Raw genomic sequence first — 115,343 nt, forward strand, 5'->3', positions numbered from 1 at the left:
CCCGCCCCCGCGGAAACGGCGACTCCGCCTGCACCGGAACCGGCGCCCACGGACGCGGCGCCCGCCCCGGCGGCGGAGTCCGCACCCGCGGAATCAGCCCCAGCGTCGCCGTAAATCTATCCTGCAAGTACACACGGGCATCGCGCAGGGCAGCGCGATGCCCGTGTTCATTTCCGCGGCGCGGCCCTACGCGCGCCACGCCGGATAGATGAGAAACGTGTACGCGCCCGCGATGCACAATCCCGCCGCGGCAAGCACGATCCACAGCGGTGACGGGCCGGAGGTGTCCGGATGCAGCGTGCTGCGCGCGGCATCGGCCGGATCGTAAAACACGATCACCTCGCGATTCGGTTCTTTCAGCTTATCGATCTCCGCCGGTGCGAGCGCGTTCGGGCTGGCGACTTCGGGCCATAACCCGTCGAATCTGCCCGTGTACTTCGCCATGCCGACGGAATACCGGTAAGTCACCTTGGCGATCGTGCGGTAATCTTGCGCGTTGTAGTGTGAGCGCGTTAATTCGCTGGACGTAATCTGGCCGCCGGTCCTTTTCCATTCGGGCTTGTACTGTTGCTGCCACCATACGGTCGCGGGAAATATCGCGAGCGCGACCACGCCAATCAGCCAGACCTCGGGCCAACCTATCTTCCGGTGTCGTCGTGAGACACGGTGCGGCATGAAATTGATTCCTCACACGACAGTATTATACAGGCGGTCCAGCATAGCTTCGCGAACGTACCGGCGTCAGCGCGTGCTCGGGCGCTCTACCTTCCGGTCGGTAACCTGTTGCCACTATACAACATCCGGCTAGCCCCCGATAGCAAATACCGGACGGTTCCCTATTGTCCCGCACCGCCTTCTTCACCACAATACAGCCAATCAATTCGTCTCTTGCTGTGGGATGCTGTTGCGTTGCCGTCCCCCTCGGCCTAGGTACTCCACCAACCGTTGCAACGCGACAGCATCCCATTTCTGGTTTCCAGCCGGGCCCTCCCCGCGAAATCCACTTGCCAAATGACGCCCTGTGCAGAATAATGGACGCAAGGGCTGTCCAGCGGAACTCCATGTAGTGCGAACCTGATCGCTGGCATTGTGCATGTTCTGTGTGTCGTCGTTTTTGGGTGGAGTCTCAATCAACACGTGGGAGAAGGTCGGTATGGCGGGAAATCGCGGAGTAGCGTACATCAAGCCGGGTGTGGTCGAAGTCCAAAAAATCGACTATCCGAAATTGGAACTCGGCAAACGCAAATGCGACCACGGGGTAATCCTCAAGGTCGTGACAACCAACATTTGCGGCAGCGATCAGCATATGGTCCGCGGCCGCACGACGGCGCCGATGGGCCTCATCCTGGGTCACGAAATCACGGGCCAGGTCGTGGAAGCCGGGCGCGACGTCGAATTCATCAAAAAGGGCGACATCTGCTCGGTGCCGTTCAACATCGCGTGCGGACGTTGCCGCAACTGCAAGGAAGGCAAGACGGGAATCTGCCTGAACGTAAACCCGGCGCGGCCCGGCGCGGCCTATGGTTACGTGGACATGGGCGGATGGGTCGGCGGTCAGGCCGAATACGTGATGGTGCCGTACGCAGATTTCAACCTGCTGAAGTTCCCGGACAAAGAACAGGCGATGGCGAAGATTAAGGACCTCACCCTGCTCTCCGATATCTTCCCCACCGGCTATCACGGCGCAGTCACCGCCGGCGTAGGGCCCGGCTCAATCGTGTACGTTGCGGGCGGAGGGCCCGTCGGCCTTGCGTGCGCGGCGTCGTGTCACTTGCTCGGCGCGGCCTGCGTAATTGTCGGCGATATGATCCCCGAACGCCTGAAGCAGGCAAAGAGCTTCGGCTGCGAAGTCATCGACTTGAAAAAGAAGGCGACGCTCGCAGAACAAATCGAACAGATCGTCGGCGTGCCCGAAGTGGACGCGGCGGTGGACTGCGTCGGCTTTGAAGCGCGGGGGCACGGGGCCGAATCGGTCGTCGAACGGCCCGCGACGGTCTTGAACAGCGTCATGGAAGTGACGCGCGCCGGTGGTGCGATCGGGATACCTGGGTTGTACGTCACCGGCGATCCGGGCGGCGTAGACGACAACGCCAAGATCGGTATGCTCGGAATTCGCATCGGCCTCGGCTGGGCGAAGTCGCACTGCTTCACCACGGGCCAGTGTCCGGTCATGAAGTACCACCGAAACCTGATGCAATGCATCCTCCGCGACAAAATCAAAATCGCGAAGGCAACCAACGTAACCATCATCTCGCTGAACGACGCCCCGAAAGGCTACAAAGACTTCGACAAGGGCGCGGCGAAAAAGTTCGTCATCGATCCGCACGGAATGGTGGCGTAAAGTAAAGCAGGGCTGTACTCCGTGCCGACCGTACTCGTTGTGAAAGGGTGGAGGCTGTTCTTCTATGCGAACGAAGGAAACGAGCCCATCCACATTCACGCGCGCAACGGCGGCACGGAGTGCAAGTTCTGGTTGAAGGTTGATGTCTTCGATATTGAGGAAGCGTGGTCACACGCAATGACCCCAAGATAGCGTCCTAATATTCGGCAAGTCATTTTCAATCTCGTCGTCGATGAGTGGGGTAATTTCCGTCGAGCATTAACGATGCAAGCCACTGCACCGATAACCGCCGTCCGAATCTCGACCGACGAGAACACGCTTACGATCGTATTGGCTGATCGGACCATTCAGATACCGTGGAGTGAATGCTCGGATAAGCTAGCCCGCGCGGGCGCGGAACAGCGGCGCGACGCCGAACTTTCTCCCGGTGGGTATGGTATCCACTGGCCGCAATTGGACGAGGATTTGTCCGTGAATGGGTTAGTCCTAGCCTACGATTCCCGAACGACTCCATAATGGCTCCCCCCTGCTTCGCAACAACCACAGAAGTCACATTTAGTCGCAGGTCCCTCACTTCTGCCGTGAGTATCGCTTCGCCGTCTGCTGCGCTGCGCGCAACTCGCCGCTCGCATTGCGCCGACGCGCTTTGCATCGGGTCGATTGCGTACCTCGCTTCTCATGTTGCGGCTATACAATCGAACTCTCTCTCAGACGTTGTCATAAGAGATAACCTCGTTTGGCGTGTAGAGACCGATTGGCCCGTATTCATGCTTCCTCCGGTGAGGCCTTCGAAGATTCTACCCTGATTTTATCGGAACCCGGTATAATGCATATTCGTATCGGCGGTACTCCGGGACTTTCGGTCAGTCCGGGTACTCATTCGCCCCAATGCTGCGACTCCGGAGTGAACTATGTCCGACAGTTGTTCCGCGCGAAAAATGCCGAAGTCCGCGGGAGGGTGGGCTTCCCTAGTCTACGCGATGCGCAAGGCTCGGCAGGTGGGCGGCGTAGCGCGCCTGTATCGCGCGCTCCGCGCGAAGAACGCCTGCAAGACCTGCGCGCTCGGAATGGGTGGCCAGCTAGGCGGCATGGTGAACGAGGCAGGGCATTTCCCCGAGGTCTGTAAAAAATCCATCCAGGCGATGGCCGCCGACATGCAGGGCCGCATACCGGATGAGTTCTTTACTACCTTCGATCTCCGGACCATGCAGGGGTTTACCCCGCGCGAATTAGAGGCTGCGGGCCGCATCGTCGACCCGCTGATTGCGGCGCATGGGGAAACGCATTACAGGAAGATTTCCTGGGACGACGCACTCGACAAGATCGCCGCAAAACTGAAATCGGCCCCGCCGGACGAAACCTTCTTTTACTTCAGCGGGCGTTCGTCTAACGAAGCCGGTTTCCTCCTGAATCTCTTCGCGCGCGTCTACGGCACGAACAACGTCAACAACTGTTCGTACTATTGCCACCAAGCCTCCGGTGTCGGCCTGAGCAGCATCTACGGCTCCGGCACCGCGAGTATCGTGCTTGACGACATCGAACACTGCGACACACTGTTCCTCGTCGGCGCAAACCCCGCGTCGAACCACCCAAGGCTGATGAGCACGATCTTGCGCCTGAAAAGGCGCGGTGGAAAAGTTATCGTCGTCAACCCCATTCGCGAACTCGGACTTGTGAATTTCAGTGTTCCATCGAGTGTGCGCAGTATGATGTTTGGCACGCGCATCGCCGATATCTACGTGCAACCGCATATCGGCGGCGACATCGCCTTCTTCATCGGCGTTGCCAAAGCGCTGCTCGAGCGCGGCGTGGTCGATCGGGACTTCATCGCGAACGCAACCGACGGTTGGGAACCGTTCGAGCGCCATCTGAATTCTGTCACGTGGGACGAAATCATCCAACAGTCCGGCGTTAATCGCACGGCCATCGATCGCGTGACCGATGCGTATGCGGCATCGAAGGGCGCGGTGTTTGCCTGGGCAATGGGCGTCACCCACCACGCGCACGGCGTGCAGAACGTTCAGGCCATTGGCAACGTCGCGCTCATGCGCGGCATGCTCGGGCGCAGGTACGCGGGCCTCCTCCCCATTCGTGGACACAGCAATGTGCAAGGCATCGGCTCGATGGGCGTTACGCCGAAACTGAAGGCGGAAGTGCTCAAGAAACTTGAAGAGCGGTTCGGCGTGTCGCTGCCGACACGGCCCGGACAGGACACCATGGGCAGCATGATCGACGCGTCGCAGGGCAAGGTGCGCGTGGCGTTCTGTATCGGCGGAAACCTCTACGGATCGAACCCGGATGCGAACTTCGCTGCGGACGCGTTGAGCAGGATCGACCTCGTCGTGTACATGAACACGACGTTGAATACCGGCCACGCGATGGGCCTCGGCAAGGAGACCATCATCCTCCCCGTCCTCGCGCGCGACGAGGAGCGCCAGTCGACCACGCAGGAGTCGATGTTCAACTACGTGCGCCTCAGCGATGGCGGCCCCGTGCGCCACGTGGGGCCGCGGAGCGAAGTTGAGGTCGTGGCCGGGATCGCGAAACGCGTCTTTGGCGAGTCGTCGCCCGTCGATTGGCGCAAGATGGAGGAGCACAACGCTATTCGCGAGGCCATCGCCGCGATCATCCCGGGATATCGGGAAATCGAAGCGGTCGACAAAACGAAACAGGAATTCCAGCTTGCCGGGCGAACGTTCCACGCACCGAAGTTCGCCACGCCAAGCGGCAAGGCCAACTTTCACACAGTTCCCATACCGAAGTTAAAGGGGAACGGGAACGGTTCGTTGCGACTCATGACGTTGCGCAGCGAGGGCCAGTTCAACACCGTGGTCTACGAAGACGAAGACTACTACCGCGGACAGGAACGCCGAGATGTCATCCTACTCAACAAGGGCGACATCGAATCCCTCGGCGTGAAAGAGAACGACACGGTTACGGTGCGTTCGTCGTGCGGCGCGTTGCAGAACGTCGTTGTCCGCGCGTTCGACATCCGCGCCGGAAACGCGGCGATGTACTACCCGGAAGCGAACGTACTCGTCCCGCGCGATATCGATCCCGCATCGAAAACGCCCGCCTTCAAAAGCATTGAGATTCGCATCGAACGTTGACGCCCGGCCTACTCTTCCGGCTCTTCCTGCTGCGGCGCGCGCCCGATCAACAGCTTGTCCACCCTGTGGCGATCCATGTCAATTACCTCGAACTGGAAATCCTGGTAGCGAAACTGTTCGCCCTCGTTCGGAATTCGGCCAAGACGTTTCATGACCAGACCCGCAAGCGTCTGCACGTCCTCCGCGTCTTCGTCCGACACCACGAGGCCGGGAAGGATTTCCTGCAAACGGTCGATCGACACGAGCCCGTCTACCAACCACGTGCCGTCCGCTCGCTGTTTGCAGTCCGGTCGAAGGCGCTCCTCGCGCGACGGAAAATCGCCGAGTATCGCCTCCATCACGTCGTTCAAAGCGACAAGGCCGTCGATGCCGCCGAACTCGTCAACGACTAGCGCGATGTGTTTTCCTGTTCGGCGAAACGTATCGAGGAGTTGCATGACAGGCTGCGTCGCCGGCACGACCAACGGATCGGTCATCAGGTCCGGAATGCGCGCGGGCAGGCCCGCCGCAAGGTTTGCGTAGAGCGCCTTGATCGACACAATCCCCACAATATTGTCGCGCGTGCCTTCGTACACAGGGAAAAAGGTGTGGCCGCTGACGGCGATTTTGTGCCAGACCGCTTCGTGGGGCTCGTTCTTGTCCAGCCACGTGATCTTGATGCGCGGCGTCATGATGTCTTCGACCGTCAACTGATCGAGCTCGAGGGCGCTGTGTACTATCTCGCTTTCGACTTCGTTGAAGGCGCCGGAGCGAAGTCCCTCCTGCATGAGCAGTCGAATTTCCTCTTCCGTAACCGCCGTCTCCGCGCTCGGCTTGAAGGGGAGCACGTACAACAGCGCGTCCGTCGACGCGCTAAGTAATCTTACTCCGGGCGAAGCGATCTTCGAGAGCAGTTTCATTGGCACCGCAACGCGCGATGCAATGCCCTCGGGGTTGCCGAGTGCGATGCGCTTGGGCACAAGCTCACCGATCACGAGCGAGAAGTAGGTGATGCAAATCACCACAATGCCCAATCCGATCGACTCTCCATACGGCGCAAGCACGGGTATCGACTGCAACCAGTCGTCAATGATTTCGGCAATCGTAGCACCGCCGAACGCGCCCGCAAAAATGCCGACAAGTGTGATGCCCACCTGAACGGTCGCGAGAAACTGGCTCGGCGATTCGGACAACTCCAGCGCCACCTTCGAGCCGGAACTCCCCTGGTCGGCCATCTGCCTCAGCCGCGCTTTCCGCGCCGACACCACGGCGATCTCCGTCATCGCGAAAACCCCGTTAATCAGCAAAAGCAGAAATACAATTACAATCTCGAACCAGATTTCACCCATGCGCGCATATTAGCAGCATTCGTACCGCGCTGCACGCGGGCCGACCTGACGCGGCGCGACGGCGAGGATGCCGAGCGATATCGCGCCAACGGAGTGCGAGCGCAAGAGCCGATCGACCGGGAAAAGAAATCCGGTCGCGCTGGTCAGCGCGGTTGTCGCGAGAAACCGTGCCGTCCACGTTCCATCCGGCCAGGGTATGCGCCGGGCAACATCGGTTGCTCTGCAATTAATTCCGTCGGCCCGCTGGGCTCGTTCGCACGTTAAAGGAGTAACCAACCTACACGCACATTTCGAGCGCACGGTAAGTAACATAGCGTGCTCGAAGGGCAACTGACGGTACGCACATCGGCAAAATGTCGTAGCGCGACCTGCTTATTCGCCCAGCGAAACCGCTCTCCCGGTACGCCGCTTGTTGCCTCGCTTTACGCCATTCTTTCCAGGATCGTGCACCGTGTCGATAAGTTGGCAGTTCGTGCCGCCGCTGATCTGGCAGAACTCTTTGGCCCGTTTCTTCGCCTTCTTCTTCTTGTTGTAGCCCAGCGAGGCGCCAATTTTCAGTCCGCCCGCGCCGTTATCCGATATGTACACCGCGCCGTAACCGGGTGTGAAGGTAGAACTGAGATCGTTAACGAGACTTGGGTTCGCGCCGTTGTTCTCGCAATCTGTCCGCGCTTTCTGTTTCGCTTTGTTGACCGTCGATGCCACGCCTTTGCCGACAATTCCCGTTCCGCTTTCATACGCCCACGCACTCGCTGCCCATACCTGCGCATCGGCGAAACAACATGCAATGACAATGGCGGCAAAGCGCCGCCAATAGCCGCACGCGCGTCGTATCGATAACAGCCGGAACCCCTTGTGCGTCATGACACCTCCAAATTCTGTTTCGAGTTATTCCGCCGCCCAAACCGAATACGTGAGAGGGCGGCCCTTACGTTTCTGGCCCCGTTTCGCCGAACCGCGCAACACATCGACCACCTGGCAATCGATCTCGCCAACGTCTTCTTCGCAGAATTGAATTGCTTTCCGTTTGGCCCTCCCCTCGGCCTTGTAACCCAAGACGCCGCCGAGTTGCACCTCATCTCCCCGCGCGGCAGCGCCGTGACCGGGAACGGTGCCGGAAAACTAACACGGGGTGTACGCTGGGTTCCCGCCGTTCTGCGCACAGTCCTTCCGCGCCGTCTGTTTGGCTTTTCCTTCCGTGTCTTTCACACCATGGCCCACGATCCGCGAAACACTATCAATTGCGAACGCGGCGTCGGCCCAAGCCTGCGTCGCGCCCACCGCGATAGCGGCGGCTACGGCACATGCACACGTCATGTATCGCACAGGTTCGCTACGGGATTGCGGCAGGAACAAAATGTACGCGCCACAGTTGTCACACAAAACAGCCCAAGGATTGACCACGCACCCAGCGCGCGCGATTGTAAGCTCGCCCGAACCATCGGTCAACACAACCTCTTCAGACCATCTGCTGTGAGTTGGGCAGTTCTTTGGGCCGACATTTCTCCTCACGACCAGGCACCGCCTCGCCCATCGTTGCCAAGCTCCACTTTTCACAAGCGTCTTCACGGCCATTCCATACGTGAATCGGACTAATAGTTTGTCTACTTTACATATATTATCTTATTATTAGTTTTATAATTTAACTTGCTATATTGTCACTTAAATATGGGTCGTTTCGCATGCGGATTCAACTACCAAGTGCACGGCATGCTTCCCTGTAGACTTCTCGGGGAGTTCGATTGTTGTGTTTCTTTCTTGGACGGTCGTTAAGGCGTTACAGGATTTCGTCGAGCTGCAAAATGCCGCCATGCCGTCCGAACTGTCCGCGCGAACTGCACGACTCACATTCGATCACGTGAATCCGTGCCCGTATCTCGAACCGCCGCGCCGAGAAAACCGTGCGAAACCAAGTATCCGATAGACCCGGCAGACCCGATAGACCCAACTCCCGTTCCCTCCGGAACCCGGTACCCGAATCCCGCCGTAATCTGGTGGTGGCTACGCCGCACCGAGTGGTTGGTGGCCGAGCGTTCCGCGGCCCGCGGCGCGGCAGTCCGCCTCCTTCACCCATTCGCACCTTCACACATCACACCTTTATTCGCGCTCCGTCCCATTCTGTCAACCAAACCACCCTCGTCTCGCAAACCCGGCACAGCTCATGTCGACCCACGCGCCCGCGCTCGAGTGCAACACCCTGGGCATAGTAGTAGGTATGGCTTCCTCGCAACGTCTTTGCCCAGTGCCGTTCCGATTTGAAATCGTGCCGTGCATCAGGGATTCTGCCCGCAATGTCCCTACCCTCGCGGAAACGAATGAAAGGGCTGCAATGACGGTGCAGGCAAGGTTCCAGGTTTTCACGTGCTTGATTTGCGCGGCGACGGCTGTTGCCGACCAGACCGCGCCCATTCCCGCGCGCGACGCGCTTGGCATGTTTCGCGTGCCGGACGACGTGCGCGTCGAACTGGTCGCGGCGGAGCCGGACGTGATCGATCCCGTGGCGCTTTGCTTTGACGAGCGCGGACGCATGTTTGTAGTCGAAAATCGGGGTTATCCCACCGACGATTCGGGCAAGGGCGTCATCGCGATGCTCGAGGACCCCGACGGCGACGGCTATTACGAGAAGCGGACGGTTTTTGCCGACGGTTTCGATTTTCCCAACGGCGTGATGCCGTGGAAAGGCGGCATCATCGTTACGTGCGCGCCCGACCTGCTCTATCTCAAGGACGTGGATGGCGACGGGCGGGCGGACACACGGGAGGTGTTGCTCACGGGTTTCGCGCCTGGCGGTTCGACGCAACTGCGCGTGAGCCATCCGATGCTCGGCATCGATAACTGGATTTATCTCACCAACGGCCTGAGCGGCGGCGAGATTGCCAATCCGTCCAAACCCGAATTGCCTCCAGTCAAAATGGGTTCTCTGGACGGCCGCTACAACCCGCTAACCGGCGTCTTCGAAACGACTGCCGGGCAAGCACAATTCGGCCAAGCCTTCGACGATCTTGGGAACAAGTACGTGTGCAGTAACCGCAAACACATCGAGCACATCGTGCTGCAACCCGGCGATCTGGCGCGCAATCCCCACGCGAACCTGTCGCAAACGGTCGCGCAGATTCCCGATCACGGCGAAGCGGGCCGCATCTTCGCGTTGAACGAGGCGCGCACAACGGCCTACGCGCATGCCGGCACGTTCACCGCGGCCTGCGGCATCGTCATATACCGCGGCGACGCGATGCCCGCCTATCTCGGCAACGCGTTCGTGTGCGACCCGACCGCCGCCCTGATTCACCGCGACATCCTGGAACCGCACGGCGCGACATTCATCGCGAAGCGCGGCGAGGAGAACAAGGACTTTCTCGCCACGCCCGACAATTGGTGCCGACCTGTGTTTCTCGCGAACGGTCCCGATGGCGCGCTGTACATGTGCGACATGTACCGCGCGACGATCGAACATCCCGTTTATCTGCCGGAGGAAATTCGCGGTTTTGCGGATTTCGAAGGTGGAAAAGACTGCGGCCGCATCTATCGCATCATTGGCAAGGATGTGAAGCGAGATAGTCAAACGGTGGACGAAACCAGGTTCGTCCATCAACTCGACTCCGGCAACGGGTGGGTTTCGGATACTGCGCAACGCTTACTCCTGGAAAAAGGAGACCTTTCGCCGCTGGCGTTCACGGACGCGCGCCCCGGGCCAGCGCGATTGATCAAGACGTTGTACCTTGAACAGAGTTTGGGGAAACCCGGCGAAAGTCTGTTTGCGAATGTACGGAGCCCCTTCCCTTGGGTTCGCGAACATGCACTCCGCGTCGCACGAACGAGCGTGAATGACCGCGCAAAATTGGCCGACCTCGCCCTGCCGCTCATTCACGACCCGGATGCGCGCGTGCGCTTCGTTGCAGCGCTGGCGCTGGGCGACGCGCAAGACCCGCGGGGGACAGTGGCGCTCGCGGAATTCGCCGCGCGCGCCATCGATGATGAATGGAACACCGCCGCGGCCTTCAGTAGCGCCGCGTATGACTTTGGCACATTCGCGACGGAATGTATGAAACACGTCGACAAGAACTCCGCTTCGTTGCCCGCATTTGCTGAGTCCCTCGCGCAAACGCTCGCTGCGGCGCAATCGCTCGACGCAACACGCGCATTCCTAGAAACTGTGTACTCCAACGATGAGCAAGCTAAGCCATGGCAGGTCGCGGCATTGCGCGGCGCATTACAGGGCTCGCTGAAAAACAATGCGTTTGACGCAAGTCTTTCCGCTCTGGAACGCATCAACACGTGCGCGGGCGGCAACGCCGCGTTGACGCATCGAATCGCCGGCGCAATCGAGAACGCCAAGAAACTCGCCGGTGACGCAACGGTGAAGGAAGAGGTGCGTGTGCATGCCGTGGCGCTGCTCGGCTACACCAACTTTGAAGCGTCGGGCGCCCTGCTCGGAGAACTCGTCGGCCCCATTGCGCCACCGGAAGTCCAACTTGCGGCGGTACAGGCGCTCGCGCGCATGCACGACGATCGCGTCGCGCAATTCCTCGCGTCGGACGCGTGGGGCGGCTTCACCGCGCCAGTCCGCAGCGCGGCGGCAAGTGCGCTGCTTGCGACGCCTCAACGGACGCTCGCGTTGCTCGATGGAATCGAACGCGGCGCAATTCCCGCGTGGATCATCGACCCGGGAACACGCGGAAATCTACAAGAACACCGCGACGAGGCGATTAGGACAAAAGCGCGTGCGTTGTTCGCTGAAGTGAAGTCTGTCGACCGCAAGAAGGTGTACGAAGAATACAAAGACAGTCTGGAACTCGCGCCGAAATCCTCGTCCGGCGCGCAGGTGTACAAGGACCTCTGCGCGCAGTGTCACGTATTCAACGGCACGGGTTTTGCCGTCGGGCCGGACTTGACGAGTATACGCAGCCAGCCAAACGAAGCGATCCTGATGCACATCCTGATGCCGAACTGGATATTGGAGCAGGGATTCGAGAATTACACGATCGAAACCGCGGATCTGGAAACCTATTCCGGCATCATCAAAGCGCAGGACGAATCGAGCATCACGCTGAAGTGTCCGCAGGGAATCGAAAAGACCATCGCGCGCGCGGACATCTCGAGCATCAAGACGGCGAGCAAGTCCCTCATGCCCGAGGAACTGGAAAAGGGTATGACGAAACAGCAGCTTCGCGACCTAATCGGCTACCTGAAGGGCGAATGACCGGGACCAAGGCAAGTGATGTGATATGCGTTTCCACGCGCTAAATATGATGCTTGTGCTGCTGGTTTCGGCGTGCGCGACCAATTCGGATGGAAGCCGGGCTTCGAGCACGAAGGACTTCGTGCCCGGTGAGGTCCGTACACAGGATGGTGCGAGGATAGCCTATTACGTGCGGGAAGGAAGGGGCCCGTGCATCGTGTTGATCCCCGGCAGTTGGGGCGATTGGCGCGTTTACGACCGCGTAGTCGAACGGCTGCCGGAGGAATTCCAAATCGTCATTGTCGAATTGCGTGGGCACGGACGCAGTCAGCCGCCTACGCTCGATGGATCTATCGAGTCGTTCGCCGACGACGTACGGCGCGTGACCGATGCGCTGAGGCTTCCCCATTACTTCGTCGGCGGGCACAGCATCGGCGGAATGGTTGCCATCGAAATCGCTGGACGCAATCCCAACGAACTCGACGGCGTGATCAGCATAGAAGGCTGGACGCACCACACCGTCGTGAAGAACGCGTTCGGCACGAGTCCTATCGAGCCGTCAAGCGCGGCGAAGAAAGCACTAATCGCGGCGGACCGCGAGCGTGTGCAACGTAACTTGACCGAGGAACAAATCAAGGCCTTCGGAGCGATCTGGCGCCGCTGGAATGGGCGCGCGATCCTGGACACGACGCCCCTGCCAGTTCTGGAAATCTGGGGAGATCGTAGCGCGCCGCGGCCGACGCTGGACGCTCTCCAAATTCCCGATCGCTCGAACATTGAACTCGTTTGGGTCGCCAATGCGTCGCACTATCTCCTGGTTGAAGACCCGGAAGCAGTCGCCAACGCCATTACCACGTTTATCCACCGGCGCCGTTAGCCGCAACCAACCTCCCCGCTCGAAGCATCCGGTTGATCGGCGTTGTGATTGACCCACATGTACAAAGTTGTACGGGAACGTAGTAATCTATTGACAAATTCGTCCATTAGTACAATTTTGTTCTCAGCTCAAGCATAGGCTAAGTTCGCTGTAACACATTGCAAATAAATATGTTATATGCGATTCAATATTCTTGGCACACCCATTGCTCTACAGGAAATTACCGCGCCGGTTGATGCGGTGAAGGGAAACGGCGCGGCAGTGACTCTCGGGGAAGAGAGTAGGAAGGAGCCAAGACCAATGCTCGGTGAGTTGAAGACGAAGTCAGTGATTGCCAAGTGGTACTTGACCAAGTTTCGTGGACTTAAAGTGGCCTATCGTGTCGTTGTGCCGCAGTTCGTAATCCTCGGCATGGTCATCTACACGACGGCCTGGGTCATCGTCCCGGCATAAAGGAAGCCTACCAATGCGGCGCAAGCCGCAGTTGATACAACCCGCACCACCCGCACCTTAACCCACCCACGCCACCGTCGACCCACCCCGACGGTGGCCACCTCTTTTCATGGTGGAAACCCGACGTCTCCGACCCCGTTCGCTTCCGTCAAGCTGCTCACTCGTTTGTCAGGCCCGCCGACACCCCCTCCTTCCTGATATAATTCAGTGTGAATAGCGTTGCCGGTTTGGAAGCCGGCAGTCCGATGGCGTGGAGGACGAAGCTATGAGTACTCAAGTCATTGGGTTGCGCGTGGCGGCGGTGATATTCGGTCTGGTCTGCCTTGCGCAATTCATACGGTTTATTTCGGGGACAAGCGTGATTGTCGCGAGTCACGCTTTGCCCCTGTGGCCGAGTGCAGTTGCAGCCGTGGTCGCCGGCGGGCTGTGCATCTGGCTTTGGTCGCTTACCGTCGGCGGAGGCCGGCACCAGCATTAAGCGCTGGCGAGTGCACAGTCATTACGGGGCTGTGAACACCGCCATGTTTCCCAGCACGACCCGCACCAAAATGGCCGCGTATTCGCAGTAACCCGCGGGGCCGATGGTGGCTACCTTCCAGTCGGGCACGGGGAAGTAGCGCTCGTACCACCACCAGTCGTCCTGTTTGCCCCGTTCGCAGACTTTTCGGACGCCTTCCACGATGCGTTTCGTTTCGCCCATCGCTTTGCACGCCATGGCTTCGAGATACCATACGCGGCCCATCGCGGCCACGTCCTTAAAGTCCCCCGCGCCGTTGTGAAAGGTCAGCGGTTCGGGCAGTTCCCAATCGCGGTACGAATACGGTTTCGTTACGAGTTGCGTTGGCATGTCGCCGTGCCAGAATTCCTTCTCCGCCATGAGCAATGGCCACACGGCCTTTTTCTGTTCGCCGGTAGCAACGTCGCACGCGATGGCCGCCCAGTTCACGTCGGTCAGGCCGTGCAAATCGACAAGGCCGTGATCGGGATGGACGTATTCCGCGAAGTGATCGTCCTTCCAGAATACGGAGCGAAACGTTTCCGCATGCCGGTCCGCGAGGTCGCGCCATTCGCGTTCCTTGTCGGCATTGCCCAGGGCGGCGTGAAGTTTTGAAAGAATGCGGAACGATTTCACCGCGTAGCATTGTGTTACGCCATCCCACTGGTTGCGCGGCGGCAGTTCGAGGTAGAAACCCGCGCCACCGAACAGGCCGTTCTCTCCGCGGCGTGCGAGGACGTAGCGGCCTGCGTTGTCGATCGAATCGATGCGATCGGCGAGCCATTCATTTGACGGTTCGTCCGCGTAGATTTCGTCCGCGGTAAGGATGTAGCTCAGCGTGCCGAGCAGGCCGAGCGGATTCACTTTCGGTTGCCAGTGGCTGAACAGGCCGATCCATTTGCGCGCGGACCGATTGCTGTGCGCGGGTTGCCCATCGCGTTCCGGCGGCGTGTAGGCGTATACGTCTTCCGGGTAGCGCATGCCCTGAAGGTGCGTCGTAAGCCCCGGCGGAGGCGTTTCGGCGGGGAAAATCGCGAAGGGAACGTTGCCGTCCCTACGCTGCGACGCGCGCACAAAATCGAAGTAGTCCAGCACCATGCGCCGCTTGCCGAGGAGCAAGTACGCGCCGGCCAACTCCCAGCTATCGAGGCCCGGCCACGTGTTCTCCGCGCCGTACACGCGTCCGTCGGCGGTGACGCTGAAATGGCCGGGATACGCGCGTTCCGCCGCCGCGGGAACGAGCGTCTTGTCGATGGCCATCTTCACGCCGGTGCGAATCGTGTCATCGGCGATCGAATCGAGCGAGATGGCCAACTTGTCTTGCGCTGTTTCAGCCTTCGCCCGGACACCCTGCAACGCCGCCGCCACCGCGGCTGTCTGAAGAAACGCTCGCCGGTCCACGCGCTATCTCCTTAACTAGGGACAGTCACCTGTTATTTGAAGGACCTAAACGACGAAAGGGACGCAAACGACCGCGCGAAACTCGCCGATCGTCGTCCGAGTACTGCAGAGGTCCACATCGTTGGGTCATGCGACTAACGAACACGCTATTCATCAGCGAACACGAACGAATAGAGTTTCGTCCGAATCATTTTGAAGAAGATTCTAACAGGTTTTCCGGCGAGCGCTGACACATCCGGATTGCCTTTCCAGTATACCGTCTGATCGATGAAGTTTCCGCCGATTTCTTCGCAGTCGGCCAGTGAGTATCCGGGTATCGCGTTTCCCTCCGCGTCACGCAGTTCAACAAACGCGGCGCCCATCGCTCCCGAGTCGATATTGAGCCGCAGGCGGTTTCCCGAAAACGTGAGCAACGGCGTTTCGAGCCAGCCGCCCTTGTGGTCGGCGTCGGCGGAGACGAAGCCGTCGACGCGCTGCTTCAGCAGTCCGATGCCGCCGAGGTCGGTGACGTAATCGTATTCCGGGCGCAGCACGACGGAATCGTGGGTGCGGCCGCTGGACATGTAGTACTGGTAGAGGTAGTTGCCGCGCTTCACGTAACCCGGACACATCACGTTCAGCCAGCGGTCCCACTCGTCGGCGAGTCCCATCGGAAAATACGGCTCGCGGCTGGGACGCGTCCACGTGATGCCGTCGCGGCTGACCGCAAGTTGGATTTCGAGCAGCCCGAAGTCTTCCCAGGTATTCGGTTGGCGCGGACGAATGAACGGCTGGCTCGCGGGATAAAAGTGGCGGAATTGCGCCGTGAACATGAGGTAGACATCCATGGCTTCCGAGTACAGCGTCGCCGCGTTGTAATAAATGTCCGAGAAGGGATTGTCCTCGGCGTCGGCCTGCAGTACGACGTTCGTGTTTGCCGGGCGAAAAAACATGTTGTCTTCCGCCGTCTTCGTGTACGGCCACGGCTTCAACACGTCGTCCGTCTCTATGCGCGCGATACGGCGCTAGTTTTCCGAGTCCCGCTCGAACGCGCGCAGGTAGATAACGTACTTATTGATGCGCGGGTCCCACCAGACTACCTGTGGGTTGTCTGAAAAGAACGGCAACACGCGCCCGGCTTTCGTGAAATTCAACCCGTCGGCGGAATAGCTTGCGTATACGCCCTCCGTATCCGGATCGAATTGGGCCGGTGACTTGGTTTGAACCCCGAACAATTTGTACCGCCGCGCGGGGTCGGGGTCGTGATCGTCCTTGAACACGGTGCCGAGAATGCCGGAGGGAATCGTTCCCGCGCGCTTGAATCGCATGCCGTCCGTGCTTTCGAGGACCGTCAGCGCGCTCTCCGCGCCGATGTACAGCTTGATCGCGCCGTTGTCGTCGATCACCCGGCTCACGTGGTCGCGAAAAACGTTGCCGTTCTCGTCCTGAATGCGCCCCATCTTCTGCGCGGGGTTCATGCGCAGTTCAATGTTCTCGCTCTTCGCGACGAAACGGGTGTCGATGAAGAGTTGCTTGTTCGCGGCGATGTCGATGATCGGCTGGGCAATTGACGGGACGTTTACAAGAGTTAACGCAAAGATTAGGCTCCTGCAAGATGACATAGCTACACCTCAATTGTCTGTAATGCGCTGAATTGGATATGTGTGCGTGCGCAAGCGTCACGTCTAAACGCCGGGAATCGTCGGATGGCCGTTGGGAAGGTGCGTTGTTTCCGGAGGCCAGACCGCCCCGACCTTGTATCTCGGCCAGATGACATGCAAGAGCGCCCCCGGTAGGCCGTCGGTATCTGAATCTGCCCGCACGATAAATCGCGCGCCATCATCGAGTACGACAAGTATGTCGTACGCGAGTACCATGTCCACCAAGACTCTTGTGGATTCTGGTTTGCCATACTGACCTTTCTGGTCTTGGGCAACCCACCGCCTGCATATTTCTGGAGCGTCCCGGGACCATACGACTGGACGGTCTTCTGCGATTGCCAGAAGCGCCTGCGTTACGAACACTTCTGCACGATATTCGGTATGTCGAACGCAAGCCCACGGAAAAGACGCAAGTGCCGCTAGAACGACTGCAAATACCAACAACGCAGCAATCCGCAAGTATCGCGCGCGCCGGAAGCGAAGCGAAAGAATTATCGCCGCGCCGAGGGAGAGAATTAGGATGATAACCAAGATAGGAGGTACTGCTCGCACGTCCACGTAGCTGACTCCCCGCCTGAAATACTAACGCTAAGAATCCTCGTCTCGGCTGGACAGTTCCGGTATTACAATCTCTTCGGGTGGAATATGCACAATCTTTCCATCTTCCCATACAACGACGGGAACTCCAGCACGCTTGTGCTCGATAAGCATCGTGCGATGGGCGCGTCTCAAAGCGTCCGCAATCTGTTCGTCGGTAGGAAGCGCGGGGGGCAGACGTCGTTCCGATGGCGATTCAGCATCGCCCATCGCCCTGTCAGCATCTTTGGTTTCAATCCACAGTCTTTTCGCAGCGAGAACTTCTCTCAGTGCTTCCTCGGGCGATTCACCGAATGCTGAACAACCAGGAAGGTCGGGAATCTCAGCAATCCAGCCCTCATCTTCTACGCTCGGAAAGATCGTGATTGGATAGTCACACATTTGGCTGGCCGTCTCTACATTGGCGATTCTAGCACTTTTCCGAAGAAACCGCGACGCGCCCGCTACTCCCACTCGATCGTGCCGGGCGGTTTGCTGGTGACGTCGTAGAGGACGCGGTTGATGTGTTTGACTTCGTTGCAGATGCGGTTGGCGACGCGCTGGAGCACGTCGGGCGGGAAGCGGAACCAGTCCGCGGTCATAGCGTCCTCGGAGGTGACGGCGCGCAGTGAGCAGACTTCTTCGTAGGTGCGCTCGTCGCCCTGCACGCCAACACTGCGCACGGGAAGGAGACACACCAGCGCCTGCCAAATGTCGCCATAGAGACCGGCCCTGCGGATTTCGTCAATGAAGATAGCGTCGGCTTCGCGCAACGTATCGAGCCGTTCCTTCGTCACCGCGCCGATGCAGCGCACGCCGAGACCCGGACCCGGGAACGGGTGCCGCCACACGATTTCATCCGGCAATCCCAATTCTTTGCCGAGTTGCCGGACTTCGTCTTTGAACAATTCGCGCAACGGCTCGACCAACTGGAGATTCATCAGTTCGGGCAGACCGCCGACATTGTGATGGCTCTTGATGGTGACGGACGGACCGCCCGTGGCCGATACGCTCTCGATGACGTCGGGATACAACGTACCTTGCGCGAGGAAGTCGACCTTGCCTAGGCGCTTCGCTTCTTCCTCGAACACTTCGATGAACAACCGGCCGATAATCTTGCGCTTTTCTTCCGGATCGCACACGCCCGCGAGCGCATCGAGGAAACGCTTCTCGGCATCGACGTAGTGCAAGTCAATGTGAAAGTTGTCCCGAAAGACTTGCTGCACGAGGTCGGCTTCACCCTTGCGCAGCAGGCCGTTGTTCACGAACACGCACGCGAGCCGGTCGCCGATCGCGCGATGGATGAGCACCGCGGCCACGCTCGAGTCGACGCCGCCGCTCAATCCGCACACCACGCGCCCGTTGCCGACCTGTTTTTGTACGGCGGCAATCGCGGAGTCGACGTACGACTCCATCGTCCAACTCGAGTCTTCGCCACAGATGCGATGCACAAAGTTCGCGAGCACGCATGTGCCCTGCGGCGTATGGACGACTTCTGGATGGAACTGCACGCCATAGAATTTTCGCGACGCGTCTACTACCGCGGCAAAAGGACAATTCTCCGTGGTGCCGATGGTCGTGAAGCCTTGCGGCAGCTTCGTGATCGAATCGCCGTGGCTCATCCACACCTGGGTCTTCGCGTCCACGCCATCGAGGAAGCCCGTGTTGTCGTTGTGATCGAGGTGCGCGATGCCGTATTCACGCTTGGCCGCGCGCTCGACTTTCCCTCCGAGCATGTCGGCAAAGAGTTGTACGCCGTAACATATTCCAAGAATCGGAACGCCAAGCTCGAAAATGCGCGGGTCCGGCTTGGGCGATCCTTCGGCATGCACGCTCGAAGGCCCGCCGCTGAAGATAATCCCCGCGGGATTGTGCGCCTTCAGCTTCTCGATCGATATGTTGAATGGCGCGATAAGGCTAAATACATTCGCCTCGCGCACGCGCCGCGCGATCAGCTTGCTGTACTGCGCGCCGAAGTCGAGAACGATGATGGGGCGTTCGTGTGACTGCATACCGTGCGCGCCGCGCTATTTCTCCGAGGTCATGACGTCGCTTTCCTTCAGCATGACGTCGTGCGCGCCGCCTTCGCGGATGCTGGTGGCGGATACGAGGGTAAGGCGCGCGGTCTCGTGCAGTTGCTTGATGCCGGTGCAGCCGCAGTTGCACATGGTCGATTTAATCTTCGCAAGCGTTACTGCGAGATTGTCCTTCAAGCGTCCGGCATACGGCACGTACGCGTCGACGCCCTCCTCAAAAGTGAGTCCCGTGGCGCCGCCTTCCGAATAGCGCTGCCAGTTGCGCGCGCGCTCGGAGCCTTCGCCCCAGTACTCTTTCATATAGTTGCCGCGTATCAACAGCTTGCGGCCGGGACTCTCGTCGAACCGCGCGAAGTAACGGCCCTGCATTACAAAGTCCGCGCCCATCGCCAGCGCGAGCACGATGTGGTAATCCATCACCAGCCCGCCATCGGAGCAGAGCGGCACGTAGACACCCGTTTCCTCAAGATACTGGTCGCGCGCCTTGGCTACTTCGATCAACGACGTCGCCTGGCCGCGGCCAATTCCTTTCTGTTCGCGGGTGATGCATATGGACGCCGGGCCGACGCCCACTTTTACAAAGTCCGCGCCCGCATCGACGAGGTAGCGGAATCCGTCCTCTTCGACGACGTTGCCGCCGCCAACCTTAACGTCTTCGCCAAACGTCGATTTTATCCAGCGGATGCATTCGCCTTGCCACTCGGAGTAACCGTCGGAGGAATCGACGCAGAGCACATCCGCGCCCGCATCGACCAGCGCCGGCACGCGGTCCCTGTAATCGCGCGTGTTGATCCCCGCGCCGACGACGAGGCGCTTGGCCGCGTCCACGAGTTCGTTCGGATTTTCCTTGTGTTCGTCGTAGTCCTTGCGAAATACGAGATAGCGGAGTTGCTGATCGTCGTTGATAATCGGCAAGCAGTTGAGTTTCTTTTCCCAGATCAACTCATTCGCTTCGCTGAGCGAAATACCCTCCATTGCGTATACGAGTTTCGAGAATGGCGTCATAAAGCGGCTGATTGGCGCGTCAAGCCCCGCCTTGTGGACACGATAATCGCGGCTCGTCAGAATGCCGAGCAACTTGCCGTTTGCCGTGCCGTCGTCCGTAATCGGGATCGTCGAGTGGCCGACGCGCCGCGTCGCCTCGACGACGTCCCCCAACGTTTGGTCCGGCCGCAGGTTGGTGTCGCTGGTTACAAACCCGGCCTTAAACTTTTTGACCTTGCGCACCATCTCCGCCTGCGACTCGATGGCCTGCGAACAGAAGATAAAGGACATGCCGCCGCTGCGCGCGAGCGCAATCGCCATGGTCGCGTCGGACACCGCCTGCATGATCGACGACGTGAACGGAATATTCAGCCGTATGACCTGATCGCCCCCACGCCCCTTGACCAGCGGCGCGCTCAGATCGACATTCTGCGGCACGCAATCTTTCGTCGTCAGGCTTGGAATCAGCAGGTATTCGCTGAACGTGCGCGAGGGTTCGTTATAGAATTGCGCCATGGCGTACTTTCCGCGGCTGCACGAAGAAATGGGTGGCGAGGAGCTGCGACGAACGCCGCCCACGGTCCACCCGGCGAGAATTGATAGTGCGGACCGTTCGTTTTCCGTCGCGTTTGTTCATGGCCGTTCGAAGGTCGATGGTGCGGTCCGCAAAACGGCGCACAGACCGCGTGGCACCGATCCGCAAATTATAAAAATGGGACGGCACCCAGTCAAATTGAGGGCGTGCCAATCGACCCCCCTTACTCGCTCGTGCGAACCGCAGTACGTACGGGATGAACCGAACGCGCCTTCGAGCCGGCGCACGGATTCACCGGGCGCGTGGCCTTCGACGGCGGCGCCGAGTTTCGTATAGAATTGCGCGCAGCACAAATGAATATGGATGCCAGCCTCCGGTCAATCGCTTTCTTCGCGCAGGTACTCATCGCAGCGCTGGTGTGCGGATGCACCGCAGAAAACGCCACTGGCGATCCGCGCGACACGTTACTCGCCGCAAACGACCGCATTAACAAACTCGTCGAGTCGGAGCGTGCGGTGCAACAGCCGCCGCCGCCGCGGCCTCCCCTTCCATTGCACAGCGACTCGCCGCTTCGATTCTGGTATTACGCACACCCGCTGATTGCAGAACACTTCGACGGCGCGCCCCTCGCCATTGCGGGCACTACCGTGCAGCCGCAATTTATGGGTGAATGGCCCGTCGCCGTTCAGAAATGGATGGCATCGTTCGCAGCGGACGATCTCCCGGACGTGGGTATGGTCAAGCGCGACTTGGTTGCGCGGCTATACAACGCGGGCCGCATACGTCCGCTCGACAGCGTACTGCCGCGTTCGCTGGTTGACGATCTCCGCCCGGAAGTTCTCGCCGATTACACCTACGATGGGCATCTCATTGCTCTGCCCGCGGACGGATTCTGTTCGCTCTTGTATTTCAACAGGCGATCGGTGGGCGCGGAGCCGCCAAAGAATTGGGCGTTTCTGGCCGCATACCTGAACGCGCACCGGGCAACGCCCAGTCCGCCGCCGCCGCGCGGCATGGGCGCGTTTCCTTTCCTGGAAGCGCTGTGGTCTGCGGATGGCGACGTGCTGAAAAACGGGGTCGGCGCGCTGCATTGTCCCGAGGCGCAGCGCGCACTGGAATTTTCGATTGAGGTAACCAGAGGTTCGCTAGTGTCCGAAGCACGGGCCTTTCGTGAATGGACCGCGGGCGAGCTGGCGATGACCATCGCGTCGAGTAGAAACCTTCCCGCCGCCGCCGCGTCGGATGTCGATTTCGGAATCGCTCCGGTTCCCGGCGAAACCGGCCCCATTTCGCGCCGGTCAAACGACGCAGTAGTGGTGTTTTCGCGCGGGTCAGGAGCGAGCGAGGAGTCGATTGCCGCTTTCTTGGATTGGCTGACCGGTTCCCAAGTCATGGGCGAAGCAGCATTGACCGCCGGTTCTGTTCCCCTTCGCAAGTCATTACTCGAATTTGAATCGCGGGTCCCCGAGATCGCCGCAGCATATGCCGCCGGGCGCAACAGCCCCCTGCACCCGAACTGGGGGGCCATTGAAGCCGAATTGCAGATAGAAGTGGCGAGGGCGTACCGGAAGCCTGACCAGTCCTCTTGACTGGCCACAACGGGTAGCGTAGACTCATCCGTAAGGCCAACAGTTATGGGGGCCTTGCACAAGATATTGTATTTGACGCGCTTGTTTGCGCTTCGAATAGCGGTTGGTTGACCCGCATCGGCGTACGCCGCTGACCACGGCACTGTCGGAAATGCGCGGGATGCTGGGAGGAGATGTATGCACGACATGCGCCGAATCATTGGCGCGCTGTTCTTGCCGGCCGCTTTTGTCTGCGCGGCAATTCCCGTGCTCGGCGAGCCTGGCAAGATATCTATCGGCGATTGGGCGAAGACGGGCGAGGCGAAGGCGGATACCACCGTCGAGGCATCGCCCGAGCCGGGTCCAAACGAACCCAAGGAACCCGTTGCGAAGGCAGCCGCCGCGGACTCGACTATTCCGCCGGAGGCGCTACTGCCCGCTGTTGAACCACCCGAGTCCGCGTTGAGCCCCGAACCCGACCCAGCCCCCGATGCCGCACTGGTGAAGACCGGTGTTCCGGCAACGGCAATCGACCCCGAACGGCAAGACGCTGAGGGATCGCCCGAATCGGCAAGGCCCACTCCAGGCGACGTCAAGAGCGTAAACGATTGGGTGGCACAGGCAGCGGCCGCACCCGTCGCCGCGACCGACGAGTCTGACACGCCCGAGCCAAACACCATCAACGGCGTTATCGTCCCTCCTGCGACACAAGTGCGCGCGGGCCAAGTACGCACCGGCGCCGGCACCATCGACCTGAATTCCATCAATCTGGACAAGCTGCACGAGGAACTAAAAAAGGCGGTGCCGCCGCGCGAGGAATTGCGGATGTCGATGCAGGAGGCCGTGCAACTCGCACTCTCCAACAATCGCGACATCATTGTTACGTCGTACGAGCCGCTGAAAGTGGACGGCGACATCATGCAGGCCAAGGGCGAATTCGATCCGGTACTTTCGGGAAAATACGCGAAGAGTAGCGTCGAGTCGAAGGCATCGTCGCAGATCAGTTCGTTCACGGGCGGTCTCGGCAGCAGCAGCAGCCTGTTGGGTGGCGGGAACAGCAACGTACTGGGAAACGTGCTGCGATCCATCAATCGGATAAATCTGCGCGGTGACGACGAAAGCAATAACAGCTTGGGCCTCGGCCGGCTGCTGCTCACCGGCGCGCTAACCCTCGTATCCAGCGCGGGAAACACAGTCCGCAACTTCCTGAATCCTGGCGACCAGGAATTCATCATCGAGCAGGATTCGAATACTTACGAGACGACGCTGCAAGGCAAAATTCCGTGGGGCACGCAGTACCAGGTGAAGATGTCGGTGGTTGAGGAAAAGTCGACGTACAGCAACAACGAGTCGGAATTCAGCGGCGGACTCACGCTATCCATAACCCAGCCGTTACTGCGCGGGCGGGGACCAAAGGCAAACCTCGCGCGCATTCGCATCGCTAAGAACAGCCGCGAGATCGCCGAAAACCAGTTGATGTCGCAGGTGATGACGACCGTGTCGGACGTGGTCAAGGCATATTGGGACCTCGTCGGCGCGGAACAGCAATTAATCGTCCGCGAGACTTCGCTCGAGAATGCGCAGCGGCTTATGGACGTGAACCAGCGCCGGCTCGATATCGGTATTGGCGCGGCGCTCGAGGTGGTGCAGGCAAAGGCAAGCGTGGCGCAACGCACGAGCGACGTTATCGCGGCGCGCAACCAAGTCGGCATCGCGGAAGACCGGTTAAAACTGTTGCTGGACCTGAAGGAGAACGAGGAGTTTTCGAACAAGCGGATCGTGGCGGCCGATGCTCCCGAAGCGAAAGAACTGGATCTCGACGAGCAAGCCAGCGTCAGCCGCGCATTCGAGAACCGGCCGGAACTGAAATCGGCCGAACTCGAGATCGACAGCGCGGAACTTGACCGCTACCGCGCCGCGAACAACATGCAGATGAAGCTCGATGTCTCCGGCAGCGTGTTTCAGGGCGCGCGCGGCGACGATGCCGGCACGGTGTTCGACGGCGTCTCCAGCCGCGACGACAACTCCTACTCGCTCCAGATCGACGGCGAGATTCCGATTACCAACCGTGCCGCGCGCGGGCAGTACATGAAGGCGCTGCAATCGAAACGTCAGGCGAAAGACCGCCTGTACAAGACGAAAAGCGAAATCGCCATCAACGTGCGCAATGCCATACGGCAAGCGGCATCGAGCCGCATCATTGTCGAAAGCAGCGGACAGGCCCGCTCGTTGCAGGAAACCAACGTGTCTGCGGAAGAGAAGCGACTAAAGCTGGGCATATCGACAAGCTTCGAAGTTCTGCGCACGCAGGAAGACCTCGCGAACGCGCACGCGCAGGAAGTGCAGGCGAAAATCGACTACGAGAAGGCGCTCACCGATCTGAAGCTCGCCGAGGGCACAATCCTCGCCGCGCTAAACGTCGAGTACGGCGCGCCGGAGCCCGAGAAGCCGGTCGGCTTTGTACGCAGCCTCGTGCCCCCCGTGCCCGCGGACGAATAGCCTGGCAGCCGGGCCGAGCGGGTAAAGGCAGAAGTAACGCCCCGAAAAGCGTGGACGAGCACGGTATTCGTTGCGACGCCGAACAGGATGGTGCGTGGCTCCTCATCGGCCAAGCCGGACAAATCTGGGCCGTGTCCCCATTGCATATGGTTTGACTTGTATAATCCCCCGCGCGACGGATTGCAGCGTGATCCGTCGCGCGGTCCAATTTCGGAAGGACGAATCGTATGAGCGCCAATGAACTCCGTGTTATCAATCCATACACCGAGCAGATAGAGCTGGCCCTGCCGCTGCTCTCGCTCAACGAAGTCGACCGCGTCGTCGCGCGTGCGCGGCACGCCTACTACGGATGGCGCGCAGTACCCATCGACGCACGCGTTGCGCTGTGCAGGCGCTTTGTCGAGGCGTTCACGGGAATGAGAGACGAGGTCGCATCGAATACTTCGCGGCAGATGGGCAAGCCCGTAAAGCAGGCGCGCGGCGAAGTGAACCGGCTCGTCGAGCGCGCGGAATACATGATCGGCATCGCGCAGGAGACGCTCGCAGACGAGTTCGTGCCGGGAATTGCCGGTTTCAAACGGTACATTCGCCACGAACCGCTTGGTGTCGTGTTTGATATCGCTGCGTGGAATTATCCGTTGCTTATCGCGGTAAACGTCGTGGTGCCGTCCGTGCTCGCGGGCAATGCGGTGATTCTCAAACACTCGAGCAAGACGCCGCTTTGCGGACAGGCATTCGAAGACGCATTCAAGAAGGCTGGCGCACCGGATAATCTTGTGCAGCACGTGGTTTGTGAACACGGCGTCGCCGAAGCGTTTGTCAAACATCCCGGCGTGGACTTCGTGTCGTTCACGGGATCGACTCATGGCGGTCACGATATGGTCCGGGCCGCGTCCGGACGCTTCATTAACCTCGGACTCGAACTTGGCGGCAAGGACCCCGCTTACGTCTGTGCTGACGCGGACTTCGCGAGCGCGGTCGAGAATTGTGTTGACGGCGCGTTCTACAATGCGGGCCAGTCATGCTGTGCAATCGAGCGCGTGTACGTCGACCAATCGATCTACAAGGATTTCGTTGAGGCGTATATTGCAGAGACGAAGAAATACATTGCGCCCGGCAATCCCCAGGCGGACACGACGACTCTCGGTCCTATGGCGTCAAAGACCGCGGCAGCGTTCCTGGCAGGACAAGTCGACGACGCCGTGGAGTCAGGCGGGAAACTCGTCGTATCCGGCAAGGACTTCACGTTTCCCGATCGAGGCTGGTTCGCACAACCCGCCGTCGTCGCCGATGCGCCGCAGAACTGCAGCCTCATGCAGGAAGAAAGCTTTGGCCCCGTCATCGGCATTGCGCCCGTGGCGGACGACGCCGAAGCGATCCGCCTAATGAACGACAGTGCCTACGGTCTCACTGCGTCGATTTGGACAACGGACGTCGAGCGCGCGATCCGCGTCGGCGAACAGATCGAAACCGGCACGTTCTTCCTCAACCGGTGCGATTATTGCGACCCCGGCCTTCCTTGGACCGGCGTCAAAGATACAGGCCGCGGCGCAAGCCTGTCGCACTACGGATTTCTCCAGTTGACTCGACTGAAGAGTATGCACTTGCGATTACCGCAGTAGTACGAAGCAATCTGACGCCGGCGAAACTATAGGTCAGTTTTCAGTTTGTTTGCCGCCGCGCAAACCGCGGACTTGAAGGCCAAGCCGCATCAAGTCGTCTTCGGCGACTTTTCGCTTTGTGATATCAATGTTCGATACGAGCACGCAGCCGAGCGTATCTTCATGGCCCGGGAGCACGCGGACATTCACCGCAACCCAGAATACTTTTCCGGTAAGAGATTTGCGTTCCGATTCGGCTGAAAAGACGGTCTTCCCCTCGGACAGCGCGACAACTTCGTCTCGGAAGACAAGTAACGTTTGCTCCGTGAAGAGGGCCGGAAGACTGTCCAGCAGTTCCTTCTTGTCCGAAGCGCCGTGCTGTACAAGGGCCGCGCGATTTACGTCGAGCACCTTTACCAGTCGCGCGCATTCCACCACTGCTTCCGGGCGCCCGACAAAGTGTCGCTCGATGTCGGTCACACCTGATGCGCGTAAGCGTTCCACGAATTGCCGCACCTCCGAGAAATCCTCCTGCCAGAGCGCGATCGGCGATTCTTCGAAGAGGTCCTTATAGCGCGCTTCCCTTTCACGCAAGGACGCCGCGGCGGCGATTTCAGAGGTAATGTTCCAACAAGTGATGATACGGCACAATGGCATTCCGTAATTCGTCTTGACCGACGTCACGTGGGCCGCGTACATGGCTGGGACATCCCCAACCGCCTGTCGAAACCGGGCGGTAATGCCATCGGAACACACGGTGAGACGTTTTAACGCGGGGACTTGCGCAAACACCGCGTTAGCGGGGTACCCCACGACCGAGCGCGCATCCGCGCCGAGGATCGCGAGCCCCGCATGGTTTACGTCGATAACCTTCCCATCCATATCGAGAACAAACATGCAATCGTCTATGTGTTCGAGAACAAACTCCCGGGCAACAGGCACAACCTCGGACAACCGATACCGGACGACGCTCAGGACGAGAAACAGCGCCGATACCACAAACGCGAATGGCGTAAGGTCCAAGCCGGAGATCGGGCCCGCGTCAAGTACGTATGCCGCGTTCGCCACCCACGGCACAAGAATCGTAAGCACCATGAAGACGCGCTGACCCCTGTAAAGCGACTGCCCAGCAAAAGCGTTGCGCAGCAGCAGTATCGTGCCACACAGCAACAACGCCCACGCGTACTGGTTGTTGAGCCAAAAGACCCACCCGTAATGAAACCGCAGAAACGGCAATCCATCCGTCGATATCCAAATATCCCGCCAGAGCATGCCATGATACGAATTGGTGAACGCGGCAATCAGGGTAAGCACTGGGATTGCAGAAAGCGCTGCCAGGCGTTTGCCGCTCAAGTAACGTCCGAGCCCCGACGCGTACACAGCGGCGAAGCACCACGACGGCGCCACAAAGACAATGCCAACATACTGAAATTGCGCCGCGAACACTTTGGCTTGAAGTTGAGGGACGATCAGTTCAAGACCGTAGAAGAAACTCCAGACTCCGCACGCCGCAATCAGGCAAAGCACCCACCTTCCAATGGGATTGCGCCGTTTAGGCCACAGGTAGCCGCAAAGAACTGCGGCTACCACCGCCGAAGCGAACGGAATTGCGGCTATGAAACGGACATCTGACCACATGACCCGCGTGTCTCTGTCGCAGATTGGCGCTTCGCCACTCTAGGCTATACTTGAAGCCGGTGTCCAGCATGGTATAGGGGCGCGATATACGTGTACACTTACCGGGAGAAACGATTTTTGTGTCCTGGATACGGAATTACACGTTCCCCCGGGATTGTTACGCTCTCTGCAGGGCCTGAATGGATAATGGCAAAGGCTACTTGGGAATAGGGATTATGGCCGCCGGCACGACGACGCTCCAAGGTAAGATCACCCGGTTGTACAAGGGTTTGACGAACTTGTACACCGAGTTGCCGTACCGTTTTTCGCGGGAGGCGTATTCTTTCCCGACATGGCACTACTATTTCGAGATCACACGCCGCTGCAACCTGCGCTGCAAGATGTGTCAGTACATCGACTGGCTGGAGACCGTGCCCACGCGGATTCAGGCGGAGGGCGAGCTCACCACCGAGGAGTGGTTGAACGTCGTCGACCAGACCGGGCGGTTCAGCTTCATCACGTTTACCGGCGGCGAGGTGTTTGTTCGGAAGGACTTCATGCGGATCTTCGAGTACGCCTGCTCGAAGCGGCGCGTTCATTTTATCTCGAACGCGACGATGCTGACGGACGAGCGCGCGAAGCGTTGTGTCGAGCTCGCGCCGAAGCGGCTCGGCGGGATTGGGTTCAACTTTGCGGGCGTGTCGCTCGATGGCACGCAAGAGACGCACGACGTCATCCGCGCGCAGCGCGGCGCCTACGATAAGAGCATTAGGGGCATCGAGGCGATTGCGAAGTATCGCGAGGAACTCGGCAAGCCGGCGCCATTGATTCACATCAATACGGTGATTCAGGAAGCGAACCTCCACTGCCTGCCGGAGATGCCGCACGTCGCAAAGGACGCGGGCGCAAACGTGTTGAACTTGCTTACCGAAACGCGCGTTCACGACATCCCCGAGTTGGGCCGCGTCGATCCCGGCACGCTCACGCGCGACGACTTCAAGCAACCGCGCATCGAGCGCAAACGCCTGGAGGAGTCCCTGCACAAGACGCTGGATGAGGCGGCGCGCATCGGTATCGAAGTGCGCATGCCGCGCATGCCGTTCGAGGAAGTCGTCAACCACTACGACCAAGGCTACGATCTGCGCAAGTTCGACTGCCGCTCAATCTGGTCCACGCTCATCGTCGGCGCCAAGGGCGGCGTGTACCCCTGCTGGATTCAGAAGGTCGGCAACGTCCGCGAAAATACCCTGAAGGAACTGCGCAACAACGAAATCACCCGGCAATTCCGCCAGCGCCGCCGCGAGAGCGGGTTTGCAGTTTGCCGTGGGTGCTGCGAAATTCTCTACCGCGGCGAGGCGCACGCCAAAACCGGCGACCCCATCCCTGTCTCCGACACGCCTCCGCAAAGCGAAGAAGCGGCCGAGACCTTCGCGGTGAAGTAAGCGCTACCTGTCCTTGGCAGAGAGAGGTTTCTCTCAAGGCCGTCCCATTCCACTTGTTCGGGCTTTCGCTGCAATCCTATCCGCAGGGCGATAGAGTCATGTCGATAGGAGGCCGAGATGTCGTTGAAGGAACGAGTTCAGGACGAGATGAAGTCGGCGATGAAGGACAAGAATGTACCGCGGCTCGAGTGTCTGCGGATCGTGAAGGACGCGTTGCTGTTAAAGGAGAAGGAGTCGGACGACGCGCTGACGGACGGGGCGTCGGTTGCCATGTTGCGCGCGGAAGTCAAGAAGCGGCAACAGTCGCTGGAGATTCCGATTCGTATGAGAACATCGACTACTTTGCTTTCTTCCCCAGCTTTAAGACCGCGCAGCTACTTTGCCATCCCGTTGCAATGCGAAGCGGAGCTTCTGGAGCGGGTGCGTTTCCAGGCAGGGAGCTTGGGAACGAGACGAACATCCAACGGCCCGTGGCAAGACTCCTGTAGCGTCCGGTTTCCATGCCGGGCGAAAGGGCCCAAAGACAGTTTTGCCGGGAAATTCACGTCCGCCATGGAAGGACGGACGCTACATTTTCCGCCAACAGAACTTTTGCCACAGGGCTGCTAAGCCGTAACGAGTGAAGACGGGCACTCCGGATGGAGCAATTCGTCCGGAGATTTCTTATTGACGCATTGAAAATGGGCGAAGCAGCCGATAGAGTTTCTGCATGGTTAGGAGGCCGTGATGTCGCTCAAAGATCGTGTTCAGGACGAGATGAAGTCTGCGATGAAGGACAAGAACACGCCGCGGCTCGAGTGTCTGCGGATGGTGAAGGGCGCGTTGCTGTTGAAGGAGAAGGAGTCGGGCGACGCGCTGACGGACGAGGCGTCGGTTGCCGTGTTGCGCGCGGAAGTCAAGAAGCGGCAACAGTCGCTCGACATTTTCCGTGACTTAGGCAAGGCAGCGGAAACCGCGGCGACGGAAGCCGAGATTGCGATCATAAACGAATTCCTGCCACAGCAACTCTCCGAAGCGGACTTGGAGGCAAAGGTGCGCTCATACCTTGCGGCACACCCGGAACTGAACCACGCGGGAAAACTAACCGGCGCGATGAAAAAGGAATTGGGCGACCTCGCGGACGGTCGTGTGCTGAACGAAGTCTGCAAGCGGGTCGTGGGAGGATAGCGTTCATGCGTGCGGTAATGCGTGCGGGCTTGGTGCTTGTCGTTGGGTTGGCCGCCGGATGTTCGCCCGCCAACGCTCCTGCGCCAGCGCAGTCCGCCGACGCGCCTGCTGCGGAGGCGCCGAAAGCCGATGCACTGCCCGCGGACGTGCCGATTCCGGTCGGCCTCGAAGGGCGCAAGGACTCGACTCAACCGGGCAGCGGATACTTCGTCGTGCAAGGCCAAATTCCTTCGTCGGTCCCAGAGGCGGTTGCAGAGTTTCGCAAGCAGGCCGAGAGCGCCGGATGGAAGGCGCTGGGCGAGGCGCCTTCCGACGATTCGGTCGCGACGCTCGCATTCGAGAAGGAAACACGTTCCCTGAAGATCACGCTGGTCAAGGCAGAGAACACCGTCACAAATATGAACTTGATGACGGGGCCGAAGTAACAGCCCTTCGCGATTGGGCCATCACTCATGTGTGTCCGCTCGCAATCCCTTGACAAATCGCTTTAATAGCATAGATAATTCTGTCTCTGGCCTTCCTGCCAGGCGGAGGGGTTAACTTCGTGACAGCGTGAGTTGGTTTACTTTTGGGGCCCTCGGCGAATTGCCAGACGATGAGGACAGAGTTCGGGCACGCTCGCAGCCAGAGTACCGGCCCGCATACGCGCTGCTTTTGGTTCTGAGCGGCTCAATCTTCGTCTTGCAGTACGCGTTCGTCGCGGCGTTTCCATACCTGGCGACGCTGCTACCCGCCGGAACGGTCGATGTCGTCCATGCAGCACTCCTGACACTGTTTCTATTCCCACTGCTGCTCGTCTTCGTCCTGCGACCGATGATGCGTCAAATTGCGGCGCGCGAGAAAACCCAGGCGGCGCTTCGTACGCTTGCTGACGGACTGGAGTCGCGGGTCCGGGAGCAAACCGCCGCGTTGCGCACGGAAATCGAGGAGCGCAAACAGGCGGCCGAATCGCTGAAGCTATTCCGATCGCTGATGGATAAGAGTCTTGATGCAATCGCGATCATCGATCCCGATACGGCGCGCGTTCTCGACGCCAACGAGGAAGCGTGCAATGCACTGGGTTACACGCGGGAGGAACTGCTGACGAAACGGGTCTTCGATTTCGATCCGCTCGTCGATCAATCCGAGTACACACGGCGCGCGGAGGAACTGCGCAAGTCCGGTTCGTGGAGCCTCGAAAGCCTCCACCGTCGAAAAGACGGGACGACTTACCCGATCGAGGTCACGCTGCGATATGTATCGCTTGGACGAGATTATATCGTGAGCGTCGCGCGCGACATTACGGAACGCTTGCGCACGGAGGAGGAGCGAAAACGGCTGGCGATGGCGGTCGAGCACGCGGCCGAGACGATCGTGATTACGGACACGACGGGTGCGATTGTGTACGTTAACCCGGCGTTCGAAAAGATTACCGGTTACACGCGTGACGAGGCGGTTGGGCAGAACCCGAGGATACTTAAGAGCGGCAAACAGGGCGGCGCGTTCTACGCGCACCTTTGGGAGACCATTTCCCGCGGCGAGGTGTGGCGCGGAAACATGACCAACAAGCGGAAGGATGGGAGCTTATACGAGGAAGACGCTACCATCTCGCCGGTACGCGACAGCCGTGGAAATGTAATCGCGTTCGTTGCGATCAAACGCGATATTACAGAGCAACTGAACCTGGAAGCCCAGTTGCGCCAGTCGCAAAAGATGGAAGCAATCGGGGGACTGGCGGCTGGAATAGCGCATGACTTCAACAACATCCTCGCCGCAATCCTGGGGTACACCCAAATCGCAATGCTGGATATGGCCGCGGACGACCCGCTCCATAAGCACCTGGAGCAGGTCGAAAAGGCATCGCTTCGCGCGCGGGACCTCGTCCAGCACATACTGACGTTCAGCCGCCAGACGGAAGCGATTCTGCGGCCAGTCCGTCTAGACGTGATCATCGAGGAAGTATTGAAACTGTTGCGCGCCAGCCTTCCGCGCATCATCGAGTTTCGCGCCGACGTACAGCCTCTCGACCATTTGGTGCGGGCAGACTCGACGCAGATTCACCAGGTGATTATGAACCTGTGTACAAATGCCGCTCACGCGATGCGGGTCCATGGCGGCGTACTGGAGGTGTCGCTCCGTTCGATCGAAGTGGACCGCCATACCCCCAAGGCTTCGCTCGAACTGAATGAAGGGTTGTGGGCCCAGATTTCGGTTTCCGATACGGGGCATGGGATGGATTCGGCGACCGTTAATCGAATATTCGAACCGTTCTTCACGACGAAACATGACGAAGGGGGCACGGGACTGGGCCTGTCGACGGTCCACGGAATTGTGAAGCAGCACGGAGGGACTATTACCGTATACAGCGAACCGGGCCAGGGTACGGTCTTTCACATTTACTTACCGCTAATCCTCGGGGCGGAGGAGGACGCGTCGCATCGGCATACGGAAGCGCCACGCGGGAATGGCGAGCGGGTTCTCGTCGTGGACGATGAGGAGCCGGTGGCGTTGATGACAGCCGGAATGCTGGAGAAACTTGGCTACACGGTGACGGTGCGGACAAGCGCCGTCGAAGCGATCGCTACATTCCGCGCGGACCCGGGCCAGTTCGATCTTGTGATCACCGACCAAACGATGCCACAGATGACAGGCAGGTCCCTGATAGCGGAGCTGAGACGAATCCGGCCCGATATCGTGGTGCTTATGGCCACGGGTTACGGCGCCAACGTCGACGAAAGGTCGTTGCAGGTTGCGGCCATACTCTTGAAACCGGTTCTATTTGACCAGTTGGCGGTCGCAGTGCGGGCGGCCCTGCAACCGAGTACGCGGTAAAGCGCCGCCTTGCGATCGGTTCCGTATATCATAAGCGGAAAGAGGCAGTCGTAGTTAACATGAAGAACGAAACGAGTCCGTACCGCGCCCTGGTAGTGGATGACGACGCGAACGTCAGGGAATTACTCCGGCTTTCCTTCGAGCGTGAAGGTGTGCGGTGTGAAGTGGCCGAAGACGGAATTGTTGCGGAAAACCAGTTGCGCCAAAGAAACTTCGACGTCCTTGTCACGGACCTGCGCATGCCGAGAAAACACGGTCACCAACTCATTACGGAAGTACTGGCGAAACACAATCGCCCCATGGTGATCGTCATCACCGGGGTTGCGGATCCGCGGATTGTGGGAGATCTGTTCGCCCGTGGCGTCGCGGACGTGGTATCCAAGCCGTTCGATTTTCCCATTTTTGCGGTCAAAGTGCGTGCCATGTTGGACCGTCAGACGAAAGGCATCGACATGGCGCAGCCCCATGCTGGTGTGGCGGGGCAAATCGACCAGGCCAGTCTTGCGTTGCAGGCACAGTTGGCCCAAATCACCGAGAGCTTCAATGCGACGATCTCAAACCTCACTAGCCAGAAAGAGGCGCTCGAAGCGGGCTTCCTCAATTCGGTGCGAGTATTTACCAGCTTGATAGCTGAGAGCGGACACTCCGACGAGAGCCACGCCGTTCGCGTCGAGCAGATGGCGATGGACTTGGCGGACGCCGCGGAATTGACGAGTTCGGAGAAGAATGTTCTGGGAATCGCCGCCCTGCTGCATGATATAGGACAATTCGGGATGCCGGACTCGATCCGAAGCAAGCCGCCCTGGTTGCTGGACCCCGATGAGCGGGCCGTATATTGCCGGTATCCGCTGATCGGCGCGTCGCTCATGGGCGAGATGCCGGGAGCAATGAAGATAGCCGGGCTTATCGAGCAGCATTCCGAGAACTTCGACGGGACGGGTTTTCCCTGGAATTTGGAGGGGCCTCACGTGTCGATCTCCGCGCGCATCATTCGCATCGCGGACGGAGTGGACACGTTTCTGTCACATGCGCGCGGCGAAAACGCGATCGATCAAGTGTGCGAACATATTCGCGCACAGCGCGGCAAAGCCTACGATCCGGAACTTGTTCCGCGCGCCTTGGTCTACGTCACCGATTACTGGAAGGCGAGCCAGGATACGAAGACTGTCCGAGTGCCGGCTGACTCGCTACGGCCGGGATTGACCTTGGCTGAGAACGTTTACGACCCGGACGGCCACTTCTTGGCGCGAAGGGGCGCAACGTTGACCCTTTCGATGATTAGCCATCTGAGGAGCCTCATCGGCAAGCAGGATGTTTTGGTCGTCGAGCCGGAATCGGAATGACAGGCCAACGAGCGACTCGCGAACGCGCCGTGTGCCGCAGCATGGACGATACGCCATCGAGTTGACGTCCCTCCGGCCCACCGGCGCCGGACCAATCCATGCCGGACGAGCGATGCGTGGCGGTGTGCGCAGGTGGTTGGCCGCAGCAGCACTCGAGACCGCGCCGCTCCTGGGAATTGCCGGCCACGACTGCCATTCGTGCGCCCGTCCGTGCTCCTAACCGTATTCGCACAAAATTGATCGCCTGCGGCCTAAAGCGAATACTAGAAGCGAGCGTGCAATTCGCCAATTCTTCCTAACTGCGCTTGCCGCCACTGGAGAGATCGGATGCATACGCCACCCCGCCTGAGCCCATTGTGCCGGACCTGCGGGATGCCGCTGGACTATGATCGGTACATGGCATCTGCGCAAATCGGCACGCAGGAATCCGGGCAATGTTCGTACTGTGCGAACGCCCACGAGGATGACATTACGCCACCGACCAGCGGAGATGTTGAGAAACTGCTCGAAATTCTGATTCGAGTCTATCGCGCGGATCGCAGTCCGTGGCGAATGCTGGCGAAGTGCGTACTCGCTATGAAACCGATTATGCCGTCTGCCGTGCTCGCCCCGATGAAAGTGATAGATTCTGTGCCGCGCAAGTCGCCGGCTTCCAAGTACGATGCCGTGGTGTTGTACAGCGGCGGCAAAGATTCCTCGTACATGCTGCTCAACCTCGCGAAACGCGATTTGCGACTGTGCGCGTGGATGCTTCAGCAGGGGTACCAATCGCCGCATGCGATTGCCAACGCGCGCCGCCTTTGCGACAAGATAGGCGTGCCACTTCACATCGAAACGCCGGGCAAGCACCTGATGGATCAGGTGTTTCGCGCGGGGCTCGACGTAGATTCCCGCGAGAGCGAAAGCGACGTGCTCCGGGCGGCGATGACGTATGGTTCGGCGTGTGGCGCGTGTTTTACCTCGATTGCGTCGTACGCCGCCAAGTTCTGCATCGAGAACGACCCGGCATTCTGCTTCATCGGTACGCAGGAGGGACAGAACCGAATGGACCTGAGCGGAAAGCCGGTACTTGCGACCGAATCGCTGCCTACGGTCGATATCATGTTGAGCCGGGCTTTCTTCGCGCTACGCCGCCGAATCGAGGAGCAGGTCCCCGGAGCGTTGCCGGACATCAAGCCGGGCGCGTGCCGCACGGTTTTGGTGCCGTTTTACGAGTTCGTGCGAAAGCCACCGCTGCCCGAGCAGATCGCCGAATTGCAGAAGGTGGGCTGGGAGATGCCGAACAATACCGGCACATGCAGCACGAATTGCATGGTCAACGAACTCGGTCGTCACGTGATGCGGCACCGGTTCGGTTTTGACCTCTACCAAATCATGGACGCCAACGAGCGGCGTCTTAAGATGTGCCGGGGCGAGCGCGTAGTCGAAGCGCACGACGATGAGCACGTCGACGCCGAGCAAGTCGCGCGCGCGGCCAAAATCATGGGCCTCACGGCAGACGAAAAACGCCGGTATGGCATCGAGGTCTAGCGCGGAGTTCCGTCGCGCGTTCCTCCCTCCCATCGCGATTACCCGTACAGCGGGCCATCGGTCCCTGCAAAAGGGGCCGCCGATACGAAGCGGTCCCCGCGGGAAGCGCCGGCTATTGAACCGCCGCGGGCTCGCACGCCGCGGGTTTCGGCGCGGAAAATTCTCCGCATCGCGCGTTGAACTGTTGAACGTAAAGCCGCTCGATGATTTGGACGGACAAAACGAACATCAACACAACGTCCAGTGTTCGAGTAAGCCGGCTTTCAAATGGTATTGCGGCGCGCACCCTAAACATGGCGCGGATTGCCTTTCTATTGAAAATGCCGGCGCGATCGAGGGCTCCCGGCGAAAGATAGCGATCGAGCAATTGGTCGAGCTGGACCGAATGGCCGCGCTTTATGCGTAATGGTGGAGCAAAGTACGGCCACTTCTTCCGCCGGTAGATGGCTTCCGTAATACGGCCGGCGAAGGCCTCGCGAAGTACGTATTTTTCCACACCATCCCGGATCTTCAAGCCATCCGGAATGCGCCTCGCCAAGTCGAACAGGTGGTGGTCGAGAAACGGCGGGCGTCCTTCGATTGCGTGCGCCAGTTCCGGACGATCGCCCAGAGCGGCCAGAAGGTAGGGCGCCAGCATGGACTTTATGCTGAAGTATTGTACTTGCCGCATGTGCGGCAGCAGGTCCGTCTGGGACCGGTCGATTCGCCCGCGAAGGCGCGCCATAGGGCGTGACGACAAGAGGCGCGCGCGATGCTTCGCGTCGAAGAGTCCTGCAATGACTTTCTGCATACGGTCTGAAAGGGAGCGGGCGTGCTCGTGGAGCGGCAGAAAGCCCAATTGCGCAACCACGTCGTCGAGGCGTTTGCCACGCGGAGGCCGTTTTGGCTTTAACCGATTCACCATTTGATCGGACATCGATCCTTTGCCCGGCTGGAAATAGACGTATCCGAGAAAGACCTCGTCCGATCCCTCTCCCGTAAGCACAACCTTGACATGTTCCCGAGCCAGCCGCGAGAGCAGGAACTTACCGACCCCATGAAGATTCAGGAATGGAATCTCCGAAATCCATAGGAAGTCTTCCGCGCTGGCGAGCAGCGTTTCGAGGTCGCACGTGACGGAATGAAACTCGGCCCCAACGTGCCGGGCCATGTCCTGCGATAACTGAAACTCGTTGAACGCGTGGTCGTCTGGAAATGCAATCGTGAAGGCCTTCACTGCGCCGGTGTGGTACTTCGCAACCGTCGCGGCAATGATCGCGGAATCGATCCCCCCGCTGAGATACACGCCGACAGGTACATCGGCGCGCAGTCGCAGGCGGACAGACTCCTCGACGGCATCTCGAAGTTGAGCAATTACGGCGTCTGGCGTTGCCGTTGAGTCGCCCTCGGGGGGCAGGTCCAGGTCCCAATACCGGTGAAAGCTGTGCGTACCGGTCTTCACGTCCACTACGATCATGTAGCCCGGAGGGACGGCGTCGACACCTTCGAAGACGGAGTCTGGCATTGCTCCGCTCAAGTAGTCCCGAAGCGACGGTACACTGATTCGCGGCGCGAGTTTTCCGGTGGCGAACAGCGCCTTCGCTTCGGAGGCAAAGAGAAATTTGTTCTGTTCTACATTAAAGAAAAGTGGCTTAATGCCAAAGCGGTCCCGTACGGCAAGCAGTTCTTGTCTGTTTTCGTCATACAGGAGAAACGCGAATTCGCCGCGCAGATGCGCGACAAAATCGCGGCCGAATTCTTCGTACAAGTGTATGATCAGTTCGGAGTCGCTGCGCGATCGGAACATGTGACCGCGGGCTTCGAGGTCGCGACGCAGGCGGTCGTAGTCGTAGATTTCGCCGTTACAGACCAGGACGACGTCGTTGTGTTCCGAGAAAAGCGGTTGCGCGCCGGTCTGCAAATCCATGATCGCCAACCGCGCGTGCCCGAGGCCTACATTGACTCCCTGGGCAAGGTAAATCCCATTTCCGTCCGGACCCCGGTGGTGAAGAGCGGCTACCGCTCGGTGAAGTTCCCCCTCCTGGAGCGCATGGCCGACAAAACCAACTATTCCACACATCCGGCGCGTTCCTCGACTTCAATCGCGAAACGCTAGCCTAGTCGCTTTGCATCCGCAACACAATTTCACGCGACGTCGCTGTAGTGGTACATGACCGATTACGTTACCCGCCCCGCCGTCGAGGTTGGACCCGGCCCGAGGCCGCGGATTTCGCGTCGCCGGCGTACGCATACCGATGCCGCGCGTGGGGCGCTTCGAGGTACGTGTTCAACGTTGCTCGCGGCCCCTTTTGATTATCTTTTCTCGCTTTCAACATACTCGTTCCTCTCGTTTCTGCGGCTTGCGCTAACATGGACATCCATCGGTCCTGTTGGCCCGCTCCGTTTCGCACGGTACGTCGAGAGGCAAAACACACGAAGGAACAGTGTGCCGATATCGAAGGGAACAATAGGCGACTCGGCCGCATCGAGTTCACCGCTTTTACCGCTGTTTCGTCTGGTCACCGCGTATCCCAAAGTCGCCTTGCTCCTGTGGGGTTTGTCGCTCATCGGCTTCGCGCTGCAAATCCCGGGAATCGAGCGGGAGTCCGGGGCTGACGCATACATTCCCTCGGACCATCCCGCCGTTACGTTTTGGCACGAAACCAATGAGCGGTTCGACCTGTACGAACCGCTGGTCGTATTGATTGATACGAAGCAGCCTTTCGGAATTTTCAACCCGCAGACCTTATCGCTGATCGATTGGTACACGGAAGAACTTGCGGCCATCGACGGCATTCGACCAGGCGAAATCTCAAGCATCTTTACGGAGAAATCGATTCGCGGCACGGAAGACGGAATCGTCACGGAAGCGCTGGCGCCATCGATTCCGCAGACTGAGCAGGAGGTCGCAGGTTTTCGAGAACGGGTAATGGGTTTTCCCCTTCACCTGGGCTCCCTTGTTGCGCGAGACGGGAGCGCGGCCGTTGTTGCGGCCCGCCTCGTCGACGGAACGGATGGCGGCGACGTCTATCGGGCGGTGTTGGCACTGGAGGCGCGCGCGCCGATTCACGGGGAAACGATCCATGTGGCCGGGCAGCCGACTGCGTCAGACTATCTCGACGCGTATCTGAGCAAAGACTCGACCCGAATGGCGATAGCAGTTGTCGTATTCATTGGGCCCGTGCTGCTCCTTTCGTATCGAACGATTCGTGGGCTGGTTCTGCCTGGGACATCCGCGCTTTTTGGCGCTGCTGTCGCTTTGGGAAGTATGTCCATACTGGGTGTGCCGTTCGTTGTTCTGACGAATGTACTACCGGCGAACATTATGGCCTTGGGGGTCGCATACGGAATTCACATCCTGCGCGAATACTACGAGCAAACCGCAATTGATCCCGTGGAGCGCAAACGCGAAACCGTCATCAACGTGATGATGACCATGCGGCGGCCGATTATCTACGCGACGTTAACCGACATCGTTGGCTTCCTGGCGGTAAGCGTCACGTCGTACATGCCACCCATGCAGATGATGGGGCGTTTTGCGGCGCTGGGAATTGTGGCGACGCTGGTTTCGACGTTGATTGCGATTCCCGCGGCGCTGGTATTGCTTCCGGTGCGGCCTAGTCCCGCGCTTTGTCCGAATGCGGACGGTTCGCAGCGGCAGGACTTTTTCTCTCGAATCCTGGCGTCTGTCGGAAATAAAGTTGTCGCACACCCTCGGGCAATCGTTCTCATGTGCGCGGGCCTGACGGCTTGCGGCCTTTACGCGGCGAGCAAGGTCGAGGTCAACGACTCCCGCATCGGTCACTTCCGGTCAAGCGAACCCATTTACCAGGCGGCGGCGGCATTTGACCGCGTCATGGACGGCACCCTGTATCTGGATGTCGTCATTGAGGCAGACGGGCCGGAAGCGCTGTACCGCCCGGAAAACCTGGCGCGAATCGAGAATCTGCAGCGCTTTCTGGAGTCATTGCCGCACATCAAAGGCACCCTATCGATTGTGGACTATATGAAGCTGATGAATCGGGCGATGTCAGACGACGCACCCGGCGCCTTCATACTCCCCCCCACGGAGAATCTGGTCGCGCAGTATGCGCTGCTGTATTCGATGGGCGACACGACCGGGCTGGCGCACGTGGTTGATAGCGGCTATAAAACGACCGTCGTTCGCGCGTTGTGCAATAGTGGCCTTTTCAGCGACGCCCGCACGATCCGGCAGGAAACCGATCGGTACTTGATGGACGAGTTCGCCACGCCGGGAATATCGGCGCGGCTCTCGGGGCGCTTGAATGTCGACTTCGAGTGGATGCGCCACCTTGAAGCGAGCCATTTCATCGGCGCGCTGCTTGCCTTGCTGACGGTGTGGATAATGACTTCTGTTGGATTTCGAACGTGGGTGGCGGGCGTCTACTGCATCGTGCCGGTGATTACGACACTGGTGGCGGTTTATGCCGTCATGGGCATTTCGGGCATTTGGCTCGGATTGGGTACGTCTGCGTACGCATCTATCGCGATCGGGATAACGGTGAATTTCTCGATCCATGAACTGGATCGCCTCGTGCATTTGGTTAAAGGACAGGGCATCGCACTCGATGCCGCGCTGCGGACAATGTTCGCTACCACGGGCAGGGCAGTATTCTTCAACTTCTTGAGCCTGATTCTGGGCATGGTGACACTAACCCTCAGCCAACTGCCGCCGCTCCAGTGGTTCGGTATCCTACTGTCGACGGCGCTGCTTGTTGGATTCGTGACGAGCCTCGTGTTGTTGCCCGCGCTCATCGCGATGTTTCGTCCGCGCTTTCTCGATCCGTCTCGGCGAGACAAAGGTGTAGTATCATTGCCATCACAAGACCGGCAATAACGGAGTCAATATGTTCAGGCGACTTTCCAGTGCGTTGGCCGCGGCCGTGGCTTTGCACGTTGCGAGCATGGGCATTGTTTGCGGGGCGAGCGGCGAGGAATTCCCGAGCGCCGAAGACATCATCACGCGTGCGAATGCGCGCGATACCAGTACGGATGTGCTGCAAACGATCCAGATGAAACTGATCGAAAAGGACGGATCAGTTCGCGAACGGTTAACGCGCGGCGTCGGTAAGTCTTTTGACGATGGCCGCCGGTTCGCCCTGTTCTTCTTGGAGCCGTCCAACGTGCGCGGAACCGCGCTGCTGACCTTCGATTATGACGATGCTGCAAAGAGCGACGATCAATGGCTGTATCTGCCCGCCATGCGGAAGACGCGCCGTATTTCCGGAGGCGAGCGGGGCAGTTCGTTTCTCGGAACGGACTTTACGTTCGAGGACATCAAGAACCAGTCGCGTGGATCGTTGCTGGACCGCACGTGGAAGACCGTCGGAGAAGAAGATGTGGACGGTCATTCGTGTTACGCCATCGAGGGGATTCCCACGACTCCGGCGATTGCAAAGGAACTGGGGTATTCGAAGCTGAAGACATTTATCGACAAGGAACTGTCGATTATGCGTCGAACCGATTTTTGGGACCCGTCCGGCGCGATGTTCAAGACGATCTCGATTCGGGACTACGAACAAATCGACGGAGTTTGGACCGCGCGTACGATGGAGGCAAAAAACCTCAAGACCGGACACGCGACCGTGTTCACGATAACCGAAGTGCGCTACAACCTGGGGCTTCCCGACGACGTATTCTCGGCCCAGACGCTGGAACGGGGGCTGCCCAATTCCATCCTGAAGCCATAACCAATCGTTGGGAGGCGAGTCGACGTGCGGTCCGAGGTTGGACAGCCCAGTGGCCCGAGCGCGGTATTCTCGTCGTGCGCCGTGGCAGTCTTCTTCATTGCCGGCGCCTTCGCACAATCGAGCGATGTGCAGGCAGGCGGGCCGGAATCGCAGTGGCGCGGCCTTCCCGAAACCAGCGGCACGATCTCGTTGGAGAGCGCCTACGGCACGGCTGAAAACACGCTGCAAAAGCTCTGTCTTGAGCTGGTTCTTCGGCTGACCGGCGCAATCTCCCATACTACGGACTACACGGTGATAGGAAGACTGCGCGCCGATCCTGTGTTCGATAACGGCCATTTGGATGGAACCGATTTCCCAGACGTGTCCGAGGCAACGCGCCCGCTCCGGATCGGTGAGACCGCGGAACTCGAACTGCGGGAAGCGTACATTCGCACAACCTGGAACGACTGGCATCTCACGCTCGGCAAGCAGCAGATCGTCTGGGGCTTGGCGGATGGTTTGAAAGTGATCGATGTCGTGAATCCGCAGGACCTGCGCGAGTTCATCTTGACGGACTTCGAAAATTCGCGGCTGCCGCTATGGGCGGTCAATGCCGAACGCCCGATTGGGGACTGGAACTTACAGGTCGTCTGGGTCCCCGACCCCTCGTACTACATACTTCCCCGGCAAGAATCGGAGTTCGAATTCAGCGCGGGCGTGCCCAGTGTTCCGCCCGGGTTCGCGCTTGAATACAAACCGGCGTCGCGCCCATCGGGCCTCGACGAAATTTCAGACGCGGGCTTTCGATTGTCAACTTTCAAAGCGGGCTGGGACCTCACGTTCAACTACTTGTACCACTACGACGATGTGCCCGTATTTCCGCGCTCGCTTTGCCTTACCGACGACGGACCGACTGTAGTCGTTACGCCGGAGTACAGGCGGTCCCACCTGATAGGAGGAACCGCCAGCAAAGCCTTCGGCGATTTTACGCTGCGCGCGGAGTACGGGCTGTTTACGGACAAGTACTATCCGACAGGCAGTTTACTCGATGCTGACGGCGTCGTGAAGGGGAACGACCTGTCCTACATGATTGGCGTCGATTGGTTCGGCATTAGCAATACCGTTGTCAGCTTTCAGCTATTCCAGGACTGGTTTACGAACGACTCGAGAGGCGTGGAACGCGACGAGATTCAGACCTATACAACCCTCGCGGTCCACCGGCGCCTGCTCAACGACACGTTGACGCTGCAATCGATTTGGTTCCAGGACCTGAACCATGGCGACGGGCTCTTGCGCCCAAAAATCACGTACGCGGTCAACGATAGGGTGTCGGTGTACGCAGGAGCGGATTTCTTCTACGGATCCGCCAACGGCTTTTTTGGCCAATTCGATTCCAAGGACCGAATCTATTGCGGTCTGACCTGGAGTTTCTGACGCCGTTCCGTCACGTCGTCCCGGCCTGGGTCTACAGGTCCGTGGCGGGAAGCACCAAGCCAATTAGGAACAGAACAATGTACACCAGGATCGTAAGGGTTATGTCGCCCTCATAATAGCTCAAGACCTGCTGTATGATCGCCAGAAAATCAATCATCGCCTTACTCCCGTCGTCGGCGTACGGACCGCGCATTCGCTGCAATTTACTCCCGTGCATTCGGGCCAATGCACCGGCGGCGCTCAGCATACCAGTCTAACTCCCCACAGATATACTCGCGGCGGCAGGCACGGCACGAAAGGTTGTTTTGCCCGTTCGTGTTCCGTAAACTTCGCCGCACTTCCACCGGCTGCAAGTCTCCGGCGCATCGCCGGACGTGAAGGAGTTGACACGATGAGCTCGACCGCGGCGGCGCCGAGAAGTCCCGCGGCGCCTCTCCGATTGCCGCGCGTCAGCCAGGCTGCTTTTCTCCGGCTATTCTTAAGTGGGTTGCGCGGCGATTTCGCGCCGTGGCGCGACGCTGTCCGGCGGTACCCGCAGGGAATCGAAACGCGCATCGTGCGGCAGCGGTGCATACTCATGAACGAGCCGGACGGGATCGAAGAGATTCTGGTGCGGAACCACAAGTATTATCACCGCCGCACGCGGTCCACTCCCCTCAAAGTCTATACAGGCCAAAGCGTGCTCACACTCAGCGGCGACGCCCACCTGCGGCAACGCCGCCTCATACAGCCCGCGTTCCACAAGAGCCGAATCGACGCGTACGGCGACGCCATGGCTGCCATTGGCGAGGGATTCGCGTCACGCTGGCGTGACGGCATCATGGTTGACATCCACCAGGAAATGATGGAGGTCACCGCAGCAATCATTACGAAGACGATGTTCAGCTCGGATATCGAAGAGGATGTGCGAATCGTGGGACACGCCATCGATTTCCTGCTATCCCACGCCGGGCGATATGTGATACCGATGCTGGGAAACGTACTTGATCGGATGCCGTTGAAGAGCACGCGGCGCATCAAGGAGTCGCTCGCGCAACTGGATTCCGTTATTTATCGCATTATTCGGGACCACCGCGCAGCGGGCGACGCGTCCGATGACGTCCTGTCTATGCTCATGGCGGCACAGTACGACGACGGCAGCACGATGACCGATCGACAACTTCGCGACGAATCCATGACGCTCTTCCTCGCGGGCCACGAAACGATATCGAACGCATTGAGCTGGACGTTCTACTTGTTGTCGCGGCATCCGGAGATTGCGGAGAGACTCCGGGAAGAAGTCGACTCGGTGCTCGATAATGGGCGCACGCCCAACGTGGATGACATCCCGCGGCTCGACTACGTCCGCCGGGTATTGACCGAGAGCATGCGGCTGTACCCACCCGTACCGGGCGTCGACCGGGAGGCCGTAGCGTCAAACGAGATTCTGGGAATCGACATCAATGCCGGAGATTTGTTGCTTATATCCCCATTGATTACCCACTACGACCCGCGTTGGTATCCGGAGCCGGAGCGTTTCGATCCGGATAGGTGGCTTCCCGAGCGCGCGGAAAGTGTGCCAAGGTATGCATACCTGCCATTTGGCGGAGGGGCGCGCAGATGCATAGGTGAGCGATTTGCCTGGATGGAAGGCATACTGCTGCTGGCGATTTTCTCGCGTGACTGGCACTTTGAACTGGCGCCGGACGCACGGGTTCGGACGCAATTGAATATCACCCTCCGCCCGATTCACGGCGTGCAAATGGTTCTGCGGGGCCGGCGGAACGGGGAACGGCGCCGTATCCGCGGGCATACGTAAGCCGGCGCGTACGTTTTTCATGCTCTGGGGTTACCTCATATTCTTCCGGCTCGTTACGCTGACCATCTTTCGCAGCAGGGGCACTTTTGCGCGGTGTACCCCGAAGCGATTCTTGGTGATGAGCATCTTTGTGCCGGTGCTCTTCTTCGGCGAACTCCTTCATTGGATCGGGTTTCTGCTCGACGACCTGTTTTTTCGCGGATACCGAAAAGTCGCCATCAAAGACCCGGTGTTTATCGTCGGAATTCCGCGAAGCGGGACAACGCTCCTGCACCGTGTTATGGCGCAAGATTCCGAGCGTTTCACCTCATTCAAATTGTGGGAGCTTCTCCTCGCGCCGTCGATCACGGAGCGGAAGCTGTGGACACTCGTGGGTTCGATCGATCGGGCCTGTGGCGGCGCGGGCCGCAGCCTGATCGCCGCGATTGACCGCAGAATCTTCGGCCGCCTCAGTGAAATCCACAAGATGACCCTCTTCGATTACGACGAAGACGAGCTGGTATTGGGCCCGATCTTTTCGACGGTGTATCTGCTTTTCCCCTTTCCATTCTACGAGGAGACCTGGAGGCTTGTCCGGTTCGACGAAGGGATTCCCCCGGCCGAGCAAGACTGGATCATGCGGTTCTACAAGGCCTGCGTTCAGCGCCACCTGTACTTCCACGGGGCGGAGAAACAGTTCTTGTCGAAGAACCCCTCATTCTCCGCAAAGGTCGACGCTATACGGGCGCATTTTTCTGGCGCAAGAATGATATGCAACATGCGCAGCCCCTACGATACGGTCCCATCGCTGTTAAGCGCGTTGTATGTGGCGTGGGACATGTTCGACAACGATCCGCAGGGCGATATCTTTCGCGATAGGGTGCTGGAATTGGCCGACTACTGGTATCGCCATCCTATGAATTGCGCGCGCGAATGGGCACAAGACCGGTTTGTCTTCCTCTCGTATGACGATCTACGTCGCGACCTGAAGTCCGCCGTGGCGGACGTGTACACCAAACTTGCTATCGAACCTGGGCCGCAGTTCGCGGAGCGCCTGAGCGCCGAGCACGAAAAAGCGAAGTCGTACAAGAGTAATCACCGGTACTCGCTGGAACAGTACGGATTGTCGGCGAGCGATGTTCTTGACAAGTTTGGTTACGTTTTCGAGCGATTTGGATTCGCCGCCGAGCACACTGCGGACGACGAGTGAGGCGGGCGTATTCGTTCCCCTCAGGCGCCCATCCGAAGCATTAGGTTGATAACCCAATCCGCGAGCCGATCGGGCGCGTGCCTGCGAAGCGGCGCCCAGAATCGCACGTCGCGTCCCACTTTGTAGCGCGTTTTTGGACGCCGCGCCGTCAGGGCGTGAGCGACGGCCCGGGCGACCCGCTGCGGCGAGGTGCAGGTGCGTGCGAACTCTTCCGCCTTCTTCCGGGCTAAGGTCATGGACGCGGCGTACAAGGCATGGACCTCATCTTCGCGCGTCTGCATCTTTTCCATGGCGACGAATGACTTGCCCCAGATAGTTGTCGCCATGCGGCCGGGTTCGATCAGGGAGACCTCGATCTCCCAGGGCGCAAGTTCGACACGCAGCGCGTCCGCGAGCGCTTCGAGCGCGAACTTCGACGCGGCGTATACACCCACGAACGGACAGGAGAGCAATCCAAAAATTGACCCCATGATGACAATGCGGCCGCGCGCCTGACGGACAAGCGGAAGAAAAGCCTGTGTAACGGCCAACTGACCGACGACGTTGACGTCGAACTGTTCGCGAATGTCGCTGGCCGTGAGGGTTTCGATCGGGCCGACTACGGCAATTCCCGCATTGTTCACCAAGCCGTAGAGGCCGGATTCGCCAACTTCAATCCGGACTTCTGCGACTGCTGCCGCAATCGTGTCGCTTTTCGTTACGTCTACGATCACGGGGCGAATCCCCGGCGCTTCGGCAACGAGGCCAGCTCCATCCGCGTCCTTCCGGACACCGGCAAACACCGCAAATCCCAGCCGGTCGAGATGGAGTGCGCACGCTTTTCCAATTCCGGACGACGCGCCGGTCACGAAGACCGCCCGCTTGACGGCGGAATTGCGAATCGAAACCATTTGGCCACACCTGCCTTCGATATCACCCCGCGTCGAACCCATCCAAGCCCGCCTTGTGGACGAATGGACGCGCGGCGACGGTGGGGAATCCTCAGAGTTCAGCCGTTATTCTTTTCAAGAAGGGTGGATGATATCGGCAGACCCGAGTTGAATCAACGCACCCAACCGGACGCGCACCCAACCGGACGGGCGCGCGAAGGCCCTTGCGTTGAATCGGGACGACAGTTTCCACCGGCCGGTCCACGTACCCGTATTGCGGCTTTCGTATGAAGCTGGGTATACTCAATCGGGTGATCTCTCTTGCAAGGGTTGGCTGCAAGCTTTCTTTTGTAACCATATGACAGCCGAATGTTTTAGGGGCGCTGTTCAGCAGAGCGACGGCAGGACGCTGCCGCTCGGCGCAGGGCACCTGTAGGACCTGACGCATGGACAATCTTGTTGATTGCATGGACTACTGGACACGCGCGCAACCTGACGAGATTCTGTACAGCTTTACGGACGAAAGAGGAGCCGTTCGAGAACAATACACATACAGCCAGTTCTGTGAGCGCACGCTGGGTTTGGCGCATCAATTGTTCGAGGCGGCCGGAATCCAGACCGGCGACCGTGTTCTGCTCGTGTATCCGCCGGGGCTGGAAATGATGGCCGGGTTCTTCGCGTCGGTAAACTTGGGCGCGATTCCGGTTCCCGTCTGTGCCCCACTCTCGATGGCCACCGGCGCGGGGGCGGATCGAATTGAGCATATCGCGCAGGACTGCGAGGCTCGCGTCGCACTCACCACGGCGGCCTACTTGCGCGGGACGGTCAACGCGCCCGCGGCGAAACGCCGCGAACCTCACAACTCGTCGCAGCTTAACCGCATTCACTGGGTAGCGACGGACGCCTTCCCGGAGAACGGCCGGCATACGCTTCGGCGTCAGACCAACCCCGTCTTGTTTCTGCAATATACGTCCGGGTCGACGGGTGACCCTAAAGGCGTCATAGTCACACACCGGAACGTGATGCACAATGCGGACGAAACCATACAACGGCATTCCGTCGGCGTATCCTGGCTCCCCCAATATCACGACATGGGGCTGATCGGCCACTATTTGTTCGCGGTGGTAATGGGGGGAACGAACCACGGCTTTTCGCCATTCGACTTTCTGAAGCGGCCCGCGCTGTGGCTACAAACCATTTCTCGCGTGAGGGCGACGCTGACCACCGCGCCGAACTTTGCCTACGGCTACTGCCTGCGCGAGGACAAGGTCCCGGACTCCGCGCTGAGCGGGGTTGACTTAAGTTCGCTGAGAGGAATGCTGAACGCCGCGGAGCCAATCCACCCGCAAACGTACGCGGACTTCTACGAGCGCTTCGCGAAATACGGCCTCCAGCGCGAATCGTACTATACCGGTTATGGACTCGCCGAAAACACCCTGACGGTCTCCCTTCGCGGACGGCAAACCTTGACCGTTCACAAGGAGCGGTTGCAGCGCCGCCAGTTGAGCATCCAAAAGACAACGGCACGCAACAATAACCAAACGACGCTGGTTAGTTGCGGCCGGCCGTTCACGAGTCTCGACGTCCGCATTGTAGACCCGGAGTCCCACGTCGCGTTGCGCGAAGACGCGATTGGCGAAATCTGGGTCGACGGCGCGAGCAAGTGCGCGGGCTATTGGCAGCGGCCCGAATTGACGCAAGCCGTGTTCAACGCACGCATCGAGGGCGAACCGGATCGTTCGCGAACGTATCTGCGCACGGGCGATCTGGGCTTCATCCACGAAGGCGAACTGTTCATCTGCGGCCGGCTCAAAGACATGATTATTATCCACGGGACGAACTACTACCCTCAGGACATCGAAGCGATTGTCGAAGCTGAATTTCCGGACGTCGGAATGATCGGGCAGGGGCGAACCGCGGCCATTGGGGTAGACTATGATGGCGAGGAACGCCTCGTGGTGCTCGTGGAGGTGCGGCGGCAACAGGAACTGCTTGACCCCGCCCGCGTGGCGCAGGCGATACGGGCTCGTTACTTTATCGATCCATATCAGGTACTTCTTGTTCCGCCGCGTTCAATTTCCAAGACCACGTCCGGCAAGGTGGCCCGGAGCAAAACCCGGGAGCGTTGGCTGGCGGGCGAGCTGGAAATACTCGCATCGTATGTCCACACGGATGTTAGCGATCGAAGCGCCCCACAGGGACTGAGGCAGTATATCGAGCGCATTCGCGACCGATATCACCTGAATGGTAACGAGAACGTGACCTTGTCAAGCATTGGCCTTGACTCCTTGACCTTTGTCGATCTGACACTCGAGATTCAGCGCCACTTCGAAGCTCGCGGATTGGAGCACGTCGTGTCCGAACTGGACACACGATTCCTGCAGCGCCTTACTATCGCCGAACTGTCCCAACTCTTGGACATGTACCACGCTGGCCATGACATGCCCGCCTCCGAATTGCGCACATGGCTCGAGCGCCGGCAATTCGCAGACAACGAAACCGAACGAGAGTTGATGCGTGCCGACGCGCAGTGGCATCCTCCCGCGGAACCGGCCAAGGAATTGCGGGCCACGCCCGAATCGATTCTCATGACCGGCGCCACCGGATTTTTCGGGCCGTTTTTGCTTGCGAGTCTCCTGGAACATTCCGCCTGCGCGATCGATGTCCTGGTGCGCGCAGCCGATCCGGCCCACGGGCGAGCGCGGGTGGTCGACGCATTGCGCCGGACCGAAGTCTGGCGTCCGGAGATCGAAAGTCAGTTTCGGGAGCGGGTCCGTGTTGTGTGCGGCGACCTCGGATCGATCCGTTTGGGCCTGAACGACCACGAGTGGGATCGCCTGTGCGGCGAATGCGACGCAGTAGTCCACAACGGTGCGCAGGTGAACTACGTCCTCAGTTACGACGCGTTGCGCCCGCATAACATCGGCGGAACGCGCGAACTCATGCGGATGGCTGCCACGAAGAGGCAGAAGACTTTCCATCATATTTCGAGCACGTTCATCCACGGATGGTCGGCCCGCCCGGTCGCGGCGGAGCACGAATACAACGAGGACCTCGAGGATCTGGATTTTGGCTATTCGCAGTCGAAATGCATTCAGGAGCATCTCGTGCTCAACGCCGCGCGGCACGGTCAGCCTGTCCGAATCTACAGGCCGACTTTGATCACCGCTTCATCGCGGGGCGTCGGAAGCAAGGACGATATCGGGGTCCGGCTTTTGGCCTTTATGATCAAGTATGGAATCGCGGTCGAGGCGCTTAACCAGGTCAGCTTTCTTCCGGCCGATCTTGTCTCGGACCATATCGCGCGGATATTCACGCTGCGGAACACTACGTCGAACATTCTTCACGTCACGACGACACGGTACTACAACCTGATGGACGTAACGGAGAGCATCGCCGAGCAGTTCGGCTATTCGTTCACCTACTATGACACGCCGCGCTTTATCGAGGAAGTGAACCGCCTGTGTACGCCCGACGATTTGCTATACCCATTGCTTGTCTTTATCAATCGTTCCCATGACAAATTCAAGCCGATGGAACCCAAGCGTTACGACAACCGGCACTACCGCGCAGCGCTCGAGCAGGTCAATCCGGACATCGTCGAGCCGGAACTGGCCGATACTGTCGCATACATCGTCAGGCACTTGCAGTGCGAGGGATTGGTCCCGATGCCCTGCCTGGTGTAAGCGCAACCGCAATGCGCACGTAGGGTCCAGGCGCCGTCGGCATTGCCCAAGACCGTTGGGAGTGTACGCTTCATGTCGATGATGTCCATGCGTATGATCGCTGCCCTCGTCTCGCTGCCGTTTCTGTTCGGAATCGCCATGCTCGGGTGCAAGCCGCACCACGCGACCTTCGAGCGCATCAGCGAGAACGGATTCGACGCCGAGGACAACGAACGCGATTGGAACGACTATCCTCAATCCACGCTGTTCTTCACGCCGGACGGTGCAAAAGACGGACATCTCTATGTGGGCACCTCGTGCGGCATTAACGAACTCATCGCCGCGGCGGGCGGACTGTTGGGGGAGGACACCGGGGAGCGCCCTCCAGAAATTCGGCGCTACCGTCCGGACTTGGGGCCGATGGCGTGGGAGCGGGTCCTTGACTACCGGGATTTCGAGGATGGTCCGAATTTCACCGCCACCGGTTTTCGCAAAATGGCCCAGTATCGTAGCGAGTCGGACGGGGTGAAACGCCTCTACGCCGCGACTTTTGGGGCCGAGCCGACGATATGGCGCACCGAAACCGGCGAACCCGGTAGTTGGGAGCGGTTCTATTCAATAACGGATGCGCGGGGGTCCATTCGAGGAATGGCCGAACATAACGGCCTGCTCTATTTGGCGGTCGCAAACGACGCCACCGCGGGCGGCGCTGTTCTGACCGAACCCGGCCGCGTCCTGGCAACGGACGGCGAAACCGTATGGCCGGTGATCGAGGATGGTTTTGGTAATCCGGACAACGGCGCTGTCATGTCCCTGATTTCCTATGGTGACTGGTTGTATGCCGGGACGGCGAACAACAAGACCGGGTTCGAGATATGGAAGCTCGAGGGACCCGGCAAGCAGGGGCCCGTCAAGATTGTGTCGGACGGCGGCACCGATCCGCGCAACCAGTGCGCGATTACGCCGTACGTTTACAGGGGCGACCTGTACTGGGGCTCCATGATCTTCATGGGTATGTACGTCAAGGGGTGCGTGCTGTTGCGCATCAACACGAATGACACGTGGGACGTCATCGTGGGACCGGGCGGACTTTCCGGGTTTGACGCAGGCTTCAACAACCGCAATAACGCCTACCTGTGGAGCCTCGTCGAACACAATGGCTGGCTCTACGCGGGCACCGCCGATTTCACGAGTGTCCTGCAGGGAGTCGTCGACAATTTGGACGATTTCTTCGCTCTTGCCGTGCGCCGGCTCGGCGAACGCGCGGCGCAGGAACTTCTCGACGCCAAACGCGGCCCAGGCCTTGTCGGCGTCGTTACTCAAGGAGGCGCAGACCTCTGGAGATCCCAGGACGGTGTGCATTGGACGCCGGTCTTCCGCAACGGACTCGGCGACACGTACAACTTCGGCGTTCGCACCCTGACCTCGGTCGATGGCGTGCTCTATCTGGGTATGGCCAATCTTTGGGACGGGCTCGAGATGTGGCGTACAGCCAACCCCGACTCCAACTAAGGCAATTCAAGCTTGAGCACGCGGTGCAGCCGACCTTGAAACGCTCTAACCCGGATTTTTCACGCGAACAGCAAAAACGTGTGCTACCCGTTGCGTCACACGAAGTTCCATATGTTTCTGTCTATACAGGCTGTTCGCATGAAAAATCCTCTCGCCATGCGCTCAAGGGCTTGCTCGTGAGCATTTCTCACCGCACCAAAGGATTTTACTTCCACCGCAGCGTCGTAGGGCGGCGAGAAATGCGGACTAACCCGCCGTTGAGACCGAATACAAAGACAACGCGTCGGGTGTGTAATCGTCTCAGCAATTGGAATAGAGCGAAATCTGCCGCGCATTCTTTCGTGACGACCAGAATCTCGAGAGTGCAATCCGGGCTAGTTGGTCCCATATTCTGAGCTCGGCGGCGCTTCTGGCGTCAGTGCAAAACCATGAGTCGTTGCCTCGGCACGCGGTTCTCCATCGTGAGTCATGCAACGCGATTCAATGACTGGAGAGTACCATTCGCTTGGAAGTGAACAATTACATCTTCAAACCGTTCGATACCACTAGTGGTCTGCGTCATTTGAGTTTGGCGGTTCCAGTCACGTGTAGTACGGCCCGGCGTGGATCCGCCGCGGCGAACGGTCGATACGAACTACAACAAAACCGATTGACGGAGAACTAGGTACAAATACACAGCTTATGACTTGAATGTGCAGGCGAATTGCGCCGGTTCTACTCGAGTGATTCTGGGTTTAGCCCGCATTCGCACCAGTTCGCCGCAAGAAACCGGATCCCGGGAATGCCAGGGTAACTGTCCCTCGCTGCCGCCGTTGTGCGCGAAAGGATTGCCGCGCATATCGCACGTCGCGGACCATGTCTGTGCCCTTAAATCCGCGTGAACGTGTACAAAGGCTCGCTGCCGTACAAAGTGAGTACCATATGATCGTCGTCCGGAATCCGGACGGTGTACTCAGTGCCGGGTCCTATATACCCATGCAGAAATAATGCACCAGAATCCGCGCCAAATTGCATCCATTCGTAGGGATACGATTCACACACATCAAAGTTTGGGGGATAATCGCACTGGGTGGCACTTCCGTTCTTGCGAAACGTTATGCGTGATTCAAGGCGATCGAAATACTCGTCGTAGACCTCCCAAGTTCCGAGAATGTTGAAGGCATTGGACACCACCCGGAAGTCCGAGTTTGACATGTCCCAGAATACATTTCCCAGCGCTTCGATCTTTATGCGCGCCTGCGCCGTTTCCACATCCGGAATAGTTACTGTGTGCTCGCCATCGTTCCGTGTACTTTCCTTCAAGACCGTAGGGAAGGTCTGTCCGCCGTCAGCCGAGAACAGGATTCGTACGTGCGTTGCGTTGATTGGAGCGACATCCGTACGAGCCACAGACCATTGGAGCTTTTTCTTGCTGCCACGCAATAACCATTGGCCAGCGCGAACATCTACACCACGGAACGGGCCTGCGTCCGAGATCACGCGGACCTTCGCCTGGTCGATGGCAAATCCGCCCTGCCCGTCGCGCGCAACCAGCCAGAATTTCATCGTTCGCGGTAAGACCGGAAGCAGTTCACCCGGCGTGGAGGTGCCCGAGATGACATTGGCCAGCGCGGGAAAAATGCGATCGCCCGATTCTTGCGGCGGGAAGCAGCGGAAGAGCGGGCTTTGACCGTTGTCCGGCTCCGTCAACGACTGCGCCGGGCCTTTGTCGCGCTCTTCCCAAGTAAAACTGATCGTGTCGCCGTTCGGGTCTTGCCCCACTCCCTTAAGAGTAAAAGGTGTCTGTTTGGGGATGACAAAGTCGGCGCCCGCATCTGCTGCAGGTGGCGAATTCTTCATCACGGTGTTCACCGAGCACGTGTTGTCCTTCACAAATTTGGCCATTCTTTGCAGGCTTGAAGAATGAAAATAGGCGTCGACGCCCGACTGAAGGTTATCCACGCCGCAGAGACCAGCGTAAGACATGATAGTAGACCCGGCACCGCGCTCGTACGCTGTCGACCCGACCCTGCGCCCGCTTCCACAGCGGCCCTCAGTGCTATTGAACGTATGCGTCGCGCCGAACTGGTGACCAATCTCGTGGCACACATAGTCGACCGCGAAACGATCCCCTGTGGGGGTAGCGCTACCGGTGCACCCCCGCGCTTTTGTGATCGAGTCACATACAACTGCCAGCGAAGCGGAACCACCGATTGCGCCCGCACTGACGGTATGGCCGATATCGTATGCGATATCGCCGATAAAGGCGTCCATGACCGCTTGCGATTCTTGGACGAGGAGACTTGCATCGAGATTTCCCGAGAAAGGGTCGGTCGCTGGATTCGTGAAAATGACGAGGTCATTGGCTCCAATTAAGACGAACCGTATACCGAGCTCTTGCTCGAAGATTCCTGTCACGCGATTAACGAGCGTTGCGATCGCGGCCATCGCGTTTTCAGTGCCTGTTGCGTCCGTGGACCCATGGAAGTTCGCGTACTCGCCAGTGCATGCCACCGCGAGGCGAAATGTTCGCAGCCAGCCTCCAAACGAGACCTTCTCGCCGGTTGGTACGTCAGCACGTCGTTCCGGATCGTCTGTTTCGCATGTGAACTCGCGACCCGGGTTGGAGCGATCCGACGCCCAAAAGCAGATGTACTCGCTGCCCGTTCCGCCCGGCTCGATGTAAACGTCGCCTCCGCCTCGCACCATCGCGTGAAAGCCTTGGGGCGTTAAATCGAATCGGACGCTCCGGTTCGAATCGTCCATCGCGTGGCCAAGATAGGTCCGGATTCCGGGATATTTGATCTCCAATTCCGGCTCGAAAATGGGCGACTCGACAAAGCTGAATGGCACATCGGTCCGATCCGGCATCGGAAGCCAAAGCATCGAGGTGCTATGGTCGCTTTTCATCGGCCGTGCCGGATCTTCGAGCGGCACAGAATCGAGGGTCTTCGCGAGTGCGTCGGCATCAAGCCAGAGTGCGCGATACGCGCGTGGCCAGGCACTCACCGATTGTTGCGATCGAAGGGATACGATGGCGTCGAGTTCGGCTTCCGAGAGGTCCATCCAAACGTCATCGGGCGTATGGCGAGGTATTGCGCCGAGGCCGGCCCAAACTACTGCGGGGCACGAAATGGCTGCGGATAGTAACGATACACCGTACATCCAACGAAGAGACAGCCGCATGGCGCACCTCCCCAGTCGAATCAATTGGTACAAGAAAAACCATTATCCAAGATATTACAATCCGATTAGTCCGTCAACGCCGGTTCGCGTACACGCCGATTCGTGTAAGTGTGGAGTCCCGCAACGCACCATATCTTAATCGCTTATATCGAATTACGCTTTAATTCGTATGTAATCTAGCCACTTCTAACAATAATGATGTCTTTGCGTTTACCCCGAAGGGGTTTCGGCGCGCAGCTCAGGGTTGGCCCGCCGAAGTCGCTCCGACGTAGGCGGGGCTACCCTCCTCCATTCGGTAAATACGCCGTCACTGGCCCGGACTTTCCGGAGCGCGACAACAAAGTGTTACACCTTTTGTTAGACATTGGCCGTTTTGACACAAAAAGAGCCAGCGACTCGTCTTCGCAAGTCGCTGGCTTGACTTAATCTTTATTGGTGGAGATGAACGGAATCGAACCGTCGACCTCTTGTCTGCCAGACAAGCGCTCTCCCAACTGAGCTACATCCCCATGTCGAGACCGGCACGTAGGATACCGCACGAACGGCGAGAGCGTCAAATGGAGGTGCGGTTCGTACCGACAATCTGCAGCAGCGGCGGGTCCGCATTTGCAGGCGTCCCTGCAAATCGTTGAAAGAGATAGTTGTACGAAGTTGGCGCGCACAACTCTCCGCGCGGCGTGAAGGCCATCCCATCGGGCGCAGGGAACTGGCCCAGTTCATCTCCTTAGCCCACGACAAGGCCATGACGAATTTCGCCCGCATGTATCGATTCGACACACGCCTATTCCGCACGAAGCCGTGCGCGCGGATCGAAGGTTGTCGGGTTATTTGAATGGCGGCTTCAGCGTCACCAAGTCCGTGCGCGTTGTGCCGTTTTCGGTCATCTTGGCGAGAAATCCAATCGTGCCGTCCTTCGCGATGGCTATGGAATTGATGTTTATCGGCCTGTCGCCATTGTCGTAGAAGATGGCCCCGTTGTCCCGATAGGCCCGCGCCGGAATGTCGAACGTAACCAAGTGCAGGTTCTCGCGGCCTTTTACTTCACCCATTGCCGTGGCCGATTTCCCGGCGACGCGCTTTCCGTCTTCGTAAATTGGCCCGCCGGTCAGGTAGTAGATCGTCTTTCCATCGGGTCCCAGTGCGAACCCGAGATAACCGTAACTGAATTGGTCGAACATACCGCTACGCTTGGACGGTTCGGAAGTAATACGGTCAATGACTTCCACGCGTTCCTTCGCGGGGTCGAAACGGAACAGATACCCCGAATTGCCGTGCACGCCGTAGACCATTTTCTCCGCCGCGTACCAAAATGTCTGCCGCCAGTTATAGCCCATGTGCCCCGGCGACGCCGGATCGTATAGTCCAAAATAGTCCTTCTTCAGATCGTCTCCGGCTACGGGCGCAACAGTCTCACTATCGTAATCGTATCGAAAGATCGTGCCGTCGGAATTCGTAAAGTACGCGGCGCCATCGGCAGGATTGATGCAGATCGATCGGCACAGCGTGCGATACGTCGGGCCGGCTCCGTCCTCACCTTGCTCGGAGATCGGACCGAACGTTTTGTACTCCTTCTTCGCAAGGTCATAGCGAAAGAAGATTCCCTTGGGCCACGTAATTCCGTACATGCGCCCGCGTTTCACGTCCATGTTCGTCGTAAGAATTCCTTCGAACGGGACCGCAATGCCGAGGTCGTCAAATACCTTCGATTTCATATCGAACGCAAGCAAGTGCCCGCCGGGGTATCGTGTCCACCCCGCCGGCGGCACGCCCATCTTCTCCATGCCGTCGATGATGCTGTAAAAGCCGGCATGCGTAGAGAAGTACAGTTTTCCGCCGGACTCCACAAAGTTTACATGGCTCTTGCCCTGTACGACGGACTTCTTACCCTTTTCGCCGCAGGCCTCCGTGATGTCGCCAAGCGATTCGATCGATCCCGTCGCTGGATCGAACGAGAACATGCGCGCGCCGACGTCGTGTACATACGTGCTAAGCACGTAGTAGATTTTGCCGTCGCTCGCCGCTCCCATTCCGTTATACGTGTCGTGCCCGTCGGGAAAACCGGAATCGTGCTTGACCCCAATGAGCTTGTGCGCGGGCAGGAACGGGTCCTGTTGCGCATGCGCCGAGCAGAGGCACACCAGCGCGACCGCGGCGATCGCCACAAGAAAAGCCGGGTGCTTGATCGCATGGACTTTCATAATATCCACCTCTCGCTTTGTGTCCTCGGTTACGCCGCGGGCATCGAGTCGCGGTGCGCCCACACCTTCTCGAACGCCCGCACGTATTGTTCGATCAACTCCGGCGCATCGTCGTATACCAACGGCATAAAAATATGGTTCGCGTTCACGTATTCGTTGCCGGGCATCGACTCCGGGATCGTGGGCGGATGGTGCCACCACTTCGCCTCCGAGTATATCGCGAGCTTGTGCTGTTGCGGATAGTCCCAGAAGCTTGCGTTCACGCCTTCGGCCTTCAGCGCCTTCACCAGTGCATCGCGCGTGATTCCCGCCTGCTTGTAGTCCACGAACAACAGGTTTGCCCAGTAGTACGCGCGCTCCTGGTCCGGACGGCAGACCGGCTCCGAAATGCCCGGCAGTTGAGTAATGCGGTCGTTCATCGCGCGAACGTTCTTCCTGACAATGGCGTTGGTCCGGTCGAGCGACTTGAGCTGCTCGCGCGCAAGCGCCGCCGCCATCGGGTGCATTCGATACTTCTGCCCGAACCCCGTACCTGCATACGCTCGGACGGGGCTGCTCTCCGGAAACTTGACCGGATCCTCGTAATGACCGAACGCGGCCGCGCGTTCGAAGTACTCCCGCGTTTGGTACATTCCCATACCGCCTTCGACAGTAGGCATCACCTTCGTCGTTTGGAAGCTGAAAATCCCCATCGCGCCCCATGTACCCATCTTCTTTCCTTGCATTGACGCGCCATGCGCGTGCGCCGCGTCTTCGAGCAGAATCAGTCCCTTCTCCTTGCACCATTCGCCGATACGGTCTAACTCGCACGGCAGGCCCCACGAATGCATCGCCTCGACGGCCTTGACATTCGGCGTGAGCTTTCGCTTGGCATCTTCGAGATCGAGGCATGCCGTCTTCGGGTCGACGTCCACGAACACCGGCACCAACCCGAAGAACCGCATTGCGAGACACGCAGAGAAGAACGTGTACGAAGGCACCATGATCTCGCTGCCCGGCGGCAGATCGAGCGCAAAGTACATGCTGGTCAGCGCGCTCGATCCGTTCATGTGCGCCTTCACAAACGGCGAGTTCGTGTACGCCTTCCATTCCTCCTCGAACAGCGGCAGCTCTTCGTAAAACTTGTTGCTCTCAATCAGTTCGTGCAAGCGCGCCCTTTCCGCCTTGCCGTAGCGCGGCCAGCGGGTCAGCGCCGATACACGCTCCGGCGAAAGTCTGACGGCTGCCGGCCCGCCGTTGACGGCGAGCGTTTCGGAGTTCGCGGCGCGTACCCCGCTGCTCAATGCGAGGCTCGCGGTGACGGCGCTGCCGGTGGCGATGAAGTCGCGTCGGGACACCGGCACGGATGAGATTTTTGCGGGCATTGGGACGTCCCCCTGAATGATTGCTGTTTGGTGACTGAATCGCGCTGCAATTCGCGCCCCCCGGCTACACGAACGTACCGAGTGTGCGGAGATACGCAACCGATTCCTCGATCGCGTGCTTCGTCTGCTCTTCATCGAGGTTGACACCCTGGGTGCCCTCGAACTCCAATGTCACCGGTCCGGCGTACCCGCACGCGTCGAGCACGCCGAACACGCCTTTGAAATCGACTACGCCCTTACCGAGCGGCGGAAATTCCCACGTCTCGAAGCCGCCATTGTGGTCTTTCACTTCGACCGTCGCGACATAGTCAACAATGGTTTTCAACTCGTCCACCGCATTTCGTCCGCGGTTGTAGTAGGTGATATTGCCCGTGTCGAAGTTCACACGAACATTTTGGTGATTGATCGCCTTCATGGTTTCGAGCTGGATGGCGCCGTTGGTCCCGAGATCGGGGTGCGTCTCCAGCGACAGGACGACATTGTGAGCTCTGGCGACGTCTCCCGCTTTGCGCAAATGTTCGTACGCGACTTCCTTGGGTGCGTTCGCGTGTTTCGGAGACAGAAACATGTAACCCACACCCATCTTCTGGCACGTGGCAATCTGGACGGCAAGCGCGTCTACACTCGATGCCTCGGACAAGTCCGCGCTGCCGCGCATCACGAGCGGCGTCAACGAGTGTTGCGCGAGACGTGTTAACGTTTGCTCGACTTGATCCGGCTCGGGAACGTTCAGAAAAAGGTGCTTCACGCCGACCTCCGGCACGTGCGACCATGCGGCGCTCTCGAACTTGCCGTAACTCGCCAGGCGGCAGGCAAGCGGCCTGGCGGGAGCAGCCGGCCTCGCCGGATCGAGTATCGAAAGCGCTGCGGCTGCCCCGGAAACTTTGATAAAGTCGCGTCGCGAAAGCGGAGCGGCGGGAAAGTCTTGGCGCATGGCACCGGCCCCCAAGTGAGCGATATCCCCCGATACCTCTCGAGCGAATCATACGCCTGTCTCGCCGCCTCCCGCAAGGTTTGGCGGCGTGCTAAAATAGCGGCGGGGGGAATCGGCTGCGTGCGCGGGAGCGGCCGAGGGGGAGCCGCAAATGTTTAGGCATTCACGCGATCATAACTCGAATGCTGCGATGCGCTGCGTTGCACCGCGCAACCAGGCAGCCAAGCAACTCGAGGAACTGCTTCGCGCGCGGCGGTCAGTGCGCAAGTATGCGGCGGCGCCGATTGCGTTGGAGCACGTCTCGCAACTGCTGTGGGTCGCGCAAGGAAACGTCGGCGAGACGGGCCTACGGACCGTCCCCTCCGCGGGCGCGCTATACCCCCTAAGCGTGTACGCCGTCGCGGGCGATGTTGACGGGCTTGCCCCCGGCGTGTACGGGTACGCCCCGCGCAGCCACGCCCTCCGGCGCGTGTGCGATCGCGATCTGCGCGATGCGCTCAGCGAAGCCGCGCTCGGACAGGAATGGGTGCGCACCGCGGCGGTGGATTTGCTCATCGTTGCGGACTACACGCACACCACCGATCGATATCATGACCGTGGGCTGCGATACGTCTACATGGAAGCCGGGCACGCGAGCCAAAACGTGTATCTTCTCGCGACGGCACTCGGCCTGGCTACAGTTGCGGTCGGTGCATTCGACGACGACCGCGTCGCGCACGCTCTAAACCTGCCATACACCGAACATCCGCTGTACATTATGCCGGTTGGCGTGGCGCTCGCGCCTTAATCTCGCGGCGCCCGGCGGAATCCTTTCGATCAGAAGCGCGGCGTGCATTGTGGCCGATCGAGAAAGTCGGGCCCTGTCTCCTGAGACGTCTCGTGTTCTTTGTGCCTTCTTGGTGAATTTTCTCCGAATTCTTCGCGTTAGCTGATACACTAATCTGATGAGCCCGTCACCCACATTGCGCCTGCGGATTCCGGGCAAGCGTCAGCGATGGCCATTCGTCCTCGCGGCGCTGGTCGTCGTGCTGGTCGCCGGTCTGCAGGCCGCGAAGTACCTCATTGACGCGGACAAATACCGCCCCTTCCTCATCGAGCGCATCACAAAGAACACCGGGTTGCCCGCAACGGTCGAGCGGATGGATTTCGCGGTGTTTCCCGTGCCCGCACTCCAGGCGCGCAACATTACCGTGGGCGAAGGCGACTTTCGGGCCACGTGCTCGGAACTCAACGCGTACCCAAACCTCGCAAGCCTGCTGCGCGGCGTGATAGACATCAACCGTCTCGATATCGAGTCCCTCGCCGCCACCCTTCCGGCAAAGCCGGGTGATCTCAAAGCGCGAATCGACGCCATGCTCCAGGCGCACAGTGAACACGTCACGAGCGGCACAAAGGTGGACAGTGGAGTAAAACTCGCCATCGGCCGCATTGAAGCGCCGGGCGCGGCCATTACGATGCACGGCAGCGAGCTACCTGTATTCTCGGGAAACCTCGCTGCAACCAACGTATTGTCGGACACTATCGACATCATTGCGGATGCTAAGTCGCCCGCGTACGGCGAAGACTCGCGCGTTGCCGGCACGATTACGCTCAAGCGCAATGCTCCCGCGGAGATCGGCCTTGGCGTTCACGGCGAGCTCGACCTCACAAATGTGGATACGGCAACCTTGTTTAAGGCATCGCGCGTGCCGCGGGCAATTGCGACAGTGCACGCAGTAATCGAGCGCACGGCAGCCAGCCAAGTCAAGATAGCGCTGGACGGCGCGGCGAACCCCGTGCCGGTGGAAGGCTTCGATCTGAGCGCGATTGCCGGCGCGTTTACCGGGGTCGCGTGGTGGGACACTGGACAGATTACGATCAATGAACTGAACTGGAAAGCGCCTGGCCTACAGTTCGTTTCCGATATCACCATCGAGCCGGACGGCGCGATTGCCACGCGTGTGAAGGAAGCAACCGCAAACCGCGACGGCGTGCAGGCGTTCCTGGCGGCGCAGCCATCGGCCAACTATCGCATTTCCCCGGCGGAAAGCGCGCAAGCGTCCGCCAAGGACTTGCTCATCGGTATGACGGCGGACAAGAAACTTCGCCTCGCCGCTGGAACCGGGTCGTTCAGTGGGGTCGATCTGACGTTGCCCAAGGGCCAGCGCGCCATCGCGGGATTCGCCGGCGAAGTCGCGTTCGAAAACGATGCCGTTAAGATAGTCGCATTGAAGGCCGAGGACCTTTCGATCACGGGCACGGTGAAGCCGAACTTCGGCGAGGGCACCGCGGCGGTGGAATTGCAGGGAGCAGTCAAACTTACGCGCGAACGCCTGGGCATGGTCATGCCGCTCGACGCAATCAAAGACGCCAAAGGAAGCATCGCGCTCGATCGGGTTACCGGTACGTTTTCCTCAGGCGGCGGCGTACCGGAAGACCTGTCGATCGCTGGAAAGCTGTCCGGCGGGTCGCTCGCAATCGATACGCCATCGTGGACGGACCAATTTGCAGACGCACACGCGGAATTCAAAGCTACGCCCGGCAAGATCGACACGACTGCGACCGCAACCTCGCGGAAATTGGGAAGCGTCAGCGTAAGCGGAGTGTATACTATCGCGAAACGAACCTGGAGCGGTTCCGCGCGCGGCAATCTGGCGAATATGGATTTGCCATTTCTGAAACAGGAAGCCGCGAAGAAAGTCGCGCCCGGCATCGTCGCCGCGTATGGTGAATCGAAGTTCGGTGTCGACCTTAGCCTGCCCACGGAAAAGGACCCGCTGATCCACGTCAATTTCGAGCGATCGGGCGATCCGCGGCTCGCCGGGGCTGTCGCCATGCGCAACGCAAAGAGCGGCTGGGAACTTGGCGATGTAAGCATTGATGCGTCAATTCCCGGCGACGCGTTGCAGCCCATGATGCCCGAAGGTGTCCGCGCCGATGGTAACGTACCAGTAATATTCAAGCGCGACGCAGCCAAGGGTGTGTTCGACGCAACCGTCAACGTAGATGATGCCAATGTCGCGTTGAGCGATTACCTCACGAAGCGCGCGGGCACCTCCGCGAGCATCGAAATTCACGGTGTCGCGACGACCGGCAACTGGGCCGCGAAACAAATTCAGATCGTATGTCTCGATCAAACCATCGACGGCCGGTTCACCGAATCGCGCTTCGAAATTCCGCAATTCGACGTCAGCGCGGGGGCGCTCGCAGCGCTCATGCCGGAGGGCACAAAGGCGGGCGGCCGCATACGCGGCAAAGCTGCCACACAGCCCCTCGAAGCCAATATCATGTTGGACAATGTGAACTTCGCGTTGAGCGACGCGCTGGGCATGGACAACCTCAACGGCGCAGTGGCGTACAACGACGGTGGGATATCGTGCAACGATTTGAGCGTTCGGGGGGCGGACTCCGACTTCACGTTGGATATGGTGTCGCGCGATGGCAAATGGTCCGGCGCGCTAACGGGCAAGCGGCTCAATGTGAACGAACTGCTCGAGATGAAGGCGAAATTTCAAGAATCTTCCCTTGTATCGAACACGGCCGCAACCGGCTCTGCTTCGCCGAATTCCGGATTCACCGGCAAATTCGACGTTAACATGGCCAATGTCGTCTATCGAAAAGCGCAGTTGAGCAACATGTTCACAAACGTCACGGCGCTGAACGGCGACATCGAGCTTGGCAACCTCACCCTCGCAAGCCACGGCGGCGCCACATCCGGCTGGATACGCGTCATGCAACCGCGCGGCGAGCGTCCGGCATCCACCACAATGAGCCTCAAATTGGACGGGGTCGACCTCGCGATCATCGACGACATTGCGCTCGAGGAGTCGCGCGGCGTGAAGGGAGCCACGTCGGGACAGGTCGACCTCGAGCTATTTACCGGCGAAACAATTCCTCCGTTCTCCGGTGCGAACGGCGCCGTGAGGCTCCGCTCGACGGATGGCACCTTCGGGAAAGTGGGCATGGCGACCAAGGTCTTGTCCGTTTTGCGCACGCTCGAAATCACCCGGCTCCGCGCGCCTAAGCTGAAGGACCAGGGTTTGTCGTTCGACACCTGCGAGTCTCAAGCCACCTTCACCAATGGCGTCATGCAGCTTCAATCCCTCGCGATGACTACGCCGAGTTACAACATCACCGCATTCGGTATGATCGATTTCAACAATCAAAACAGCGAGGTCCTCGTGCACGTGGACATCCTGGAAACGGTCCTCGGTGCAGCGGACCTCGTGCCCGGGCTTGACGCGCTCGTGGGACAGGTCCGTTCCGCGGGCGGTGTCCGCATCCTCCTCACCGGCCCGCCTACCGACCCCAACGTGAGCTATGGCTTTGGATCGAAAACCAATGCCATCACCGGCGAGGTGCGCGACACCGTGAAATCGACCGGCAACATCGTGCGCGACGAGATCATTAATCGTGCGGCGGATGCGCTCAGAGGCATTCTAACCAACCCCTGACGCCGGCAGCCGTGCGTCCATTGACCCGCGCCCCCGCCGTTCGCTACGCTACCCGGATTAAGCAACCAATCCCCCAGGCAGCATGTCCACGCGCGAACCGCTCCAAACGCCCCCGTCGGATGCCGATACGAAACGCATTTTGCGCATCGTCTTCTTCATCGTCTTTCTCGATATGGCGGGGTTTTCCGTCATCTTTCCGCTATACCCGAGCATGCTCGATTACTACCTCGCGCGCGAAGGATCGTCCGGCGTACTGGGTTCGATTGTTTCCTGGCTGGATCAGTTGCGTCTATGGCTCGGCGCGCGCCCCGAGCAGGGTCACGACATCATCTTCGGCGGATTTCTCAGCGCGCTCTACGCGTTGCTGCAGTTCATCTGCGCGCCGATATTAGGCGGCATTTCCGATCGTGTCGGGCGCCGCCCAATTCTACTGTTCGCAATCGCCGGACTCGCGCTTTCCTACGGCCTGTGGTTCTTCGCCAGCACGTTTCTCACGCTGGTCGTCGCCCGGCTGATCGGCGGCCTGATGAGCGGAAACATTTCCGCGGCGTCCGCGGTCATCGCCGACGTCACGACGGACAGGAACCGCTCCCGCGGAATGGCCGTGCTCGGATTTGGCATTGGCGTGGCGTTCATGTGCGGGCCTGCCATCGGCGGCATTTCGTCAATGCTGGACCTAACGCGGCATTGGCCCAGCCTGGAGGCATATGGGGTCAATCCGTATTCGGCCGCGGCAGGCGCCTCAATGCTGCTGGCCGTGCTCAACTGGCTCGTGGTTGCATGGGGTCTTCCGGAGACGCTGCCGCGAAACGGCGCGACGGAGCGCGTCCCGCGCTCCGTCAATCCATTGGCCATGTTTGTGGTTCGTTACCGGGGCGTTACGCGCGCTAACGTCACGTACTTCATCTTTCTGTTGGCGTTCTCCGGCATGATGGAATTCGCGATCACGTTCCTTGTCAAGGACCGCTTCGATTTTCAACCCGGCCAAATAGCCGTCATGTTCCTTTTCGTAGGCTTTGTGCTCGCCTTGGCGCAGGGCACTTACGTCCGGAGGCGCAGCGACGTCATCGGACCCAAGCGCATGAGCATTCACGGGCTGCTCTGCATTGTGCCCGGTATAGCGATAGTTGGAATGGCGCAATCGATCTGGATGCTCTATCTCGGGCTTGTCCTCACCACCGTCGGCTCGGCCCAGGTGCGCCCCTGTATGTCTGCCTTAGTCTCGCTGTACACGCCGCCCAACGACCAGGGACGCATACTCGGCGTCTTCCGCTCTCTCGAAGGCCTCACCCGGGCGATGAGCCCGCTTTTGGCCTGCCTGCTTTACTGGAACCTGGGTGCCCCAAAGGCATACGGGGTTGCGGCATTCGCCGTTACCGCATCTTTGGCGCTCGCGCTGACCCTTCCTAAGTTTACAAAATAAGAATATTAATCGATTTTAGTGTAATTATTTAATCTGTTCTTGGATTATCGTTACAAACGGTGCCGCTTGTGGTATACTTACCCGGGGCTATGGGACTGGGCCCACACGGGAGGCTTTTTTTCATGACTGGAACTTTACGCTCGATACTGGTCTGTCTGCTCGTAACCGCCGTGATGTTTTGCGGGCCGGGTTGCCCACGAACGACCAATAATCCCACCGGCAGTGTTAAGCAAGGCAAGGTAACGGTGCTGATTGGTTCGGCGTCGAAAACGTTGAGCCAGGCCCTGCTCGAGGCGGTGGCGCCAAAATCGGTTGTGGCGGCTGAGGAGATTTACTCGCTCACGTTGACCGTTACGGAAATCAGTCTCTCCAAGGATGACGATGATGATGACCACGGCGATCACGACGGCGACGACGACCATGGCGATGATGATGGCGACGATTTCGATGACGATCATGGGGATGATGGCGGTGATGAAGTCGACGACGACAAGCATCACGATAGCGACCATGATGGCGGCAATGGTCATGGCGACGATGGCGACGACGATGGTGATGACGACCATGGGGATGATGACGGCGATGACGACCATGGGGACGACGATGGTGATGATGACCATGGGGACGACGACGGCGATGACGACCATGGGGACGACGATGGCGACGACGACCATGGGGACGACGATGGCGATGACGACGACGAACATGTCGTAGTTTTCCAGGGATCGCAGGAAATCGATCTGGTTTCGCTGGACAACCTTTCGCAGGTGTTCTCGACTACCGATATACCCGCGGGCGTATATCACCGCATCACGCTGAATATCGAGAACCCGCGCCTGCGGCTCGTTAGCGATCCGGAAACCGAAATCACGGACGTCCACCTGACGGCAAATGGGCGGTTGTTTGTCAATACAACGTTTGAAATCCCGGAAGGCGGCAACAGCCTGATAGAACTGATGTTCAATGGCGTTCACCTGGTCCGGTTGGGGAACGGAGGATACGTGCTCACGCCGCAATTGGATGCGAGCGTCACCGTATCCGCGGCGGACGTGACAGCCAACGGAACCATCGCGTCGGTGGACGACGCGGCGGATTCGCTGGTCCTGACGCTGGCGGATGGCGACGTCACCGTGCTTTATGGCGGCGCGGCGATCTTCCTCCCCGCGGACACGGACACACCGACCGGAACCGAGGCGGACCTTCTGCCGGGCGCGAGCGTCGAAGTCGTCGGGACAATCGATCTCGACGGTGTAATAACGGCTTCGGAAATCCACGTGCTATGATTCTCGCTGCGCGGGGCATGTCGAGGATCGAGCGTGCGCAGCGTCGAAGCCCACGAGGAGTAAGGGCCTATGCGTAAAATTCACATGTTGCTGTCCTGCCTTCTGGCGGTCTCCATCGCCCTGATGGGCGCCGGATGTCCACGGCCGGCGGGCAAGGGCAAGGTAACCGTCCTGTTCGGTTCGGACGCGAAGTCGTTGTCCGGGGCGCTGCTCTCGGCGGTTGCGCCGAAAGCGGTCGTAGACACGGCGGACATCGAATCGCTTACGGTGACGGTCACCCAGATTTCGCTGGATTCGGAAGATGAAGACGAAGGCGAAACGGAAGGCGAAGGTGAAGCGAAAGCCGCCGGTGACGTAATCGTGTTCGAGGGGTCGCAAGACCTTGAACTCATCTCGTTGGCGGGCCTTTCGGAAGTGTTCTCGAGCGCGGAGATTCCCGCGGGAACGTACACGAAGATTCGCATCGCGATCGAGAACCCGCGGCTTCGGCTGGCGAGCGATCCGGAGACGGAAATCACGGACATCAAGCTGACGGCGAACGGGCACCTCTTTGTCTCCGAGACGTTTGAGGTGCCTGCCGATCAGAACAGCAACATCGAGATCACGTTCGAGGATTTGCACCTCGTGCTGAACGGCAACGGCCGCTATGTGCTCACGCCGCAGTTGCGCGCGGACATTCTGGTTTCGTCCGCGGACGTAGCGGCGAACGGCACAATTGCTTCGGTCGATCCGGACAACGATTCGATGGTTGTGACGCTCGCGGACGGCGACACCACGGTGCTGTACGCGGGCGCGGCGATCTTCCTGCCGGCGGACACGGACACGCCAACGGGAACGGAAGCGGACCTGGTTGTCGGCGCAAGCGTCGACATCGTAGGGACGATCGATCTCGACGGTGTGATTACGGCGACGGAAATCCATTTGCTATAGTCTCAAGCAGTAGGTTGATTCACGAAGGGCGGCCAATTGGCCGCCCTTCTTCGTTTCAGTCGAAAAGACGATACCGGAGAATGAAGTACAGCGCGGCGACACCGTCTTTCCATGTGATTTTCTTGCCTTCCGAGTATCCGCGGCCGCTGTAGGAGATTGGCACTTCGTAGATGCGATAGCCGCGTTTCGCGACCTTTGCGGTGAACTCCGGCTCGAACCCGAACCGCTCGGATTTGAACGTCACGTCCTTCAAGATGTCGGCGCGGAACGCCTTGTAGCACGTCTCCATGTCGGTGAGATTGATGTTCGTAAGTGCGTTGGAGAGCAGTGTCAGAAATCGGTTGCCCACCGAGTGCCAAAAGAGCAACACGCGGTGCGGCCCGCCGAGAAAGCGCGACCCATACACGACATCGGCGCGGCCATCGAGCAGGGGCTCGAGCAGTTTCGGATAGTCTTGCGGATCGTATTCGAGGTCTGCGTCCTGAATGATGACGATGTCGCCCGTGACGCGCGCGAACCCGGTGCGCAAGGCCGCGCCTTTGCCAAGGTTGCGAGTATGGCGAATGACCTCGAGGGAACCGTCGCCGGCAACGGAATCGAGCCGTTCGCTGGTGGCGTCTGTCGAGGCATCGTCCACAACGATGATCTGCGTTTCGTATGGGGCCGCGCGAACACGGTCGATAACTTGACGAATCGTTTCCGCTTCGTTGTACGCGGGTATGACGATGGAGAGCTTCATCGCGCGGTCTGGGTCATGCCGGCCAATGGAGGCGCACGCCGAATCGTTCCAAAGTCCGTTGAAATTCCGCTAACAAGTCGCCTTTGACACGGACCTGCTTTGGCGTCTGCCCTTTCTCGATGCACCAGGCCGCGAGCGCGCCGGCGGATTCGCCGATGTTCCACTCGACGGGATGCAGGCGGTAGCAGCCATTGGTGATGTGCGTCGTTCCGATGTTTTTGCACGCTGGGAGCAGATTTTCGACGCGACGCGGAATCAGCGCGCCGAGCGGGATTTGAAATGGCATGCTGTCGACGTCGATGTAGTTGTCGCCGCCGGAACTGGGGTGTAGATCGATGCGGTAGTATCCAATCCCCACGCTGTCGGGAAACACCTCCGCCGTGCACTCCTCACAGTTTTCTCCGGTATAGATTTGCCGCGCCTCTTTGCCGACGTGATGCTCGATCACGGTGAATTCCGCCCTGATGCGGCGCGATTCGCGGATGTACGGGTACTTCGCGAGACCGTCGTTCGTGCCAACGACATCGGGACGCAGGCGCAGTCCCTTCCATCCCACGCCGCCGTCGGCGCGCGGCGCCTCGGTCTGGAGCCAATACAGCAATGACAGGCTGAGTTGTTTGGCTTGGCGCAGATGGCTGGCCGCTTCGTCGGCGGGCACTTCGTACAAGTTGCCGAGCCAGTAATCGTTTTGCGGCCAGTTGACGAGCGTGATGCCGCCTTTACAGAAGCCCGGCGCGAAATTTTCGGGCGCCTGGATGCGCCGGTAATTCCAGCGCCCCATGTCTTCGCGCTTCGTCGCCGACGGGTCGAACTTGCTCAGCCGCGGTTGGAGCGTGACGGGGTGCGTGTCTTCCCAACTCAGGAGGTTGCCCGTCCACGGCGGGCGCAATTGCGGAACATAGTCGCGCCAGTACTTGTAATCCTCCGGCCTGGCAATCGTGTGGTCTTCGTCAGGACAATACTCCATCGGGAAGCAGCACGTAAACGCCTGCATGTTGTACGGCTGGGGGGTGTCCGGCGCGTGCAGTTCGTTGGTGTCGGCCTTGCCTTCCGCGCCGGTGAAGTATTCGGTTTTGGTAAGCGGGAGTAAATCGCCGCATTCGGTGGCGTCACAGAAGTAGGCGCCGTGCAGCGTGCGTTGGGTGTTGTTGCGAATGTCATGCACGGTGACGCTGCGCACGCGGTCGCCATCGGTATCCGCAGCGATGGGTTTGTGTTCGAGCAGGATCGTGACGCGGCCTGCGCTCACGTATTGCGCCAGCATTTCATTCAATACCGCGACCGAGACGCGCGGTTCATGGCACAGCGCGGACACGCCGCCACCACCGGGATTCAGTTTTTCATTTGCGCGCGCTTCGTCGGTCAACGGGTAGTTGCGGCGGTAGTAGCCGCGCACCCGGGCGCGATAATCCTGATAGGTCTTTGTGCCGCCGTGCGTCTCAATCCACTTGTTCTCGTCCGGCGGAACCGCCTGCGCGGTCAATTGTCCGCCGATCCAGTCCGTCTCCTCTGTCATCACGACGGTGCGGCCCATGCGCGCCGCGGCCAACGCCGCCGCGCACCCGCCTACGCCCCCGCCGATGATGACGACGTCAGATTTCATCTCGTTCCCCTTCGTTACCTCATGGACGAGTGAGGGACATCCGTGTTTCGCTTCCTCCTTCGCTAAAGCTATGGAGGACAAGCCGCAAGGCCTTCGCGAAAGACGGTGTCAGTCCCCGTCAACTGCGACCTCGGCACTCACCGTCAGCGAAGGCATGCGCGCACGATGCTCCCTACAACCTATAAGGACAACGCGTTGCAGTCAATCCGGTCGCGCCCGCCGGGATCCGCTGGCATCGCGGGGCGGTGTGACTGCCTTCATCTATTAGCCCACGGCGTTGCACTTTTGGGGAGCGGCTTTCGGGTTCCAAAGAGCCAGCGGGTATCGGGTATTGGGTATTGGGTATCGGGTTTCGGGTAACGGGTATCGGGTATCGGGTATCGGGTTCCGCAGAATATGGGAATCGGGGCTGTTGTGAGAATGGGTTGGTGCTCCGACATTGCGACAGGGATTCGCAGAGGCTGAGGTGAGCGGTGCAGGGGGTGTGGCGCACTTTTTTTGGCGAGACAACGGGGGTGTTTGAGGCAGAATCGCTGTAACTTCAGTGATTTCACGGACGCCTCCGATTTCGCACGGGGTGCAGGGGGGTTTTGGTGACTTGCCGATTCAAGGGGGGCAATCGAGCCGGGCTCGTCGCCACTATCGATTTCATAGCCGCCTTCGATTCGGCAAGGGGTACAGGGGATGGGGCGTTGGGTGGGCCGGGGCAGTTGCGGCATGTCGAGTACTCTTCCTGATCGTAAGCCCACGGCGTTGCACTCCGGATTGACCACGGAGACACCCTCCTTCGCCGAAGCGGCTTCGGACGGCCGGCGGAGAACACTGAGGGGAACGGAAGATTGGGCCGCGAAGGAGTGCAGCGTGGGATTTGGGAAACGAGGGTGATTTGGGTGACAGCGATAAATGAGGGGGATCGGCGGAGTTGAGATTGTGCGCCCGCAGCATGCTGCTGCTGAACGACCTTTGTTTGGTTGACAACGTGGTTAAGTAAATGCGAAGGGCTGGGATATCGCGCTTGAAGGGAGTTTGCGAAACGAGGGGTTTTGATGGAAAGGCGCAGATTGGGTTTGATTTTGTCAATATATAAATTCGACCACAGATTTCACAGATTGCACAGATGAGATATCGTTTCGGGGATGAGTACGGGCGGACGGTGTGGATCGTGGCGGTGGGGCCAGTCGGTGCGGCCAGGATCGGTCGTACGAAGGGACGGGGCGTATGAAGTTTGGTGATTGGCCGTGTGCGGAGGGTGTGGCGTCTTGTTGCATGGGAACGGTCTCTATTCACGTGCCCGGCGCGTTGCAGTGGGGATCACCATATTGTGCCGATCTTGACGGGGTGGCTTCGCGAGTTCGCGCCGAATGGGTTGCGCTGCTGTAATTGTGTTGGAGTACTGTATTTCGTAGTCTGTCCCTGAATTTCTCTGAATTTCTCTGAATTTCCCCGATTACAATTACGAGCGGACAGGGCGTTGATTGGCGGTTGTCAAGATCGGACTTGCGTGTTAGGCTGGTGGAGGGTATGAGGAACGGTCGAAATGCCGACGCTGCAGGAGATTGAGTCGCAGATAGCCGCGCTGTCCAAGGAGGACTTGGTGGCGTTTTCGGCATGGTTCGACGAGTTTCAGGCTGAGGCGTGGGAGCGGCAAATCGAGGCGGATTCGAGGGCAGGCCGGCTCGACGGGCCGATTGAACGGGCCATGCGCGACGATGCAGATGGGAAGTCGACGCCACTTTGAGGCACCGCGCCGTTCCCGATTTCTGGCAGTGTTACGACGATTTGCCTGCTGAGGTTCGCAGGGCCGCGGACAAAGCGTTCGACCTCTAGAAACAAGACCCGCACCATCCTTCGCTACGATTCAAGCGCCTTCATAACGCCTGGTCGGTTAGAGTTGGTTCCGGTTATCGCGCTCTCGCACATGAAGCACCGGATGGGTTTGTGTGGTACTGGATCGGCTCGCACTCCGAATATGACGGATTGATCAATCGTTGAACCCCCTTCGCGTACGCTCCTGAAAACGTCTGCGCCGCCGATAAGGCGAATGTGGTTGTCGAGGATAACGCAGGTGTAGTGGCAGAGTCTTCTGCGTTGGCGGCAGTAGGCGAGGAAGCCGGTGACGATCTCGACGTGCGGAGCGCTGGTGAATACCGGGATGCGTTCGACGATGGATGAGGTTACAGCGTAGAGGCTATCGTCGTCGATAGCGTGAGCGAATTCCGAGGAGTATGCGTCAAAGCAGAGCTTTTCAAGAGCGCGTTCCCAACTGGAAAGTTGGGAACGAGTAGCCATGTCTCAGGTTGGACATAAGGCAACCATGTCTCAGGTTGGACATAATTTACCCTGAATCTAACGCAAAGCCTACGCGAAAGACGGTGTCAATCCCGTTCAACTGCCGTTCTTGCGCTCGGAGGGTGCGAAGATGCGCGATCGCGTTGCGGTGCTGGGCGGGCGCGGGTAGAGTACGCGGGCAGACAGGGAGTCCACGGGGAATGGATCGATGGGTGTGACAGTGCGCCGCGAAACGGATGGGCCCGATTCCGGCGAAGGCCGCGCCATCGGCGTGGTCCCCGCGAAGGCGGACGTTGCTCCGACGCGCATTTCGTCCCTGGATGCGTACCGGGGCTTCGTCATCTTCCTGATGTGGACAGAGCTGATGCGGTTCGACCTTTTGGCGCAGGCGCACCCGGGCAGTTATTTCTGGCGGATCATGGCGTATCACGGGGTTCACGTGCCGTGGGCGGGCGGTTCGCTTCACGATCTGATCCAGCCTTCGTTCGCGTTCATCGTGGGCGCGGCGCTGCCGTTCTCGCTGATGGCGCGGCAACACAAGGGCCAGTCGCGCCTGCGCATGACGGCCCACGCGTTTTGGCGCGCGTTCCTGCTCGTGTCGATTGGCATCTTCCTTCGATCGAACGGCGCGCCGATGACGAACTGGATTTTCGACGATACGTTGACCGTAATCGGTCTCGCGTACGGCTTCCTGTTTGTAATCGCATTTGGGCCCACGTGGTCCAGATGGACCGTATTCGCACTTATCCTGATTGGATATTGGGCGGCGTTTGCGCTCTACCCGCTGCCGGGGCCCGATTTCGACTGGGCGCGGGCGGGCACGTCGCCGGATTGGCCGCATAATCTCACCGGGTTCGCGGCGCATTGGAACGGCAACACCAATCTGGGCTGGGCGTTCGATACGTGGTTTCTGAACCTGTTTCCACGGCCGCGCCCGTTCTACGCGCACGTGGCGGGATATAGCACGCTGAACTTCGTTCCGACGATTGCGACAATGATTCTTGGACTTTTCGCAGGCGACGTGCTGAAAAGCGGCCGGACCGCAAGACAGAAGGTTCGGTGGCTGCTGGCGTACGGCGTTGCGGGAATCGCGCTCGGCTGGGTGCTTGGCGCGCTTGGAATCTGCCCCGTCGTGAAGCGCATCTGGACGCCGAGTTGGGTGTTGTACAGTGGCGGTTGGTGTTTCCTATTTCTCGCTGCGTTTTATTTCGTGATCGATGTTGCGAAGTTCCGGACGTGGTCGTTTCCGCTGACCGTTCTCGGCACGAACGCCATAGCCGCGTACTGCATGTGGCAACTGCTCGATTCGTTCACAAAGTCGAGCCTTAAGACTCACCTCGGCCAAGAGTTCTTCACGTTTCTCGGTACAGCGAACGAACCGCTCGCGCTCGGCGCGGCCGTGCTCGCGTGTTATTGGATCGTTCTGTATTGGATGTATCGGCGCAGAATCTTCCTGCGGGTGTAGTCTCCGGGCCGCGCGGGTGTTCAGCATCTGCGCAATCGCTCGCTGCAACTCAGATCCGAATCAGTTTCTGATCTATATGCCCAGTGCGTTGCCGTTTGCCGGCCGTTACGCACTTGCGAATAAAGCCGTTATGGGTTGACGGAACCACAGTAAATCGTGGGTATGTGGAAACGGCGGGAGCGTCCTGATAATCGAAACAAGGAGTTCGGGGAAGTTGGCGCGATGGCCGAGCATTGCACTTCTATTGCATTTGCTTTGGGTGTTGCAGTGGGCGGCGGGCGTATAAGGACGGGGCGCGGAATAGCCGCAACCAAAGGGTTTTCTCAATCAATTTCAAATTTGAAATCTCAGAATTTCAGAGAACATCGCACTGAAGCAAAAGAGCTTACACGAGAAGCGCAAATATTTTTGGATATCTTCGGCAGCATAAAGCTGAGGGACCTAGCGCGGCTTGTGACCGCAACCAAAGAGTTGCATCAATCAATTGCAAATTTGAAATCTCAGAATTTAAGAGAACAACGCACTACAGCCAAAGCGCTTAGACGAGGGGGTTGGAATCTTCAGATATTCTCGCCGGAATCGACGTAGCGCGGAATAGCCGCGACCAAAGGATTTTTCTCGATCAATTTCAAATTTGAGATTTCAGACAACAACGCACTGAAGCCAGAGAGCTTGCACGAGAAGTGCAAAGATTTTTGGTTGTCTTCGCCGGAATCGATCCAAGGGACCGAAAGGACGCAAACGAGTGGAACGGGACGAAGTTTCGGGCGACATCCCCCGCCCTTCGGGCACCCCGCCAGCGTCGAGACTTCGGTGGGCAAGCCCCTTCAGAAGGGGGAATGATGTGTGTCGCGGCTGAGGGCTATATCGGGACGACAGTGGGTAGCGGCTGAGGGCCATACCGGGACGAATGTGGGTCGCGACTGTGGGGCATACCGTGACGAATGTGGGTCCGTTGATATCGTGGTGTACGTTGCGCTACTTACTCAGTTTGCGCAGCGCTTCGCCGGCGAGTTGTTCCAGGTTATCGGTCGCGTGGAGCCACTCGATGCGTTTGTCGGCGCGGAACCAGGTGAGTTGACGTTTGGCGAAGTTTCGGGTGAGTTGTTTCATACGGCCGGTGGCGTGTTCGAGGGATTGTTGGCCGTGGATGCAGGCGAGGAATTCGCGGTAGCCGAGTGAGCGCAATCGCATGATGTGGGGCGCGTGACCCAGTTCATCGAGACGGCGGACTTCGTCGATGAATCCGTTGGCGATCATGTGGTCGACGCGGGCGTTGATGCGTTCGTAGAGGACGGGGCGGGGCCAGTCGATGAGGACTTGCACGGCATCGAAGGGCGGGCGCGCGGCGCGGTGCCGGGCGTGGAGCGTGGAAAACGGTGCACCGGCGATCTCGTGGACTTCGAGGGCGCGGACGATGCGTTTCAGATCGGTCTGCTTGATTTGGGCGGCGTACGCGGGATCGATTCGCTTCAACTGATCATACATCGCGGGCGTGCCGATCGCGCCGGCTTGCGCATGCAAGCGCTTGCGAATGGCGGCGTCGGCGCCGGGGCCGTCGAACAATCCGTCGATAAGCGCGCGCAGATAGAGCCCCGACCCGCCGACGACGACGGCGATTTTGCCGCGGTTGTTCAGATTGATGACGACTTCGCGCGCGAGGCGCTCGAACTCGCCCGCGGAAAAGGCCGTGCCCGGATCGAGGAAACCGACGAAGTGGTGCCTGACGCGTGCGCGCTCTTGCGGCGTGGGCGCTCCGGTGCCGATTTCCATGCCTTTGTATACCTGCATCGAGTCGGCGGAGACGATTTCGGTGTCGAGGCGTTCGGCGAGTTCGATGGCGAGGGCTGTCTTGCCGGACGCGGTGGGCCCGACGACGGCGAGGATTTGCGTCACTGCCGTCTCCGAAAGCTCTTCTCCATTTGCATCTGGGTGAGTTCGGTGATGATGGGCCGGCCGTGGGGGCAGGTGTACGGCGGGCGTATGCGCTGGAACCCGTCGAGCAGTTCGCGGCGTTCCTGCGGGGAGAGGCGGTCGCCGGCTTTCACCGAGCCTCGACATGCTTCGACGGTGAGGCGCAACGCGTCCGACAGGAAATCCTCGCGGCTGAACAGTTCGCCCTGGGCGAGGTGATCGAGCACGCGGTAGATGGCGTCCGGCACGCGCGCCTCGTCGTACAAATGGCAAATCGCGGTCACCTGAAAGGTCGATCCGCCGAACGGTTCGATTTCCATGCCGATACGGCGGAAGATGTCGAGGTTGGCTTCGAGGAGCTTCTGGTGCGAGGGCGGGACCTCGACCAACAGCGGCACGGCGAGTTGCTGTGCCTGGTAGTCGTGGTCCTCGAGGTCGGCAAACAGACTGTCGTAACGCAGGCGCTCGTGCAGCGCGTGTTGATCGATGATGAGCAGGCGATCATTTTCCGGCACGAGCAGGTAGGTGTCGAACAATTGCATTGGCGCATCGGCGACGCGGTCCATCGGACGATATACGGCGGCGGGTTCCACTTTGCCGCCGTGTTCCGCCGCGCCGAACTCTGTCTGCACGGGCGCCGGCGTCGCTTCGCCGATGTCTGTACCGATGGAATCCGCCGCGACCACTTCAATGGGATCGGTATCTTCGCGCGGGACGTCGTCGATCTCGGCGGCTAGGTCGCGATAGTCCGCGATCTGTACGACGGTGCGTGGAGGCGCCGGTTGCGGGGTGTTTGCGGGAATCGCATGTGCGGACGGCGCCCCTATCGCGGCGAGGCGTTCACGCACGATGTCGCGTACGGCGTCGCGCGCGGCGCGTTCGTCGCGAAAGCGGACTTCGCGTTTTGCGGGATGGATGTTGACGTCCACGAGGCGCGGATGCGTTTCGATGCTGACGATTCCGACGGGGTGCCTGCCGATCGTAAGCAGGGAGCGGTAGCCGTCTTCGAAGCCGTACTGCAGCGACCGGCTGACGATGGGGCGACGGTTCAGAAAGAAGTACTGGTGCGAGCGTTGCGAGCGCGACAGGGCGGGTGTGCCGATGATGCCGAAGACGCGCATGCCGGCCTGTTCGCCGTCGACATCGACCATGTCTTTGAGAAAACTCAGTCCCCAGATAAGTGCGATGCGTTCGCGCAATGTCGCGGACTCCGGCACGTCGAGGAGGGTCTTGTCGTTGTGCGTGAGGTGAAACGCGATGCCGGTCTGCGCGAGCGCGTGGCGCTGTACGGTGTCAATGCACTGGCTCAATTCCGTGGTGATGCCTTTGAGAAACTTCGCGCGCACGGGCGTATTGAAGTATAGGCGGTTGACGGAAATGCGCGTGCCCGCGGGCGCGGCGACTTGATCGACATCGCGGAGCACGCCGCCTTCGATGCGAATGCGGGTGGCGGAATTGTCCTGTTGTCGGCGCGTGACGAGTTCGAAGCGCGATACGGCGGCAATACTCGCGAGGGCCTCGCCGCGGAAGCCCATGGTCACGATGTTGTCGAGGTCTTCGGCGCGGCGAATCTTGCTCGTGGTGTGGCGTTCGATCGCGAGGAGCGCGTCCTGCTCGGACATGCCGTGGCCGTTGTCGATGACTTCGATGGTGCGGCGTCCCGCGGCGACGATACGTACCTGAACGCGGGTTGCGCGCGCGTCGATCGCGTTTTCGACGAGTTCCTTTACGACCGACGCGGGACGCTCGACGACTTCGCCCGCAGCGATGCGGTTCGCGACGGTTTCCGGCAAGGCGCGCACGGCGGGTATGGCGGTTCTCACGGTCATGTTGGGTTCCCGGCGCGTATAGTAAGTTCAGCGAATGCGCGGCTGCAAACGGTCTCGGTAAAAACACAAGGGCGGCCCGGTGGGCCGCCCTCGGAATCATTTAACGCGAACCGGACTACAGGACGTAATCGAGCGTCGCGTAGATTTCTTCGTCGCAGGTGCTCTTGCTCGGCTTAAGGATCGATTGTTGTTCGTAGGTGATGCAGAGGTGGGTCGATTCGATTTCGACGCCCAACAGTTCGACGGTGTCTTCGCACACGCTCGGATCCGACACATCGAAGATTGCGCGGATGTCATACGACCCCATGGTGTACCCGCCCGCGGCGCCCGTCCCGCCGGGTGCGATGAGCTTGAGCACGCCATCGGGATAGGTTGACGCGCCCGCAGTCTTCGTGGCGAACTCGTCAAGCCAGAAATCGGTCTGGTTCTTTACGCAGATTTTGAACACGAGGAACTGGCAGCCCACCACCAAGGGCAGCGCTACCGCGGCCAGCACGGCCAACGATGCGATACGACGTGACATGCGACATTCTCCCTTCTTCGCGCTATATACGTTGCCCCCACCAATTGGAGACGCGACATTGTACGACGAGGTGTATCGGTTTGTCGATACCCGATTTGGGGGGCGATTAAAAAAATAGCGGGGGCCGCCCGCAGGCGGCCCCACGATTCACACTTTACACTTGGCGCGGTCTACAGTACGTAGTCAAGCGTCGCGTAGATTTCTTCCGAGCACGGCTCAGTGCCTTTGGTCAAGATGGTCTGCACTTCGTACGTAATGCAGAGGTGTGTGGACTCGATCTCGACGCCGAGCAGTTCGACCGTGTCCTCGCAGACGGCGTCGTCGGACACGTCGAAGATCGCGCGGATATCATAGGACCCCATGGTGTATCCACCTGCGGCACCCGTCCCGCCTGGGGCGATGAGCTTGAGCACGCCATCCGGATAGGTTGGGGCGCCCGCAGTCTTTGTTGCGAACTCGTCAAGCCAGAACTCGGTTTGGTTCTTGACGCAGATCTTGAATACGAGGAATTGGCACCCGACCACGAGAGGCAGGGCAACCGCCGCCAGAATGGCGAATGATGCAAGACGACGTGACATGTGTGTTCCTCCCTTTTTTCGCGCTGAAATGCGAACAACCCAATCGCAAAATCTGGGTGTATTCTACGCGGGCGCGTTCGATTTGTCGAGAGGCAAAAAATAGGGCGGCGGGAACGGGCTTGCGCGCCGGTTCCCGCCGCAAAGTGTCAAGAGTGAACTACGCGATTAGAGAACGTAGTCTAACGTCGCGTAAATCTCTTCCGAGCATTCGCCGCCCTTGCCAACAATGTCTTGCACTTCGTACGTGATGCAAAGGTTCGTGTTTTCGATTTCAACACCGAGCACTTCGACGACGTCCTCGCAAATACTGTCGTCGGACACGTCGAAGCTGGCGCGGAAGTCGTACGAACCGGCACCGTAGCCGCCGTCAAAATCCGAGCTACCGGGGGCCAGGTTCTTGATGGCCCCGTCCGGGTACGTGGCCGCGCCGGCCACCTTGGACGCAAACTCTTCCAAGTAGTACTCCGTGTTGTTCTTGACACAAACCTTGAAGACCAGAAATTGGCAACCCACCACAAGGGGAAGGGCTACCGCCGCCAGCAAGGCCAGCGAAGCGATGCGACTGCGAACTGACATGTACGTTTCCTCCTTTGCTGCATTCCACTTAACAACAGCGTCCAGAACTCTGGAACGCCACCATCCTACGAAATTGAACCGGGTGGACACAAACCCACCGGCCCTGCATCCCGTCAGAATCTCCGATAACCCCCTGAGCCGGAATACCTTCCCACGAGGGTTGGGAGCCCGCGCCCCTGCGAGCGCAGCAGAAAAACCTGCCCACTATACCGCGAGAACTTCACTATGTTACCACGTCCAGAACCAAAACACAAGGGGTTGTGTATAGCGTTTACCCATATACAACCTACTGCTAGTAGGCGGTTTACAGCATCTCTATATTTTGGCCATCGGCGGGCAAACGGACGCAACTGCCCTGTCACGCGCTCTGGTCAAGATTGCGCGCGTTCCTCTATAGTGGTGGCTCTGGTGCAATCAGCGGAGGCATTCCCATGGGTCGTTGCGCGCGGTTCCTCATTGTCATTTCTGTACTGTTTATTTGTGTATTTAACGCATGGGCCGGAGCTGGGATTGCCGACGCGCTTGCACAGCCGGTACTCGGGGCGGAGACGACGAAATCTGAATGGTCGGCGTTCCTGAGCAAGCGCCTTCCGCCACTGGTGACACCGCAGTCCACGGAGGCTTGGGAGCGGCAGGCCGAACAAATTCGCCGCGGGATGATCGAGAAGATCATCTATCGCGGCGTTCCCGAATCGTGGTATTCCGGTCCGGTGCGCGTGGAGTGGGTCAGCGACATCGATACGGGCAAGGGCTATCGCATCCGCAAGTTGCGCTACGAGGGCGCGCCGGGCATGTGGGTCCCCGCGCTGTTGTACGAGCCGGCGTCGATGACCGGCAAGGTGCCGGCCGTGCTCAGCGTTAATGGGCACGTGGGCGATCCCGGCAAGGCGAACGAAGAGGAGCAAGTGCGCCGCATTGTGCTCGCGAAACGGGGCGTGATTGCGCTGCACCCGGAATGGATTGCGTTCGGCGAGTTGAACCATCCCGACAACAAGACCCACAACAACCTCGCGTGTATGAATCTGTGCGGCGTGAGCGGGATGAGCGCGTTCTATCTTGCGATGAAACGCGGTCTTGACGTGCTTGCGGAGTATCCGTTGGTGGACGCGAACCGGATTGCGATGACGGGGCTTTCCGGCGGCGGATGGCAGACGATCATTCTCAGTTCGTTGGAGCCGCGCATTGCCGTGACCGCGCCGAACGCGGGATACAGCGGGATTGACATGCGCATCGCGTATCCGAGCGACATCGGCGATCTTGAGCAGGTGCCGCCCGATTTGCTGACGGTCGCAGATTTCTCGCACCTGACGGCGTTGCTCGCTCCGCGGCCCGCGTTGCTCATTTACAACGCAGCGGACCAGTGTTGCTTCAAGGCAGACCACATGGCGCCGTCCGTGTACGATCCCGTCGTGCCGTTTTACAGATTGTATGGGTGCGAGGACCAATTCCGCTTCTACGTCAATCACGATCCGGGAACGCACAACTACGCGCTCGATAACCGGCTGCAACTCTACGCGCACCTCAGCGAGCATTTTGGATTGGGTTGGGACAATACGGAACCGGCGTGGGACGGCGAAATCAAGACGTTCGAAGAACTCGTCGTGGGTATTCCGCAAAGCAACGCCACGCTGGTGTCGATTGCGGAATCGTTTCTTGGCGCGTTGCCGGTGACGCCCGCGCCTAAGGATGATCCAATCGAGCTAGCAAAGTGGCAGGAGGACGCAAAGACGCGATTGCGCGACACAATCAAACTGCTGGAGATGTCAGGGGCAGTCGCGGAAAAGAAGAACGAATCAACAATCGAAGGCTTGAAGTGCGCCACGTTCGGGTTAAAGACCGGCGAGTGGACTGCGCCCGCGGTGGTGTTCGAACCCGAAGGCGCGAAGGTTACGACGGTTGTATTCGGCGATGGCGGAAAGAAATCGCTTGCGGAAACGGTGACGAGACTCGTCGAATCGGGATCGCGCGTGGTCGCGGTAGACCTCGCGTTGCAGGGCGAGTGTACGTTCGAAGGCGGCCACCGGTATCAACACACTATCATGATCGAGACGACGGGCGAGCGCGTGCTCGGGCAGAATGTTGCGCAACTCGGCAGCATCGCGCAGTGGGCGCGCGAGGCGTACAACGCGCCGGTCGCAATCCATTCGACGGGTTGGATCAGCGGCGTCATCGCGTTGATGTACGGTGGACTGCACCGCACGGAGCTGTATCGCCTCACGACGGAAGACGCGCCGGCGTCGCTCAAAGACCTCGTTACGGAACGGATTTCGTACAACGATTACTCGCCGCTGTTTTGCTTCGGGCTGCTGCGCGAGTTCGATGTGCCCGACCTTGCGGCTATGTGCCAGGGCGTGCAGGTAAATGTGAAGCGATTGGAAACGAGGGGATCGTAGGGAGAAGCGGAGACGCGCCCCTTTGGCCGGGACCGAAGTTGTGGCATAATCGCATCGCATGGGAGACGCGATGAATCGCCTATACTTCGGGGACAACCTGCTTGTGCTCAAAGAGCATATCGCAGACGAGTCCGTAGACCTCATCTATCTCGACCCGCCGTTTAATTCCAACGCCAATTACAACGTGCTCTTTAAGGAACACGACGGCGCGCAGGCCGCGTCGCAAATCAAGGCGTTCGAGGACACGTGGCGCTGGGACGAGAACGCGGCGCAGGCGTATTACGATACAGTTGAGGCGGGCGGGAAGCTGAGCGAGACACTTCAGGCCTTTCGCAAGCTCGTCGGCGAATCCGACATGCTCGCGTATCTCGCCATGATGGCCCCACGATTGCGCGAGTTACGGCGCGTGCTCAAGTCGAGCGGCTCGATTTATCTGCACTGCGACCCGACTGCAAGTCACTATTTGAAGCTGCTCATGGATGGCGTATTTGGCCCAAAGTTTTATAGAAACGAAATTGTGTGGCAGCGTACGAACGCAAAAGGGCTCGCATTCACTCGGTTTGCAAACAATCACGACGTATTACTCGCATACTCACGCGCGGAGCAATGCGTCTGGAACTCTCAATATACAAAGCATGACCCCAAGTATGTCCAAAAATTTTATCGGCACGTGGAACTGGATACGAATCGCCGGTATCGATTGGCAGATCTTACAAACCCGAACAAGAATAGACCGAACTTGACATACGAGTTCTTGGGTGTAACACGGGTATGGCGTTGGACGCGAGACCGCATGGAGCGGGCCCACAAAGCAGGGTTAATTATTCAGTCCGCGCCCGGGAAAGTTCCACAACTTAAGCGTTACTTGGACGAACAGGAGGGGAATCCTGTCGGCGACACGTGGACCGACATCCTGCCTGTTCAGGCACAAGCCGCCGAACGTTTGGGTTATCCCACGCAGAAGCCGATTGCGCTTCTTGAACGCATTATCTCGGCGAGTAGCGATCCCCAGGCTATTGTTCTCGATCCATTCTGCGGATGCGGAACGACAATTGACGCCGCGCAGAAACTTGGGCGCCGTTGGATTGGCATCGATATTACGCATCTTGCGGTGAACCTCATACGACACCGATTACGCGATTCATATGGCGAAGAGATAGCGAAAACATATGACGTTGTGGGTGAGCCAGCGTCGATCGTGGATGCGCGGATTCTTGCCGAGTCCGATCGGTACCAGTTCCAGTGGTGGGCGTTGGGGTTAGTTGGGGCGCGGCCTGCCGAGAAGAAGAAAGGCGCAGACAAGGGTATCGACGGAAGGCTATACTTCCACGACGATCACGGTGGTGACGAGACGAAGCAAATTATTATCTCCGTCAAATCTGGCAAGATTGGTGTGAAGGATGTCCGCGAACTAAAAGCGGTTGTCGATAGGGAAAAGGCGCAGATCGGTGTACTTATATCGATGCATCCAACGACGCGCGACATGCGGGGCGAGGCGGCCGCGGCGGGGCACTACGTTTCACCGTGGGGGAAGCACGGTAAACTTCAACTGTTGACGATCGGCGACTTGTTGGAAGGCAAACGCATCGACATGCCTAAAGCCACCGGGGCGAACGTGACATTCAAGAAGGCTCCGAAGCACAAGAGGAAAGGTGGCGAGCAACTGCATCTGAAAGAGGAGCACGCCGAGTACAGCGCCTCGGGAGTTGAAACGGACGGATAGCGCTTCGACCGAGTTTTTACGTAGCGGACAGTTGGCGGATTCGAAAACCCGCCCCGAAGGCTCCTGTCGCCCGAGAAGCTATTTGTTCATTTTGATGTTGGGAGTTCTTCGCGGCTTTCGATGTTGGCGGCGAGTTCCTCGGGCGTCCACCATGTGTCTTTCAGTTTGCCTTTGGTGAACAGTTTCTCCGCCTGGTCGGCGAAGTGCGGCGACTTTGGATCGTCGCTTTGGCCGTGGGGGACGTAGGTCCAGCTTTGTATGGGTCTCGATAGCACGATGATTTGCGTTGAGGTTTGGCCGCTGCGGCCCCAGCGCGTGTGGTCGTCGCGTTCGTTCGAGTAATTGACGTTGCGCAGCGTAGTCATGTCGAGATCGCCGTCGCCGCCGCCGCCGCAGGGCCAGGACATGTCGCCGCGTCCGTCGCGGAACACGTCGCCGTATGTTTTGTCGAGTGAACCGAGATCGGCCTTTAGATCGGCCATGCCATTTACAAAGGCTGTCATCAATGCCTTCAGTTCGTCGTCACTGGGGTCGAGGGGCGGATTGGGCACGCCGAGCGGTGCGCGGAAATTGTTCACCCGTTTACGCAGCGCGTTGTACGCGTCGCCCATATCCTGTTTGGCCTGCTTGCGCCAGTAGTAGTACTTGAGCGCGCCTTTGGATTCGGGGAGGAGTTGGCTGTCCCACGCGAGCAGTTCGTCCAACGCGGCCGCGAGATCGCCGTCTTTGCGCGCATCCGCGCCGAACTTTGCGTCGGCCATTTTCAGCAGCTCGAGCCATCGGTCCGCGCCGAACAGTTTTGCATCGGCTGCGTACGCGAGGGCTTCTTCCACTGTGACGCTTGCGTCGTTGCTCAGGAGTTCAACGGCGCGCGCGCCGCGCGTATTGGACCAACCGTCGCGTGAGGCGCTGTGGCTGAGATCGGCGAACAGATAGGGCCGCTCGAGATCGACTTTGAACGGACTGCCCACCATCATGGAATCGGGCGGGATGTTGCAGTTCTGCATGTAGCCCTGCGGGGGGTTGAGCACCTGGAGGTGATCGTCCGCTCTGTGTAGGCCGAGCCACTCGGTTTTCGAGGTGGAGCCGTCGACGGGTTTTGACCAGTCATAGCCTGAGGGACGTTTGGGCACGCGGCCGGTGCGCTGGTAGTAGATGTTGCCGGAGGTGTCCGCGACCATGACGTTTTGCGGGAAGACCTGAAGCGTCGCGAGACCGTTCTTCACGCCGGTGTAGTCCTTTGCCAAGTTGAACTCGAACCAGGCGGCGTTGCCGTCGGTCGCATCCCAGTACGACGATTTGATTGCGTAGCCCTTTCCGTCCTGAATTGCGGCGATGGGACCGTGGTGGGAGTGAAGCAGCGTTAGCGCGACCGGATCGGCGCCTTTCACTTGTATCGCGGCCATGCGCTTATGGACCGGGCGCCACTCGTCGTTGTATTTGTAGGCGGAGGCGTCGTCATTCAGCGTGAGTTCATAGACGTCTGCGGTGTCGGGCCCGCCGGTGGTCATTGCCCACGCGACGTTTTCGTTGTGGCCAAGGCCGATGAACGGCATACCGGGCAGGGAGAACCCGCTGCCGGCGAGGTCGCCGGCGTGAATGCGGAACTCCCAGAACCGCGTTACGCCGAGCCAGCCGAGGTGCGGATCGACGTAGAGAATCGGCACGTTCTCCGCGCTGCGCACGGGCGCGACGGCCCATTGGTTGGAACCGCGCGACATTCGAAAGGTCCCCGGCTCGACGCCGCCGCGCTTGAGATCGTCGAAGCCATCGTCGAAGGACCAATTCTGCAGAAAGATGCGGCCGAAGGCCATGACCATGGCGACGTCAATTTGACGGTCGCCCCACCACTCGGGCTTCGCCTTTGGATTGTGTTCGTAATAATCGTTGATGCCGCGCACGTAGGCTTTCATCAGCACGTAGGTGGGGGGCGCGGGATTTGTCCGCTCCATTTCGTCGACGCGCTTCTTGCAGCCGCTGTACAAGTCCCACATCGCAACGATGCGGTCCGAATCGACTGCGCCTTCGCCTTCGATGCTCGCAAGTTCGCCGGCGCCGCGAAGCAGGTTGCGAAGCAAGTCGTCGGGCCGGTCTTGGGCCTGCGCCCAGCCCATTGCATATACCCCCTGTTCGGCGGTAGGCGCGTAAATGTGCGGTACGCCCCAGGTGTCGCGGTAGACGACGACTTTGCCCGCGTCGGGCCCCGCGCCGGGGAGGTCGGCGGCGAGCGCCCCGGATACGAAAAGCAATAAACAAAGTGCCATTGCAGACCTGCGCATAATATTGCCCCCTCGGATGATGCCCGGAGCACGCCGGAGTCAGCGAGGATACAACAGGGCGAATCGTGTCGCAAGGTCTGTTGACGCCTAGCAGGGTGCGCCGTTCTTGACGGGTGTGATTCGCGTTCCGGCGATCGCTTACGATACGTTCAATCTCTCAGAGCAAGCACTGGTACCATTCGCGTAAAAGGACGACACAGCAAATGGTGAATCTCAGGGTTACGCGCCTCAGTTTTCATGTCATCGCGGCCCTGCTGCTTTGGCTCATCGTCGCGGATACCGTGCGGTCGGCCGAGAACGATATACGTGCCCTAAGCCAACATTTCGGCGATCCGAATGGCGACATCGGAACATGGCGGCTCGTACCACCGGAGAACGTGAAAGAAGCCTCAACGGCCGAACATCCCGGCCTCTTGACGTTGTGGGAGGCGGGCAAAGGGAAGGACGTAAAGGGAATCCTCGGGGACCCCATTCGCATCGATGATTACGCACTGCCGTGGGAGTTTCAATTGTCGCTGATGAAGAACTTCGACGCCATCGCGGGGGTTGGCAGCAAAACGCAGGTCAATTTCGCGATGGGGCTTAATGTCGCAGTGACGTTCTCGAACCCATCGACGTGGCCTTCGGAGCGAACGCAAATGCCGCCGGACACCCGCGTGGTTCAACTCTTGGTTGTTCATATTGGCCTTACGGGCGAAGGCGGCCAAGGGCTCCCGCAGTTTACCGACCAGCAATCGCCGGAGACGTACCTCGTTTGGGGCCGCGGCGACCTCGGCTACACGGCGATGGGTGAGTGGAGAATCCCGCACGTGACCGTGATGGACGGTTCGCGCTACGCCGGACCGGCAAGCGACCGATTGTTTTTCCGGTGCGTGCTCATGGGACCCTCCGCTCTCTCGGTCGGAATCAAGTTTGATGCGGCCCACGGCTGGAACATGCGGGTGATCGATTTGGCGCAGTATGGCAACATCACCGGAATCTGGGAGATTGGCCCTGTGTTTTCCTGTGACCGCTGGATTCCGGACGTGCTCTGTCGATCGATTGGATTGAGGCGTGGCCCCGGGCCAATGCAATTGGGCGATCCGAGTGCCGGCGATCCAACGAAGGTTTGGACTGTCGTACCGACTCCGCAGCCCGAGCCGCCGAACCCTGACTACGAGTACTACGTGGACTATTGCGTCTTCCTTGGATCGACACCAATTCCCTTTGAACAGTACTCTGACGACTTTGAAATTCCCGGTTACCTTGCCCAATGGCAAATCCAACCACAGTGCACGGTCGCGGACACGTTTTCGCATCCCGGCCAACTGGCGTTTACTCTGCTTGGTCCCGGCAGCGGAACGGGTTTCGGCGCAGTCGGCGGTGGCGGGCTTTCATTGAAAGATTATCCTCCGCCTTGGGAGATCGAGATCTGCTTCACGCCGCCGCCCGCAGACCAGCCCTGGAACTTCTGGATGAATTGGTGGCTCGAAGACAAAGACCATACGAACATCGGACGCTGGCAACCCGGCTTGAAGTTCGACCCGAAGAAAGACCCGCACCCGGTCTACACCAATCTGGCGTTGGGCGATGAAAACGCGTCGAAAACTTTCGCCGTTCGATTCGAGCCCGACGTTCCATCGGAAATCCTTTCTGCAAGGCCGGTCTACCTGCTGCTCCAGGTCATTGACCCCACGCACGTTCGTGTAGGGCTCAAAGCGAAAAAGGTCGATGCATGGTATCTCTCGAAGCAGTTCGACTGTGAACCGGTGATGAATGGACCGCTTACGCTCCTCGGGCAGCACTGTTGGTCGACGGTGAACGGCCGCCGCTGGGGATCTCCCCCGGGAGCGCCCGCATTTCAAACGTACCTGATCGATTACGTCCATTACCGCTATGGACTGTCCGAATAGTAGCAGCCATACTCTGCGGCGGTCTGCCTATATCTATTGAGCGCAGCATGAGTCGATCCTAACCACACAGGTTGATCATCCAGAGGAGAATTTCGATGCGCAGGTTAGCCCTTATCGCCATACTATTGCTCGGTACAATGTCCATCGCGTTCGCGCAACCCATCGCCGAGCCGTTGGTGTCTAATCCTCCGGCAGTGCCCGACGCGGAGCGGGTCGAGAACCTCAGGGGCAAGAAGGTGATGGTGTTCACGCCGCACCCGGACGATGAACATTTTTCGATGGCGGGGACGTTGGCGAAGCTGGTGAAGAACGGGAATACGATTACAGTCGTGATCTTTACCAATGACAATAAGGGGTCGAAGGACCTGGAGATGACGCGGGAGCGGTTGGCGCAAATTCGCCGCGCGGAAGAGGAGGCGGCAAGCGCGGTTGTGGGCATTCCGAAGGAGAACCTGATCTGGCTGGGTTATGAGGACGGCGATCTCGAGTATGCCGATCCATATCTGTTGCGCGGGGAGTTGGCGCGATTGATCAAGAAGCACAGGCCGGACGTGGTGTTCAGCGCGGACCCCGGGACGAAGTGGGTGCAGTGGCACAAGTCGGACCACCGGTTGGCTGCGTACATTGTGCAGGACGCGTTTCGCGCCGCGGAGTGGCATTTGTATTATCCGCAGCATTTGTTGGACGAGAAACTCGAACCATACGGGGTACCGCTTGCGTACTTCTATTACTCGCAGGAACCAAATTACGAAGTGGACATCACGGATATCTACGAGACGAAAGTGAAGGCGGTCGCGGCGCACGTGAGCCAATTCGAACCGTCGATCACCAAGTACACGCCGGAGATGCCTGAAGCAGCCTTGAACGAATTGCGCGAGGGGTTGCGTAAGGCAACGGAAAGCAATGGGCGCGTAGTGGAGCGCTTTCGCCGCGTGGCTGCGCCGGGTTGACGAAGGATTGCGCCATGGCAGACGAACATACCGAACGGCAGGAGGTGAAGCAGCGGGGTGGCGTTGCCGCGATTGGAATTGTCGCCGGATTGCTGTTCGCGCTAGTTGGTGTCGCCGCAATCATCATCACACGAGACTTGCCTGGATCGAATGCGCTTACCCTGATCGCGGGATGGCTGATCGCGCCGTTGATGATTGTGCTTGAAGTGTTCGGGTTGTCGGATCATCCCGTCTTGCTGGTTCCGGTTGCGATGTTGAGTCTGCCGGTATTATTCGCGCCGACGATTGTGCGCGTTGTTTGGGGGCGACCGCGCAAACGGTGGGTGATGGTTGCGGTGCAGGTTGCATTGTTGACCGCATACATCCTGTTTGGGGCGCTGATGACCGTGACGGGGCGGTGACCGAAGTAGGGCCGGTGATGCGCGATGCGGGGATGGTTTGGGGAACCTCCAAAGGCTCCGGCGTGTGGTATCATTGAAGTAGACGCCGACGGCGTCTGGGGGAGGCACGGACAATGTTGCCGTGCCCGGGGGCGCATCATGTCGTCCACGACCGAGATTCGCTTTTCGGACTTTGTCCGGATCGAGAATATCCGGTGTCCGATTATCGCACGAGACTGGGCCGAGGCGATCCGCGAACTTGTCACGTTGCTGCATCGCAACGGAGGCGGCTTCGATCTGGACTCGACGATTGACCGTTGTTTGCGCCGCGAGGCGGCGTCTTCGACGGTCATAGCGCCGCGGCTGGCGTTGCTGCATGTGCGGGTGGACACGATCGATCGCGTGCTTGTCGCAGTGGGCATTGCACCGGGCGGCATTGCGTTTCCCACGAAGACGCGCGGTACGGTCGAAGCCATCATTCTCCTCTTAAGCCCGCGGACGGACCCCGACCTTTACTTGCAGACGCTCGCGGCGGTCACGCGCGACCTGCACGCGGAAAGCGCGCGGGAGCGGCTCGTCCAATGCCAAACGGCGGGTGAAGTCCACGAGTTTTTTCTTGAATCCAGCGGCGAATTGCCCCCGCACCTGCTCGCGCGCGACGTGATGGAAAAGCATGCAGTCACGATCCTGGAAACGGACACCCTGCGCGAAGCGATTGATGCAATGTGTTCGCAGCGGCTGATGGATGTGACGGTAGTCGACGAGGAAGGCGACCTGCGCGGGGCGGTATCGCTCGAGGACATCCTGCGGCTGAGCCTGCCCGAACACCTGTTATGGATGCACGATCTCACGCCGCTGCTGCGGTTCGAGCCGTTCGCGGAATTGTTGCGGCAGGACCGCGATCGCAAGGTGGCGGATTTCATGCGCGAGCGCGTGTTGACGGTCCCGCCGGACATGCCCGCGATCCAGGTGGCGAAGTTGTTTCTAACCGAAGGCGAGCGGCAGGTGCGGGTCGTCGATGGACGACGCTTACTCGGCACAATCGAATTGCGCGATTTTATGGCGATGTTGTTTTGGGCGTAGTGCAATGTCAGAACCAAAAGAAATCGTCGAGCTGACGACACGGCAGTTCTTGTACCGGTTCGGCGTGTTGTTGTTTGCGAGTGTCGCGGCGGGCCTGGCGGGGGGCTTGCTCGGGCTCGAACTGCATCAGCAGGTTGCGTGCGCGGTGTTTCTGTCCATCGTCATTGGGACGCTCTTGTTCTGGAATTTTCGGCTGGCGATTGCGTTTCTTGGCATCTCGGTCCTGGTAATAACGAAATCGCTAAACATCCCCCACTTTGTCGAGTCGTCCGCGTTGCCCGTGATTCTCTTTCTCGTCGGCATGATGATTATCGTCGGGGCGCTGCGCGATCTCGGATTCTTCACGTGGGTCGTGCAATCCATCGTGGAAATGCCGCACATGACCGGCACGCGATTTGTCGTGGCGGTGTCAATCGTGTCGGCATTGCTTGCGTGCGCAGTGGACGAGGTGACGTCGATTATCTTTACGACGACCTTGGTTTTTCAGGTGTGCGATCGGCTGAAACTGAACCCGGCGCCGTACGTGATCATCTGTGTTTTGTGTACGAACACCGGCAGTTCGGGAACCATGCTTGGCAACCCGGTGGGCATCTATATCGGGGCGAAGGCCGGCTTGACGTTTCTGGATTTCCTAGTCTGGGCGTTCCCGATCATGACCGTCGCGCTCGGGACGACGCTTGGCATCACGCTCCTGTGGTACCGGCGCGAACTGCGGGAGTTCGACGTGCGATTGGAGGAACGGCTCAACCGTCACCTGAGCCTCGCGCCGAGAGTGGACGTGCCGTACAAACGCGGGTTGGCACTACTCGCGGCCACGGTGGTTTTCATCGCGTCGCACCACTATCTGGAGCGGGTGTTCGGTCTGGACACGAACAGCATCCTGCTTGTCGCGCCGTTGGCGTGCGCCGGGATGATAATGATTGTGCGGCGGGACCGAGCGCGGCATTACGTGGAGCACGAGGTAGACTGGTGGACGCTGCTGTTCTTCATGATGTTGTTCGCCGTCGCGGGAACGCTGGAGTACTCCGGTGTGACGGGGTTGTTTGCGCAAAGTTTTACGCGCCACTTCGGCGAATCGCTGTTCGTGCTGGTGCCGCTCATCACGGCGGTGTCGGCAATTGGATCGGCGTTTGTGGACAACGTGATCTTCGTTGCGGCGTTTTCGCCGGTCATCGAGGAATTGAGCGCCAACGTACACGCGATGCCACTCTGGTGGGGGCTGCTTTACGGCGCGTGCCTTGGCGGCAACATCACGCTCATCGGGAGTACGGCGAACATCGTTGCGCTGGGCATGCTCGAGAAGCATTATCGCGCGCACGTTCGATTTCTGGATTGGCTGCTCGTCGGAGGGCTGACCGCGGTTGTGGCGTGCACGATCGCGTGTGTTGCGGTGCTGGCATTGAGCCAGTGGATGCCGTAGGGCGAGGAACCAAGGGGGCACAGCGCGAAATAGCCGCAACCAAGGGGTTTTATCGATCCATTTCAGATTTGAAATCTCAGAATTTCAGAGAACGAACACACTACTGTCAAAAGGCTTACGCGAGAAGTGCAGAATCTTTCGGATATCTTCGGCGGAATCGATCTAGAGCAACTCAAGTTTGAGCACGCCGTCTGCTTCGTGCTCGTGCTCGTGAGTCGTTATCTTACTCGCACTCGATACTCGAAAAGATCGAGTACGATGACGCCAAGGAGCACGGGCACGCGGTGCGGTCGTCCTTGAAACGCTCTAAAGTACGCGCCGCATTCGAATCAATGTATTGCGGTGGACTTCACGGGCGGTAACGCGAGAACGCTTCCGAGACTGTGCGAGGCCTCGGGGACCTGGCCCGCGTGGGTGGATGCGGGTGCGTCGAGCACAGGTGCATGGGTTGGTTCGGCGCTTGGCAATCCCTCGGCCGCGGTGGGGGCGTCCGCGTGCGTGGCGCCATCCCGCGAATGCGCGGTGTCGGCGTGATCGGAAGCGGCTGGTTCTGCGGGACCGGTGGATGGTTCGGCGTGCGGCCCGGCTGCTGCCGTATTGGAGTGGGCGGCGCCGGTTTCCCCGCCGGTGGCGGGAACGTCCGTTTGTCCGGTGACACTGTCTGACGCGGGGTCCGCGTCGAGCGCGGCAACGTCTTGCTCGGGTTCGTCGGAGATTGTGCTGCCGAGCATGGCGTCGAGCGCGTTCTCGTCGTAGATCACGAAATCGACGCGCCGGTTTTTCGATCGGCCCTCGGGGGTGTCGTTCGTTGCGACGGGGCGATACTCGCCGTAGCCACTGGCGGAGAACATATCGGGCGGCAGTCCGGCCGCGTCGGTCAGCGCCATGATGACGTTTACGGCGCGGGCGGTGGAAAGCTCGAAGTTGTTCTTGTACGTACCGCTGATGGGGACGTTGTCGGTGTGGCCTTCGACGTGGATGTTGTAGTCGCGCGCGCCGAGGACTTCCGCGACGGGCTTGAGGAGTTCGACGGCCGCGGGCGTGAGCTCGGCGCTACCGGGATCGAAGAGCAGCGAGTCGGACAACTCCATGACGAGCTTGGGGCCCTTGGGGTCGACTTTCGTGGTGACGGATTCGGAGAGACCGCGCTTCGCCATAAGCGCATCGAGATCGTTCTTGAGCGCTTTGATGCGGCGCGTGCGCACGTCGCCTTCCGAACCTTTGTTGCGCGTGCCGTGGCGGGCGTCGCCGTCGGCCTTGTTCGGCAGGATCGAATTGCCCGAGATTGGTTGGCCGCCGGTTCCGACGGAACTCAGCGCCGGCTTTCCGAATACGTGAGACAAGCCGGACGCCAGGGCCTTAAACTTCTCAGCGTCAGTGCGGGACATCGAGTACATGACGACGAAAAACACCATGAGGAGCGTAATCAGGTCGGCGTAGGTGATGAGCCAGCGTTCGTCGTTCTCGTGCTCTTCATGCGCCTTCTTCATTTCCATGCCGAGTCGTTTCCTTGTGCGTCCGATGGGCCGAACCGGGATTCGGCTTCAGTTCTAGGCGGCTTTCGCATCGCCTTTGCCGTGGCCGGTGAAGAACGACATAAGTTTTTGCTTGACGATGTGCGGGCTATCGCCGCCGTAGAGCGACAAGACGCCTTCGACGATCATGGTGCGGCTCATCGCTTCTTCTTTGGCGATCGTGCCGAATTTCTTGGCGATTGGCAGGAAGATGAGGTTTGCAAACGATACGCCGTAGAAGGTCGCGATGAACGCCATAGCGATCGATGGACCCAGCGAGTCGGGATTGGACAGGTTTCCGAGCACGTGGATAAGGCCCATGACGGTACCGATAATCCCCATCGTCGGCGCAAATCCGCCCGCGGTTTTGAAAACGTCGGCTGACGTTTTGATGCCCTCCTCCTCGACGTAGATTTCCGTCATCATGATTTGCTTCACCAGTTCGGGATTGGTACCGTCGATCACCAAGCGAAGGCCGCGCCGCAGGAACGGGTGATCGACTTTCAGTTTTTGGTTTTCAAGGGCGAGAATCCCTTCTTTGCGCGCGATGGTGGCGAGTTGCACGAACATATCGGTGATCGCGCGCGGCTCGATCCCCGGTTTGCGAATCAGCAACCCGAGCTTCTTGACGACGTCGATCATTTGATGGAGCGTATAGCCTGTGCTTGTGGCGCCCAAGGTCCCGCCGGCGATGATCATGAGTGCGGAGGGGGCGAAGAGTGCGGAAAGATGGGTGCCTTCCAACACGGCGCCGACCAGGATGGCGCTAATGCCCAGTACCAATCCGATGATTGTTAACGGTTCCATGTGCGCACGTCTCCTTTGTGCATACGGCCAGCGACACGCTGTTGTTGGGTCTCAGCGCCTGTGTCGATTTTATCAGAGCGCGTCAATAATTTCCACACATTTGTTCTTGCTGTTAAGTGTAGTTTCTACAGGTAGTTACGAATAGTCATGCGGGATTTGCGGAGCTAATTTGGGTAGAAAAGATGGAGAAATGCACAGATGTCATCCCCGTATATATCGACTGAAATTCAAGAAAATCTTTTCATAGTATCGCTCAAACGGGCTGAAAAGCGCAATGCGCTAACTTTCGACATGGTGATTGCGTTGGGCGAGTCGGTCGCAGAGGTGGATAAGTTCCCCGGTCTGCGCGCGGTCATCGTGCGCGGGGAGGGGCCGATTTTTTCGGCGGGTGTGGACATCGCGTCCCTGGTGCAGATGCGTGTGGAGGCGGGAGAGGCGAACGCCGCGCGCTGGCTTCGGCGCGGCGCGGATCGTTTGCAGTACGCCCTTCACCAGATCGAATCGACGGAGTTGCCGGTGATCGGCGCGTTGCACGGCCAGGTGATCGGGCTCGGGCTCGAGGTGGCGCTGGCGTTCGACTTGCGCGTGTGCGCGCCGGGGTGCCTGTTCAGTATTCCGGAAGCGCGGATGGGCTTGGTGGCGGACGTGGGCGGGACGACGCGGTTGAGCAGGACGATTGGGCCGTCGCGAGCAAAGGACATGTTGATGACCGCGCGCGCGATTGGCGCGGAGGAAGCGTTGCAGTGGGGATTGGTGAACCGCGTCGCCGAAGACGGCGACGCGTTCGCGGGAGCGGTGGCGCTTGCGAACGAGATTGCGAAGAATGCTCCGCTTGCGGTAGGCATGGCCAAGCGCATCGTCGATCAGGGCGACGGCCTGGACAAACATTCGCAGATGGTCATCGAGCGTTGGGCGCAGAGCCAACTGATTACGACGGACGACGTGACTGAGGCGGCGGCGGCATTTTTTGAGAAACGGGTGCCGGAGTTTAAGGGGAAATAAGCGGGCCGCGCGGTTGGGAAGAATGGGAGCATTGCGAGTGATGGGAGCAATGGGGCGGGGCGGCGAGCAGACGTCAAATGAATTGAGATGTCTTGTATCGGCTGGGCGAGGAAATAATTTCACACGGCATGCGTCCTGAACTGTTTCAACTTTATGGTGTGCCGGTTTACGCGTACCGCACGTTGCTGGCGATGGCGTTCGTGGTGTGCACGTTGTTGACGGTGCGCGCGAGCAGGAGACGGCCGGGCGGGATCGAGTTGTCGCCGATCATCGGGATTTGGGCGATGCTGGGATCGCTGGTGGGGGCGCACGCGTTCTACATCGTGCAATACGGAAACGCGCGCGATCTATGGCGCGCGTTTTTCGTGTGGGAAGGCGGACTTGTATTTTACGGCGGACTGATTGGCGGGCTGGGAGCGGCGGGGGCGTATCTCGCGATCGTCAAGGTCCCGTTTTTGAATGCGGCGGACAGCGCGGCACCGTACCTTGCGTTGGGCGAATCGATCACGCGGATTGGATGTCTTTTGAACGGGTGCTGCTGGGGCGCTGCGTGTCATTTGCCGTGGGCGATCACATTTCCGGCGCACAGTCCGGCCTTTGACGCCCAGGTGGCTGCGGGCCAACTTGCGAGCACGGCGGAGCATGCGCTGCCGGTGCACCCGACGCAACTCTACATGCTCTTCGGTCTTGTTGCAGTGGCGATCGTGTTGGTGCGCGCGCTGGTTCGTGAGCGGCCCGCGGGTGTGGTATTCTTCGGGTACGTACTTTTGTATGGCGTGCTGCGGTTTCTCGTCGAATTGGTGCGCGGCGACAGCGCTCGATCGGTAGCGGGGCTGACGGTGTCCGGCGCGATAAGCGCCGCCTTCGTGGCACTGGGTATCGCCGCGTGCACGTATCTTATGCGCAGGCCAAGGAGTTTGCCTGAATGAACCGGTTGGCAGGTATTGCCGTGCTTATGTTGATTCCGCGGCTGCTCGCGGCGCAACCGCTCGACATTTCGAAATTTGTCGGCGACGACTGGTACGGGCTGTACTTGAACGGCCAGAAGTCCGGCTACATGGTGAGTTCGGTGAAGCAGGAAGCGGACGGCACGATCGTTGTGGTGGAAGACGCGCAGTTCAAGATGCTGATGCAGAACGTGCCACAGGACCTGCGCACGTTTTCCAAGCATACGTACGCGGCGGACGGCGCGCTGCTGCGGTTCGAGCAGGTCGTGCAGGACAGCAAGGGCAAGGCCGTTTTCGAGGGCGTCGTCGAACCGAGCGGTCTTAAACTGCAATCGACGGTGAGCGGCGAAACGAAGGTAGACACGTTGCCGGCGCCGAAGGAGACGTTGCGCGACGCGATGAAGCAGTCGATGCTGGCGAACCCGGGGGCGAAGGTGGGCGACAAGATTGCGTTCACGTACTTCGAGCCGTTGATGGGAGCGGAAGACGAGGGGCGGTGCGAGATCGTTGCGGAAGAGACGCGTGTACTCGAGGGGGCGCCGACGAAGGTCTTCAAGATCGAGACGCACCTGGCGTTCACGGGTTTGAACACCATATCGTACGTGACGGAAAACGGGGCGCTGCTCGAGGACATCATCGCCGGGCTCATTACGATGCGGCTCGAACCGGAATTGGTGGCGAAGGACGTTAATTACGTCAACGACGTGTTGGTATCGAATGCCGCGTACGTCAACGAACCGATCGAGGACCCACGCGGGAGGGACTCGCTGCGGTTGTCGATTAAAGGTCCGCTGACTTCGGCGCATCTGTTTAACGACGAGCGCCAATTCCTGGCGCAGAAGGGCGATCGCTTCGAGTTCACGGCAAGGGCGATATCGTTGGCGGGGTTCACGTCCGCGCAACTGCCCATCACCGAGGAAAGCACGGCGGAATGGCTGAAGCCGACGCGTTTCGTGCAGAGTGACGATTCCCGGATCGTTGCGAAGGCGAAGGAAATCGTCGGCGACGAGAAGGACTCGATGAAGGCGGCGGAGAAGCTTTGCGCGTGGGTGTATGGAAATGTGCGCACGTCGTTTTCCGCTCGGCTGACCAACGCACTGGAGGTGTTGGACAGCCTTGAGGGGGACTGCACCGAACACAGCGTGTTGTTCGTAGCGCTGGCGCGCGCGGCGGGGTTGCCCGCGCGGGAAGTTGCGGGCCTTATCTACATGGACGGCGCGAAGCCGGGGTTCTACTTTCACGAGTGGGCCAAAGTATGGGTCGGCAAATGGATCGACATGGACCCGACTTGGAACCAGCCGCTGGCGGACGTAACGCACATCAAGCTCGGCGAGGGGGACATTTTTCAGCAGGCGCAGTTGATACCAATCATCGGAAAAATCCAGGTGGAAGTGGTGGAAGATGGGAACGCGGGGTAGCGTCGCCGCGCGGGAAGCCGGGAAATCAGCGGAATGGTACGGAACGGTTTCATTTCGGTCTTAGTTGTGGTTGGCATTGTCGCGGGGTGCGCGACGGGCCCGATGGCGGCGCTGCCCAAACATGCGCCGGTGGACCGCGCGGAATTGGATCGTAACGTGGATGCGGTGCTCGCGTACGTCAGCGGATCGTCCGGCGCGGCGCCGGACGGACTGCTTGCGCCCGCGCCGCGGGACAAATCGGACAAGGTCGATGAGCACGATCCGATGACGGCGGCGGAGTGCATGCGTGAACATTGCGCCGAGGTCGCCGCGTTGAAGTCGCAGGGCGTGCTTGGCGAAGACAACCGGGGTTATCTGGAATTGCGCAATACCGATCTCTTTGCAACGCCGGCGGACAAGAACGCAGTGCAGAAGGCGATGGCTGTCGAGAACGATTGCCGTAAGACGCTGTACCGCGGGATTGCCCGCGCGGGCGAGGAGAAGGGGCTTACCCTGACACGTGTGGAGCGCGCGTTTGCCGCGCGGCGTCTGGCGAAGGCCACTTCCGGCGCGGTCGTACAGGCGCCGTCGAACGACGACGAATATGCGCTGTTCCAGGAATCCGCACTCGGCAAACAATTGGGTGCGGCGGTCAAACCAGGCGAGTGGATTACGCTGCCGTAAGCCGGCGCGTTGCCCTTACACGATGAACCCCGCATAATTACGCGATGTCCACCGAAGCCGGCGAGACCCCGACGAAACCGCCGCGCGGCCCCATGTCGAGATGGGCGGCTGTGCGGTTTGTCGTGACGTTTCTCGTGTTGACTGCGTTGCTGCTAACGGCGGGCCGCTACGCGATCAATACATCCGCGATGAATTGGTACCTGTTTCAGGTTGCGCGTCAGGCCTCGTTCGTTCTCGGGGTCGTTGGCACGTCCAGTTCGGTTGAAACGCCGTCGGCGTATGACGGGCGCGCGGAACAAATGCGCGCGGAGATGGACGCGTGGCGACGCGGCGAGGACCCGACGCCCGGAGCACGGGGCGGCGCGGCCACTCCTCTTAGTGCGTACGAAGCGTGGTCGCACCGCGCGTTGCGTCTCGGCCACGATCTGCGCACGGAACGACGCTATCTTGCGCTGACCGATCCGCTTCCCGCCGCTGCGGGCGCCGTAACGTTCGAGCGCGTTGCACAAGTCCGCGCGAGCTACGATCGTCTGCGGGCGTCGACCACGCGCGGCGGCGGGCCGATGGCCATGCAGGTGGCGCCCGACAGCGTGAAGCAATCCATCGCGAGCGTCGGCCCGCTCGTTGACGCGCTGGCGCGGAATGCGCAATCGGGGGGCGTCGTGCAGGACGCCACGGTTATGGAAGTGGAATCCTACGTTGAACAGGCGCGGACAGAGCAGCGCGAGTTCCTGAGCGAACGAGTCGCCCGCATCACCACGCAGATTCAAGACCGGCTCGGTCCGCAGGTGTCGTTTGTGGCGCGGTCGAGCGAAACGCCGCCGCCGCGGTTCACGTTTAGCCTGGTGCCGGATTGCGGCGCATTGCCGTCGATGTCGATTTTTCTCGCCGCGCTGATTGCATTTCCCGCGCCGTTGCGCAAGCGTATCCTTGGTCTGATTGCCGGCGTGCCGATCCTCTACGGAATCAATCTCGCCCGGTTGGTTTGTCTTGCGGTGATTGGCGCGTACTGGAGCGACGACCCGGGCGTGTTCGAGTTCGCGCACCAGTACGTGTGGCAATCGATTTACGTGTTGATCGTGGTCGGGGTGTGGCTGTTGTGGGTCGAGCTCATTGTGCGGCCGGGTACGTCATGGCGGACGAATCCCACGTCCGCCGCGTAGCGCTCTTTGCGCTGCGGCTTGTGTGCATCACGCCGTTCGTATTGGCGCTGTGGTGGCTGTCGATGCCGGTGTATTCGTGGGGGATCGGACAAGCAGCGGCGCTGCTGCTAAAAGTTTTTGGCGGGTATCCGATCAAGGGCGTGATCATCAGCGCGCACGGGCTGCTCAACACCGATACGACGCTGGGGTTCGCGCTGGACAATCGCACGCCGACGACGCCGGTGTCGTGGGTGGTCACGAACGTGGCCGTGTTCATCGCGTTGGTGTTGGCGACGCGCCGGCTGACATGGAGACAACGCGCAACGGCACTTGGCATCGGCTGGGCCATCCTCGCGATTACGCACATCGCACACATCGTGGTGTTCTTTGCGTTTTCCAAAGTTATTGCGCGCAATCCGCAGGCGCCGACGGCAATTGCGCAAATCTTCATCACGCTGCCATTCTTGCTGTGGGTAGTGTTGGCGTATTGGAAGGGACCCGCCGCGGGGACGAATGGAGCGGCGAACGACGGCCCCCCCGCCCCCTCTCCCCCACTTGACGCGCATGAGAAACGGGCGCATGATTAGCGACGGGATGTAAAGCCATTCGGTCTCTCGCTGCACGGGAGGGACACGAAATGTGCTGTCATTGCATCAACCGCCGCGAATTCATGGGCGCATCCGCCTCGATGGCCGTGGGGGCGGCGGGCCTGCTTCACCTCGCAATCGCCGAACCGGTACATGCGCCATTCTCGTCGCTGGAATGGGACCCGGCCAAACCGTTTTTGTCGATCGGCAAATCGCTGCGCGTCCAGCCCGTATTGATGTATCGGCTGCCGACGCACAAGGAAATGTCTTCGTGGAAATCGTGGGGCGGCGTGCAAACCGAGGATGCCGCGCGCGATGAGGCGCAGCGGATCGCGAAGGAACTCGACGATCTCGCCAAGCGGGCGCCGTTCCCGATGACAATTCAACCGGTGGTGCACGTGACGACACCGGAGGAAGCGAGTGCCTCGGCATCGCTAGCCGCAGACGCCACGATTATCTATCCTGCAACGGGATCCGGGACGATGTTGACGGCGTGCGTGCCGGAGCGGGGCGCGATTGTTTTTGTGAGGCACAGGTCGGGTCCCGTCTATTACTGGTACGAGGCGCTGAGCACGCGTTATTTGAAGATGGCGAACGATACGGAGCCGAGCGAAAAGCGGTTGCATGTGGAAGATGTCGTCGTCGATGAGATGGACGAATTGTTGTGGCGGCTTCGCGCGCTGTACGCCGTCGCGAACTTCAAGGGCACGCGAATCGTCGCGCTTGGCGGGCCGATGGGCAAGTACGCGGGCGATGCGCCGCAAGTGGCGCGGGAGAAGTTCGGGTTCGACATCGTCGAGGTGTCATATGACGATTTGGGCAAGCGCATCGAATCGGCGATGAAGGATCCGTCGGTGTTGCAACGGGCCGAGGAGTGGACGCAGGCGTATCTCGATTTGCCGGGCACGTCGCTAGAGACTGATCGCTCGTTTGTGACGAATGCGTTTGTTCTGTACGGGTTGTTCAAACAGATCATGGCGGAGCACGAAACGCACTGCTTCACCATCAAGGATTGCATGTCGACAATCATGCCGATGTCGAAGACGACTGCGTGCCTAACGCTTGAGATATTGAACGACGAAGGGTACGGCGCGTTTTGCGAGTCGGATTTCGTGGTGGTGCCCGCGGGCGTATTGTTGCGGCATCTGACGAACCAGCCGGTGTTCATGCACAATTCGACGTTTCCGCATCAGGCCATGGTGACGTGCGCGCATTGTACAGGGCCGCGGCGCATGAACGCGGACCGCTACGAGCCGGCGCGGATCGTTACGCACTACGAGTCGGAATTCGGCGCGGCGCCAAAAGTCGAGATGCCAATCGGGCAGGAACTCTCGTTCGTGAATCCCGAGTACACAACGGGGCGTTGGGTCGGCATCCGCGGGACGGTCGAGAGCAATCCGTACTACGACATCTGCCGGTCGCAACAGGACGTGCGCATCCACGGCGAATGGAAACGTTTGTTGAACGAGGTACGCGATTCGCATTGGATGATGGTCTACGGCGATCATCTCGAAGCGATCGGGTACGCGGCGCCGCGGATTGGAATTACGTGGGACAACGTCTCCGACGACATGCGTATTGCGTAATCACGGCCAATTCCTGATAAGTCTTCGCGAGAGCGCTACCATTCGCCGTTTATGCACAGGCCGAAGAGTTCGACCGTACCTGTGTTGCCCGGATAGCGGTCACGGACGTGGAGCTCCCACCACCCCCTGGGATCTTCGCCGTTGTACACAAACAGCCCAAGCGCATGAGGGTCATAGTCTTGGATTTGGTACTCCGGCACCGCCGGATACCAAGGCCCCGGCTCCTCATACTTGAACGATCCAAAGGGCCTACTGGCCTGGTCGTTGAAGATTAACTTCGGTTCTCCATCCACGACGTCATTGAACAAAGGGACTACTGTGCCGAGTGGCGATTCGATCCATACCTCCAAATCTGCGAAGTTGGGGTGATCGATCCATACCTCGACGTCGAGGTCCTGAATTTCAAAATAACGTGGCCCCTGAACAATGAGCTTGAGGACAGCACTCCCTTCGGAGTTGTCCGGAATAACCACGCTTCGTTGACCGTAGTACTTCCGGCAACCGGCGAGTGTGGACAACACGAGTACAACCAGGCCGATACGAATGACCTTGTTCCACATGGCGGGAACTCCCGTTCCCCACCCACCATCAGGACATGACCCGGCCACTACGGATGGCAAACGCCAGCTTTGCACCGCACCCTATCTTACTCCGGTAGCGAAAAACGCACAACGGGAATCCAGCGACGAAAGTTGTATCGGCCGTGTCACAATCGCGCGGGGACGCCCATGACGGTTACATCGCCGCCGGCATGCCGCCGGCTTGAAGCACGGTCTTCTGAACAAGGAGATCGCGATCCTTGTCGTACGCGAATGTACGTTCGCCGCGGATGCAGGCGGCGAGATCGGCGAAGTCGAGGACGTGACGTTCCAGATCGTCGAACGCGACCGTGTGAGATCCTTTTTCAAATCCACCCGCGCCGTCTCGGAGCGCGAGGCGAGCCGAGGGCGGTTCGATCGGGTTGAGTACGATAGACCCGTTCTCGCCAACAATCTTGAAGCGGCGGGTCGCGAATGCCTGCGGTTCCATCGCGGAGGACTCGACGGTCACGATTGTGTGAGGAAACTCGAGCACGGCGAGCGTGTTGTCCGCAAGCGCGTCGTTGTTCGAGCTGTCGTGACGGATGAACGGGGTGACCTTCGACGGCGGGCCGAGCAGCAAGACGGTCATGTCGATGAGATGGCAGCCCAGTTCGAACATCAGGCCGCCGGGGAATTGTGCAATTCGTTCGCGCTTCGTGGAATCGAGATCGGTGCAGATGCTTGCGCTAATCGAGTGGATTCTGCCAAGCCAGCCTTCTTTGACCGCGCGGCGGATGAAGTCGAACCCGGGGTTGTATCGGAACATATACCCCATCTGGAAAAGCAGCGATCGTTCCCGCGCCGCGTTCAGCAGGGCGTCAAACTCGGGCAGCGACGCACCGGCGGGTTTGTCCATGTGCACGTGCTTGCCGGCATCGACCGCTTCGCGCGCCAACGCGAGCAATCGCGGCACGCCGCTCTCCACGGCGATCATGGAAACTGATTTGTCGCGCAGCAGTTCATCTTTCGTCAGCCACGTCACGCCTTGCGCCGCAGGTAGCGAGGCAAACCTTGCCGCGACGGTGTCGTCCGGTTCGCAGACACCGACGAGTTCGTAGTCCGGCGATTCTTGGAGCACCTTGAGCACATCGAGGCCGTGGGCGTGGTCAAGTCCCAAGATGCCGCATCGAAGGCGGTTCGGCTTCAACTCCGAGGAGTAGGCCATGTGGAACGCTGCGCCGGTCGCCGCTGCAGACCGGATAAACTGCCTGCGATTTAACATCTCAATTGCCCTTCCGTTGGCCCGAATTGAGCACATGTGCCCTGAACAGTACTGCTCAATCACGACTAAATGAGTCGTGTATTCATCACGCTTGGTCTGCGATACGACCATTTGCGCAGAAATATCAGTAGATTTCGGAGATAAACCTCTTGCGGGTCGAAGGTTCCCGTCATTGGGCTAGGCATCATTGTTGCATTTCCCTTCGTTGGAAAAAACTTTCCTGGACAGTTCGACGGAGGAACACCAGGTACGGGAACGGAAATTCATGGTCAATGTCCTTCTAGCTGGCGCGGTGATGGCGGCAATTGGCGGCGTATTGGCGCTGTCGCTGTCGCTTGCCAGCAAGAAGTTCTATGTGTTCGAGGACCCGCGCATTGACGAAGTGGAGGGCATGCTTCCGGGGGCCAACTGCGGGGCGTGCGGGAGCCCGGGTTGCCGGGCGTTTGCAGAGTTGGTGGTATCGGGGACGAGCGCGCCGGCGAAATGCACCGTCAGCTCGAAGGACGGGATCGCCGCGATTGCGGCGCATTTGGGTGTTGCGGCGGGCGACGTTGAGAGGCGTGTCGCGCGGTTGGCTTGCGCGGGCGGGCGGCACGTGTCGTGGATACGCGCGCAATACAAGGGGATGAGCACGTGCCGGGGCGCAGCGTTGGTTGCGGGCGGGGGCAAGGGGTGCGCGTGGGGTTGTCTCGGATTGGGAGACTGTGCGCGGGTTTGCGAATTTGGTGCGATCACGATGGACGAGCACGGGCTTCCCGTCGTGGACGAATCGAAATGCACGGCGTGCGGCGACTGCGTCGAGGTGTGCCCCAAATCGCTGTTTTCGATTCACCCCGTCAGCCACCGACTCTGGGTGGCGTGCAAGAGCCTGCAACAAGGGGAGCTTGCCGAAGCCGAGTGTGAAGTGGCGTGCACGGGGTGCGGACGTTGCGCCGCGGATGCACCGGGCGTCGTGAGCATTGTGAACAATCTCGCCGTAGTGGACTACGCAAAAAACCACGGCGCCGCACGGGACGCGATTGAGCGTTGTCCGACGGGCGCGATTGTGTGGATAGACGAAAAGGCCGGGCCCGTGAAGGGCGCCGAGGCCAAACCGATTTCTCGAAAATCATCGCTGCCGGTGAAGCCGAAGGCGAATGTGATGGGATGAACAGAACGAGCGCGGTGCGGCGGAATCGCCGCGCTGGAATCGAGGCACAGCCATGAAGCAGAACGACAAGCAATTCAAGTATCCGGGGACGCGCGACGCGATGGACGGCAATACGGCCGTTATCATGTGCGAGCGCGAATCGACGGATGGAGCGGGCGCGTACCCGATTACACCATCGACGCAGATGGGCGAGTACTGGGCGGAGAACGCGGCGGCGGGACACGTGAACGTGTCGGGCCGTCCGTTGATCTTCATCGAGCCGGAAGGCGAGCACGCGGCAGCGGCGGTGACGGCGGGGCTTTCGATGACCGGGCTTCGCGCCGCGAACTTTTCGTCCGGGCAGGGCATCGCCTACATGCATGAGTCGTTGTACGCGGCGGTCGGCAAGCGCCTGACGTATGTGCTGAACATGGGGTGCCGCGCGATGACGAAGGCGTCGCTAAACGTACATGCGGGGCACGACGACTACCACTGCGTGGACGACACGGGGTTCTTCCAGGTGTTCGGCAAGTCGGCGCAGGAGGTCTGCGACCTGAACATCATCGCGCACCGGATTGCGGAGCTGTCGCTGAACCCTGGCATCGTTGCACAGGACGGGTTCCTGACGACGCACTTGATCGAGTCGCTGATGGTGCCGGAACGCGAGTTGATCCGCGAGTACCTTGGATCGCCGGGCGACATCATCGACACGCCGACGCCGGCGCAGCGGATCATCTTCGGGCCGAGACGGCGGCGCATTCCGGAATTGTGGGACGTCGACAATCCGGTAATGGCGGGCGTGGTGCAGAACCAGGATTCGTACATGCAGAGTGTGGCCGCGCAGCGGCCATTCTTCTTCGATCACATCGCGCAGATCACCGACGAGGCGATGGACGATTTTTACGCGCTCACGGGGCGGCGATACAGCCGTGTGGCGACGTATCGCTGTGAAGACGCCGATTACCTGATCATCGGCCAGGGCAGCGTGGTGAGCAGCGCGGAAGCGGTCGCCGACTATTTGCGCGAAACGCGCAAGATCAAGATCGGTGTCATCAACATGACGATGTTCCGTCCATTCCCCGGCGATCTATTGTGCAAAATCATCGCGGGGCGCAAGGGCGTGACGGTGCTCGAGCGCACAGACCAGCCGCTTGCATCGGACCTGCCGCTGATTCGCGAGGTGCGCGCGGCGATCGGCAAGTGCCTCGAAAACGGCCGCGCCGGCAAGGGCGAATTGCCGTATCCCGATCATCCGGTGTATCGCAAGGCGGATGAAGTGCCGCCGTTGTACTCGGGATCGTTCGGGTTGGGCAGCCGCGATTTGCAGCCGGAGGGCATCATCGGCGCGGTCGAGAACATGATCGAGGGCGGCGCGAAGAAACGTTTCTACTACCTGAGCGTGGACTTCGTGCGCGACAAGGCGTACACGCCGAAACAGGAAATCTATCAACAGGAGATTCTCGACGCGTATCCGCGCATCAAGGAACTCGCGGTCCACGGCAGCGAGAATCCGAACCTCATGCCGAAGGACAGCATCACGGTGCGCATGCACTCGATCGGCGGGTGGGGCGCGATCACGACGGGCAAGAACCTGGCGATGACGCTCTTCGACTTGTTGAACCTGCACGTGAAGGCCAACCCAAAGTACGGTTCGGAGAAGAAAGGCCAGCCAACGACGTATTACCTGTCCGCGGCGCCGGAACCGATTCGCATCAATTGCGAATACTTCTACGTTGACGTTGTGCTATCGCCGGACCCGAACGTGTTCCACCACTCGAATCCTCTTGCGGGATTGAAAAAGGGCGGCGTGTTCATCATCCAGAGCGATCTCGATTCGCCCGAGGCGACGTGGAAGGCGATTCCGCCGCGATTCCAGAAGGTGATCGTTGACAACGACATTCGCGTGTTCTACCTCGATGCGTTCAAGATCGCGCGCGAGGAAGCGGGCGATCCCGAGTTGCAGTACCGCATGCAGGGCATCGCATTCCAGGGCGCGTTCTTTGCGGCATCAAGCGTGATGGAGCAGGCGAAACTTACGGAAGAAACGTTGTTTAAAGCGATCCGCGCACAACTCGAGAAGAAATTCGGTGCGAAGGGCGCTCGGGTTGTTGAAGGCAACGTTCGCGTGGTGCAGCGCGGGTTCGTCGAGCTGAAAGAGATCGTGGACAAGCGGGTCCTCGTGGAGAACAACGGCCCGCGCAAGGCGCCGCTGCTGCCCGCCGCGCTGAAGGAACTCCCCGCGAGCGATGCGCGCGCAACGGACGTTCACCGGTTCTGGGAACAGACCGGCAACTTCTATTTGACCGGAAAGGGCAACGATAACCTGGTTGACCCCTTTATTGGTCTCAGCGTGATTCCGGTCGCCACGGGCGTGTTCCGCGACATGACGCAGATTCGTTTCGAACACCCCAACTGGGTGCCCGAGAACTGCACTGCGTGCGGAAAGTGCTACACGGTCTGTCCGGACAGCGCGATTAGTGGGCTGGTGCATTCGGCGCCGGACATCTTCGGCACGGTCGTGCAGCGCATCGAGAAGCACGGACACCCGGTGAAACACCTTCGCAAGGCGCTGCGCACGACGGAGACATTGCTGCAGACGCGACTTTCCTCGGAAGGCGAGAAGGCGGACGTGAACCGTCTCATTCGGGACGCCGTCGCGGATACCTGCGCGGAAATCGGACAGGATGACGAGGCACGCTCGGAGATTGAAGCGGAGTTTGAATTGTTCCTAAAAGAACTTGGCAGCTTCCGGTTTTCGATAACGAAGCCGTACTACATCCAACGTGAAAAGTCCATCGCCGGCAGCGGCGGGCTGCTGTCAATCACGGTCGACCCGTATGCGTGCAAGGGTTGCAACGAGTGTGTGCGCGTGTGCGAGGACGACGCGCTGCGGACGGTGACGCAGACGGCGGAGACTACGGCGCGCCTCAACGCGGAGTGGGACTTCTGGCAGTCGCTGCCGACAACGCCGCCGGACTTCATCCGCATAGAAAGTCTGGAAGAGAAGATCGGGGCGCTCGAGACGCTGTTGCTCGACAAGCGGAACTTCAAATCGACGGTTGGCGGCGACGGCGCCTGCCTGGGCTGCGGCGAGAAGACGGTTGTGCACTTGTTCACGGCGACCGTCGAGGCGCTGATGCAGCCGCGCGTTAAGAAACAGGTCGAGCGGATTAGCGAACTCATTCTGCGCCTCGAGACGCACATTCGCATGAAGATGGCGAGCACACTGAACCTGGGCGACGTTGCGGCGATCGATCAGGCGTTGACAAACCTACGCGACCAGGACGTTACGCTATCGAGCATCGCCGCGTCGCTCGACGCGGACCATGCGGGCAAGACGATCGACGCGGATTGGCTCCTGTTCGTGACGCACCTGCTCGATAGACTGCGCCAGTTGAAGTGGCAGTATACGGAAGGCGTGACGAAGCGCGGCCGGGCGACAATGGGGATGATCAACTCGACGGGATGCACGTCGGTATGGGGTTCGACGTATCCGTACAACCCGTACCCGTTCCCGTGGGCAAACCACTTGTTCCAGGACTCGACATCGATGGCGCTCGGCGTGTTCGAGGGCCACATGGCGAAGATGGCCGAGGGGTTCAAGGCCATTCGTATGGCCGAACTTGAGCTCGCGGGCGAATACAACGCGAAGAAGTACGAAGAATTCTTCACGTATTTCGACTGGCGCCAGTTTACGGACGAGGAGTTTCATCTCTGCCCGCCGGTGGTTGCAGTCGGCGGCGACGGCGCGATGTACGACATCGGGTTCCAGAACCTGTCGCGCATGATGATGACGGGCAAGCCGGTGAAGGTGCTGATTCTCGATACGCAGGTGTACTCGAACACGGGCGGCCAGGCGTGCACATCCGGGTTTATGGGCCAGATATCCGATATGGCCCAATACGGAAAAGCGATCAAGGGCAAAGAGGAAATCCGCAAGGAGATCGGCTTGATCGGCATGGCGCACCGCACGACGTACGTGCTGCAGGGGAGCATGTCGAACACGACGCACCTAATCGAAGGGTTTATCGACGGGCTGAATGCACGGCGTCCGGCGCTGTTCAATATTTACGCGCCGTGCATGCCGGAACACGGCATCGGCGACGACGTGGCGCAACTGCAGAGCAAGCTCGCGGTCGAATCGCGCGCGTATCCAATCTTCCGCTACAACCCGGACAAGGGCATAACGCCGCCGGAATGCTTCGACCTCGAAGGCAATCCCGAGATTGAGATTGACTGGCCCACGTTCCGAATCCCATACCTCGACGAGAACGGCGCGAAATCGGAGATGGAAGTACCGATGACGTTTGCGGACTTTGCGGTTACGGAAGGGCGCTTTCGCAAGCAGTTCCGTACGGCGCCGCGCGACACATGGAACGAGAACATGGTCCCGTTGCACGAATTCATCGGGTTGAGCGCCGAGGAGCGCGAAGGCAAGTTCCCGTACATCTGGGCGACGGACAAGAAGCAGCGGATCATCCGTGTGATTCCGTCGCAAGTGGTGGTGGACTCGTGCGAGGAGCGGCGCAGCTTCTGGCGCATGCTGAAGTCTGTTGCGGGCATTCGCAAAGAAATTGACCCCGAAGAGATCGCGCAAAAAGTGCGGCTGGAGATGGCGGCGCGCCTCGCGGGGCGCCTGCTCGAGATGGCGGGCGGAGGACCGATGGCGGCCGTCGAAGCGCTGATGGCGCCACCGGCCGCGGAGCAAGAAGCGGCGCCCGCCGCCGGCCCCACCGCGGCGGTGGGCGCGCCAGTCGCGGCAAAGCCCACGACCGCGAGCGGCAACGGCTACATCGCGCCGTACATCACATCTTCCGAATGTACGGCTTGCGACGAGTGCATCAAGATCAACAACAAGATCTTCGCGTACAACGAACAGAAGAAGGCATACGTGAAGGACCCGAAGGGCGGGCCCTATCGCGATCTGGTGCGCGCGGCGGAGAAGTGCACGGCACAAGTGATCCATCCGGGAATGCCGGCAGACCGCTCGGAGAAAGACATCGACAAGTTGATCAAACGCGCCAAGAAGTATTTGTAAGGACGAGTGCCCGAGGATCGCCATGCTGGCGCAAATGCGACATATCGCGAAGACGTTCGCGCGCGGAATTCATCCGCCGGAGCACAAGGAGGGCACGCGCTCTCTGGCGATCCGGCGTTTGCCGTTCGCGCCCGAACTCATTGTGCCGTTGCTGCAACATACGGGGGCGCCCGCGGCGCCGTGCGTCAACGACGGGCAGGAAGTCGTACGGGGGGAGCCAATCGCGAAGGCGGGCGGGTTTGTTTCGGTTCCGATGCACGCGCCGGTGACGGGTGTCGTAACCGCAATCGAACGCAGGCTGAGTGCGAAAGGCGACATGGTTCGATCGATCGTGATCCGCACGTATATGGGCGCGGACCAGGAAGTGCTGTACAGCGCGCCGCAAGACATCGACACAATGCCGGTACATGAATTGATACGGGCCGTGCAGGACACGGGGGTGGTGGGTCTGGGCGGCGCGGCGTTTCCGACGCACGTGAAGTTGGCGGTGCCCGAAGGTAAACGCATTGACACCGTGATCGTGAACGGGTGCGAGTGCGAACCATATCTGACCACCGACCACAGGGTGATGCTCGAGTATGCCGACGATATTCACGTGGGAATACAGATCGTGCAGAAGGCCGTCGGCGCGGAGCGCACGGTAATTGCGACGGAGGACAATAAGCTCGACGCGGCGGAAGCGCTGTGGACGTCGCCCCGCATTGCGCCAACGACGTCGATCGCCGTCCTGAAGACGCATTATCCGCAAGGCGCGGAGAAGATGATCACAAAAGTCGTGCTTGACCGCGAGGTGCCATCGGGTGGATTGCCGGCGGAAGTTGGCGTCGCGGTGTTCAACGTGGCGACGCTGGCGCAGCTCGGCGAGCTGCTGCCGAAACGGCAGGGGCTAATCGAGCGCGTGGTGACGATCACCGGGCCGGGCGTGGCGCATCCGGGTAACTATATGGTCGCGCTGGGGACGCCACTAAGCTTTGCGCTCAAGCATGCGGGGTTGCGCGCCGATGCGACGGAGGTGATCTTTGGCGGACCGATGATGGGTCCAGCGGTGGCGGACCCCGATGTGCCCATCACAAAGGGTATTACCGGCATTCTCGTGCTGACGGAAGCGGAAACTTCAAAGCAGCCCACGAAAGTGTATCCGTGCATCAAATGCGGGCGCTGCGTTGAGGCGTGCCCGATTCACCTCAATCCGTCGCGCCTGGGGTTGCTCGCGAAGAGCGGGCTGTACGAAACGATGGAGACGGATTTTCATCTAAGCGATTGCTTCGAGTGCGGCTGCTGCACGTATGTGTGTCCGGCGCACATTCCGTTAGTCCAGCAGTTTCGCGTGGCGAAGCAGTTAAACCGGCAGCGGAAGGCGGCACAATCATGAGCGCGAAGGCGCACATGCTCGAGTTGAGAACGTCGCCGCACATGCAGCGCGCGGAGGGCGTCGAGACGATCATGCTCAACGTTGTGATCGCGCTGCTGCCAATTGTGGCGTTCGCGGTGTTCCTGTTCGGCGTGAGCGCGTTGGCGCTGGTGATCGCCACAACGGCGGCCTGCGTTGTCACCGAATACATCGTGTGCAGACTCGCGAGCAAAGAACCGACGGTGAACGACTACAGCGTTGTCATTACGGGAATCCTGCTGGCGCTGACGTTGCCGCCCGGATTGCCGCTCTGGATGGCGGCGGTTGGCGGCGTGGTCTCGGTGGTGGTCGGCAAGGCGGTATTCGGAGGATTGGGGTACAACGTTTTCAATCCTGCGCTGGTTGGACGCGCGTTCTTGCAGGCGGCGTTTCCTACGGCGATTACGACGTGGTCCCCCCCACTCGCGCCAGGCCGGTTCACGTCGTTCATACCGTCGACGTTGACCGCGCCGTTTGCCATGGCCAACCCGATCGGCGACTGGGTGAAATCGCTCGGCATTGACGGTTTTAGCGGGGCGACCCCGCTGGCGCTGCAAAAATTCGAGCACATCCCGACGAATGTGGGTTCGCTTGCGATGGGAATGACTTCCGGCAGCGCGGGCGAGACGTCGGCGATTCTGATCTTAGTCTGCGGCGCGTATCTCGCGTGGCGCAAGATGCTGGATTGGCGCATACCCGCATCGATGCTGTTTTCGGCATTTCTCACGAGCGGCGCGTTCTACGTTGTCAATCCGGATCAGTATCCGACGCCGGTGTTCACGCTCTTCGCCGGTGGATTGATGCTTGGCGCGGTATTCATGGCGTCCGACATGGTGGCGTCGCCGGTGACGCCGCTTGGTGTGTGGATTTACGGCGCGTTGATGGGAATTCTCACGGTAATTATCCGCCTCAAGGGAGGTCTGCCCGAGGGCGTGATGTACGCAATCCTCCTGGGCAACGCCGTGTCGCCGATCATCGACAACCTGACGCAGCCGCGCATTTACGGCGCGCGCCGCGCGAAGGCGAAGCTATGAGCGCATCACCACAGATAGCGCAACGGCGCGGTGGCGATATGTGGCGAATGCTGCGGACGCTCGCGGGCGTGTCGCTGCTAAGCGGCATGCTGATTGTGCTGGCGTACGAGACGACGCTGCCAAGGATTCTCGCGAACCGGCAACGCGCAATCGAGGAGGCCGTGTTTCGGGTATTGCCGGGGGCGACGGCGAAGGTTACGTATGCCGTCGAAGGCGAATCGCTTCGACGTGCGCAAGAGGGGCACGCAGGCGGCGAGAAGATTTATGCGGGTTATGACAACACGGGGAGATTGGTTGGGGTCGCGATCGAGGGCGCCGGCCAGGGCTACCAGGACGTGATTCGTGTGCTCTTTGGCTATTCGCCGGACACGCAGTGCGCGACAGGATTCACGGTGATTGAAAGCAAAGAGACGCCGGGGCTTGGCGACAAGATTGGGTTCGATCCGGCTTTTTTGGCGAATTTTGACGGGCTTCCATTGACCGTTAACGACGACGTTTCCGGTTTGCAGCACGACGTCGTGGGCGTAAAGCACGGTGCAAAGAAGAGCGCATGGGAGATTGACGGGGTTTCCGGCGCGACAATTTCAACGAGGGCCGTTGGCCGGATCGTCACCGACAGCGCGGGGCGAATTGTGCCGATCGTGTTGAAGCAGGTGGACCAGATTAGGGCACGCGAATGAGCATGGCGAAACAGACAAACTTGGGACCGTCACCGCTCGACACCCTGCTCAACGGGCTGTGGCGGGAAAACCCGGTCTTCGTGATGGTACTGGGCATGTGTCCGACGCTTGCCGTAACGAACTCGGTCACGAACGCAATCACGATGGGGATTGCCACTACGTTTGTACTCGTTGGGTCGAGCACGCTCGTGTCGCTGATGCGGAACGTTGTACCGAAGCAGGTGCGCATCGCGACGTACATTGTCATCATCGCGACGTTTGTCACCATCGTCGATTACGTCATTCAGGCAATTAGCTTGCAGGTGTATCAGGCGCTCGGGGCGTTCATCCAACTAATTGTCGTGAATTGCATCATTCTTGGCCGTGCGGAGGCGTTTGCTTCCAAGAATACGGTTCACCGGTCCGCGCTGGATGCGATTGGCATGGGGCTCGGCTTTACGATTGCGCTGTTGTGCCTGGGGTGCGTGCGCGAGGTCCTGGGGGCCGGTACGTTTATGGGCGCGCGTGTCACGGGCGATCGGTTCGAACCGTGGGGGCTCATGGTGCTGCCGCCGGGCGGGTTTTTCGTGCTGGGCGCGTGGCTGCTCGTGTTTTCGTGGTGGCGGCAGCGCGGCGACGCAAAGGCTTCGCAGCCGGACGAAACGGAAAAGGCGAACGCCGCATGAAGTCCGATTCGTTGACATTCATTTTCTTGAACGCGTGCATTATGAACAATTTCGTCTTGAGCGCGTTTCTGGGGATTTGTCCGTTTCTGGGCGTATCGGGGAAGCTCGATACGGCGAGCCGTATGGGCATTGCGGTCACGTTCGTGATGCTTGTGACATCGGCGTGCGCGACGGGAGTGAACCTGCTGTTGGCGTATTTGCAGATGGAGTATCTGCGTCTCATTTGCTTCATTGTGGTTATCGCCTGCGCCGTGCAGCTTGTGGAAATGGTGATGAAGAAATTCAGCCCCGCGCTGTTTCGGGCGCTGGGAATTTACCTGCCGCTAATCACGACGAACTGCGCGATCCTGGCGCTGGCGTTGTTCCAGACGTTCAAACAATACAACTTCCTGCAAGGCATTGTGTACGCCGTTGGCGCGGGCGCCGGCTTTTCGCTTGCGCTCGTCATCATGGCGGGCCTGCGGGAACAGTTAAACCTTGCCGAAGTACCGGACGCGGTGCGCGGCACGGCGCTGAGTCTCATCATTGCGGGCATCTTATCGCTCGCGTTCATGGGATTCGCAGGTTTGGGAGGTTAGGCGATGCTGGGAATCGCGCTTACTTCCGCGATGGTTTTCGCCCTCCTGTTGGTTTGGACGGCGATCGATGACAGGTATGGCGGCACGGCATCGGACGCGGAGGGCGACGGTGCGTGCCCGAGCGGACACCGGTGCTTGTTCTGCTCGTGTGGAAGAACGCGCTCGATGGCGGAGAGCGCAGATGGAGGACGACGTCAATGAACGCCGAAACAAGAGAGACAACAACACTTCTGCGCGAGTACGACATCAGCCACCCGAAGGTGGCCATCGTCAAAGAGTCTACGCGCATTACGCCCTTGCAGTCCGACGTGGAAGTGCGGCATATCGTGCTCGATATTGGCGAAGGCGGACTCGACTTTGTCGAGGGCCAGAGCATCGGCGTGCTGACGCCGGGACCGCACGACTTCGGCAATCCGACGCATTTGCGACTGTACTCGATAGCAAGTTCGCGCCGCGGCGAGGACGGGAAAGGCATGACTATTTCAATCTGCGTTCGGCGCTGCTACTACGTCGACGAAATCAGCGGCGAGCGCTATCCGGGCGTTGCGTCAAATTTCTTGTGCGACGCGCTTCCCGGGGACCGAATAGACGTCACCGGGCCGTACGGACACCAGTTTTCGGTTCCGAGCGATGTAAACAGCAACATTCTCATGGTCGGGGTGGGCACTGGCATTGCTCCGTTCCGTGCATTCGTGAAGCATATTTATGACGAACGGCGCACATGGAAAGGCAAAGTGCGGTTGTTCTACGGCGCGCGTACGGGTATGGAGACGCTGTATCTCAACGACATCAAACGCGACATTGGGCAGTTTTACGACAAGGACACGTTCAAGGCGTTCGAAGCGGTGAGCCCGCGCCCGCATTTGGATATGCCGGTCGAACTGGACCGATTGCTCATTGCAAACGCGGAGGAAATCTGGGAGTTGGCGAACGATTCGAGGACCTACGTATACATCGCGGGGTTGGAGGATGCGTCAAAGCATTTCAACAAGGCAATGTCCGCGATTGCGGGTTCCGAAGCCAAGTGGGCGATGCTGCGCGAGGCGTTGGTGTCCGAGAAGCGGTTGTTCGAGTTGTTGTATTGATTCGACTGTCCGCTAGTGTCCTGAGTTTGAAATCAGTTCTATAAGGTCCATTGGGTCTCAATCACACATCCCCCTAAATCCCCCTTCAAAGGGGGACTTAATGCGGCGCAAACGACGTGGTTCCGCAAATCCTAAATCTCCCTTCAAAGGGGGACTTAATGCAGCGCAAACGACGTCGTTCCGCAAATCCTAAATCTCCCTTCAAAGGGGGACTTTGAGCGCGATGTCCGTGCGGGCAG

Annotated in this window: 83 protein-coding genes, 1 tRNA gene and 1 pseudogene; 55 read left to right on the forward strand and 30 right to left on the reverse strand. The window is 59.6% G+C overall.

The window, feature by feature from the left end; all coding sequences use genetic code 11:
• Positions 1-186 precede the first annotated feature (186 nt).
• Positions 187-675, reverse strand: a complete 489-nt coding sequence (locus HUU46_12590; GenBank protein ID NUM54477.1) for a DUF3592 domain-containing protein — start codon at positions 673-675, stop codon at positions 187-189.
• A 478-nt stretch (positions 676-1,153) separates the two neighbouring features.
• Between HUU46_12590 and fdhA the strand changes: the two genes are divergently transcribed.
• The 4 genes from fdhA (at position 1,154) to HUU46_12610 (ending at position 5,451) form a co-directional block, all read left to right on the forward strand.
• Positions 1,154-2,341, forward strand: a complete 1,188-nt coding sequence (gene fdhA, locus HUU46_12595) for a formaldehyde dehydrogenase, glutathione-independent (GenBank protein NUM54478.1) — start codon at positions 1,154-1,156, stop codon at positions 2,339-2,341.
• A 21-nt stretch (positions 2,342-2,362) separates the two neighbouring features.
• Positions 2,363-2,533 carry a DUF4160 domain-containing protein gene (locus HUU46_12600; protein NUM54479.1) on the forward strand — a complete coding sequence of 57 codons (171 nt, stop codon included), beginning with the start codon at positions 2,363-2,365 and terminating at the stop codon, positions 2,531-2,533.
• Between the two features lie 72 nt (positions 2,534-2,605).
• Positions 2,606-2,857 carry a DUF2442 domain-containing protein gene (locus HUU46_12605; protein ID NUM54480.1) on the forward strand — a complete coding sequence of 84 codons (252 nt, stop codon included), beginning with the start codon at positions 2,606-2,608 and terminating at the stop codon, positions 2,855-2,857.
• Positions 2,858-3,252: 395 nt separating this feature from the next.
• Positions 3,253-5,451 (forward strand): FdhF/YdeP family oxidoreductase, encoded by a 2,199-nt coding sequence (locus tag HUU46_12610; GenBank protein NUM54481.1) that lies wholly within the window; start codon positions 3,253-3,255, stop codon positions 5,449-5,451.
• An 8-nt stretch (positions 5,452-5,459) separates the two neighbouring features.
• On the opposite strand, the gene HUU46_12615 is transcribed toward HUU46_12610, so the two are convergent.
• Both HUU46_12615 and HUU46_12620 read right to left on the reverse strand, forming a co-directional pair.
• Complete coding sequence (locus HUU46_12615) at positions 5,460-6,779, reverse strand: HlyC/CorC family transporter (protein NUM54482.1); 1,320 nt, start codon at positions 6,777-6,779, stop codon at positions 5,460-5,462.
• Positions 6,780-7,151: 372 nt separating this feature from the next.
• Positions 7,152-7,643 (reverse strand): DUF4189 domain-containing protein, encoded by a 492-nt coding sequence (locus HUU46_12620; protein NUM54483.1) that lies wholly within the window; start codon positions 7,641-7,643, stop codon positions 7,152-7,154.
• 1,465 nt (positions 7,644-9,108) lie between these two features.
• Here HUU46_12620 and HUU46_12625 point away from each other — a divergent pair.
• The 4 genes from HUU46_12625 to HUU46_12640 all read left to right on the forward strand — a co-directional run bounded on the left by HUU46_12625 (position 9,109) and on the right by HUU46_12640 (position 13,766).
• Positions 9,109-11,979, forward strand: a complete 2,871-nt coding sequence (locus HUU46_12625) for a c-type cytochrome (GenBank protein ID NUM54484.1) — start codon at positions 9,109-9,111, stop codon at positions 11,977-11,979.
• 169 nt (positions 11,980-12,148) lie between these two features.
• Complete coding sequence (locus tag HUU46_12630) at positions 12,149-12,835, forward strand: alpha/beta hydrolase (protein ID NUM54485.1); 687 nt, start codon at positions 12,149-12,151, stop codon at positions 12,833-12,835.
• A gap of 300 nt (positions 12,836-13,135) precedes the next feature.
• Positions 13,136-13,288: a hypothetical protein gene (locus HUU46_12635; GenBank protein NUM54486.1), complete on the forward strand. Its 153-nt coding sequence runs from the start codon at positions 13,136-13,138 to the stop codon at positions 13,286-13,288.
• Positions 13,289-13,553: 265 nt separating this feature from the next.
• Positions 13,554-13,766 (forward strand): hypothetical protein, encoded by a 213-nt coding sequence (locus HUU46_12640; GenBank protein NUM54487.1) that lies wholly within the window; start codon positions 13,554-13,556, stop codon positions 13,764-13,766.
• Between the two features lie 21 nt (positions 13,767-13,787).
• Here the strand turns inward: HUU46_12640 and HUU46_12645 are convergent, their stop codons facing one another.
• The 5 genes and pseudogenes from HUU46_12645 to HUU46_12665 all read right to left on the reverse strand — a co-directional run bounded on the left by HUU46_12645 (position 13,788) and on the right by HUU46_12665 (position 20,937).
• Entirely contained in the window at positions 13,788-15,185 is a 1,398-nt protein-coding gene (locus HUU46_12645) for a hypothetical protein (GenBank protein NUM54488.1), read from the reverse strand.
• Positions 15,186-15,331: 146 nt separating this feature from the next.
• Positions 15,332-16,732, reverse strand: a pseudogene (locus tag HUU46_12650) (hypothetical protein).
• 681 nt (positions 16,733-17,413) lie between these two features.
• Complete coding sequence (locus HUU46_12655; GenBank protein NUM54489.1) at positions 17,414-17,803, reverse strand: type II toxin-antitoxin system HicB family antitoxin; 390 nt, start codon at positions 17,801-17,803, stop codon at positions 17,414-17,416.
• 62 nt (positions 17,804-17,865) lie between these two features.
• Complete coding sequence (guaA, locus tag HUU46_12660) at positions 17,866-19,413, reverse strand: glutamine-hydrolyzing GMP synthase (protein NUM54490.1); 1,548 nt, start codon at positions 19,411-19,413, stop codon at positions 17,866-17,868.
• A 15-nt stretch (positions 19,414-19,428) separates the two neighbouring features.
• Positions 19,429-20,937, reverse strand: a complete 1,509-nt coding sequence (locus HUU46_12665; protein ID NUM54491.1) for an IMP dehydrogenase — start codon at positions 20,935-20,937, stop codon at positions 19,429-19,431.
• Between the two features lie 321 nt (positions 20,938-21,258).
• Between HUU46_12665 and HUU46_12670 the strand changes: the two genes are divergently transcribed.
• The 3 genes from HUU46_12670 (at position 21,259) to HUU46_12680 (ending at position 26,645) form a co-directional block, all read left to right on the forward strand.
• Entirely contained in the window at positions 21,259-22,545 is a 1,287-nt protein-coding gene (locus HUU46_12670) for an extracellular solute-binding protein (GenBank protein NUM54492.1), read from the forward strand.
• 177 nt (positions 22,546-22,722) lie between these two features.
• Complete coding sequence (locus tag HUU46_12675; protein ID NUM54493.1) at positions 22,723-25,023, forward strand: TolC family protein; 2,301 nt, start codon at positions 22,723-22,725, stop codon at positions 25,021-25,023.
• Positions 25,024-25,250: 227 nt separating this feature from the next.
• A complete protein-coding gene (locus HUU46_12680) occupies positions 25,251-26,645 on the forward strand; it encodes an aldehyde dehydrogenase family protein (protein ID NUM54494.1) in 1,395 nt (464 codons plus the stop codon).
• 33 nt (positions 26,646-26,678) lie between these two features.
• Here HUU46_12680 and HUU46_12685 read toward each other — a convergent pair whose 3' ends face one another.
• Positions 26,679-28,262, reverse strand: a complete 1,584-nt coding sequence (locus HUU46_12685) for a PAS domain-containing protein (GenBank protein ID NUM54495.1) — start codon at positions 28,260-28,262, stop codon at positions 26,679-26,681.
• 179 nt (positions 28,263-28,441) lie between these two features.
• Between HUU46_12685 and HUU46_12690 the strand changes: the two genes are divergently transcribed.
• The 7 genes from HUU46_12690 to HUU46_12720 all read left to right on the forward strand — a co-directional run bounded on the left by HUU46_12690 (position 28,442) and on the right by HUU46_12720 (position 36,534).
• Entirely contained in the window at positions 28,442-29,683 is a 1,242-nt protein-coding gene (locus tag HUU46_12690; protein ID NUM54496.1) for a radical SAM protein, read from the forward strand.
• Between the two features lie 117 nt (positions 29,684-29,800).
• Positions 29,801-30,292, forward strand: a complete 492-nt coding sequence (locus HUU46_12695) for a GatB/YqeY domain-containing protein (GenBank protein NUM54497.1) — start codon at positions 29,801-29,803, stop codon at positions 30,290-30,292.
• 117 nt (positions 30,293-30,409) lie between these two features.
• A complete protein-coding gene (locus HUU46_12700) occupies positions 30,410-30,850 on the forward strand; it encodes a GatB/YqeY domain-containing protein (protein ID NUM54498.1) in 441 nt (146 codons plus the stop codon).
• 5 nt (positions 30,851-30,855) lie between these two features.
• On the forward strand, positions 30,856-31,275 hold the full coding sequence (locus HUU46_12705) for a hypothetical protein (GenBank protein ID NUM54499.1): 420 nt from the start codon (positions 30,856-30,858) through the stop codon (positions 31,273-31,275).
• Between the two features lie 127 nt (positions 31,276-31,402).
• A complete protein-coding gene (locus HUU46_12710) occupies positions 31,403-33,661 on the forward strand; it encodes a PAS domain S-box protein (protein NUM54500.1) in 2,259 nt (752 codons plus the stop codon).
• A 59-nt stretch (positions 33,662-33,720) separates the two neighbouring features.
• Positions 33,721-35,004, forward strand: coding sequence for a response regulator (locus HUU46_12715; protein ID NUM54501.1), 1,284 nt, complete (start codon positions 33,721-33,723; stop codon positions 35,002-35,004).
• 327 nt (positions 35,005-35,331) lie between these two features.
• Entirely contained in the window at positions 35,332-36,534 is a 1,203-nt protein-coding gene (locus HUU46_12720) for a hypothetical protein (protein ID NUM54502.1), read from the forward strand.
• A gap of 112 nt (positions 36,535-36,646) precedes the next feature.
• Here the strand turns inward: HUU46_12720 and asnB are convergent, their stop codons facing one another.
• Positions 36,647-38,593, reverse strand: coding sequence for an asparagine synthase (glutamine-hydrolyzing) (gene asnB / locus HUU46_12725; GenBank protein NUM54503.1), 1,947 nt, complete (start codon positions 38,591-38,593; stop codon positions 36,647-36,649).
• A gap of 366 nt (positions 38,594-38,959) precedes the next feature.
• Here asnB and HUU46_12730 point away from each other — a divergent pair, with 366 nt between their 5' ends.
• Genes HUU46_12730 through HUU46_12740 form a run of 3 tightly spaced genes read left to right on the forward strand, consistent with a single transcriptional unit; the run spans position 38,960 to position 43,637 of the window.
• Entirely contained in the window at positions 38,960-41,371 is a 2,412-nt protein-coding gene (locus HUU46_12730) for an MMPL family transporter (protein ID NUM54504.1), read from the forward strand.
• A 10-nt stretch (positions 41,372-41,381) separates the two neighbouring features.
• Positions 41,382-42,224, forward strand: coding sequence for an outer membrane lipoprotein-sorting protein (locus HUU46_12735; protein ID NUM54505.1), 843 nt, complete (start codon positions 41,382-41,384; stop codon positions 42,222-42,224).
• Between the two features lie 24 nt (positions 42,225-42,248).
• Positions 42,249-43,637 carry a hypothetical protein gene (locus HUU46_12740; protein ID NUM54506.1) on the forward strand — a complete coding sequence of 463 codons (1,389 nt, stop codon included), beginning with the start codon at positions 42,249-42,251 and terminating at the stop codon, positions 43,635-43,637.
• Positions 43,638-43,668: 31 nt separating this feature from the next.
• On the opposite strand, the gene HUU46_12745 is transcribed toward HUU46_12740, so the two are convergent.
• Positions 43,669-43,830 (reverse strand): hypothetical protein, encoded by a 162-nt coding sequence (locus HUU46_12745; GenBank protein NUM54507.1) that lies wholly within the window; start codon positions 43,828-43,830, stop codon positions 43,669-43,671.
• 198 nt (positions 43,831-44,028) lie between these two features.
• Here HUU46_12745 and HUU46_12750 point away from each other — a divergent pair, with 198 nt between their 5' ends.
• Positions 44,029-45,435 (forward strand): cytochrome P450, encoded by a 1,407-nt coding sequence (locus tag HUU46_12750; GenBank protein ID NUM54508.1) that lies wholly within the window; start codon positions 44,029-44,031, stop codon positions 45,433-45,435.
• Positions 45,436-45,553: 118 nt separating this feature from the next.
• Positions 45,554-46,624 (forward strand): sulfotransferase, encoded by a 1,071-nt coding sequence (locus tag HUU46_12755; protein ID NUM54509.1) that lies wholly within the window; start codon positions 45,554-45,556, stop codon positions 46,622-46,624.
• A gap of 20 nt (positions 46,625-46,644) precedes the next feature.
• Here HUU46_12755 and HUU46_12760 read toward each other — a convergent pair whose 3' ends face one another.
• Positions 46,645-47,514 carry an SDR family oxidoreductase gene (locus HUU46_12760; GenBank protein ID NUM54510.1) on the reverse strand — a complete coding sequence of 290 codons (870 nt, stop codon included), beginning with the start codon at positions 47,512-47,514 and terminating at the stop codon, positions 46,645-46,647.
• Positions 47,515-47,939: 425 nt separating this feature from the next.
• Here HUU46_12760 and HUU46_12765 point away from each other — a divergent pair, with 425 nt between their 5' ends.
• Positions 47,940-51,179, forward strand: coding sequence for a thioester reductase domain-containing protein (locus tag HUU46_12765; GenBank protein NUM54511.1), 3,240 nt, complete (start codon positions 47,940-47,942; stop codon positions 51,177-51,179).
• Positions 51,180-51,251: 72 nt separating this feature from the next.
• The gene (locus HUU46_12770) at positions 51,252-52,670 is read left to right on the forward strand and encodes a hypothetical protein (GenBank protein ID NUM54512.1); all 1,419 of its coding nucleotides are present in this window, start codon (positions 51,252-51,254) and stop codon (positions 52,668-52,670) included.
• Positions 52,671-53,537: 867 nt separating this feature from the next.
• Here the strand turns inward: HUU46_12770 and HUU46_12775 are convergent.
• The 5 genes from HUU46_12775 to HUU46_12795 form a co-directional block, all read right to left on the reverse strand.
• A complete protein-coding gene (locus HUU46_12775) occupies positions 53,538-55,415 on the reverse strand; it encodes a hypothetical protein (GenBank protein NUM54513.1) in 1,878 nt (625 codons plus the stop codon).
• Between the two features lie 853 nt (positions 55,416-56,268).
• Positions 56,269-56,344 (reverse strand) — tRNA-Ala (locus HUU46_12780).
• Positions 56,345-56,659: 315 nt separating this feature from the next.
• Positions 56,660-57,934: a hypothetical protein gene (locus tag HUU46_12785; protein NUM54514.1), complete on the reverse strand. Its 1,275-nt coding sequence runs from the start codon at positions 57,932-57,934 to the stop codon at positions 56,660-56,662.
• 128 nt (positions 57,935-58,062) lie between these two features.
• A complete protein-coding gene (locus HUU46_12790) occupies positions 58,063-59,397 on the reverse strand; it encodes a DegT/DnrJ/EryC1/StrS family aminotransferase (GenBank protein NUM54515.1) in 1,335 nt (444 codons plus the stop codon).
• A 64-nt stretch (positions 59,398-59,461) separates the two neighbouring features.
• Positions 59,462-60,331, reverse strand: coding sequence for a TIM barrel protein (locus tag HUU46_12795; protein ID NUM54516.1), 870 nt, complete (start codon positions 60,329-60,331; stop codon positions 59,462-59,464).
• Positions 60,332-60,521: 190 nt separating this feature from the next.
• Here HUU46_12795 and HUU46_12800 point away from each other — a divergent pair, with 190 nt between their 5' ends.
• The 3 genes from HUU46_12800 (at position 60,522) to HUU46_12810 (ending at position 66,187) form a co-directional block, all read left to right on the forward strand.
• Positions 60,522-61,118 (forward strand): SagB/ThcOx family dehydrogenase, encoded by a 597-nt coding sequence (locus HUU46_12800; protein ID NUM54517.1) that lies wholly within the window; start codon positions 60,522-60,524, stop codon positions 61,116-61,118.
• Positions 61,119-61,275: 157 nt separating this feature from the next.
• Entirely contained in the window at positions 61,276-64,764 is a 3,489-nt protein-coding gene (locus HUU46_12805; GenBank protein NUM54518.1) for a hypothetical protein, read from the forward strand.
• 82 nt (positions 64,765-64,846) lie between these two features.
• Complete coding sequence (locus tag HUU46_12810) at positions 64,847-66,187, forward strand: MFS transporter (protein NUM54519.1); 1,341 nt, start codon at positions 64,847-64,849, stop codon at positions 66,185-66,187.
• Between the two features lie 134 nt (positions 66,188-66,321).
• Here the strand turns inward: HUU46_12810 and HUU46_12815 are convergent, their stop codons facing one another.
• Entirely contained in the window at positions 66,322-66,894 is a 573-nt protein-coding gene (locus HUU46_12815; protein NUM54520.1) for a hypothetical protein, read from the reverse strand.
• 60 nt (positions 66,895-66,954) lie between these two features.
• Here HUU46_12815 and HUU46_12820 point away from each other — a divergent pair, with 60 nt between their 5' ends.
• The gene (locus HUU46_12820; protein ID NUM54521.1) at positions 66,955-67,470 is read left to right on the forward strand and encodes a hypothetical protein; all 516 of its coding nucleotides are present in this window, start codon (positions 66,955-66,957) and stop codon (positions 67,468-67,470) included.
• Between the two features lie 69 nt (positions 67,471-67,539).
• Positions 67,540-68,400 (forward strand): DUF4382 domain-containing protein, encoded by an 861-nt coding sequence (locus HUU46_12825; GenBank protein NUM54522.1) that lies wholly within the window; start codon positions 67,540-67,542, stop codon positions 68,398-68,400.
• Between the two features lie 55 nt (positions 68,401-68,455).
• Here the strand turns inward: HUU46_12825 and HUU46_12830 are convergent, their stop codons facing one another.
• Positions 68,456-69,139, reverse strand: coding sequence for a glycosyltransferase family 2 protein (locus HUU46_12830; protein NUM54523.1), 684 nt, complete (start codon positions 69,137-69,139; stop codon positions 68,456-68,458).
• A 13-nt stretch (positions 69,140-69,152) separates the two neighbouring features.
• A complete protein-coding gene (locus tag HUU46_12835) occupies positions 69,153-70,742 on the reverse strand; it encodes an FAD-dependent oxidoreductase (protein NUM54524.1) in 1,590 nt (529 codons plus the stop codon).
• Between the two features lie 1,537 nt (positions 70,743-72,279).
• On the opposite strand from HUU46_12835, the gene HUU46_12840 reads away from it, so the two are divergent.
• The 3 genes from HUU46_12840 (at position 72,280) to HUU46_12850 (ending at position 75,084) form a co-directional block, all read left to right on the forward strand.
• Positions 72,280-72,480, forward strand: a complete 201-nt coding sequence (locus HUU46_12840) for a hypothetical protein (protein ID NUM54525.1) — start codon at positions 72,280-72,282, stop codon at positions 72,478-72,480.
• Between the two features lie 891 nt (positions 72,481-73,371).
• On the forward strand, positions 73,372-74,496 hold the full coding sequence (locus tag HUU46_12845) for a DUF5009 domain-containing protein (protein NUM54526.1): 1,125 nt from the start codon (positions 73,372-73,374) through the stop codon (positions 74,494-74,496).
• A 162-nt stretch (positions 74,497-74,658) separates the two neighbouring features.
• Positions 74,659-75,084, forward strand: coding sequence for a hypothetical protein (locus tag HUU46_12850; protein ID NUM54527.1), 426 nt, complete (start codon positions 74,659-74,661; stop codon positions 75,082-75,084).
• A gap of 390 nt (positions 75,085-75,474) precedes the next feature.
• Here HUU46_12850 and miaA read toward each other — a convergent pair whose 3' ends face one another.
• The 5 genes from miaA to HUU46_12875 all read right to left on the reverse strand — a co-directional run bounded on the left by miaA (position 75,475) and on the right by HUU46_12875 (position 79,916).
• Positions 75,475-76,392, reverse strand: coding sequence for a tRNA (adenosine(37)-N6)-dimethylallyltransferase MiaA (miaA, locus tag HUU46_12855; protein NUM54528.1), 918 nt, complete (start codon positions 76,390-76,392; stop codon positions 75,475-75,477).
• The gene (mutL, locus tag HUU46_12860) at positions 76,389-78,239 is read right to left on the reverse strand and encodes a DNA mismatch repair endonuclease MutL (GenBank protein NUM54529.1); all 1,851 of its coding nucleotides are present in this window, start codon (positions 78,237-78,239) and stop codon (positions 76,389-76,391) included. The genes miaA and mutL overlap by 4 nt, the downstream gene beginning before the upstream one ends.
• A 115-nt stretch (positions 78,240-78,354) precedes the next feature.
• Complete coding sequence (locus tag HUU46_12865) at positions 78,355-78,762, reverse strand: hypothetical protein (protein NUM54530.1); 408 nt, start codon at positions 78,760-78,762, stop codon at positions 78,355-78,357.
• Between the two features lie 170 nt (positions 78,763-78,932).
• Complete coding sequence (locus tag HUU46_12870) at positions 78,933-79,340, reverse strand: hypothetical protein (GenBank protein ID NUM54531.1); 408 nt, start codon at positions 79,338-79,340, stop codon at positions 78,933-78,935.
• A gap of 165 nt (positions 79,341-79,505) precedes the next feature.
• Positions 79,506-79,916 carry a hypothetical protein gene (locus HUU46_12875; GenBank protein NUM54532.1) on the reverse strand — a complete coding sequence of 137 codons (411 nt, stop codon included), beginning with the start codon at positions 79,914-79,916 and terminating at the stop codon, positions 79,506-79,508.
• Positions 79,917-80,347: 431 nt separating this feature from the next.
• Between HUU46_12875 and HUU46_12880 the strand changes: the two genes are divergently transcribed.
• Both HUU46_12880 and HUU46_12885 read left to right on the forward strand, forming a co-directional pair.
• Positions 80,348-82,309 carry an acetylxylan esterase gene (locus tag HUU46_12880; protein NUM54533.1) on the forward strand — a complete coding sequence of 654 codons (1,962 nt, stop codon included), beginning with the start codon at positions 80,348-80,350 and terminating at the stop codon, positions 82,307-82,309.
• Between the two features lie 58 nt (positions 82,310-82,367).
• Entirely contained in the window at positions 82,368-84,032 is a 1,665-nt protein-coding gene (locus HUU46_12885; GenBank protein NUM54534.1) for a restriction endonuclease, read from the forward strand.
• A gap of 86 nt (positions 84,033-84,118) precedes the next feature.
• Here the strand turns inward: HUU46_12885 and HUU46_12890 are convergent, their stop codons facing one another.
• Positions 84,119-86,311: a penicillin acylase family protein gene (locus HUU46_12890; GenBank protein NUM54535.1), complete on the reverse strand. Its 2,193-nt coding sequence runs from the start codon at positions 86,309-86,311 to the stop codon at positions 84,119-84,121.
• Between the two features lie 203 nt (positions 86,312-86,514).
• On the opposite strand from HUU46_12890, the gene HUU46_12895 reads away from it, so the two are divergent.
• The 5 genes from HUU46_12895 to HUU46_12915 all read left to right on the forward strand — a co-directional run bounded on the left by HUU46_12895 (position 86,515) and on the right by HUU46_12915 (position 92,036).
• On the forward strand, positions 86,515-88,203 hold the full coding sequence (locus HUU46_12895; GenBank protein ID NUM54536.1) for a hypothetical protein: 1,689 nt from the start codon (positions 86,515-86,517) through the stop codon (positions 88,201-88,203).
• 95 nt (positions 88,204-88,298) lie between these two features.
• Positions 88,299-89,153, forward strand: a complete 855-nt coding sequence (locus HUU46_12900) for a PIG-L family deacetylase (protein ID NUM54537.1) — start codon at positions 88,299-88,301, stop codon at positions 89,151-89,153.
• A gap of 14 nt (positions 89,154-89,167) precedes the next feature.
• A complete protein-coding gene (locus HUU46_12905) occupies positions 89,168-89,554 on the forward strand; it encodes a hypothetical protein (protein NUM54538.1) in 387 nt (128 codons plus the stop codon).
• A 138-nt stretch (positions 89,555-89,692) separates the two neighbouring features.
• Positions 89,693-90,616 (forward strand): PTS sugar transporter subunit IIA, encoded by a 924-nt coding sequence (locus HUU46_12910; protein ID NUM54539.1) that lies wholly within the window; start codon positions 89,693-89,695, stop codon positions 90,614-90,616.
• Positions 90,617-90,620: 4 nt separating this feature from the next.
• On the forward strand, positions 90,621-92,036 hold the full coding sequence (locus HUU46_12915; GenBank protein NUM54540.1) for a hypothetical protein: 1,416 nt from the start codon (positions 90,621-90,623) through the stop codon (positions 92,034-92,036).
• A gap of 329 nt (positions 92,037-92,365) precedes the next feature.
• Here HUU46_12915 and HUU46_12920 read toward each other — a convergent pair whose 3' ends face one another.
• Complete coding sequence (locus tag HUU46_12920) at positions 92,366-93,532, reverse strand: OmpA family protein (GenBank protein NUM54541.1); 1,167 nt, start codon at positions 93,530-93,532, stop codon at positions 92,366-92,368.
• Between the two features lie 54 nt (positions 93,533-93,586).
• Positions 93,587-94,357, reverse strand: coding sequence for a flagellar motor protein (locus tag HUU46_12925; GenBank protein ID NUM54542.1), 771 nt, complete (start codon positions 94,355-94,357; stop codon positions 93,587-93,589).
• 198 nt (positions 94,358-94,555) lie between these two features.
• On the opposite strand from HUU46_12925, the gene HUU46_12930 reads away from it, so the two are divergent.
• The 7 genes from HUU46_12930 to HUU46_12960 all read left to right on the forward strand — a co-directional run bounded on the left by HUU46_12930 (position 94,556) and on the right by HUU46_12960 (position 101,702).
• Positions 94,556-95,359, forward strand: a complete 804-nt coding sequence (locus HUU46_12930) for an enoyl-CoA hydratase/isomerase family protein (GenBank protein ID NUM54543.1) — start codon at positions 94,556-94,558, stop codon at positions 95,357-95,359.
• Positions 95,360-95,487: 128 nt separating this feature from the next.
• On the forward strand, positions 95,488-96,288 hold the full coding sequence (locus HUU46_12935) for a prolipoprotein diacylglyceryl transferase (GenBank protein NUM54544.1): 801 nt from the start codon (positions 95,488-95,490) through the stop codon (positions 96,286-96,288).
• Complete coding sequence (locus tag HUU46_12940) at positions 96,285-97,724, forward strand: transglutaminase domain-containing protein (protein ID NUM54545.1); 1,440 nt, start codon at positions 96,285-96,287, stop codon at positions 97,722-97,724. Before HUU46_12935 ends, HUU46_12940 begins: the two co-directional genes overlap by 4 nt.
• A gap of 33 nt (positions 97,725-97,757) precedes the next feature.
• Positions 97,758-98,387 carry a DUF1318 domain-containing protein gene (locus HUU46_12945; protein NUM54546.1) on the forward strand — a complete coding sequence of 210 codons (630 nt, stop codon included), beginning with the start codon at positions 97,758-97,760 and terminating at the stop codon, positions 98,385-98,387.
• 44 nt (positions 98,388-98,431) lie between these two features.
• Positions 98,432-99,550, forward strand: a complete 1,119-nt coding sequence (locus tag HUU46_12950; protein ID NUM54547.1) for an archaeosortase/exosortase family protein — start codon at positions 98,432-98,434, stop codon at positions 99,548-99,550.
• A complete protein-coding gene (locus HUU46_12955) occupies positions 99,520-100,116 on the forward strand; it encodes a hypothetical protein (protein ID NUM54548.1) in 597 nt (198 codons plus the stop codon). The genes HUU46_12950 and HUU46_12955 overlap by 31 nt, the downstream gene beginning before the upstream one ends.
• A gap of 50 nt (positions 100,117-100,166) precedes the next feature.
• Positions 100,167-101,702, forward strand: coding sequence for a sugar isomerase (locus HUU46_12960; GenBank protein ID NUM54549.1), 1,536 nt, complete (start codon positions 100,167-100,169; stop codon positions 101,700-101,702).
• 35 nt (positions 101,703-101,737) lie between these two features.
• On the opposite strand, the gene HUU46_12965 is transcribed toward HUU46_12960, so the two are convergent.
• Positions 101,738-102,262 (reverse strand): hypothetical protein, encoded by a 525-nt coding sequence (locus HUU46_12965; GenBank protein ID NUM54550.1) that lies wholly within the window; start codon positions 102,260-102,262, stop codon positions 101,738-101,740.
• Positions 102,263-102,437: 175 nt separating this feature from the next.
• Positions 102,438-103,505, reverse strand: a complete 1,068-nt coding sequence (locus HUU46_12970; GenBank protein NUM54551.1) for a Gfo/Idh/MocA family oxidoreductase — start codon at positions 103,503-103,505, stop codon at positions 102,438-102,440.
• A gap of 295 nt (positions 103,506-103,800) precedes the next feature.
• Here HUU46_12970 and HUU46_12975 point away from each other — a divergent pair, with 295 nt between their 5' ends.
• The 8 genes from HUU46_12975 (at position 103,801) to HUU46_13010 (ending at position 115,104) form a co-directional block, all read left to right on the forward strand.
• Positions 103,801-104,655: an RnfABCDGE type electron transport complex subunit B gene (locus HUU46_12975; GenBank protein ID NUM54552.1), complete on the forward strand. Its 855-nt coding sequence runs from the start codon at positions 103,801-103,803 to the stop codon at positions 104,653-104,655.
• Between the two features lie 100 nt (positions 104,656-104,755).
• Positions 104,756-109,672: a 2-oxoacid:acceptor oxidoreductase family protein gene (locus tag HUU46_12980; protein ID NUM54553.1), complete on the forward strand. Its 4,917-nt coding sequence runs from the start codon at positions 104,756-104,758 to the stop codon at positions 109,670-109,672.
• 34 nt (positions 109,673-109,706) lie between these two features.
• A complete protein-coding gene (gene rsxC / locus HUU46_12985; protein ID NUM54554.1) occupies positions 109,707-111,044 on the forward strand; it encodes an electron transport complex subunit RsxC in 1,338 nt (445 codons plus the stop codon).
• Positions 111,041-112,096: an RnfABCDGE type electron transport complex subunit D gene (locus HUU46_12990; protein ID NUM54555.1), complete on the forward strand. Its 1,056-nt coding sequence runs from the start codon at positions 111,041-111,043 to the stop codon at positions 112,094-112,096. The genes rsxC and HUU46_12990 overlap by 4 nt, the downstream gene beginning before the upstream one ends.
• Positions 112,093-112,776 (forward strand): FMN-binding protein, encoded by a 684-nt coding sequence (locus HUU46_12995; GenBank protein ID NUM54556.1) that lies wholly within the window; start codon positions 112,093-112,095, stop codon positions 112,774-112,776. The genes HUU46_12990 and HUU46_12995 overlap by 4 nt, the downstream gene beginning before the upstream one ends.
• A gap of 2 nt (positions 112,777-112,778) precedes the next feature.
• Positions 112,779-113,441 carry an electron transport complex subunit E gene (locus HUU46_13000; GenBank protein ID NUM54557.1) on the forward strand — a complete coding sequence of 221 codons (663 nt, stop codon included), beginning with the start codon at positions 112,779-112,781 and terminating at the stop codon, positions 113,439-113,441.
• The gene (locus tag HUU46_13005) at positions 113,438-114,019 is read left to right on the forward strand and encodes an RnfABCDGE type electron transport complex subunit A (protein ID NUM54558.1); all 582 of its coding nucleotides are present in this window, start codon (positions 113,438-113,440) and stop codon (positions 114,017-114,019) included. Before HUU46_13000 ends, HUU46_13005 begins: the two co-directional genes overlap by 4 nt.
• Before the next feature lie 197 nt (positions 114,020-114,216).
• Positions 114,217-115,104 (forward strand): oxidoreductase, encoded by an 888-nt coding sequence (locus HUU46_13010; GenBank protein ID NUM54559.1) that lies wholly within the window; start codon positions 114,217-114,219, stop codon positions 115,102-115,104.
• Positions 115,105-115,343 lie beyond the last annotated feature (239 nt).

Source organism: Candidatus Hydrogenedentota bacterium (assembly GCA_013359265.1).
Classification (GTDB): domain Bacteria; phylum Hydrogenedentota; class Hydrogenedentia; order Hydrogenedentales; family SLHB01; genus JABWCD01.

Coding starts and splice junctions, on each gene's coding strand:
- HUU46_12965 (NUM54550.1), bottom strand. CDS start 102,262: ATGTGGAACAAGGTCATTCGTATCGGCCTGGTTGTACTCGTGTTGTCC.
- HUU46_12625 (NUM54484.1), top strand. CDS start 9,109: ATGACGGTGCAGGCAAGGTTCCAGGTTTTCACGTGCTTGATTTGCGCG.
- HUU46_12875 (NUM54532.1), bottom strand. CDS start 79,916: ATGTCAGTTCGCAGTCGCATCGCTTCGCTGGCCTTGCTGGCGGCGGTA.
- HUU46_12775 (NUM54513.1), bottom strand. CDS start 55,415: ATGGACGATTCGAACCGGAGCGTCCGATTCGATTTAACGCCCCAAGGC.
- HUU46_12620 (NUM54483.1), bottom strand. CDS start 7,643: ATGACGCACAAGGGGTTCCGGCTGTTATCGATACGACGCGCGTGCGGC.
- HUU46_12990 (NUM54555.1), top strand. CDS start 111,041: ATGAGCGCGAAGGCGCACATGCTCGAGTTGAGAACGTCGCCGCACATG.
- HUU46_12960 (NUM54549.1), top strand. CDS start 100,167: ATGTGCTGTCATTGCATCAACCGCCGCGAATTCATGGGCGCATCCGCC.
- HUU46_12915 (NUM54540.1), top strand. CDS start 90,621: ATGTCAGAACCAAAAGAAATCGTCGAGCTGACGACACGGCAGTTCTTG.
- HUU46_12890 (NUM54535.1), bottom strand. CDS start 86,311: ATGCGCAGGTCTGCAATGGCACTTTGTTTATTGCTTTTCGTATCCGGG.
- HUU46_12655 (NUM54489.1), bottom strand. CDS start 17,803: ATGTGTGACTATCCAATCACGATCTTTCCGAGCGTAGAAGATGAGGGC.
- HUU46_12870 (NUM54531.1), bottom strand. CDS start 79,340: ATGTCACGTCGTCTTGCATCATTCGCCATTCTGGCGGCGGTTGCCCTG.
- HUU46_12805 (NUM54518.1), top strand. CDS start 61,276: ATGAGCCCGTCACCCACATTGCGCCTGCGGATTCCGGGCAAGCGTCAG.
- HUU46_13005 (NUM54558.1), top strand. CDS start 113,438: ATGAAGTCCGATTCGTTGACATTCATTTTCTTGAACGCGTGCATTATG.
- HUU46_12755 (NUM54509.1), top strand. CDS start 45,554: ATGAGCATCTTTGTGCCGGTGCTCTTCTTCGGCGAACTCCTTCATTGG.
- HUU46_12905 (NUM54538.1), top strand. CDS start 89,168: ATGGCAGACGAACATACCGAACGGCAGGAGGTGAAGCAGCGGGGTGGC.
- HUU46_12635 (NUM54486.1), top strand. CDS start 13,136: ATGCTCGGTGAGTTGAAGACGAAGTCAGTGATTGCCAAGTGGTACTTG.
- HUU46_12615 (NUM54482.1), bottom strand. CDS start 6,779: ATGGGTGAAATCTGGTTCGAGATTGTAATTGTATTTCTGCTTTTGCTG.
- HUU46_12880 (NUM54533.1), top strand. CDS start 80,348: ATGGGTCGTTGCGCGCGGTTCCTCATTGTCATTTCTGTACTGTTTATT.
- HUU46_12690 (NUM54496.1), top strand. CDS start 28,442: ATGGATAATGGCAAAGGCTACTTGGGAATAGGGATTATGGCCGCCGGC.
- HUU46_12935 (NUM54544.1), top strand. CDS start 95,488: ATGCGTCCTGAACTGTTTCAACTTTATGGTGTGCCGGTTTACGCGTAC.
- fdhA (NUM54478.1), top strand. CDS start 1,154: ATGGCGGGAAATCGCGGAGTAGCGTACATCAAGCCGGGTGTGGTCGAA.
- HUU46_12665 (NUM54491.1), bottom strand. CDS start 20,937: ATGGCGCAATTCTATAACGAACCCTCGCGCACGTTCAGCGAATACCTG.
- HUU46_12675 (NUM54493.1), top strand. CDS start 22,723: ATGCACGACATGCGCCGAATCATTGGCGCGCTGTTCTTGCCGGCCGCT.
- HUU46_12735 (NUM54505.1), top strand. CDS start 41,382: ATGTTCAGGCGACTTTCCAGTGCGTTGGCCGCGGCCGTGGCTTTGCAC.
- HUU46_12865 (NUM54530.1), bottom strand. CDS start 78,762: ATGTCACGTCGTATCGCATCGTTGGCCGTGCTGGCCGCGGTAGCGCTG.
- HUU46_12975 (NUM54552.1), top strand. CDS start 103,801: ATGGCGGCAATTGGCGGCGTATTGGCGCTGTCGCTGTCGCTTGCCAGC.
- HUU46_12800 (NUM54517.1), top strand. CDS start 60,522: ATGCGCTGCGTTGCACCGCGCAACCAGGCAGCCAAGCAACTCGAGGAA.
- HUU46_12610 (NUM54481.1), top strand. CDS start 3,253: ATGTCCGACAGTTGTTCCGCGCGAAAAATGCCGAAGTCCGCGGGAGGG.
- HUU46_12830 (NUM54523.1), bottom strand. CDS start 69,139: ATGAAGCTCTCCATCGTCATACCCGCGTACAACGAAGCGGAAACGATT.
- HUU46_12835 (NUM54524.1), bottom strand. CDS start 70,742: ATGAAATCTGACGTCGTCATCATCGGCGGGGGCGTAGGCGGGTGCGCG.
- HUU46_12885 (NUM54534.1), top strand. CDS start 82,368: ATGGGAGACGCGATGAATCGCCTATACTTCGGGGACAACCTGCTTGTG.
- HUU46_12640 (NUM54487.1), top strand. CDS start 13,554: ATGAGTACTCAAGTCATTGGGTTGCGCGTGGCGGCGGTGATATTCGGT.
- HUU46_12950 (NUM54547.1), top strand. CDS start 98,432: ATGTCCACCGAAGCCGGCGAGACCCCGACGAAACCGCCGCGCGGCCCC.
- HUU46_12605 (NUM54480.1), top strand. CDS start 2,606: ATGCAAGCCACTGCACCGATAACCGCCGTCCGAATCTCGACCGACGAG.
- asnB (NUM54503.1), bottom strand. CDS start 38,593: ATGTGTGGAATAGTTGGTTTTGTCGGCCATGCGCTCCAGGAGGGGGAA.
- HUU46_13010 (NUM54559.1), top strand. CDS start 114,217: ATGAACGCCGAAACAAGAGAGACAACAACACTTCTGCGCGAGTACGAC.
- HUU46_12720 (NUM54502.1), top strand. CDS start 35,332: ATGCATACGCCACCCCGCCTGAGCCCATTGTGCCGGACCTGCGGGATG.
- HUU46_12925 (NUM54542.1), bottom strand. CDS start 94,357: ATGGAACCGTTAACAATCATCGGATTGGTACTGGGCATTAGCGCCATC.
- mutL (NUM54529.1), bottom strand. CDS start 78,239: ATGACCGTGAGAACCGCCATACCCGCCGTGCGCGCCTTGCCGGAAACC.
- HUU46_12750 (NUM54508.1), top strand. CDS start 44,029: ATGAGCTCGACCGCGGCGGCGCCGAGAAGTCCCGCGGCGCCTCTCCGA.
- HUU46_12695 (NUM54497.1), top strand. CDS start 29,801: ATGTCGTTGAAGGAACGAGTTCAGGACGAGATGAAGTCGGCGATGAAG.
- HUU46_12980 (NUM54553.1), top strand. CDS start 104,756: ATGGACGGCAATACGGCCGTTATCATGTGCGAGCGCGAATCGACGGAT.
- HUU46_12760 (NUM54510.1), bottom strand. CDS start 47,514: ATGGTTTCGATTCGCAATTCCGCCGTCAAGCGGGCGGTCTTCGTGACC.
- HUU46_12920 (NUM54541.1), bottom strand. CDS start 93,532: ATGGAAATGAAGAAGGCGCATGAAGAGCACGAGAACGACGAACGCTGG.
- HUU46_12810 (NUM54519.1), top strand. CDS start 64,847: ATGTCCACGCGCGAACCGCTCCAAACGCCCCCGTCGGATGCCGATACG.
- HUU46_12955 (NUM54548.1), top strand. CDS start 99,520: ATGGCGGACGAATCCCACGTCCGCCGCGTAGCGCTCTTTGCGCTGCGG.
- HUU46_12680 (NUM54494.1), top strand. CDS start 25,251: ATGAGCGCCAATGAACTCCGTGTTATCAATCCATACACCGAGCAGATA.
- guaA (NUM54490.1), bottom strand. CDS start 19,413: ATGCAGTCACACGAACGCCCCATCATCGTTCTCGACTTCGGCGCGCAG.
- HUU46_12745 (NUM54507.1), bottom strand. CDS start 43,830: ATGCGCGGTCCGTACGCCGACGACGGGAGTAAGGCGATGATTGATTTT.
- HUU46_12970 (NUM54551.1), bottom strand. CDS start 103,505: ATGTTAAATCGCAGGCAGTTTATCCGGTCTGCAGCGGCGACCGGCGCA.
- HUU46_12590 (NUM54477.1), bottom strand. CDS start 675: ATGCCGCACCGTGTCTCACGACGACACCGGAAGATAGGTTGGCCCGAG.
- HUU46_12850 (NUM54527.1), top strand. CDS start 74,659: ATGTGGAAACGGCGGGAGCGTCCTGATAATCGAAACAAGGAGTTCGGG.
- HUU46_12930 (NUM54543.1), top strand. CDS start 94,556: ATGTCATCCCCGTATATATCGACTGAAATTCAAGAAAATCTTTTCATA.
- HUU46_12815 (NUM54520.1), bottom strand. CDS start 66,894: ATGTTCGTCGTCGTCATCGCCATCGTCGTCCCCATGGTCGTCGTCGCC.
- HUU46_12945 (NUM54546.1), top strand. CDS start 97,758: ATGGTACGGAACGGTTTCATTTCGGTCTTAGTTGTGGTTGGCATTGTC.
- HUU46_12700 (NUM54498.1), top strand. CDS start 30,410: ATGTCGCTCAAAGATCGTGTTCAGGACGAGATGAAGTCTGCGATGAAG.
- HUU46_12910 (NUM54539.1), top strand. CDS start 89,693: ATGTCGTCCACGACCGAGATTCGCTTTTCGGACTTTGTCCGGATCGAG.
- HUU46_12770 (NUM54512.1), top strand. CDS start 51,252: ATGTCGATGATGTCCATGCGTATGATCGCTGCCCTCGTCTCGCTGCCG.
- HUU46_13000 (NUM54557.1), top strand. CDS start 112,779: ATGGCGAAACAGACAAACTTGGGACCGTCACCGCTCGACACCCTGCTC.
- HUU46_12765 (NUM54511.1), top strand. CDS start 47,940: ATGGACAATCTTGTTGATTGCATGGACTACTGGACACGCGCGCAACCT.
- HUU46_12790 (NUM54515.1), bottom strand. CDS start 59,397: ATGCCCGCAAAAATCTCATCCGTGCCGGTGTCCCGACGCGACTTCATC.
- HUU46_12900 (NUM54537.1), top strand. CDS start 88,299: ATGCGCAGGTTAGCCCTTATCGCCATACTATTGCTCGGTACAATGTCC.
- HUU46_12715 (NUM54501.1), top strand. CDS start 33,721: ATGAAGAACGAAACGAGTCCGTACCGCGCCCTGGTAGTGGATGACGAC.
- HUU46_12940 (NUM54545.1), top strand. CDS start 96,285: ATGAACCGGTTGGCAGGTATTGCCGTGCTTATGTTGATTCCGCGGCTG.
- HUU46_12825 (NUM54522.1), top strand. CDS start 67,540: ATGCGTAAAATTCACATGTTGCTGTCCTGCCTTCTGGCGGTCTCCATC.
- rsxC (NUM54554.1), top strand. CDS start 109,707: ATGCGACATATCGCGAAGACGTTCGCGCGCGGAATTCATCCGCCGGAG.
- HUU46_12995 (NUM54556.1), top strand. CDS start 112,093: ATGAGCGCATCACCACAGATAGCGCAACGGCGCGGTGGCGATATGTGG.
- HUU46_12705 (NUM54499.1), top strand. CDS start 30,856: ATGCGTGCGGTAATGCGTGCGGGCTTGGTGCTTGTCGTTGGGTTGGCC.
- HUU46_12895 (NUM54536.1), top strand. CDS start 86,515: ATGGTGAATCTCAGGGTTACGCGCCTCAGTTTTCATGTCATCGCGGCC.
- HUU46_12840 (NUM54525.1), top strand. CDS start 72,280: ATGCCGACGCTGCAGGAGATTGAGTCGCAGATAGCCGCGCTGTCCAAG.
- HUU46_12685 (NUM54495.1), bottom strand. CDS start 28,262: ATGTGGTCAGATGTCCGTTTCATAGCCGCAATTCCGTTCGCTTCGGCG.
- HUU46_12795 (NUM54516.1), bottom strand. CDS start 60,331: ATGCGCCAAGACTTTCCCGCCGCTCCGCTTTCGCGACGCGACTTTATC.